The following is a 115,343-nucleotide window of genomic DNA, read 5'->3' as shown; positions in this document are numbered from 1 at the left end:
GGAGGGTACCCAGGCATGGGAGGATACGGCACCATAGGCGGCTATGGAGGCTATCCAGGCATGGGAGGATACCCAGGTTATGGCTGGCATGGAGGTATGGGAGGATTCCCAGGCTATGGCTGGCATGGAGGCATGGGAGGATACCCGGGTTATGGCTGGCATGGAGGCATGGGAGGATACCCAGGTCATGGCTGGCATGGAGGCTGGGACGGATATCACGGTCATGGTGGCCATGGAGGCTGGGACGGATATCACGGACATGGGGGAATGGGAGCCGGCTTTCCGGGCCAGCATTGATGGAAGTTTTTGAACACTACTGTTAATATGATTGGATTGTAAAATTAAAAACTTGCATTGCTTTAAAAAAATCCTTGAGAAATCAAGGATTTTACCCCCTATCCAAACCGGATAGGGGGTATTTGTTTTTTAAACAATGCTATTTTTGGTGATCAAGGCATCGCTAATGTCTGAATCTAAGATATAGGAGATAGGGATGATCATGGAAACCAAATCTCCATTTTGCTCACCGTAACCTTGATTCCGTTTGTATGATACAAAATGGTCAATAAACTGGTTAGGTCCAAAATTGAGGACGGATGCGTGGTCGATTGAATTGACTTTTACACCTCCGAGATTCACAACCATCGGTGCGAATACCAAAATATCACCCCTTGATATTAAATCAAAACCCGTTAAATAACACTGTTCTTTATGGAATTGGTATCATTTACATCTGGGTCAACCACCCAAGAAATGGGGATATTAACAGGCGATATGTCACCATTCTGTTCGCCAACTCCCTGATTTCTTTTGTAAGCAACAAACTGATCGACAAATTGGTTCGGTCCCAAATTAACGTAGGCTGAATTATCGATTGAATTTACCTTAAATCCTAAAAAATTGATGGCCATTGGTGCGATATTCAATTCGCTCACTCCTATGCCTTAGATTTTACCAAAGAAATTTACTGGCTATTCTTTACCACAGGCTTATCGATCATATCGTCATCGAAGGTAATATGGATGGGGCAAAAATCAAACGTGATATCGCCAAGCTGTTGACCAAACCCTTGGTTTTTCTTCGCAAATACTTTATTTCTTTGGAGAAGGTTTTCTCCAAATGATATGGCACTGTTATGTTCGGCACTATTAATATCAATGTCGCCAATATTGATTTTTGTTGGAATAAAAAACATCTTATTCTCCTTTCATTGACTCTATTCAGAAAAAGGACCTCATGAAATCCTGTGTATTTTTAAACTATATTCGCTGAAAATGATAATAAGACCGTTATTTTGTTTTGGCTGCATTGGACATTAAAAAAAAGCGGCCGGAGCCGCTTTGTAAGAAGGAAAATCTTTATGGGTTAGTACATCATATGAATTAGCTTGTACTTGCTTGTAGTGAACATGTCCATTTTTTTAAAATTTTTTTAACAAATTTTTTGGATCAGGTCAATCGAGTTATTCTTCGGTGAGTTTACGAGCGAAGATACCTCGTATGTCTCCATTAAATTTTCATCAAAGGGAACTAGTAATGAATGGAGTTGGTTGAAATCTGAAATGGATGGATTCAGCCAAGTTTTTTCATTTTCCGGCAGTAAAATGACAGGCATCCGGTCATGAATATCCTTCATTAGTTCATTTGGTCCCGTTGTTATGACCGAGCAAGTGTAAAGTGTTTTTCCCTCCGGTGATTTCCAGCCTTCCCAAATACCGGCCATAGCAAACAAATCATTCGATTTTAGTTTGATGCGCATTGGTGTTTTCGATTTATCTTCGTGGCGTTTCCATTCATAAAAGCTATCGGCGATGACTAAGCAGCGTTTCTTTTTGAAAGCGGCGCGAAAGCTTGGTTTTTCAGCGATTGTTTCAGCCCGCGCATTGATCATTTTATTACCAATGGATCCATCCTTTGCCCATGGTGGGACGAGCCCCCATTTTAAAAAGCCCATTCGGTTCGTTTTCCCATCATTGATAATAGCTAGGACTGCCTGGGAGGGAGCGATATTATAGCTTGGCGAATAAAGCTCTTCCTCCATAAAGGATTGAATATCAAAGCGATCGATGATTTCTTCGAAAGTTGCTGTTAATGTGAAGCGGCCGCACATGCACATCACCTCAGTAATTAATAACCCCATTGTAGCAAAATTCATAGATAAAGTCTTTTAGTGCAAGTAAACTAATAGTAATTAGAAAAGATCTGCTAGCAAATAACTAGCAGGTCCCAACTCAATTATCAGCGTGTTCTCCGGGCAAAGTCAACAAAGCGGAATTTATCAGGACGATGCCTGGATTCAGTGTATTGGAAAAGGGTGGCATCATCTAGATAAACATAGTTTTTAATGACAACAACATTGTGAAACCCTTCTAGGTCCAAAAGCCCGCGGTCTTCTTCATTTGGTTCTTCTACAACAAATTCCTTTTTTGCAAAACTAATCGTAAGTCCCAATTCGTCTTCAAGATACTGATAAATCGAATCGGCACAAATAACTTCCGTTAAGTGTGGCACAAATTTTTTAGTTAAGTAATCTTTATCTAATATGATTTTTTCCCCGCCCATTTCTCTAGTTCGGACAACCTTCCAAACGAGATCTTTACTAGAAAGCTGGAGCTGTTTTCTGATAAAACTATCAGGCTTACCTAACTCAAGCTCGTGGACATTGGTTTTGGGCTTGCTGCCCATTTTTTTCGCTAATTCCTTAAAGCTGACTAGTCCGGAAACAGGGAAATCAAATTTACTGATGTCGATGACAATCGAACCTTTTCCTCTTACTTTTTGGATATAGCCATTTTGTGAGAGCAGGTTTAACGCTTTTCGAATCGTTTCCCTCGATGTATCGAATTGAACCTTTAAGTCGTTTTCAGAGGGGAGAAGCGTCTGTGCCGGAATTTCTCCGCTTTTAATTTGCTCTACAATGTTGTTATAGATGGTTAGGTATTTATTTGTCATCACGACAGCTCCGTTCATTTTTTCAGGTGGTACACAATCGATTCATACGGCCGCATGAGAATACCTTGTCCAAGCGGGGCAGAATCCTCATAGTTAGAGATTAGCACCTTACTATCATAATCATCAAGCTGTAAATGAGCAGGGAGGATAAATACCTTTTCATTGGCGTAAAAATGATTAATGACGAGTAGTTTTTCCGTTCCACTTGTTCGTACATAGGCAAAAATTTCGCTATCGTTTTCTAAAATAAGCTCGAAATCACCATCAGTTATCACTTCATAGTCTTTTCTTAATTGAATTAGCTTTTGATAGTGATAAAAAATCGAGTCTGTATCGTTAACGGCTTTTTCAGCATTAATGTCTTGATAGTTCGCAGCTGTCGCAATCCAAGGTGTTCCTGTCGTGAAGCCTGCGTGTTCACTGCCATTCCACTGTACAGGTGTCCGCGAATTGTCCCGTGATTTTTGCTTGAGGATTTCAATAATCACTGCCTCGTCCAAACCTTCCTGTTTCTTGAGGTTAAACATATTTAAAGACTCGACATCGCGATAGTCTTCAATTGACTCAAATTTCGGATTGGTCATCCCAAATTCTTCGCCTTGGTAAATATAGGGCGTTCCTTGCATCAGATGCAGCGCTGTCGCCAGCATTTTAGCTGACTCTTTGTGATATTTTCCGTCATCGCCGAAACGAGAGACGACACGAGGCTGATCATGATTACACCAGAAAAGGGCATTCCAGCCACCGCCGTGATTCATTTCGACCTGCCATTCTGAGAGGATATTTTTCAAAGACTGAAAATCGAAATCTGCCTTCGTCCATTTATCGCCATTTAAATAATCGACTTTCAAATGATGGAAGCTAAACGTCATATTTAGCTCTTCTTGGTCAGGATTGGTGTACCTGATACAATTGTCAATCGAAGTAGATGACATTTCTCCGACGGTCATGATATCGTATTTTGAAAAAACCTGTTCGTTCATCTCATGGAGAAACTCATGGATGCGTGGTCCATCAGTATAAAATTTGCGCCCATCACTATTATCTTGGGGGAACTGCTGATGTTTGGAAATGAGATTAATCACATCAAGACGGAATCCGTCAACGCCCTTTTTCAGCCAAAAATGCATCATTTCATATAAAACTTGGCGGACCTTTTCATTTTCCCAGTTTAAATCCGCTTGGCTGACATCGAATAAATGCAGGTAAAACTGTTCCGTTACTTCATCATATTCCCATGCAGAGCCGCCAAATTTGGATTCCCAGTTTGTGGGCGGCTCGCCGTCCGTACCATCCTTCCAGATATAGAAGTCACGGTATGGATTATCCTTAGAAGATCTAGCTTGCTTAAACCACTCGTGTTCAGTGGACGTGTGGTTGATAACAATATCCATGATGATTTTCAATCCGCGTTTGTGGGCTTCATCCAGCAGCAAGTCGAAATCTTCCATTGTTCCATATTCTTCGTGAATGGAATAATAATCACTAATATCATACCCATTATCACATTGAGGGGATTGGTAAATCGGTGTGAGCCAGAGGACATCGACTCCTAGTTCTTTTAAATAGTCAAGTTTTTCAATAATGCCCTGAAGGTCTCCGATACCATTTCCCGTTGTGTCATTAAAGCTTTTTGGATAGATTTGATAGACGACTGCTTTTTTCCACCATTCTTGTTGCACAATAAACACCTACCTGTTTTTTTTGAAAAATGATAATAAAAAGGAGGGAGGTATCTCCCTCCATTACTGGAGTTTTATTTATTTTTTGAAAGAAAATTTATTCATCCTAGTTTTGGCGAAGACAATGGTCAAAATGAATGGTACGACAATTGCTACGACCATGGAAAGGGCGAACATACCCATATGCTGCGGCTGAATGGATAAGAATCCAGGAATACCGCCAACACCGATCGAGTTGGCCATGACATTACTGCTTACGGAAATGACTGCTGCAGCCATTGATCCCAGCATAGCAGCTAAGAATGGGAAGCCATATTTCAAGTTAATCCCAAACATAGCTGGCTCGGTTACACCTAAGTAACAAGAGATGGCTGCTGGAATCGATACTTGTTTTTCTTCTTCATTTTTCCAATTGATAAAAATCATAGCAAGGACGGCAGAGCCTTGAGCAATATTGGATAAAGCGATCATTGGCCATAAATTTGTGCCCTTAAACTGATCCATCAATTGAAGGTCAATCGCATTTGTCATATGGTGCAAACCAGTGATAACAAGCGGTGCATAAGCAAAACCAAAGATTGCGGCAAATACCCAGCCAAAAGCGGATGTTAAACTAGAATATACAACATGTGAAATTGCAGAACCGATGCTCCAGCCGATTGGGCCTAATACTGTATGGGCAATTAAAACCGTTGGAATTAACGCAAAGAACGGAACAACAATCATCGAAATTGAATTTGGAATAATTTTCCTAAGTCTTGTTTCCAAGAAAGCTAGTAATAAACCGGCTAAAATAGCTGGAATGACTTGTGCTTGGTAACCAATCATCTTAATTTGCGTAAAGCCGAAATCCCATACCGGAATATCCTTTGCACCCGATACGCCATAGGCATTAAGCAATTGTGGAGAAACGAGTGTAATCCCAAGGACGATACCAAGTATTTGCGAACCGCCCATTTTCTTCGTCACTGACCAGGTAATCCCGACTGGGAGGAAGTGGAAGACTGCTTCACCAATCAGCCAGAGGAAGGCATGGACACCGGCCCAGAACTGGGATACTTCAACAATCGTTTTGGTGCCATCTTCAAGTAATTTGATATCGCCAATCACGTTCCTGAAGCCGAGGATCAAACCTCCGACCACAAGGGCAGGGATTAATGGCGTGAAAATTTCAGCTAGATGCCCCATCATCCGCTGTAGCCAATTCTGATTTTGTTTTGCTGCAACTTTTGCTTCATCTTTAGATGACCCATCTACACCGGCAATTTTGATAAAGTCGTTGTAAAAGCTTGACACTTCATTTCCGATGATTACTTGGAATTGACCTGCTTGGGTGAAGGTACCTTTTACAAGTTTAATTGATTCAATTTCTTTAATATTTGCTTTCGATGGGTCGTTTAAAACAAACCGCATTCTTGTTACACAATGGGTAACCGCTGCAATGTTTTCTTTACCGCCAATTTGTTCTAGTAGTTCTTTAGATGGCTCAGTATACTTACTCATTAGTCTTTCCCCCTGTTTAAATGGAATATAAACCCCAATTTTATCTCTATCCTTTTTATATACAGGCGTGTGTGCGTTTTCATTAGCTCGGTTTGCTTGTATATACAAGTTTTGATTACGTTTTCATTTTAACTTGTATATACAGGTATGTCAACAAGGATTTTTTAAAAATTTTTTTGATGATTGGATTTGATTAGAAAAGTGGGGGGTATTTCGGATTATTGTTTTATGGTCTGACAATAATTGTGTAGTCATGCTTATGGCAGGGGGATGAGGGGAAAAGTTAAGTGACAATTTAGATAGACAAATTATGTTTATGAAGTAATCCAAATGGCATGTACCGTTGCATGCCATTTGAATCACTTTCACTCTTTACAGCTTCAATTCGTTGAAAGAATATTTTGAAAATGGTAAGATAATGTTGTTAAAATTCTTCTGAGTTTTGACCTCCTATTTAAGAACTTGGTCTAGACCACTAAGTTCTTCTTTGAACCTTTGACTTTAGATCAAGGGTTCTCTTTTCTGTTTATGGAAATGGAATAGAAAATAGAGGAAGGATTCATACACGAATCCTTCCTCTAAGTGCAGCTTAGTTTATGATTAAATTCTTTCGACGGTATATACTCAGTGCTATTCCGATCACCATGCTATTGATTAGGATTGGAACGGTGCCGTAACTAATAAAGGGAAGCGACATGCCGATGATCGGCAGGAGGCCGAATATCATCCCAATGTTATAAAGTAATTGGACGGAGTAGATGGTTAGGCCGCCAATGATCAGTAATTTTCCAAACTCGTCGTTTATTTTTACCGCCATAAGCGCCATTTTAACAATGATTACTGATAAAATCGCTAACAGGAAAAGCGAGAACCCCCAGCCAAATAAATAAGTAAGTGTCAAATAAACAAAATCTGTATGCGATTCAGGAATGAACAGCCCGTTTTTCGGGATTGACTGAAAGCCCCATGACACTTCCTTAAGAATCTTCTCTGCCTGAATTGCTATGTACCCCTCGGATGATGGAAACTTGTGAGGGTCTAAAAATGCATGTATTCGGGTTTTTCGGAATGGGACCATTTGGTTCCATAAAACAACTGCCGCAAGCACAGTAGAGGTGGCAGCTAGCAAGGTTGTTATTACAATTTGTTTCCTGCCGCTAAACCAATACATAAACATTACCATCATGAAATAAACACAACAACTCGCAAAATTTAAGGTGTTAAATAATAATGTAAGAGAGATAACAAATAATAGTCCTAGCAGCCAAGTTTTCATTTTGGGATTCTTGAAGAATGAAGCCCAGGCGATCAGGTAAAAGGGAAGAACGATACTTGTATCAGTCGAAAATAGACCAATTGTGAAGTAAGGACGACCATTGATGGTTTTTATAAACCAATACAAATTCATTCCACTGGCGGCAATCAAAAGAATGATGGTGCCAATTGTGAAAAAGATCCAGCCTTTTCTTTCCCAGCTTTTATAATTGAGAAACAATAACCCGCCGACGATGAGAATCCCTAAGGAAATGCCAGCCCCCTTTGATAACCAGCTTAAGGCTAAATCCGCATTTTTTAAAACTAGGAGGGGTAAAGTTCCTAGCCCTAAAACAGTTAGAAATAAAAGAATTAACGTCCAGTCAAGCTTTGGCTTATAGATTTTATTAAATTTAGTTCCGATGGCAAGGGGACTGCCCATTTGCTCGACAGCTTTTAGTTCCGCCTCTTCAGCGGAATATCCATCTTTTAAATAATGGTCGGTATTTGCTTTAATATGCTGCTCAAGCTCTTTGGTCACGATTTTCTTGGCATCTTTTGAACGAACGTGAGTCATGACCGAAGCAAGGAATTCCTTTTTCATCATGAGCTTTCACCTTCAATCAGCTTTTTTAGAAGTGGTATTTCTGAACTGCGATTTACTTCAAGTTTTTTCAACCATTTCTTGCCCTTTTGGGTTAAGACGTAATACTTGAACTGGTCATCCCAGCGGCTTGTTAATAGGGCATCCTGTTCTAATTGGTGGAGCATGGCGTAGATTAAACCTTCTTGTTCTTCAAATCTTGTAATATTTCTTGCCCTTAAAAGCTGGACCAATTCTATTCCGGTTTTTTCCGTACGGAGAAGCTGAAGGCTGGCTTCGAGAACGTTCTCCTGCTTTGTTCTGCGATTAATCGCTTCTTGGTGCTTTTCGGTAAACACTAACTCTTTAAAAACAGAGTTCTTCATTGATTGTTTTAGATTTCTTAGTTTATTTTCCATCCTCAAACCCCTCCAATTCTTCTCTTAATAGAACTTTTGCACGCTTCAACCTTGATTTAACGGTGTTTTGATTTACTCCCAAAACGGATTCAATTTCTTTCAACGACATGTCTTCAAAATAGAAGAGGTAGATAACTTCACGATATTTCATCGGCAGCTTCAAGACGGCATTCGCAAGTGTTTGTTCCTCTACGCGTTCAAGGACAGCTTGTTCAACATTTTCGCTTGATGAACCCGTCACTTCTGTCATTTTTTCAGATACCATCACTTTTCGGAAATACCAGCTTCGTAAATAATCCTTGCAATGGTTGGCGGCGATTTTGTAAAGCCAAGTTTTTAGCTTAGCATTTTGCTTGTATGTATGAAGTGCTTTGTAGCATTTCACAAAAATATCCTGTGTCAAATCTTCCGCTAATTGTTTGTTTCGAACATATGAATAGACAAGCTGCAATATGTCTTGACCATATCTGCTCATGATTTCATTAAATAGTAATTCATCATCATCTGATTTGATTAAGTCGGCAACAAACTCTTCCAGGATGAACATCTCCTTTCTCTGTCTTAATAATAGACGGAGCACCAGTGGTAAAAGTTTATTTTTTCTCTATTATTGTCACATTTTGTGGGAGAGAAGGGAAGGGAGTGAGCACTTATTGGAGCCCGTTCAGATGGTTTTGATGGCTTACCGGTCGCCAATAGCCCTCATTGGAGCTCGTTTTCACGATTTCAAGAGCATACCGGTCGCCAATAACTCTTATTGGAGCCTGCTTCCACTGGAAAAGGGACCTCAAGAAAAATAGAAATGGAAAAAGGAAGTCGGTGAGTTTTTTCGACCTCCTGTTTAAAGATATAGTCCCGCTAAGAAAATCCCAAGCGATTTCTGGTAGATTTCATTAAACTGAGAAATAGGCAGGGGATTTATTCCATGTCCAAGTTCAACGGTGAAGCCTGGCCTCTGCCAATCCTGAATAAACCAGTCTTTGTAACCGGCGTAGCTTTCAATCGTTTTGACAGGCACATAGCCGCTGACCCTGCTAAATTCATTCACAATTTCCTCTGATTGTGGCGGTTCGAGATTATCAAATCCCCAATAAATCTCTTCACATTGCGTATGAAAAGCCAGCACTCGGGCAAAATCACGCTTTTTGGTCAGCTCGGCAATCGCAATCGCTTCGGGCTCTGATAATGGTTTTTCTCCACCGTAATCTCGTGGTCCGGGGTTATTAGGATTTCTCGCCTTCTCGACCTCCCATTTGGCCGGAAATTGATCGTTTAAGTCTACACCCCTTATATTCGCTTTCCACCCCGAAAAGTCGCTATTGCCTTTATTTAAACCTAGTATTCTTTTCTGCAAATTATCACATGCCGGTGGTCCGTGCAAAACTAGATCAACACCGTCAGGGTTTACCATAGGAACAATTGAGAGGGTGGTTTGTTCGTAAAAAGGAAATGTTGATAAACCGCGAATGGTAGTTTGATTTGTCAGCGATAATAAATAATCATTTAAAAAGGTCATGATCACAGCTGTGGTAATCCATTCATTGGCATGAAAAGAACCGTTATAATGTACCCTTTTTCCACCATTGCCTAGGAGGATTTCTGGAATGTTTTTTCCGAGAATTGTATTTCCGATTGAAGAAACTTGCAGAAACGGGTACACCTTTTGTAATCTCTTGATATCCTCCATCAATTTTTCATAATCATACCACTGCCTGCAATTCACTAATCTCCACGTAATTCGCATTGGAACTTTTATTACTTGTGCTTCCTTAAGATTATTCGGGTTTATTCCTGGATTAACTAGGTATATAACTTCAAGTGGGAGATTCCGACTGCGGGCAACGCTCGATAAAGAGTCCCCGTGGTGAATTTGATATTCTTGAGTGCCAAAGCCGGGAATTTGGATTCGTTGACCAACCGAAAGACTGTTTGGCTCAATAATCCGATTGGAATCTTTAATCAATTGCAAATTAATCTTAAACAACTGGCTGTAGTGCGATAAAGAATCGCCCTGTCTAACAACAATCTCCATTTAGACCCTCCTACAGAAAAAAACAGTCTTTTTAAAATGTATGCAAAATGGAATTAAATATTTGATTGTTTTAGGGGTGTCAGGCACCGTGCCAGCAGGCACCGTGCCAGCTGTCTACCTAAATTAAGTCTTTTAACGCTGTTTCCAGTTCGTGAAATTGGAATCGGAAACCGTGCTGCTGCAATTTCTTTGGCAGGCAATTCCTGCCGGTTAACGCTAAGCTTGGTTCTGTTTTCATGAAAAGATAGGCTCCGAGCCAAACAAATGGCGTTGGGGCAGGGGGTGTCCAGCCTTTGTTTAACACGTTTCTTAACACACGCATGAATTCTTTATTGGTAACAGGATTCGGACCAGTAGCATTATAAACGCCTTCATATGTATCGTTTTCGATTGCCTGCAGGAACATTTCATTTAAATCATCGATATGGAGCCAGCTGATATATTGTTTACCGGACCCGACTGTCCCGCCGAGGTTGAGTTTAGCCAATTTTGTTAACGGTTCAAGTGCACCGCCATCACGCCCTAAGGCAAAACCAATTCTTAACAGAACTTGACGTGTAGCAGGCAGGGATTCCTTGAAAAATTCTTCTTCCCATTGCTGGCAAACCTCTACAGAGAACCCTGTCCCGTTCGGCGCAGTTTCGTCACAAATTTCCTTTGTATCACCAAAAATAGCTAAAGAGCCCGCTTGGACAAATACTTTCGGCGGTTTTATACATTTATGAATTGCTTCTTGTAAAACTTGAACTGAATCGAGGCGAGACGAGATAATTTCTTCCCGATTTGCCTTCGTATAAATACAGTTGACGCTTTTCCCGGTAAAATTAACGAGGGCATAGCTGCCGTCAATTTCTTTCGCCCAATCCCCTAGGTGAATTCCATCCCATTGGACGTACTTCATTTCTCCCTCAACTTTTGATGGGCCCCTTGTTAGAATAATAACTTGATAGCCCTTATTGATGAGAAAATGGGCTAATGACCTCCCTAAGAATCCAGTTCCCGCTGCTAAAATAACTTTTTTATCCATCATAAGCCTATCTCCTTTAATCTAAAAATCTACTTTTCCATTCAGGTTTAGGGAGCATGCAGCTGTCTTTTTTTCCAAACCACCGATACCTGTTTTTGGCGATTAATTCGTAAAACAAATCTCTAATGAAACGAGGAATGAATAGGAAGACAGCAACCAATCTCCATGCCCAAGTTAATTTTCTGCAGATTCTTAGTGCTGCAGTTGATTTAAGATAAATTTCCCCATTTTCTATTAGAACAAAGCTGTTGATGTTTGTATTCAGGCCATACTTTTTAAGCAGCGATTGTCCAGCTTCACCTTGGAGGGAGGCAAACTTAAACGTCCCATTAGGGTCACGTTTTAAAATAAATTGCACGCTGCTGTTACAAAGGTTGCACACACCATCAAATAATATAATCCGTTCCATTCCATTCACCAACTTAAGTTAGTTTCTACTATGTATAGGTGATTTAAGCATAGCATGTTTTCAAGCTCTTTACCTCGATTGAGTGTCCACTGGGGGCGGACAAATGTCCACAAGCGGTGCCTGACACCCAAAAAGACACCCAAAAGGCCACACTAAATTGGCACTCTAAATGCACCTTCTATGAACAACTGAGTACAATAATAAAGAAAATGACCCAATTTGTTCATTGGTAAGTGGGCTTTACAAGCATTCAACCATTTTTTGATGCCATTTTGGGTCGTATTTGTTTAAAACATAAAATATATAGAAATCTTGGAAAATATATGGATTTTCCATTTATTTATGATATTATATTAAAGGTTCGACATTTTTTCCTATGAAACTGTTAATTTATGGTATCAGAGAAGGGGAGGTACATATTTGAAAATACTAATAAAAAAGGCTCCCTACTTATTATTTTTGTTCGTCATGCCGCTTCTAGGGAAAATCTATGAACTATTAAACACCCGAGCAAATGATGCTGTTGACCTTACATCTGCCGTGGATAGTGCTATTCCCTTTTTATCGGTTTTTATCATTCCTTATATTCTTTGGTATGCTTATTTGTCTTGTTATTTAGTCTATTTTTGCTTTAAGGATACAAAAATATACTTAAAAACTTTGATCTTGATTGTGATTGCCGAGCTGATTTGTTATGTGATTTACTTCTTTTTTCAGACAACAGTACCAAGGCCGACAGTGGAAGGTGACAATTTAGTTATTCATCTTGTTCAATGGATTTACGCCAACGATCGACCAGTTAATTGTTTCCCTAGTATCCATGTACTTACGACATTCACCATCATGCTTGCTTCACTTCACATTAAAAATAAACATATACTAAACAATTTAACGATCCATATTTTAGGGACGTTAATAATTATCTCGACACTTTTTGTTAAACAGCACGTGATTCTAGATATGATTGGCTCGATGTTTCTTGTGACCTTTCTTTATGGATTTACCTTTGAGCTATGGTCATTCCGTGTCAGTGAAAAATCAGAGTCTATATATGTAAAAGATAAATAGTTAAATAATTGCTTAAAAAGAGTGTCGATGAGACACTCTTATTGAGTATTATTAAAAAAGCTTGTTTACTAATCAGCCATAGAAAATGGCCAATTACGTCATATGGACGGTTTTAATATGTTGTAGATTTAAATAAATCGGATCTTCTTTCGCACTAATTAATTCCACAAAGTTATTCTTGATTCCTTGAATTTTGCCAATTACATTCTCGTTTTCGCCAATATTAAAGACGATTAATTCTCCCACTAACTTTTCAATTTGCACTTCAAAGGATCGGGCAAATGATATGCTGCTCGGGTTAACAGGCAGACTTGCATTGCTTAGACCGTAAGGCCGTTGATTATTGGTGTATGGAATTAACCATTTAAGATGGTTCAGTGAGATAAACATGGTCTTGTATATAGGGGAGTAAAAGACAAAGTAATTATTCATGATGCTTATGATATAACCATGCAGTGCTTGGTTACTTGTTACATAGATTTCTGTAAAAATCCCCTTTGCGGAGGTAAGGGTTTTCCGTAATGAAATTTCTTCATTATGATTATAAATCGGTGTTGGTTCGTCATTGAAATTAATCTCGTCAATTTCAGCTTCCTTTAAAAATTGCCAGTTTTGAATATGAACAATTGGAATATAAAGATAATCATACCCATTGAAAATTACCCATAAATCACTTCCTATGTCCACTAATAACCCTTTGATTAATTTCTTTCCTGAAATTTCTACTTTAATATATCTTCCTCTAATATTTTTCAAATTCATTAACTCACATCCTTCCAGGGTATTACTAATTTACAAATAGAGGAGGGCTTTAGAGTCCAATTTCAATTACGATATAGGAATGCTGAAACCTGCCCAGCTCAATTTGTAAAGGAATCTTTGGAATTGCCATACGGCGGGAAATAAGATTGAGAGAACTGCTTTTTCCTTTTCTCGGAAGCTGTGTGCACTTAAAATTTAAAAGTTCTTTTGCTTCTGTTTGGCCAGCCCGCAAATGGAAAAGCAGCCCTGCTATTTTCACGGGAAACGGGTTCACCGGCAAAACGGAAACTTTTCGATTCTTGCTGTTTTTGTACCCCTTCAGTCCAAGTATCCTTCTTATTTGCACTTGTCATGTCTGTCCAAGGGTCCCTTTTATTGGAATTTGTCATTTCTGCCCAAGGATCTCTTTTATTTGCACTTGTCATTTCTGTTCGAGAATCCTTTTTAGGTGCTTTCGTTACAACTGCCTTAGTGTCCTTTTTACTTGCACTTGTCACTTCTGTTTTAGTATTCTTTTTATTTGTACTTGCCTCTTTTGCTTTATTTTCGGTTTTATTAGCTACCGCTTTTTCTGAAACAACCGGTTTAGAAACATTTTTAGTTTCTTGGACTTTTGCAGGTTTTACTTCCTTTTTTGTTTCCGGTAAAAGTGATGCCGTTGTCGTTTCCTTTACAGGTTTCATTTCCTTAAGCGACTCGTTCAGGTTCTGTTTGTTCATCTTTGGAGTCTCGAACTTTTCCTCTTTTCGTCTCGAATCATTGGTGGCTTTTGTCGTTTCAATATTGGCCAATGGACTATTAACTTCATCTGCCTTCTGTGTGTTAATAGTTCTGTTCATTTCTGGGACTTCAACATTTGAAAGAGCCTCAGGAGTTTCCGATTTTATGGGTTGTGACCAAACCATCGAATTGTTTGGTTCGATAATCCCGTTTATTTCAGTAATTGCAGCAGCAGCTTGCTGCCTTTCAGGTTGTTCTTCGTGATTTTTAGCCTTTGTTTTCTTTACCGAAGTATTGCTAGCATCTTTCATTATTGACGTGTATTTCGTTTCATTTTTATTCTCTGACTTTTCGGAGGAAGCTGTTCCTTCTTCTTTTGTTTTGTTATTTTTTTGTGCACTTGGCTTTGGTGTTTGCGGCTTGACTGGTTTCTCCTCTAACAAATCTCCTTTTAAAATGTTGGAAACATGCGATAATTTGATTAATATTCGCTCTTCACCATTAATTAATGTGGCAAAATCAGAATCAATGTCACTTAATACGCCGTTAAACCTTTGTTTATTAACACTTAAAATGCTTACCCAGGAATGTTGAAATGAATTGAGAAGCTCTGTTAAGGTCTGTGTCTTTTGAAATTCTGCAGTGGTTTCCTCGGTCTGGAACAGTCTCGTGTTTTTTGTGATTGCTTGGATTTTATCGATGTTATAATAGAAAATGTATTTATTTTCGGTCTCTAACACGACATGGTCTGTTTCCACACCAATTAGTGTTCCTTTAAATACGTCTTCACCTACATAAAGATCTACATTGAAGCCCTTTAATAAATCCAATGCAGCTGAAAATTTATCTAACCCCATGTATTTACCCTCCTTAAGAGATAATGGGTCGCTTCTCTGATGGAGAAGCGACATTTTGGTTACTCGTTATTATCGTTGTTATCTTCAGAATTTTGATCATTATCGCCATTGCTATCGTTGTTTTGATTATTATTACTGTCATTAGAGTCATTTTTTTGTCTCTCTACCATCAAGCCATAGCTGATGTTTCGAATGTGCTTCATCGAAAAACGAACAACTTCTTCTTTCACAATTAAAGAAGCAAAATCTTTATTTACATCATTAAGGACGCCTTCAAGTGCTTCCGTGTTTCCGCGGTTAATTCTTACCCATTGATATTTAATACTTTCTAATAATTTATGGAAATTATCCCCGGTTTTATAATCGAAGTTATTGGGAATTTCTAATCCTAATTTCATTAAGTCCTTTGAACTCTCGGTAACACTTTTGATATGATTAGTTTTGTAATAAACAACGCCATCCTTTTCAGTTAGAAGGACGAAATAATCATCAAAAACGGCCAGTAATTTTCCTTGCCTGGATTCGGGGCCTCCCCGATCCACCCTGATTGTTTTGCCAACATGAAGGTTCATTACTTCTTTATTCATAACCCATAGTTTCCTCCTTTTATTTAAATAAACATTTACACTGCATCTATATGTATCACGGGGTGATGTTGTACTAATAAAGCCGCCTTTTTTTCGAAGAATTGGTGAAAAATAGGCAAAAAAAAGTATATGATAGTTAACCATATACTTCACTCTTTATTGGAGTTTAATCATTTGTTGCTTTAGATAGGCATTTCTTTTTTTGATGAAATGAATAATTAATTCCTTCTCCTGATTAAATATTTCCGGGGTTGCTTTAACAAAAGGATCAAGGTGAAGATAAGGTACGATTGTTTGAAAAAGCACATCAATCTTTTCGGTTTGTGTTTCAACTGTAAATTCGTTAGCTAAAGTCGAGGACAAAATATCGCAATAGTCCTTTTTAAATTGTGGAAAAAACATCAATCTGCCTGTCAAGGTGTTATAGCCTGTAATTGGTATAAAATCATGGTCAAGCAGCTGTCCGTGGAGGTCGCGGCCCCAGGTTCCATCATAGTCCCATGGTGTAATCTTAAAAACTCCGGTTTCACTATTTTGGTAAAGCGCATAATTATGGATAAAGCCATCAAAATTTTGCGTACAAACAACGCCTGCCAGCCATGTTAAATATTGTTTGACATCAAGAATCATAGGTATTTGCTTTTCAAATTCCTCATTGCTTAAGGTGTTTGTCATAGTGATAAGGTTTTCTAAATTTGCAAGGTCTTTTTTTTCACCATATTTTAGTGTGTAACCGTCATCCAAGCTTTTTTTCAGTTCTTTTTCTGGCGTAAATATGGAAAAATTCGCATGATAATTGGTGGCATAAATGATTGGTCCTAATGGCAATTTTCTTTTTTCTAAAAGATACTGATCGAAGGATTCGAGCTCTAGGTAAATCCCTTTACAATATCCATTAATATATAGAAGGATATGTTTTGAATGGGGAGCGGAAACACCAATATTTTCAAAGAAATCGAGTGAGAGTTTATTCCTGCAGAGTGTAATGTCATTGAATTCTGCATTTAAGTGGATTTCATGTGCACCATTCACTGTAAAGGGTTTTTGAAAAACGATATTATACGATTTCTTTTTCTTCTTTCTGATTACATTCCCTCGGTATGATAGCCCAATTTTGTATTGACTGCTGCCTATTTTAAGCACAGCAGGTACGTGTTTATCCATCCATATATCTTTATCCAGTTGGTTTAACTGCTTAGGATTAATAAAAATTTCATATTTTTGCAATTTAAATACCCCTAAATATTCATGTTTTTAGAATTGTATGCTTTCAAATTATTAATGGTTCCGTATCTAGGTTTTTGCTGTTAAATTCGAAAAAATAAATGTATGTCTATATCCAATTCCACTTTATTCCCATAGATTATCAATGAGTATAAAATTTTGGGAAAGTGGTGGAAAATGGCAATGAGAATCGTCATGGAAGAATTGCTATCACAAGCACAAGAAAATGGTGTGGTCGAATTTTTAGATAATAATCCAGTTGAGTTCAAACTAGGAAAAAAGGGCAGGAAAGGGAGAAAAGGTAAGGGAGGCAGCCGTGGCTCACGCGGAAGTCGTGGCTCACGCGAAAGCAGAGGATCAAGCGGAAGCCGTGGATCAAGCGGAAGCCGTGGTTCACGCGGAAGCAGAGGCAGCAGAGGATCAAGCGGAAGCAGAGGCAGCCGTGGATCGAGAGGAAGCCGTGGTTCACGCGGAAGCAGAGGCAGCCGCGGATCGAGAGGAAGCCGTGGCTCACGCGGAAGCAGAGGAAGTCGCGGATCGAGAGGAAGCCGTGGTTCACGCGGAAGCAGAGGCAGCAGAGGATCGAGAGGAAGCCGTGGTTCACGCGGAAGCAGAGGAAGTCACGGATCACGCGGAAGCCGTGGATCACGCGGAAGCAGATCGCGGATCANTGGTTCACGCGGAAGCAGAGGCAGCAGAGGATCGAGAGGAAGCCGTGGTTCACGCGGAAGCAGAGGAAGTCGCGGATCACGTGGCAGCCGTGGTTCACGCGGAAGCAGAGGCAACAGAGGATCGAGAGGAAGTCGTGGATCACGCGGAAGCAGAGGAAGTCGCGGATCACGCGGAAGCAGAGGCAGCAGAGGATCAAGAGGAAGCCGTGGCTCACGTGGAAGCAGAGGCAGCAGAGGATCAAGAGGCTCCCGTGGTTCAAGAGGCAGGTAAGGTCCCAAATAGCAATAAATAGTATCTCTACCAAAGGGAGTCATAAATTACGAAGGATTCATCCAGCGATGAATCCTTTTCTTATTTACAAACCGATACGTTGACTGTACGGTTCGAATTGTGTTATAGTATTTTAATAGAAAAATAGAAAAAGGGGGAAGTCCGTTGGGAAGTTGTATCGAATTGGTGAAATAGCCAAATTAATGAATATCTCTAAAAGAACAATCGATTATTACACTCAAATGGGCTTACTTAACCCGATTAGGACGGATTCTAACTATCGATTGTATGGGCAAGAATCGATTCAGATTTTGGAGCTGGTTGAACATTATAAGAATCTTAAAATGCCGCTTGAGGAAATCAAGTCTTCCATTGAAATGATTCAATCCGAAAATAGGATCGACAAACAGAAGGTTGAGCAGCATTTTGAACAAATTGCGCTGATTATGGAGCATTTAAAAGAGGAATTAATGGCAATGGAACCCATTCTTCAAAAATTAAACAAGCAACAAAAAGAACTATTAGTTAGCAAACTTTCGCCAAAAGGAATTAAATTAGCACAAACATTATATTTACTTTTTAAATAAAGCTAAAATCTTTACTCGATAATAACGACTTAACTTGGAAAAAAACAGGAGGTGTATTCCTTACTTGAAAATTTTAAGTAAGGAGACTATTGATTATTTTTAATTTGTTAATGATAGCAATTTTAATTGCTTTTACAGCGTTTTTCGTATCATACGAATTTGCTATTGTTAAAATTCGCAGCACGCGAATTGATCAGCTAGTTGCAGAAGGCAGCAAGAATGCGGCTGCGGCAAAAACGATTGTAACAAATCTTGATGAATATTTATCTGCTTGTCAATTAGGGATTACCGTAACAGCATTAGGTCTTGGCTGGCTGGGTGAACCAACAGTGGAACATATCCTGCATCCGCTCTTAATTAAAATAAACATGCCAGAATCGGTTTCAAGTATAACATCCTTTATACTGGCGTTTGCTTCGGTAACTTTCATTCACGTCGTAGTAGGCGAGCTGGCACCAAAAACATTTGCCATTCAAAGAGCTGAAACGATTACATTAATTTTCGCTAGACCAATGATGCTATTTTATAAAATGATGTTTCCTTTTATTAAGGCATTAAATGGCTCTGCCCGAATGATTACAGGTCTATTTGGATTGAAACCCGCTTCCGAACACGAAACGGCACACTCGGAAGAGGAGCTTCAAATCATTATTTCGGAAAGCTATAAAAGCGGTGAGATTAATCAATCTGAATATAAATATGTGAATAATATTTTTGAATTCGATGATCGAAATGCTAATGAAATTATGGTGCCAAGAACTGAAATTGTCGCTTTTGATATCTCACAATCGTTAGATGAATGTCTGAAAATCGTTACAGAAGAAAATTATACGCGGTACCCAGTCATCGATGGCGAAAAAGATAATATCGTTGGAATGGTCAATATGAAGGAAGTATTTACTGAGTATATAAAAGGGAAGAATGTTGAAACTTCTATAGAGGAATATGTTCGTCCCGTCATCCAAGTCATTGAAACCATTCCAATCCACGATTTGTTAGTCAAGATGCAAAAAGACCGTGTTCACATGGCTATTTTGATCGATGAATATGGTGGAACCGCTGGGTTAGTAACGGTCGAAGATATCTTGGAAGAGATTGTCGGCGAGATTCGGGATGAATTTGATGCTGACGAAGTTCCAGATATAAATAAAATCAGTCCAAATAAAACAATAGTTGATGGAAAAGTCCTAATTGCTGAAATCAATGATTTGTTAGGATTAGATATCGATGATTCAGATATCGATACAATCGGCGGCTGGATCCTCTCGGAAAAAATGGAAGTAGCCGCAGGTGATAAAATCAGGCACGAGGGTTACGAGTTTAAGATTCTTAAAGTCGATGGCTATCATATTAAGTCGTTAGAGATTGTTAAGGTATTGAAGCAGGAATCGTTTGCGCATAATCCACAAATTTTTAACAGCAGTGCGATGTAGAAATAACTTCGATTTTTCAAATAAGGAAAGCGGTAATTCCCATATATATATAAGGGGTTACCGCTTTTTTATATTCAAATAAGTATTTGACCATTTTAACCATTAAACATATACTAATAATCAAATGGATATTTGAATAATGGGTGGTGAACGTGATGAAACATGACGATATATGCGAGATAACATGCGTGGATGAGGAAAAAGTGAAGCGGGTGAAGGAATCTGTTTTCCAGCAAAATACAATGGCTGTTTCGCAAATATTTAAAGCGTTATCCGATGACACTAGAATTAAAATCGCTTACGCCTTAAGCGTTGAAGATGAATTATGTGTCTGTGATGTAGCTAATATCGTAGGAAGTACAACAGCTACAGCTTCCCATCATCTGCGGCTGCTGCGAAATTTAGGGTTAGCGAAATATCGCAAGGAGGGCAAATTGGTTTTCTACGCTCTTGACGATGACCATGTTAAACAACTTATTCAAATCGCATTTGAGCATCAAAAGGAGGTGGCCTCCCATGAGTAACGCGTTAGAACAAGCAAATGAAAAAACCGTCTATCGGGTGCAGGGATTCACCTGAGCTGGCTGTGCGACAAAGTTCGAAACGAACGTAAAACACCTGGATGGTGTTTCTAATGCAAGTGTAAATTTCGGTGCTTCCAAGCTTACGGTCTATGGTGAAACATCAATCGAAGAACTTGAGAAGGCAGGGGCTTTTGAAAATATTAAAGTCATTCCTGAAAAACAACGATTTGATGAGAAAAAAGAACCTTTCATGAAAAAATATTCAACAGTCATAGTCTCATTTGTTTTCTTGCTTATCGGCTGGTTTGCCGGACAGATGAACGGAGAAGAGAGTTTATTTGCGATTTTTGCATATGGAGCGGCCATTTTAGTAGGCGGCTATCGTCTTTTTATCACCGGACTGAAAAATTTATTCCGTTTAGAATTTGATATGAGAACCCTGATGACCATCGCCGTTTTTGGAGCAGCTATCATCGGCGAGTGGGGAGAAGGAGCAACAGTTGTCATTTTGTTTGCCATAAGTGAGGTTCTCGAGTCCTATTCGATGGATAAAGCTCGGCAATCGATTCGCTCGTTAATGGATATTGCTCCAAAGGAAGCTTTAATTCGAAGGAACAACGAAGAAATTACGGTAGAAGTGAACGATATTCAAATCGGTGACATCTTAATCGTCAAACCAGGACAGAAGATCGCCATGGACGGCATGGTAGTAAAAGGAGTATCCGCAGTTAATCAGGCAGCGATCACGGGTGAATCTGTCCCCGTTTCGAAAACGGTTGATGATGAGGTTTTTGCTGGAACATTAAATGATGAAGGACTTCTTGAAGTGAAAGTCACGAAACATGTGGACGATACCACGATTGCCAAAATCATTCATCTTGTTGAAGAAGCGCAAGCTGAAAGGGCTCCATCTCAAGCATTTGTCGATCGCTTTGCGAAGTATTATACACCCGTTATTATGTTCATTTCCCTGTTAGTGGCAGTGCTCCCGCCGTTATTATTTGATGCGGATTGGAGTAAATGGATTTATCAAGGGCTGGCTGTCTTAGTGGTTGGTTGTCCATGCGCACTTGTCATTTCAACTCCTGTTTCGATAGTGACTGCAATTGGTAATGCTGCACGAAATGGAGTTTTAATCAAAGGAGGAATCCATTTAGAGGAAATGGGTGCAATTAAAGCGATTGCCTTTGATAAAACAGGAACTTTGACGGAAGGAATTCCAGTTGTAACGGATTATCTTCCCCAAACCAGTAAAAATTCGAATGAACTGCTAGCCATCATAGCTGCTTTAGAAAATAAATCACAGCACCCCTTGGCTTCAGCGGTAATCAAAAAAGCAAAGCAGGAAAACATACCTTACAAAGACATTAAAATAGCTGACTTTTCTTCCATTACAGGTAAAGGAGTCAAAGGTATTGTCAATGAAAAAATGTATTATGTAGGTAGTCCAAATTTATTCGATGAAATCTTACCGAATGGAATTTCGGCAACCCTAAAAGCAAAGATTACTGAACTACAGAATAATGGGAAAACCGTTATGGCTGCTGGTACGGCAACTGAAATAATGGGATTAATAGCAGTTTCTGATGAATTGAGGGTAAACAGTGAGTCTGTTATCCAAAAACTTCACTCGCTAGGGATTCAAAAAACAATCATGCTTACGGGTGATAATTCAGGGACTGCTAATGCAATTGGTCAGCGGGTAGGAGTTTCTGATATTCAGGCAGACCTATTACCTCAGGATAAATTAACATTTATTAAAAATTTACGAAACAAATATGACCATGTTGCAATGGTCGGAGACGGTGTGAATGATGCTCCTGCTCTAGCTGCATCGAATGTCGGGATTGCTATGGGCGGGGCTGGAACAGATACCGCGTTAGAAACTGCAGATATTGCTTTAATGGCCGATGACCTAGGTAAACTTCCATTCACGTTAAAACTAAGCAGAAAATCCTTATTTATTATCAAACAAAATATCACGTTCTCAATAGGAATAAAACTATTGGCGCTTTTACTAGTTATACCAGGATGGTTAACACTTTGGATTGCCATCTTTGCGGATATGGGTGCCACGCTTATAGTCACATTAAATGGTTTACGACTTCTTCGTGTAAAAGATAATTAATATTTTGGGCTCCCCTGAATAACTGTGTATATTGGTTTTATTAATAAGAAGGAGCGATCACTCGCACCTTCTTATTTTTTCGAACATTCCTAATCGATATTTAATTGGGTTATTTCGTTCCTGGTGCTGGATGGTCAACCCCTTTAACATGATGACTATGTCCAGCATCTTCTGTGGTATGGAAATCATAGTAATGAACGTGCATTCCATTTCCAACTGGGATCGCCGGTCCGGAGTATGCTTGATAATGATGGGTATGACCATCCTCAAACAAAACATATCCTTCAGTAAAATGGATATGACCACCATCTTGGGTTTGAATCGGTGGTGATGTAACATCCAAGCATTGATGTACATGATTCAAACTTAGTCCTGTATAATCAACCGACCCATGGTTATGATGGGGAACAAATCCATTTACAAAATCATCCTTTCCTATTTTCGCCACTTAAATCATCCCTTCCTATTTACTATCATGATTAATTAAATATACGCAACGTCCTCAGTGAATAATTCAATTAATTAATAAAAATAAGGTGATCGTTAATTCTCTTCGTATGGGAATATTTGAACCAGAGAATACTAACGATAACTTACGTTCAAAATTATCGGATCGTTAAGCTGAAGAATTTTAGGGGAGATGGAAGATTGGAAATATTTTACCGTGCTTTCATCGTTTTTATTATGGGCTATTTATTTTTACGGGTGACTGGAAAAAAGGCAGTTGGCGAAATGCATTCATTTGATTTATTATATATCTACGTACTGACCAATATCATCAGTACCCCTGTGGAAGTCAATCATATTGGAAAATCGTTAACGTACGCTGCTATCATAGTCATTTTATACAAAATCTTTGTACGTTTATCTTTATATAATAAATTAAGATGGATTCTTTACGATAGTCCGACAGTATTGATTCGTAACGGTGATATTGATAGAAAAGGGCTGAAAAAAGTCCGGATGACGATTAATGAGCTATTATCACAATTAAGAGTTAAAGGGTACACGGATAGTCAAAATATCGAAATGGCGGTAATGGAAGATACAGGGAGTATAAGCGTGATCCCCATGTCAGATTACCGGCCAATCCAGCCTAATGATTTAAACTTAGATGTAAAGAAAGAATATATACCTATTCCATTGATCATGGATGGGCAAATTTTAGATTATAATTTAAAATATCTTCAACTAGACCGAAGATGGTTACTTAATGAGGTAGAAAAAGCCGGGGAAAAGGTAGAATCAATTATGTTAGCTACTTTTTTAGAAAATCGAAAAATTTTTATCGATAATAATCAAATCAAAGAACATAAAAATGATCCTTATTACTATAAGCCAGGAAAGGGTTAGCATAACCCCGTATAATTGAATATTGAATGAACAGTTTAGGAGGAATTATAGCAAAAAGACCGCTAATCGATTTAATCGTCAGCGGTCTTTTTGCTATAATCCCAATATCTAATGCTTTCTATTTTTCCTGTCGGTTCACTTTTGATAACATTTCCATCCTTGTCTTTATATACTTCATATTCCTCGTACGTTTCTACGATGTAGCCATCCACTATTTCAAGTTTCTCTAGTTTTTCTTCCAATTCTGGAATATCACTCGATGGCTCCACTTCAACAGGTTGGGCCATGGCAGGATGCACGGATGAATAGGCATAATTTTTATTAAAAAATGAGTAAGGTGAATCAAGATAGGCAGCAAACGCTAAAGTTATCAAAAGGAAAGCAACACTTGTAAAGGTTTTTATTTTCATGATATATACAGGGCTCCTTTTGTAGAATCATCCTGTATCCATTTTATGCATGTCCGATGATGCCATATGCCTAAAAAATTTAGTTTTGTATATTTGGTGCTTTTGCCGTATTCTGCTGTGGACGGAAGATGACAAATAGAAGAAAGGCAACGATTGTGATAATGGCTCCTGAAATATAAGGCAGACCCACCGCCATTGAAAACAGCCAGCCTCCTAGCGGCGGACCGATAATTCGGCCTAATGAATCAAAGGATGATAAAAGTCCGGTTGAGCTCCCATGTCCTGCTGTGGACGTTTTTGTCAGCAAGGAAGAGACACTTGGGCGAATCACGCCATTACCGAGTCCAAATAAAGTTAAATAAATCGCAGCGGTTATAAAACTATGTACAAGCAAGATTGATCCAAAGCCAACGGCAGAAACAATCATACCGCCTTGAATGACTCTGCTTTCCCCGTATTTTTTGGTTAATCTGCCAACCAAACCACCTTGAACCAATGCACTTCCAAAACCCATAATCATGAAAATGTATCCAAGCTGGATTGCGTCTAACCCTGCTTTTTTAGCGGCAAAATAAGCAAATGTTGCCTCTAAACCTGAGAGGGATAACGAAATTAATAGCTGTACGAAAAACAGCACGGACACAGCTCCATTGAAGTCCTTCCAGATGGATGTTTTTTCCTTTGATGTAGGACCCTTTTTCTGTTTTGATTCCTTTAACAGAATAAATACCAAGATCAAGGTGATAAAGGATGACCCACTTGCAAGATAAAAAGGCATACTTAAGCTGAATTTCGAAAAAATACCGCCAATCGCCGGTCCGAACACAAATCCCAACCCTGTGGCAGCACCGACAATTCCCATTCCTTTTCCGCGATTTTCTTCCGTTGTAATGTCAGCAACATAGGCCATTGCGGTTGGCATATTTGCAGACGAAAGAATTCCACCCAGAATTCTGGCTGCAAATAACATCCATAGTTCAGTTGAAAGAGCTTGGATGAGGAAAGATAAACCGAGACCGAATATCCCGATCATCATCACCGGCTTCCGTCCGATGCGGTCGGAAACCTGACCCCACATTGGTGCAAAAATGAGCTGCATCAGTGAATAAACCGCCATTAACAATCCGAGTTCAGTGGGATTTGCCCCAATTTCCTCGGCGTAAAAAGGTAATACTGGAATAATAATTCCGAAACCAACCATAACTAAAAACATTACCACAAATAAAATCGGTAAAGCAGATTTTGTTTGCAATGAATTCTCACTCCCTAGATGATTCAAAAAATCATTTATGTACTATTATAGGATAATGGAAAGGAACGTTCGAATCAATTTTTTCCTATCTTGGCATCAGTTTGCAGCCAATTATTCATATCACCTTATGAAAAAGAACACATCTCTATTTGGAGATGTGTTCTTTTGGTTATTTAACCGCTTTTCTCGTACTTTCCGAAGCAAAGTCGGCGATGATGACAAGAATCATATAACATAAGAGAAGCAGGGTAATTTGTGTGTAATTGAAAAAGCTCATTGCCAGTTTGAAATCCATTCCCAAACCGCCGGCTCCGACAAAGCCAACGACAATCGTTGTTCTCATAATAACTTCCCAGCGATAAAGAATATAGGTGAGAAATCGCGGTAAAACCGTTGGAAGGATGCCGTAAAAAAATGTTTCTATCTTGGAAGCACCAGCGGCAGCTAAATTTCGAATCGGCCTTGGATCCATGTCCTCGATTACTTCTGCCCATAGCTTTCCTAGGATTCCAAAGTTATGAAGGGCAAGAGCAACCGCTCCCGGCAGCAGACCAGGTTTAAATATAAAGATTATCATCATCGCCCAAACTAGCTCTGGAACCGATCGTGAAAAAATATAAACGACACGGACAATTCCATATAAGAACCAATTGTACCACTTCTTATTCGAAGTCAAACTGCCATTAGCAATGTTCCTGGCTGCTGGAATAACAGTGAAAAACGCTGCAATCGTTGCAAATCCAATTGCCATGATGCTCATTTCAAGCGTTTCAAGCGTTAATTTTAATGCGGCAGCCCAGCTTCCCGTATCGAGGAAAGCCGGTTGCCTATCGTTTATGCCAATCATGCCCCCGAAAAACTTCTTTGCATATTCGAGATTTTTACCAGAAAGTAATTCAAATAACTGGGCATTCTCGCCCAATTTGATATACACCCAGGAACCAAGGATTAACAGGATAGCAAAAAAAGTGGACCGCCATCCAGTGCTGAAACCATGGCGCCGCTTCCGTTCCGTTAAACCTTTACGTACAAAATTACTCCAAATATCTACAACCAGCACTAATCCGATTAGAAAAAACACATACGACCATACTTGATCATATTTCAAATCAGCAAGCGAAAGTTGAATCTGATAGCCTAGGCCGCCGAGCCCGACGAAACTCATGATAGCTGAAGAACGAATTGCACATTCAAAGCGGTACATCGTATAGCTGATCATATCAGCACATATTAATGGAAGATAGCCATAAATAAGGGTTTGCAGTCTTGTTGCACCTGCAGATTTTAATGCTTTAATGGGCTGCTCGGAAACATCATTTAACATATCCGCAAAAATCCGGCCTAGGATGCCGCCATATGGAATCGCAAGCGCAAAAATTGCGGCATATGGTGAAAGACCGACTGCGGCAACAAAAAGCCAAGCCCAAATTAGTTCATGAATTGATCGGGTGAATCCTAATATACCTCTAAAAAACACCTTTGATATAATTATGGAGGTTTTATTAGAAGCAAGTACACCTGAGGCGAGAATTCCGATGATAAAAGCATAAATAATTGCGAGCGACATCCCGGCGACGGCATAGGCAAGGGTAATCCACGCCGATTCAAAGCCAAGTGATAACACTTCTGTGGACAAATCAGGATGAATGAGACCTTCAAAAATTTGCAGCATCGTTGGTATGCCGCCAGCATGGAATAGGTCTGTACCCCATTGGATAGAGAAAAGACTCCAGACAAAAACAGCTGCCAAAACTAAAGAAAGGATGAACCGATTATGCAAGCGAAAGATCGATTTCATGCCATATCACCGCTTTTAAGCTGGTACAATTCAGCTAACAGGTCATCTGTAACCTTTTCTGTCGGCAGGTCAAAAAATATTTCACCATTTTTCAAAGCAATAATTCTGGTAAAATACTTTCTGGCGTATTCAACAGAATGCAAACTCGTGATTAACGTTTGCTTTTCTTCGGTAACGATTTTCGTCAGCATCGCCAGAATATCATCGGCTCTTGCAGGATCAAGGGAGGCAACCGGTTCATCGGCCAAAATCACTTCAGGCTTTTGCACCATTAGTCTTGCCATCGCAACACGCTGCTGCTCGCCGCCGGATAAGGTTGAAGTGATTTCAAATGCCTTCCCATGAAGTCCAACCCGCTCTAATGCTTTTATTGCCAGTTCTTTTTCCTGTGGAACGAGTAATGAAAAGAGTGATTTACCAATACCCCATTCAGAAAGTTTTCCGGCTAACACATTATGAATCACTGCAAGCGGTCCAATTAAATCGAATTGCTGGCGGATTACACCGATTTTTTTGGCCAATAGTTTACCTTTTTTATAAGCCGATAGGGGCTGTCCAGCTAAATGAAGATCACCGCTAGACAGTGGTGCCATTCTAGCTATGGCATTAAGCAGCGTCGTTTTACCGGCGCCGCTTGGTCCAATTAAAGCTACTAATTCCCCTTGTTTAATGGTAAAAGAAAGGGAAGATAAGGCTATCTTCCCCTCAAAGTGTTTTGTTAAATTTTTTGCTTCAATCATGTGTTTTGAAGACATTGCTATTACACCTACTACTTAATGATCTTTAGTTCTTTGGCAACCATTTCAATCTTTTTGTAATTATCATTTTTTGTTTCAACAAAACGATCGGTTTGGAATAAATCAGCAATTTCTTTTTGCTCGCTAGTAATCGAGAGAAGGGCTTCTTTTACTTTATTCTTCGTACCCTTTCCAAAAACATCTTCAACATTGCTGTTTACCGTCCAATTATAGTCAAAATAGGCAGGAGTGGTGTAGAATACTTTTACTTTATTCGTATCTACTTTTCCTTCTTTTACAGCTGCTTCCCAAACTGCCTCGTTCAATGCCCCTGCTTTAAAGGCACCTGATTCAATCAGCTTGTATGTTGTATCATGTGAACCAGAGAAGTTAGGTTTGCCATCAAAGTCTTTATTCGGATCAATTCCTGCCTCTGTTAAATAGTAACGCGGCATTAAATGCCCGGAAGTGGAGCTTTCGCTGCCAAAGGTAAATGACTTGCCTTTTAAATCTTCCAGCTTCGTGAAATTTTCGGAAGACTGGGTAATAAATACGGAGTGGAACTCAGCATCACGCGGTCGTTGGACAATCGACTCTGCTTCTGGGACAAGGTTTCTTGCCTGAACACTTGTTAAGCCGCCAAACCAGGCCATATGAATTTCTCCACGTTGAAAACCAGTTACTAGTGCGGCATAATCAACAGACGGTACAAATTCAACCTTTAAACCTGTTTTTTCACTAAGATATTTTGCAACTGCCGTCATGCCTTTGTCAAGATCAGCGGCATTTTGGTCAGGAATTGCGCCAATTTTAAACACTTTGTTGGTTGTTGCCTCTTTTTTTCCTTCACCAGCTTTATCATCCTTTTGCCCGCAAGCAGCTAGGGAAAATACAACCATGACAAGAATAAGGGCTGATAGCCATTTTTTCATTGTAATACACACCTCATATTTTTCTAATAATTACACCCATTGATAAATCCAATGGAAGTGTCTTAACCTTTATATTATAAAGAATAGTTATATTAAAATAAATTCAATTTATCTATTTGTTCGATGAAAGGTAATCGGTTATATATATAGGGGAATATTGGAAGCAAAAGCTGTTTGAAAAGTAATGAATAAACCAGGTGATTATTTGGGCAATTTAAATAAAAAAAGGAAAAAATTATGATAGGACTTTTAATAGCTATCCTTGCATTTAATTTTATTGCCTTTAAAACTAATAAAAGATTAACGCCCAATCATATTGTTCACATCTGGACATTTACGATTGCCTTCCAGACGCTTTTCGATATGTTCATGGAACTTAAATTTCACGGCTACTGGTATTTTAAAAAAGAAATTGAATGGATAGGAGTCCTTCCACATGTGTTACTTGTCCCGCCAGTCAACATGATGTTTTTAAATTGGTATCCATTAAATGCAAAAACCAGTAAACGGTTGGTTTTTATCATCGTATTTGTATGTACTATTTTACTGTACGAACTAATTACCCTGCTTCCAGAGCCATGGGGATACTTCCATTACGGCTGGTGGAAATTATGGCATGCCGCTCTGATTGACCCTATCCTTTTATTGATTTTGTTAAGTTATTATAAGTGGATATGCAGGATTGAACGAATTAGGGAAACGTAGGGGCTAGGAATGCTGCCTCTTTTTCTATTTCTAATGAAGACGTTTAAACAAGGATACCAGCTTGTACATATATTAATAAAATAAGAGGGAGGAGTGGGGAATGTGGTAAGACAAGATGGCGTTACGATTGGCACTGTTTCAGGAGGAATTGTCAACTTCGGCGGTGCTGGAATAATTGCACCAATATCCATAACAAAAACGGTTGCAGGTTCTGGGTCTGAAAATACAGGACAGACAATTATCACAAACTCTGGGCTAAATCGAGAGCAGCAGAAGAGGTTGAAAGAATTAAAAGAATTAGTTGAGACGGTGCTTTAATGGCAGCGTCTTTTTTATCGATAATCTCTGTGAATTCAATGATTGAATACTCATTCATTATCAGTTATGATAAAAGAAGCTATAAAATCAGAAAATTCGATACTACGAGGTGAGTGGAAATGAAGAAATCAATCCCTGATCATTGGTATCATCAATTAAGATTGCCGATCATTGCTGCCCCGATGTTTTTGGTGTCAGGCACCGAGCTTGTTAAAAATTGCTGCTTAAATGGAGTTATTGGCTCATTTCCTGCCCCTAATGCCAGACCAATTGAGGTTCTTGATCAATGGATGGGGCAATTGAACGAGGAACTTGAGGAGGCTCGCGCTAAAGAGCCAAACCGTAAGATTGCGCCGTGGGCGATGAATATGGTCGTACATAGCTCTTACAGCCGCCTTCAAGAAGAGTTGGCATTACTTCAAAAACACAAGCCTCAATTAGTCATCACATCATTAGGTAGTCCAAAACAAGTTGTTGAGGTTGTCCATGAATATGGCGGTTTGGTTTTTTCAGATGTCAGCGACCTTAAATTCGCCAAGAAGGCGGCAGAATCTGGTGTGGATGGTTTAATTTTAGTTGCCAGCGGTGCCGGAGGGCATGCGGGGCAGATAAATGGTTTTGCCTTTGTGGATCTGGTCCGGACTTTCTGGGATGGAATTATAATCCTAGCTGGATCGATTTCTACAGGGAAGGGTGTATTAGCAGCCCAAGCGGCAGGAGCAGATTTTGCCTATATGGGGACGCGATTTATTGCCGCGACTGAAAGCATGGCCAATGATGAATACCGGGAAATGCTAATAGAGGCAACCCAGGAAGACATTATTTTAACGGATGCCTTCTCCGGTGTTATGTGTAATATGTTAAAACCAAGTATTGTCAAAGCTGGCCTTGACCCAAATCAACTGGAGAAGAAAGACAGGGTTGATTTCGATACAATGCAAAAAGAAACAAATGCTAAGGCTTGGCGCGATATTTGGTCCGCCGGTCACGGGGTAGGAGCCATTGACCGGATAGAATCAGCAGCAGCGATTGTAAACCGTCTAGAAACTGAGTATCAAGAGGCATTAGAAAAGGTTAATAACAATGCAGCTAAATTTAGCGTAATACCAGTGAACTAAGCAAGCTCAAGTCTTTTGGCAGCACGGAAAACAAATTTGAAAAAATAAAGACCTTTCTGAGGTCTTATTTTTTTAGTTCCAAATTAAACAATAACATCTATGCAAATAACCTGATTTCAAAATGGGTAATCTATATGGAAGAAAAATATTTTTCATACTTTGTCCACCAGGTATGAACAAAAAGTAAAAAATATGATAAAGTATACTAGGAGAATCCATTAGTACTAAGGTTAAATAGGTACATAAATGTCCGTGTGGAGTGGACAAATGTTTTTTTGACATATGAAAATTAGGAAACTAAGGGGGAATTAAACGTGTCCAGTAACATTTTGGAACAATTTTTAAATGATAATCTAGAGGATTTAAGGGGTAAGGGTTTATATAATGTCATCGATCCGTTGGAAAGCCCAAATGGACCAGTTATTAAGATTAATGGAAGAGAACTTGTCAATTTATCTTCCAATAACTACTTAGGCTTGGCCACCGATGACCGTCTCAAAAAAGCAGCTGTTGAGGCGATTGAGACATACGGCGTCGGAGCGGGTGCTGTTCGAACAATCAATGGAACTCTTAAGCTTCACGTCGAATTAGAAGAGAAATTGGCTGAATTCAAACATACAGAAGCAGCAATTGCATACCAATCCGGTTTTAATTGTAACATGGCGGCCATTTCTGCGGTAATGGATAAGAATGACGCGATTTTATCAGATGAATTAAACCATGCCTCGATTATCGACGGCTGCCGGCTGTCTAAAGCAAAAATTATCCGTGTCAAGCACTCTGATATGGAGGATTTACGTGCAAAAGCGAAGGAAGCAAAGGAATCCGGTCTTTACAATAAGATCATGGTGATTACCGATGGCGTGTTCTCGATGGATGGCGATATTGCTTTACTTCCAGAAATCGTAAAAATTGCCGAAGAATTTGATTTGATAACCTATGTAGACGATGCCCATGGCTCAGGTGTTCTTGGTGATGGTGCTGGGACAGTCAAACATTTTGGATTATCCGATAAAATTGATTTTCAAATCGGTACTTTATCAAAGGCAATTGGTGTAGTTGGCGGTTATGTAGCAGGTAAGAAAAACCTGATTGACTGGTTAAAAGTCCGCAGTCGTCCGTTTTTATTCTCGACTTCTTTAACCCCAGCCGATGTGGCAGCGAGCAAGAAGTCAATCGAGATTTTAATGGAAAGTACTGAGCTTAATAAGAAGCTATGGGAAAATGGCGACTATTTGAAAAAAGGGCTGAAAGAATTAGGGTTTAACATAGGTAACAGTGAAACGCCAATCACCCCATGTATCATTGGTGATGAATCGCTTACCCAGCAATTCAGCAAACGTTTGAATGAAGAAGGAGTATATGCGAAGGCGATTGTGTTCCCAACCGTTCCACAAGGGACTGGTCGTGTCCGCAATATGCCCACAGCTGCCCATACGAAGGAAATGCTTGATCAAGCCATTGCGATTTACGAAAAAGTCGGCAAGGAAATGGGTGTTATTTAATCCAGCAAAGTCACCTTCAATAAAAGGGTGGCGTAATTATAAAGTAAAGCAGAATTTTTTAGCATAAGTGAAGAGGACGGAGAAACAATGAAGCGTATTTTAATTACAGGTGCTTTAGGGCAAATTGGCTCTGAATTGACCTTAAAGCTGAGAGACATCTATGGTACAGATAATGTAATTGCCACCGATATTAAAAAGAATGACAGCGAGGCAGCCGAGAGCGGTCCGTTTGAATTGGTCGATGTGACCAATCTAAACCAAATGGTGGAAACAGCAAAGAAATACAAGGTGGATACGGTTATGCATTTGGCAGCACTTCTATCAGCTACAGCAGAAGCAAAGCCAGTATTTGCCTGGAATTTAAATATGGGCGGACTATTGAATGGGCTTGAAACAGCAAGGGAGCTAAACGCGCAATTTTTCACCCCGAGCTCAATCGGCGCCTTTGGTCCATCGACTCCTAAGGATAACACACCTCAGGATACGATTATGCGCCCTTCCACTATGTATGGGGTAAACAAAGTTGCCGGCGAGTTATTGGCCGACTACTACCATCAAAAATATGCTGTCGATACCCGCGGCTTACGTTTCCCAGGGTTAATCTCCTATGTGGCACTTCCGGGCGGCGGGACAACAGATTATGCCGTTGAAATTTACTATGAAGCAGTCAAAAATGGCCAATATACCTCATACATTGATAAGGGTACTTACATGGATATGATGTATATGCCGGATGCTCTAAATGCAATCATTGATTTAATGGAGGCCGATTCAGCCAAGCTAATACACCGGAACTCCTTCAATGTGACAGCAATGAGCTTTGACCCTGAAGAAATTGCTTCAAGTATTGCCAAGTATGTACCCGGATTTGAAATTTCTTATAATGTCGATCCGGCTCGGCAAAAAATCGCGGATAGCTGGCCAAATTCGATTGATGCAACGGCGGCAAAAGAAGAATGGGGCTTTAAATTTGAGTATGATTTAGACAGAATGACGAAGGAAATGCTTGAAAAACTACGTCAGAAATTATAAAAAATAAAACTCCTGAACCAAATTAGGTTCAGGAGTTTTTTAACAAGGATATCGGTTTATGAATGCTTCCCCGCATATGAATGAAAGAGAAATAGCGATGCTATAAATGCCTCGCTATCAGCGGTTTACATAAATAAGTTTGTCTTTCTTTTCTGATACTCGGCCAATGATTGCTGCTTGGACCAATCCATTTGAATAAAGTTTATTGACGTATTTATTCGCGTCTTCTTCACTAATCGCAACGAGCAGACCACCCGAAGTAATCGCATCACAAAGGACTAGCTGTTCTTCCGGCAAAATATCGTCGTAACTGACATCGTCAGCTAACCATTTATGATTCGACTTAGAGCCTCCTGGTACAACACCATCTCTTGCTAACTCGACTGCTCCTTCAAGAATGGGCACTTGGCTAAACGAGATTTCAAAGCTTACGTCACTTCCGCGAGCCATTTCACTCCCGTGACCAAGTAAGCCAAATCCAGTTACATCTGTAACGGAATGCGGGTGATAGTCCGTTAATACTTCTGAAGCCGTTTTATTCAGCATTGCCATCGTGTCTGTTACCAGTTGTTCCTGCTCCGGCGTTACGACGCTTCTTTTTATTCCAGTTGTCAAGATGCCCACACCTATCGGTTTTGTTAAAACAAGGACATCGCCGGGTTTCGCTCCAACGTTTTTCCAGACTTTATCCGGATGAACAATTCCTGTAACTGACAGGCCAAACTTAGGTTCTTGATCATCAATCGAATGGCCGCCAATCGTAATCGCACCAGCTTCTTTAACTTTATCAGCAGCACCGCGAAGTATCTCGGCAAGCATGTCCGCACCAAGCTTTTTGATTGGATAGCCGACAATATTCAATACTGTTTTCGGTTCTCCCCCCATTGCATAGACATCGCTTAATGCGTTTGCAGCCGTAATTTGCCCGAACATATAGGGATCATCGACGATTGGAGTAAAGTAGTCAACGGTCTGAATAAGTGCTATCGTGTCTGTTAACCGATAAACACCAGCGTCATCGGAAGTATCAAGACCCACTAATAATTCTGGGACAGGTTCTTGTTTCGGTAATAAGCGCAACACTTGCGCCAGGTCCTCAGGACCAATTTTGCAGCCTCAACCAGCTTTTGTAGATAAAGAGGTCAGGCGAATTTTTTCTTGTTCACTCAACATGTCCACCTCCATTTTATTAGTATAACTGTTTCGTCATAATTCCGCACTACAAGTGCTATATATTTGCCCTATAACAGCTGATGAGATAAGATATTTCTAACATCTAGATGTTGGAAAATAAGGAGGTAATTTCAATGAAAAACTATCATGTTATTGTCGAATTCTGCATGCAGTGAAACTATTCACCAAAAGCTGCGAGTTTCGCGGAAGAGTTGTTTAACCATTTTTATCGAGATATTCAAAAGGTAGAACTAATCCCTAGTTCCGGGGGCGCGTTCGAAGTGACAGTTAATGGGGAGAAGATATACTCAAAGCTTGACACAGGAATTTTTCCAGATACAACAGAAATAATTGATATTATTTCTGCGAAGTAAATCTAATCTTTATTTTTACGTGGTATTTCTGATAATAATGTTATGTAAACTACCTTTAAAAAAGTTACCATAAAGGAAATTAAGGGAATGTAATATATCTGTTTTTCCCTGTTCCTTTTTTTGTCTTGGAAATAAATATTTCAAGGATCCCATTTAAAAAAGAAGCCGATATTTCTTGTTGATTTATCTTAAAGGGGAATTCAATGGAACGAACACGTTTTTGGTTGTCTGGGGAAGGGGGGTATTTAGCTGCAGAAATAAATAATTTTTCTTCCTCTATATACACCCGAATTTCCGAAGCCTCAAACTCGTTTAAAATGGCTTCGACAATCCATTCCTTGTCAGTTTCGTAAACATCGATTTGGAATTGTGTTTGGTCATAATAAGAGGTCAATGGATCAAGAAAATAGTTTTCCAGCCATTTCTCTATTAAATCAAAATCAAAATCCTGGTTTTGATCATCTTTCTTTTTTGTCATTTCCAATCCCCCTTGCTCGTTTCATTTTATTCATTCGGAATTAAAACGTGAAACGGTTGTGATATAATAGGAAAAAAGAAGGATAAGTGAAGGAGTTTTTTCTTGTGAAAGAATGGTTACGTTCAATTCCGGCCATCCATGAGCTGCAAAGTCATGATACGTTTATGTCAATGCAAGAAGAGAGTAATCTTGATCACCTGCAACTTACGAAGCAGTTAAAAGATGTTGTCGATCAAATAAGGGATAACATCATTCATGATAAATGGGCAGGCGCTAGACCCGGGACAAACCGCTTTATCGAAGAGTTGTTTGCTATCCTGGAAACGAATTTAAACAAGCATTTTTCCTATACAATTGAAAAGGTCATCAATGCTACGGGGACGATACTACATACCAATCTCGGCAGAGCGAGATTAAGCGAAAATGCAATTAGCCATGTAGTGGAAACAGCCAGAAATTATTCAAATCTAGAATATAAGTTAAATGAAGGTACGCGGGGGTCACGGCATAGTCATGTTGAAGCACTTGTAAAGGAAATCACCGGTGCTGAAGCGGCAATGGTCGTCAATAATAACGCATCTGCTGTTTATTTAGTTTTAAGGGCAATGGCTAAGAATAAAGAGGTCATTGTATCAAGGGGGCAGCTAGTTGAAATTGGCGGATCTTTTAGGATTTCCTCGATAATGGAGGAAAGTGGCGCACAATTAGTAGAAGTAGGAACAACTAACAAAACACATCTTTACGATTACGAGAACGCCGTAACTCCTGAAACGGCGATTGTCATGAAGGTCCATACGAGCAACTTTAAGGTCGTCGGTTTCACCAAATCAGTCGAGACGGAAGAGCTAATAGATTTAACCAAAAGACTTGATGATGTTATTTTTTATGAAGACCTTGGCAGTGGTGCACTTTACGACTTCAGGAAGCATGGAATAGGTGAAGAACCGGTTGTTAAAGAGGTCATTGAAATGGGGGCAGATGTCGTAACCTTTAGTGGAGACAAGCTCCTTGGCGGTCCACAAGCTGGGATTATTGCCGGAAAAAAAGAAATAATTGATTGTTTGAAAAAACATCAGTTAGCTAGAGTAGTCCGGGTCGATAAGATGACGTTAGCTGCGCTAGAGGGGACTTTAATTGATTATGCCCGCGGTGAAAAAGCAATGCGAAATATCCCCGTTATCCGTGATTTATTAGTTACTATTAATGAATTAGACGAAAGGTCTAGGGGCTTCGTTTCAAATTTGTTACAAAGGACAAGCGCCTTTCAGACAAAAATAATTCCGGATACTAGTCAAGTTGGCGGGGGGACGATGCCGGACGTTGTGCTTCCAACCATTGTGATTGCTTTAATACATGAGTTCCTAACGGCTGAACAGCTCGGCAGAAAACTGCGCACTGAATCAAAGCCAGCAATTGTCGCACGTATTCAAAAAGAGGAATTTATTATTGACTTAAGAACCGTTACACTCAAAGAAGAAGCGATCTTACTTGAAAAATTAATAAATGTAGGAAACCCCTCTTAATGTATGAGGGGTTTTTCTTACTATTACATATCATGGTGTGAGTTGTGTTTTGCCCGGGTATGATTGCGATTCTTTACTTTGTGAGAACCGCTTAATGGTTCCGGCTGCCCGGATTGCTTTGGCGCGTTTTTTCGCATATCTTTGCCGTCGTTTTTGTTCATTTTTTTATCCCTCCTCAGTAATAGGATGTAATCATTAAATCTTTTTATGCCCGAATATTTTTTATTGTTCTGTGCAATTTAATGGGTATACAAATTGAAGGAGTGATACAGAACCATGCAAAAATATCCTTACAACAAGGACAAACAACAAGCTTTTCAAGCAGCACAGCAAGGATATGAGGAGGCCCAAGGGCTGTTCGAAACAATCGTTAGTGATAGTGCCAGTTATGGCCATCAGCTTAAACATTTAAAAAATGAAGTAAATGAAGCCTACCAGCAAATTGAAAATGCTCTTGAAGTAGCTTCTGAACACCAAAGATCACAGTTAGAACAATTTCAACAAGACCTGCAAAATATGGTTTCCGAAGTGAATCAGACCGAATAGGTAAAGCATGAAGGGGAGCCTTGACAAACAGGCCACCCCTTTCTGCTTTTTTATTGATTTTTCTTACGCTTTTTATTGTTCATTCTCTCTATTGCTGTTAATTCCGGTTCACTGGCCAATTCCTCGTTAAAACCTGCTCCTTTACCTTGCCCATTAGCAGCATTCATTCCAGGAATTACATGATTAGACTTTCGTTTTACCATATTATTCACCTCCCAATACAGTTACTATTTCCTTTATGTCTTGAAAAATGACAATGAAAAAGTTTTTTGAGATAATATTAAGGAAGAAGAGGACTTTCCCTAAATTAAATTCACTCTAGCGTTTATACGATTTTCAAAATATTCCGAACAAATCACATAAAAAACATAAGAAAAACTTATCAATCGCAATAACTTTCTTGTTATTTACTTATGTAAACGGTTGTATTAAGATAAGAATTGTGAGAAAAGTGAAGCTGGATGGGAAAATTCAAATTTTTCGACTTTTCGTTAACTTTGTTTTATTATGACGAATGAGGGGGTTTTACACATGGTAAAAAATGATGTATTTAACGCACGCGCTTCCTTTGAAGCGAACGGCAAAAACTACCACTATTACCGTTTAAATGCATTGGAAGAAGCCGGGATTGGCAAGGTATCTAAATTGCCATATTCCGTAAAAGTTTTACTTGAATCCGTACTTCGCCAATATGATGGCCGTGTAATCACAAAAGAGCATGTTGAAAACTTAGCGAAATGGGGAACAGATGAGCTGAAAGAAGTGGATGTTCCATTCAAACCAGCGCGTGTTATTCTCCAAGACTTCACAGGCGTTCCAGCGGTTGTCGACCTTGCTTCCTTAAGAAAAGCAATGGCAGACCTTGGCGGCGACCCCGACAAAATCAATCCTGAGAAAACAGTTGATCTTGTTATCGACCACTCCGTACAGGTTGATGCCTATGGTTCTGATGATGCGTTAAAAATTAACATGGATTTCGAATTCGAACGAAATGCTGAGCGCTATCAGTTCTTAAACTGGGCACAAAAATCTTTCAATAACTACCGTGCGGTTCCGCCTGCAACAGGAATCGTTCACCAAGTTAACCTTGAATACTTGGCTGATGTTGTTCACGTGGCTGAAACAGACGGTGAACTAGAAGCATACCCAGATACACTTGTTGGTACTGACTCACATACCACGATGATTAACGGTCTTGGCGTTCTTGGCTGGGGAGTTGGCGGGATTGAAGCAGAAGCTGGAATGCTTGGACAGCCATCATATTTCCCTGTACCTGAAGTTGTCGGTGTTAAATTACTTGGCGAGCTTCCAAACGGGGCAACAGCAACAGACCTTGCTTTAAAAGTAACGCAAGTTCTTCGTAAACATGGTGTTGTAGGTAAATTCGTAGAATATTTCGGACCTGGTGTAACTTCACTGCCGCTTGCAGACCGTGCAACCATTGCTAACATGGCTCCTGAATATGGGGCTACATGCGGATTCTTCCCGATTGATGATGAATCACTTGGTTATATGCGCTTAACTGGCCGTGAAGAAGAGCAAGTCAAAGTGGTGGAAGAATATTGCAAAGCAAACGGCTTATTCTTCGATCCATCATTTGAGCCAGTTTATACAAACGTAATCGAAATCGATCTAACTGAAATTGAAGCAAATCTATCTGGTCCAAAACGTCCACAGGATTTGATTCCACTTTCAAAAATGAAACAAGAATTCGTTAAAGCTGTTTCTGCCCCGCAAGGAAACCAAGGCTTTGGTTTACAAGGCACCGAACTTGATAAGTCAGCAACCATTAAATTCTCGAATGGCGACGAAACAGAAATTAAAACAGGTGCTGTAGCGATTGCTTCCATTACCAGTTGTACTAACACTTCTAACCCATATGTATTAGTGGGGGCAGGTCTAGTAGCTAAAAAAGCCGTTGAACTTGGAATGGAAGTTCCGAAGTTTGTTAAAACTTCTTTAGCACCAGGATCTAAAGTTGTAACTGGGTACCTTCGTGATTCCGGCTTACTGCCATACCTTGAGCAAATTGGCTTCAACCTTGTTGGTTACGGCTGTACAACATGTATCGGTAACTCCGGTCCACTAAAAGAAGAAATTGAAAAGACGATCGCGGAAAACGACTTATTAGTGACATCTGTTCTTTCAGGTAACCGTAACTTTGAAGGACGTATTCATCCGCTTGTTAAAGCGAACTATCTTGCATCACCGCCGCTTGTAGTCGCATATGCACTTGCTGGTACAGTGAACATTGATTTCGCATTAGAACCAATTGGTAAAGACAAAGACGGCAATGATGTCTTCTTCAAGGATGTTTGGCCATCAACTGCAGAAGTAAATGACGTAGTCAAGCGCACGGTAACTCCGGAACTATTCCGTAAAGAATATGAGAACGTGTTCGGTGACAACGAGCGTTGGAACGAAATCCAAACAAGCAATGAGCCGTTATATACTTGGGATGAAAATTCAACTTATATTGCTAACCCGCCATTCTTTGAAGGTTTATCACCAGAACCGGGTACTGTTGAGCCTTTAACAGGACTTCGTGTGGTTGGTAAATTTGGTGACTCTGTTACAACTGACCATATTTCACCTGCAGGAGCGATTGGTAAAAATACTCCAGCTGGTAAATACTTGCTTGAAAAAGGCGTTCAGCCGCGTGACTTTAACTCTTACGGTTCACGCCGTGGAAACCACGAAGTGATGATGCGCGGAACATTCGCAAACATCCGTATCCGCAACCAAATCGCACCAGGCACAGAAGGCGGCTTTACGACGTACTGGCCAACTGGCGAAGTGACATCAATTTACGATGCTTGCATGAAGTACAAAGAAAACGGTACTGGCTTGATTGTTCTTGCTGGTAAAGATTACGGCATGGGCTCTTCACGTGACTGGGCTGCCAAAGGTACCAACCTGCTTGGTATTAAAACTGTTCTTGCTGAAAGCTTTGAGCGTATTCACCGTTCAAACCTTGTGTTGATGGGTGTGCTTCCTCTTCAATTTAAAGAAGGCGAAAGCGCTGAAACACTTGGATTAACTGGCAAAGAAACGATTGATGTCCAAGTGGGCGAAAACGTAAAACCACGTGATCTTCTAAAAGTGACAGCTACAGACGAAGCTGGAAACAAGAAAGAATTTGAAGTTCTTGTTCGCTTCGACTCTGAAGTTGAAATTGATTACTATCGTCACGGCGGAATCCTGCAAATGGTTCTTCGTGAAAAATTACAAGCCTAAGCACATTAAAGAAAACACCATGTCATTTTCGGCATGGTGTTTTTCTAGAAAGAGGTAAATATGCTTTTGAATGAACTCTCTAAGAGATATGCGATAGAGGCAGCAGATCTTATACCGATAAGTGATGGCTTTCAAAATTCCGTCTATAGCTTTAGCCGCTCAGGTCACGAATACATTTTGAGATTATCATCTGGCATCCGGCGGAGTTCCCTTGAACTGCAAAGTGAAATGAAGTTTATCCATGTTTTAGGAAATATAGGAGTCCCGGTTTCCCGTCCAATTCCATCAATTAATGGGCAATTAGTCGAAGAAATGTTTGATCAGAAGCGGCATGGTTTTGCCAGCGTTTTTGAAAAAGCTCCCGGTAAACCTGTAGTGGTTACTGATGAAAAGGTCTGGAATAATGATTTGTTTTTTCATTGGGGGATGTTAATCGGTAAAATGCACGAGGCATCAACGAAATTAACGGAAAAGCTTAATCGCCCAATTTGGTCCAAGGAGGATCCGGACCTGTTTAACTTAATTCCAAAAATTACTACGGACCAAGTAAGGGAACGATACCTCCAACATTTGTCAAAGTTGAAGGATTTTAACCAGGATCATGAGATTTTTGGACTAATTCATAACGATTTCCATCAAGGGAATTTCTTTGAAAGTGAAGGCCGGATTACTATTTTTGATTTTGATGATTGCGCCTACCATTGGTTTGCTTATGATTTAGCTGTTTCCTTCTATCACGCGTACTGGCAGACATCGGCCTTTACACCGGAAAACAACCAATTTAGCACCATTTTTTGGGACAATTTTTTAAAGGGGTATGCGTCCGAGCATATCATTAAAAAAGAAATGATCCAGCAGATTCCGATTTTCTTGAAAATCAGAGAGATTTTCTTATATGTACTATTTTTAGAGAAATGGGATTTTCAAAACCTTGAGGATTGGCAGGAATATACTCTTAAGGATTTACAAGAAAAAATTGAGAATGATATTCCTTATTCTGATGTAAATTTTCAGGAAATCCTTGACAAATATAACTGATACTCAATAAAATAAAAGTATCAAACGAAAAGGGATGATTAAAGGGCCAATGAAATAATAATCTTATTTTTCAGCACATGATTCGAATAATCGAAAAATGATGAACCTGAAGAATGGGATTAGTCTGCCCTTTTTTATATCCTACTTGTATAAACCATTTGCACGAACCTTTTTAGGTCTATTTTTGCTGTGCAATTATAATGGTTAGTTATGATAGAACGATATAAAAAACTCACTTCAGGTTCATGAAGGGAGTTTTTTTATGTTTAAAAATCAGAGGACGATAGTAAAAGTAAGCGGTTTAGAAAAAAGTTTTCATTTAAGGAAGGTATTACAAAATCTTCACTTTGAGATTAAAAATGGCGATCGGATCGGTCTTGTCGGCTATAATGGCACTGGGAAAACGACACTTGCCAATATAATTTTTGGAAAAATAACTCCTGATAATGGATTAATTGAAAAATCAAGAGATTTGCGGATGGGTTATCTTTCGCAATCGATTGATTATGAAGTGAGTCATTTTCAGCAATCCATCGCTGAGGTCGAAGAACACGAGTTGTTTCAGCATGCAAGCAGTTTAGGCCTTAACAAGGTTTTTGACTGGAGTGAAGATCGTTTGACTCACTTAAGCGGCGGGGAAAAGCTAAAGCTTGCATTATCAATGGTTTGGGCAACAAAACCTGATTTTTTAATTTTGGATGAACCGACAAATCATTTAGATTTCACTGGGATAAACTGGCTGGTTTCGGAATTAGAAAAGTTTCATGGTCCTGTATTAATTATCTCGCATGACCGTCATTTTTTAGATAAAACGGTTAATCGTATTTTTGAATTAGAGGAAAGCCGAATTCAATTTTTCAATGGGAACTATAGTGACTATCGTATAGAAAAGGAGCAGAGAATAGCGAATCAGCGTCATCAATATCAAGTTCAGCAGCGCCAAATCGAAAAGATTGAAACGCAAATGGTACAGTTAAAGTCTTGGTCAGAAAAAGCACATCGGGATTCTACAAAGCAAGGATCCGCCTCAGAAAGAAGACAAATCGGTTTTAAAGAATATCATCGGGTAAAGGCAAAAAAATTGGATAACCAGGTGAAATCGAAAATGAAAAGACTGCAAAATGAGCTCAATAAACATAAGCTAGAAAAGCCAAATGAGGAAGCAGCGGTACGATTTCAGTTTGATAGCCATGGCAAGCGAGGAAAACGGATAATAGAGGCGAAAAAGCTAACAAAAATGTTCGATGACCGGATTCTATTCCAGGATTCGCCGTTTTACATTAATCACGGCGACCGGATTGGACTGTTGGGTGAAAACGGCTGTGGGAAAACGACACTAATTAAGATGATCCTAGGTGATGATTTATCCTTTGTTGGTGAGCTGTGGAAGAGCGACTCCGTAAAAATTGCATACTTAAGCCAGGATGTAGCTGATTTGTCTGCCGATAAAACAGCGATTGAAGCTTTAGGGTTTACCGATAGAGAAAGTATTCTAAAGGCTAGAACCTTACTGGCCAATCTAGGTTTAAAGGAACAGCTGATTACGAAGCCAATTGGGACATTGAGTCTTGGTGAGCGAACGCGAGTAAAGTTGGTCGACATGCTCATGAAAGAATATGATGTCCTTATTTTAGACGAACCAACCAATCATTTAGATTTACCAAGCAGAGAGCAGCTTGAACAGACATTAAGTGAATTTACTGGAACGATTATTACCGTTTCACATGATCATTATTTTCTTAATAAACTTTGTGACCGGCTGCTTGTGTTTGAAAATCAACAAATTAAGCGATTTGAAATGAAACCACAGGAGTATCTCAATAAGGATGTAAAGAGTGGTGATAGGTCCGAAGAAGCTATGTTAATTATTGAGAACAAAATCGCCTTAATCTTAGGTGAATTATCATTAATTGATCAAAATAATCCAAAATATTATCGTTTAGACGAAGAATTTAACGAACTTCTTAAACAAAAACGAAATTTAAAGGGTAAATCGTGAAAGAGAGCAGAAATTCCTGCTCTCTCTTTGTTTGCACTCAGGCATTTTTCGAATTTATTTGCAGGTATGCCAGGTGAATTCGCGAATCCTCCCCTTTTATTTGCGAATCGTTTTCTTATACGATTTGACCCCATAATTGAAGCAGCTCTCTCTCTTTTTCCGAGCGCATACCCGATTTCCACTCATCTTCGGAAAGGTGACGAGTTTTTTCCCAATCATATATTTCCAACAAGCTTTCAGTAAGCGGCCTAAAACTAAGCCCACTTTGAACTGCCTTATCGATATTTATCGAAAAGGCCCCCCGCCAAGGCTGCTCTAGCTCCGGTGATAATGGTGCATCTTCAGGAACCCAGAGTGGCATCTCGGTCCATGGTACCACGCCTTGATTAAGCAGGAACTTTTCATCCGCCCAAACCAATTCAGCGTTTGAACCGGTCACGTTAATACAAGCATCGAGGAACTCTTTCATCGTTAGCGGATAATTAGGTCCAGTGGCGTTATAGGTACCCGTTGAACAGCTGCCCATCAACTGCAGCATCCAAACAGATAAGTCTTTATTATCAATCACCTGTACCCGGCGGTTTGGTTTACCAGGGACTAACACTTTCCCGCCTTTTGCAACTCTATTTAACCAATAGGGAACACGATCGGTATAATCGTTCGGGCCCATTAATTGACCAGCTCTGACATTCAACACCCGACCAGGCATATTTTTTTCGGCAATCCGTTCGCATAAAGCCTTGAAATGCCCATAATGATCATAAATTGGACCTTTCGCATCCTTTGAAAGCTCATTTGCTTCGTCAAGTGTCATTTCTAAAACGGGGTAGTTTTCACCCAAATTTTCAGGGATCCAGTCTTTATAAACGGAAATGCTTGAAATAAATGTATAATGATTTACTCGGTCTTTCAAAAATTCAGTCGAATTTTGAACCGTATAGGGAATAAAGCCACTCGTGTCTAATACTGCATCCCAGTTGCGGTTCTTAAGCTCCTTTAAGTTGCCAAAACGATTACCGGTAATAATTTCAACGTCTTTTAGATCAGCATTTTGAAAGCCGCGATTAAAAATCGTCACTTCATGGTTTTGAGCCAGCGCTTCATTTACAAACCTTCTTCCTAAAAACCGGCTGCCGCCTAAAACAAGAATCTTCAAATGAATCCCCTCCATTTCCTATTTATATTTTAACAAACTTTCCGACAATTGCATTAAGAATAGCAAATCCAGCTTTTCAAATATGAAAAGTTTTGCATATGCCTTGGATATTGTTAAAATTAAAAATGTACATATAGACGAGGAGATGTTTAAGTTGGAAAACACTTTTTTACAATCCGTTTCCTATGAAAACGGTGTATTAAAAATATTAGATCAAACCAAAATCCCTAACGTAACAGAATTTCTTGAAATCACGAAAATTGAAGATGCCTGGGATGCAATTAAACAATTAAAAGTGCGCGGTGCTCCGGCAATTGGGATTGCTGCTGCCTATGGATTAGTAGTCGGGATGAAGAATGCACCGGAAACTTCCTTTGCGGATTTTTATGCCTTTTTTAAAAAACAAGCGGACTATCTGGGCTCTTCAAGACCGACTGCCGTTAATTTATTTTGGGCATTAAAACGGATGGATGAGCGGGCTCAAAAGAAACAAGAGCAGCCAATCGCAAAAATTAAGCAAGCACTAGAAGACGAAGCCCATTTAATAAGAAATGAAGATGAAGAAGTTTGCCGGACCATTGGCGAGCATGCCTTGACCCTATTGGAAGACGGGATGGGAATTCTAACCCACTGTAATGCGGGCGGCATTGCTACTGCAAGATATGGAACGGCACTTGCTCCATTATATTTAGCAAAAGAAAAGGGCTGGGATATTAAAGTATTTGCCGATGAAACAAGACCGCTGCTGCAGGGTGCACGCTTAACCGCTTGGGAGCTGATGCAGGCAGGGATTGATGTCACGCTGATTACCGATAATATGGCAGCAATGGTGATGCAAAAGGGCTGGGTCCAAGCAGTAATTGTCGGCTGTGACCGAGTAGCAGCAAATGGGGATGTCGCCAATAAAATCGGAACGTATGGTGTCGCTTTACTCGCAAAAGCCCATCAAATTCCTTTTTATGTGGCAGCGCCTATGTCCACGATTGATTTGGAAACCAAAACAGGTGCCGATATTCCGATTGAGGAACGTGAGGCGGCAGAAATTACTGAGGGTTTTGGAAAAAGAACCGCTCCTGAAGGCGTAAAGGTATTTAATCCAGCATTTGATGTAACACCACATGAGCTGGTTACGGCTATTATTACGGAAAAGGGCATACTAACAGGAAATTATCAAGAAGAGCTGCCAAGACTTTTTCAAGTGTAGGAATGGAATGAGGTGTGCTTATGATAACAGAAATAAAATATAAAAAACAAATTTGTGACATTGGAAAAAGAATTTATGAAAAGGGATTCGTTGCTGCCAATGATGGCAACATTTCCATCCGGGTCAGCGACAATGAATTCCTGATTACGCCAACGGGTGTAAGTAAGGGTTTTATTACTCCTGAGATGCTAGTAAAGGTGGATGGACAAGGGAACGTGCTTGAAGGGACACCTCCGTACCGGCCAACATCAGAAATGAAAATGCATCTGAGGGTTTACAAAGAACGTCCGGATATACAAGCAGTTGTTCATGTTCACCCGCCCTATGCAACGGCATTTGCTATTGCGGGAATCCCTTTAGATCAAGCGATCATGCCGGAATCAGTTGTCTTTCTTGGAACCATTCCTGTTGCGGAATATGGGACCCCGTCGACAAATGAAATACCAGTTGCCGTCCAAAAGTTTGTTCATCACCATCAAGGCGTGTTATTAGAAAATCATGGGGCCTTAACATGGGGAAAAGACTTAGAGCATGCCTATTATTTAATGGAATCATTAGAATTCACTGCAAAAATTAATTGGATTGCCAAACAAATTAATGGCGATCGTGAACTATCGAAAAAACACGTTCAAACACTTGTTGAGCTGAAAACGAAAATGGGGATTAACAGTAATTCGCCAATCGGGGCCGAAACGGTTGAAGGTATCCATGCGAAGAAAATTTCCCCTTCATTGGAACAATCCATATCGGAACAAGATATAAACTTGATCGTCGATAAGGTCACCAAAAATGTTCTCGAAGAATTGAAAAAACTATTTTGAAAAACGAACACTCGCTCTCCAGTCAAAGCCCTGCTAAGCTTGCATATGCGATTTTCTAAAATTGTCACAGATTTGGCATAGACATGATTCGTTTTACCTAAGTTAATAGTGTAAAATCGATATAGCGTATACAGAATTAAAGGAGGTTTTCGGGGATGATAAAAAAAGTAATTGCTGCTGTTCTTTTAATTACATTATTGACAGTTGCAATCGTGCAAGCAATGGATAAACGGACAGAGAAACCCGAAACGGAAACGGCTAGTCAAACAGCTTCAACTAAAGAAACCCTTGGTATTGGTATAAAGGCCCCTGATTTTGAGCTAAAAACATTGACGGGGGAAACGGTTAAACTCTCCAATTTAAAAGGGAAAAAAGTTATGCTTAACTTTTGGGCTACTTGGTGTGGGCCATGTAAAGCTGAAATGCCGGAAATGGAACAATTCTCTAAGCAAATCGGAGATGATATCGTTATTTTAGCCGTTAACATTGATCCGCAATTGGATGTAAAAGGGTTTGTTGATGAAAATAAAATTACTTTTCCGATCCTTCTGGATACAGATGACAAAGTAAATGAAACCTATCAGATTATGGCGATTCCGACTACTTATTTTATCGACAGTAAGGGAATTATTCAGAATAAATATCCAGGAACCATGAAACTGAATATCATGGAAGAATACACAAAAAAATTAAACTGAGACGTTGGTTAAATGCCAATGTCTTTTTTATTTGAAATAATCGATATAATTTTCGAAAAGTTGTAATAATTGCAACCGTTTCCGGGCATAATAACTGTTACAATAGTTATTAAGGAAGGTGATACCCATGAGAAAACCTAGAAAACGTTCCTTTGCAGAACTAGTATTAGAAAATAAATCACAATTGTTAAAAGATCGTGCTGCGATGGAAAAAATTGAACAGCGCTTAGAACAAAAACGCCTTGGCAAAGCCGAGTAATACAAAGTTTTCCAATCATGGTTTTTCATCCTTATGGACAAAATGTAAATAAGGAGGGATCATGAGATGAGTAATGAAACAGGTTATAAAACAAAACGTTTCAAACCAGATCACATTGGAACACAACCTCGAGGGTTTGGCGGCAATAAAGGGAAAAAGATGCAAGATACGTCCGGAAAGCATGCCCAAGTAATGCAAACCAAAGGTGAATAATTTATTTATACAAGACCTAGTTGGCAATAGCCAGCAGGTCTTTTTTGTCCGATAGGAAAGTAAACTCTCCATTTAGGCAAAAGTTGCAATTACGCCTTATGAAGCGCCAATCACAGAGTTTTCTTTATCGTGAAAATTTCGCTATTCATGTGATATTTTTTTCATCCGGTAACAAACTATATTTGTACCAAATAAACTAATATGGAGGAATTGGACCCATGGCTTTTGATAACAAACCCAAACCGGACGATCGCAGTGATAACGCTGAAAAGCTTCAGGCGATGATTGATGATACTACGGAAAACATTGCAAAAGCGGAACAATCTCTAGATTTTACGGATAGTGATCAGCAGCGCCAGCAAATTGAAGCAAAGAATCATCGCAGACGGGAAAGCATTGAATCGTTTAAAGCAGAAATTCAGGATGAAACCTAAATATATTCCGTATTTCAAAAAGGACCTGAGCCATAATTCAGGTCCTTTTCCAATTTCTAATCTCTTTGTTTAGTGATTAGAATATGGGTGTGATAAGATAATAAGGAGATTTTTAAAAAAGAAGTGATGAATTTGAAACAACAAGAAAAACATTTACTATCCAGCGAGCAAATTGTGCAGTGGGAACGGGAGCTGAACGAAACAGGGTTTATTCGCAATCCAAGCCAGTTAGTTGCTGCAATCAGTCATGAGTCTAATCCCGTTACATCATCGAAGTTGTTAACACTTGCGGCGCTCTCAAGACTTGGACGAAATTCCGAAGACTCATTGGCATTTGTTTGGCTCGATAAGGCAATAAAGCTAGATCCTGAGAACCAAAGGGCGAAAGAATTTATGATTCGGTCTGATTGGAAGAAGTTAAAAGACCTACTCGACCCACTTTCCTTCCCGCCGATAAGGGAAACGGATAATCGCACGGCAAAGAAGAAGACTGCAGAGCAGTACATAGAAATATGTCAAAGCTTTTTAACAGGTGTGGATGCACAGCTGCAAAAGCTCCAAGATGATCTGGATTTGACTGTAAAGCTAGCCAATCAAGATGCTTATCTAACATATCACCAACTTCATGATTTGCTTGCTGCAGCAAACGAGGAAACAAGCAGCTTGCTGAAAGCGGCAGAAGAATACGATCAATCGATTACCGGTGTCTTTCACACATCCACCTTTTATGATGAGTTAAAATTGCATCTGTCTCGCGTGGAAGATATCAAGCAGAAATGGCAGCAGCTATTTGTTGAAGCAGCGGAAATAATTACAGCGTCAGAAAATGCTTTAGATCAACTAAATAATATGATTGGCATGGCCTCAGTTAAAAAGAGGGTTAATGATTTTTACCGATTTCTAAAGTACCAAAAACAGCGGAAGAAACTTGGCTTTCAAGTGAAGGATGAGCTAAGTCTGAATATGATTTTAACAGGGAATCCAGGTACAGGAAAAACAACGCTGGCACGGTTGCTTGCAAAAATTTATCATGAGCTCGGAGTTCTGCCCCGCGCGGAAGTAATTGAAACAGACCGTTCTCAATTGGTAGGCTCGTTTGTTGGCCAAACAGAAGAAAATGTAAGGGCTGTAGTAGAACGCTCGATTGGCGGGGTTTTATTTATTGATGAAGCCTATAGTTTAAAACGTGTTGGGCAAACAGGAAATGATTATGGGCAGGCAGCAATTGATACGCTTGTCTCATTGATGACAGGACATGAGTATGGAGGGAAGTTTGCTGTAATTCTAGCTGGTTATCCTGATGAAATGCGCTCCTTTTTGGATGCAAATCCCGGCCTCAGAAGTCGTTTCCCACAGTCTAACTTTATTCATTTACCTGATTATTCGAATGAAGAGCTTACTCTAATTGCGGAAGCTGCTGCTGCCGATAATGATTACTTTATCACTGAGGAATCCAAAATTGAAATTGGCCGCCGGCTTGATCAGGAGCGAGTAGATGATTCCTTTGGCAACGCAAGAACTGTTCGCGATATCGTGTTGGATGCCATTTTTAAGAAAGGGGCAGACAACCGCGAAGAAGAAGCGGACATTCTCGAATATATGTTTCTTAATCCTGCAGACTTTCGATTGGAAAAAGACGAAGCGCCCGAATCAGCGAATGAACAGCTCGAACGTTTAATTGGGCTTGAACCTTTAAAAGGAGAATTGAAATCACTTATTTCGTTTGTAAAAATGCAGCAATTTCGAAGGAAAAATGGGTTGCCGGCAGTGCCTATCCAGCTTCATTCCGTCTTTACGGGAAACCCTGGTACAGGAAAAACAACAGTGGCGAAAATCTATGCAGCGTTTTTAAAAGAATGCGGAATTTTAAAAAGAGGACATCTCATTGTAGCCAGCCGAGCAGATTTTGTCGCGGGATATGTCGGTCAAACAGCCGGGAAAACAAAGAAAAAGATCAAAGAATCCCTCGGCGGTGTGTTATTTATTGATGAGGCTTATTCCCTCCTTTCGAATTCAGCTGGTGATTTCGGCAAAGAAGTCATTGATACACTAGTTGATGAAATGACGAAGCATAATGAAAATTTAGTCGTGATATTGGCGGGTTATCCTAATGAAATGAATCAGCTTCTTGAGAGCAACCCGGGCCTGCGCTCAAGGTTTAAAAAGTTCTTCCACTTTCCTGATTATTCAGCGGTAGAGCTCCTTGAAATCATGTCCTCTCATGCTGAAAGCTATCAATACCAAATAACAGAGGAAGCGGGGAATTGGCTGCTGCAAACATTAGAAGAAACCGTCTTTAAGGGGAATGGACGCTTTGCGACAAATTTAGTAGATGAAATGATACAAGCTCAAGCTTCTCGATTAATGGCAGTCGAGGGAGACGAACATCTATTTGAAAGTTCAATGTTTCTAGATGTAGAAGATGTCAAAACAGCATTAAATAAAATGTAAATAGGAAAGGACCTTTGCACGTGGATAATTATTTTGTTTCAACTAGAGAGATTCAGCTTTACTATGCGGATACCGATATGATGGGTGTCATTTACCACGCTAATTATTTGAAATTTTTTGAGCTAGGCCGAACCGGATTTATTGAAGATCTCGGATATAGTTATTTGGCGATGGAGGAAGCCGGATATTATGCCCCTGTTTATGATATTCAAATTACCTATAAAAAACCGTTGCGATATGGTGATCAAGCATTTGTAAAGACGTGGGTGGATTTAAACGATGGCATTAAAACCATTTATGGCTACGCGATTATGAACGGGAATGAAGAAGAGTGCGCAGTGGGGACATCCACCCACATTATTGTCAAAAAAGATAATTTTAGACCAACTTCTTTCAAAAAGACCTTTCCTGAGTGGTACTTAAAATATGAGGAAGTTAAGAAAAAATAGGACGAAAAGCGGAAGCGCCCGTTTAGTGGCGTATGGACTGGAGCGCTTCGACTGAGATAAAGGAAACACGGAGAGCGTAGCGATCCGATGTTGACTTATCGTAGGGAGAAGAGCGAAGTCCACTAGCCGCTGGGGGCTGGAGCTGGACAATTCTCAAAGTCAAAAGTTTATACTTTTTTAAAGTAGAAACAAAACAGGCACACTATGGAAAATTTCAAGTGTGCCTGTTCCTTATTCTTCTTTTTGATAGTGAAAAACCGGTTCATCATAGTCCGCATGGTATTCAATCAATAAATCGTGGTTATCAAAGTACCATAAATCTCTTTCTTCAATATAAAAAGTAATACCTGCTAAAATGGATTTAGCCCCAATATCTTCGGGCTGTTCAGTGGAAATCCCTAGAGAAAAGCCACTTTGAACCGTACTGCATCCACCGTACCTAGCATAGAACCGGACAAAGCCGCCATCGTGAAGACTGAGTTCCTCCTTATACCATGCTGCTGCATCACTTGTTATCTGAATGTTCATTTGGATGAACTCCTTTCTAATGAGATAAATTTTCTCCTTGAGAATGCTTCCGCTTTTCTATTGTAACCATTGGACCATATGTTGCTCGATTTCCTTGTATTTCGCATCCGCGTTCGGTAGACCGTACGAACCCGCTTGTTCTAAAGGAACAACCTTAAAATGATGATATTTTTGACTTGTAACGTAGGTGGGGTAAAAGACAGGATTCGAAAGTTCAATTGAATTCCCTTTTTCTTGCACGTGTTTGGTAATGTCGATTGTCGCTAATCCGCCAATATCTTTATAATCATTATACTGTGCTGATATAAAGTTTCCTAACGAATAAATGACAAACGTTTTTCGGCCATCGCTGGTATTAATCCATTCCATCGGCTGCAAAACATGTGGATGGGAGCCAAAGATGATGTCGACACCCTCATTTGCCAGAAAGGCGGCTAACTCTTTTTGATCATTTGTCGGGATTCGCTGGTATTCATTTCCCCAATGGATGCTCATAACGACCACATCGGCAACATTTTTGGCGCGATGGATTTCTTCCTTCATTCCTTCGCGGTCAATCAGGTTTACAAGATAATCCTTTCCTTTAGGAACGGGTATTCCGTTTGTTCCGTATGTGTAAGCAAGAAAGGCAAGCTTGATCCCGTTTTTAGTAACAATCCTTAATTTTTGGCGATCTTTTTCATCAATAAAACTCCCCACATGTGGTAAACCAATACTATCTAAATAAGCTGATTCCGACTGAATTCCTTTTTCACCTTGATCTAAGGTATGATTATTGGCTGTCGAAACCATGTCGACACCTGAATCGACAAGTGCATTTGCCACCTCATGCGGACTATTGAACCTTGGATAACCGGAGAGACCCAGCTCCAGACCCCCTAACATACTCTCTTGATTGGCTGTTAGAAAGTCCGGCTTTTCTAATAGAGGTTTCACCTGATCAAACATCGGGTTGAAATCATATGTGGTTCCGTTGAAGGCATCTTGATAGACGGGGCTATGAATAAGAATATCACCAATGCCACCAAGGGTTATTTTTTCGGTCAGCCCCCGATTCTCATTTAATGAAGATCTTGGCTGATGATTTTTCACAGGAAAATGCTTTTCGTCTGCGGGAAGTTCTTGCTGTTGCTGAATAAGGACGACAAATGCAACAGCAATGCATCCGATGATAATAATAACCGATGGAAAAAGGATCTTCTTTTTCATATTAGCTCCTTAAATCATAACCATTTGATTTTTGGCTCTGTCTTATTGATGATTCTTTTAATATTAGCTCGGTGTCGATAGATAACAAATAAAGTTAAAAGGGCAACAGCGATTAGCAGGGGGATATTCCAAAGAACAAGCCCATAAATGACTCCACATACACCTGCAAGCATCGAGGATAAGGAAACATATTTAGTTATGTATAGACTGATAAAAAAGACGACCAGGACAGCAATAAACATAAGCGGTGCACAGAACAATACGACCCCGCCTGAAGTGGCAACGGCTTTCCCGCCGCGAAACCCGGCAAAAATGGGATAGGTATGTCCCACAACAGCAAAAACCCCGGCAATTAATGGATTGAGATCCAGATGTAAAAGCACAGGTAAAGATGCTGCTAGCGTCCCTTTTAGTATATCGGCGAGAGTGACGGCTAATCCCGCTTTAACTCCAAGTGTTCGAAATGTGTTTGTTCCCCCTAAATTTCCGCTCCCGTGTTCACGAATATCCGTTTTATAAAAAACTTTTCCAATGATTAATCCAGATGGGATGGAACCTAGTAAATAGGCAAGAATCAACGCTAAAATAATTTGAATCATTAATGATTTCCCCTTCAATAAAAGATACAGTGCTTATATTTTACCATGTAACCTACGGAAAAACACCAATGGATTAATTAATATCCATAAAGGAAATTATCGAGGAATTGATAAAATATTACGGAATTGTAAAAATCCCTTCTCATTTCCAAGCGGATACTTTACGATAAGGAAATAAGGGGGAAAGAGAACCATGGCAAGAGTTATCTATCATAAAGATAAAATAGTGGCAACGAAGTGGATTATCGGAGGATTAATAGGTGCTTGTTTGCTTATTCTTTCCTCCATATTCCTGTATTTATATCCGTTTGCATCAACAGATAAAAAAGTATATTTTCAAGGTGAAAATCCGATTCTTTATTCAGGGCTTCAGAAAGGGAATGTCTTAATAGAAGGAGATACCCTGTTTGTTCCAATAACATTCATGCAGGAAAACATCGACGATAGCATCACTTATGATGAAAAGTCAAAATCGGTTATCATTACAACCAAAGATAAAGTTGTGCAAATGCCAACAGATTCACTAACCTATTTTGTGAACGATAAGACGGTCGACTTACAGCTTTCACCGATCATCTCGAAGAATGGAGAAATTTTCATTGCACTCGACCCGATTCTCTCCTTTTATCCAATCCAGTATAAGAAATTGCCTGAAAGTAAGGCCATTTGGATTCAAAAAGATGGGGAACAATACGAGAATGGCAGATTAATAGATAAGGATGTCAATAAAGAAAAGCTTAGATTGCGTACTGAACCAAGTTGGCGCTCACCATATACGGCAGAAATGACAAAAAATGAACTTGTCACGATTGAAGGCGCGAAAGAGGACTTTTACCTAGTTAGGAAAGCAAATGGCATAAGTGGTTATCTCAAAAAAGACTATGTTTCAAAGCAAGACACAGTCAAAATCAACATTAGCCGTGAAAGCAAAACGTTTCAAATGCCCAAGTTAGATGGCCCGATTCAGTTAACATGGGAAGCGGTTTACACGAAAAACCCTGACACTACTAAAATAGCTAATATGACAGGTGTAAATGTTATCTCGCCAACGTGGTTTTCGCTTGCAGGCAGCGATGGTTCAATCAAGAATCTCGCTTCACTGGATTTTAGTAAATGGGCACAGGCAAAGGGTTATCAGGTATGGGGTGTGTTTTCAAACGCATTTGATCCCAAACTCACTCATGAAGCATTAAAAGACTTTGAAACCCGGCAAACCATCATCCGGCAATTGCTCCATTTTAGTCAGATGTATCAGCTGCAGGGAATCAACTTTGATATTGAAAACGTAAATCAAGAGGATGGACCATTTGTCACGCAATTCATGAGAGAGGCGGCGCCATACCTGCATGATGCAGGGCTTGTTGTATCAATGGATATTACTTTTTCTGCAGGCGATAACAACAACTGGTCATCCTTCTATGAAAGACCGAAACTTGCACAAATAGTCGATTATTTAATTGTAATGGCTTATGATGAACATACGGGGGCATCGTCTGGGGCTGGAAGCGTGGCAAGTCTGCCATGGGTCGAACGAAACCTTCAAAATCTGTTGTTAGAGGTTTCTAATGAAAGGCTCGTCCTTGGAGTTCCTTTATATGCAAGGCTATGGAAGGAACAAACTAATGCGGATGGCTCGACGGAAGTAACGGCAAAGGCTCTGGCAATGGACCAAGTGAAGACATGGCTCGCTGAAAAAGGTTTGACGCCGTCCTATGATGAAGCCAGTGGTCAAAACTATGCTGAATATGATGATGAGGCTGAAAACGCCACCTATAAAATTTGGCTTGAAGATGAATCATCCTTGCAAAAACGAGCGGCTTTAGCTGTAAAATATGAATTAGCCGGTGTTGGGACATGGTCAAGATTTTTTGGCGACCAAACAGCCTGGACGGCCTTAGATTTAAAGGCAGCCATGGCCTTAACACATAAATAAAAGAACGATAAAGGACCGTTAATCCGGTCCTTTTTTCATTCTGTCAATTTTGAGAACAAAAATCGTCTATTTTATTACAAAAATATGGAGAATTTTCAAACCATTTGTTAACTCGTTGAAAGCCGTGTATAAACCCCCTATAATTTAGTTAAAATCAAACGAATAGCAAAAAAACCGGCCGTTCCATTACTATCCATGGTCGGTTTACTTATAATTTTTCAATCTGTTATAGGGGGTGAGCCTTTTGAAAGAGCAGTCTGAATGTAAACAGAAAGATCAAGATTTAACAAAAAAGTATGAGTTACTTTTGCAGCAAAATCGCTATTTAGAAAAACGACTCCAGGAAGAGGTGGTAAAGAATAAGCAGAAAGACACGATTTTGATTGAGCAATCCAGACTAGCTGCAATGGGAGGAATGGTTGCTAGTATTGGGCACCAATGGCGTCAACCGTTAAACAATTTATCTCTAATGATGCATGATGTAAGAGAGGCACTTGAGTTTGGCGAAATTGACAATCAATACATCGACCGGTTCACAAGGGAAAGCATGCAGCAGATTAAACATATGGCTCGGACAATCAATGATTTCCGGAAGTTCTATAAACCGAATAAGGAAAAATCGTTTTTTTCGGTCGGTGATTCGATTGAAGAGGCTTTGTCGATTTTTTCTTTGAGTCTGAAAAACCATGGAATTCAAGTGGAATTTGAATACAGAGGACAACAAATGGCTTATGGCTATCCAAATGAATATAGCCAGGTGGTGTTAAATATCCTAACAAATGCCCGAGACGCGTTTGTCCAAAAAGGTATTAGCCATCGGAAATTAGTGATTAAAATTGGCGAAAGCGGGAAATTTATTAAATCGGAGTTCATTGATAATGCTGGTGGAATCGAGCCAACACTTTTAAAGAAGGTTTTCGACCCCTATTTTACCACACGGCCGCAAGGATCTGGTCTTGGGCTTTATATGACTAAAATGATACTTGAGAATATGAATGGTAGTGTCACGGTAGAAAATACAGGTGATGGAGCACGCTTCTGTCTATCAGTGCCGAAGGTTTCTGCAGCGATTGAACAAGAACTTCTAACGGTTTAAATCCAGTTATTATCTTTTTTTATCGAAAAAAGGTAAAATAAAGAAAACAACCTTAGGAGTGATTACCATGGCAATTGAAAATCCAAGCCGCGCAGAACTTGGCACTATTTTAAATAAGGCAAAAAGAATTGCAGTCGTTGGTTTAAGTAATAATCCGGAGCGCACTTCTTATCAAGTTTCCGCGGTCATGCAGAAGGCAGGCTATGAAATTATTCCTGTAAACCCAACCATCGATGAAGTACTTGGTGTAAAAGCTGTTGCTGCCTTAAAGGATATTGAAGGCCACGTGGACATTGTCAACGTTTTCCGTCGTTCTGAACAGTTGTTTGATGTAGCGAAGGAATTTGACGAGATCGATGCAGACGTCTTTTGGGCCCAGCTGGGTCTTGCCAATGAAGCCGCTTACGAGTTCTTAAAGGAAAAGGGATATACGGTCGTTATGGACCGCTGTATAAAGGTTGAACATTCCTTAACAAGATAAAGTGTCTTTTTAGGAAAAACTGCTAAATAGTTGGCAGTTTTTTTCTTTTTTTATTACTAAAAAACACCAACAAAGTGTTACAAAATGGGGTTGTTTCAAATTTCGTATTTGCCAAATCAAAATAAATCGCTACAATAAAGCATAGACGCCGCGAGTAGATGTGATAAAATGAAAGTGGCAAACACTAGTTCTTTTTATTAAAAGGATAATTCATTCTATTTACGAATCATTTATTATTAGCAATTAAAGCAATTAGAAAAGTGTTTCTTTTTGTAGGGTATGAAAGGGGTATTTTAGTGGCAAGGAATCAACAGGCTTTTGATTATAATGATGATGCCATACAGGTACTAGAAGGTCTTGAGGCAGTTAGAAAACGCCCAGGAATGTATATTGGCAGCACCGATTCACGCGGACTTCATCATCTCGTTTATGAGATTGTCGACAATTCAGTCGATGAAGCGCTCGGTGGATTTGGCGATCACATTATTGTCAGAATTTATAAAGATAATTCTATTAGCGTTATTGATAAAGGACGCGGAATGCCTACAGGTATGCATAAAATGGGCAAACCAACACCTGAGGTCATTTTAACCATCCTTCATGCTGGCGGTAAATTTGGCCAGGGCGGATATAAAACAAGCGGCGGTCTGCATGGTGTCGGTGCTTCTGTCGTTAATGCGTTGTCAGAATGGTTAATCGTCACCATCAAAAGGGACGGATTCGTCTATGAACAGCGATTTGAAAATGGCGGCAAGCCAGTAACGACACTTGAGAAAATCGGCAAAACGAATCAAACAGGGACGACGATTCATTTTAAGCCAGATCCAACGATTTTTTTGACAACTACTTATAATTTTGAAACCTTATGTGAGAGGTTGCGAGAGTCGGCCTTCTTGTTAAAAGGATTAAAAATTGAAATTATCGATGACAGAAATGACTTACATGAAATGTTTCATTACGAAAATGGCATTGAAGCCTTTGTTGAATATTTAAACGAAGAAAAGGATGTCCTCCATCCCGTCATCAGCTTTGAAGGCGCTCAGAATGGCATTGAAGTTGATTTTGCTTTTCAATTCAACGATGGCTATTCAGAAAATATCCTTTCGTTTGTCAACAATGTCCGGACCCGGGATGGCGGAACACATGAAGCAGGTTCGAAAACCGCGATGACCCGCGTAATTAACGATTATGCCCGCAAGGTATCGTTCTTAAAAGACAAGGACAAGAACCTAGATGGTGCAGATATTCGTGAAGGGTTATCGGCAATTATCTCTGTCAGAATCCCAGAAGAACTGCTCCAGTTTGAAGGACAAACAAAAGGGAAATTGGGAACAAGTGAAGCAAGATCTGCTGTGGATGCAGTTGTATCCGAGCATCTTTCCTACTTTCTTGAAGAAAATCCAGATATAAGCTCCCTTCTAATAAAAAAATCAATTAAAGCATACCAAGCACGTGAGGCTGCCCGAAAAGCACGTGAAGATGCAAGAAGCGGGAAAAAACGCAAGCGCTCGGACGCCGTCTTATCCGGTAAACTAACACCGGCACAATCACGTAACCCGCAGAAAAACGAACTGTATTTGGTGGAGGGAGATTCTGCAGGAGGTTCCGCGAAACAAGGGCGTGACCGCCGCTTTCAGGCTGTATTACCCCTTAGAGGTAAGGTAATTAATACCGAAAAAGCGAAACTGGCAGATATTTTTAAAAATGAGGAAATCAATACGATTATCCATGCAGTCGGAGGCGGAGTCGGAACGGATTTCAATGTAGCCGATATTAATTACGATAAAATCGTTATTATGACGGATGCGGATACGGACGGAGCCCATATTCAAGTTTTATTGTTAACCTTCTTTTATCGCTATATGAAGCCGCTATTAGAGGCAGGAAAAGTGTTTATTGCCCTCCCGCCGCTTTATAAAGTAAGCAAAGGGACAGGGAAGAATGAAAAAATTGAGTATGCCTGGAATGATGATGAGCTCCAGGGTGCAATAAAAAAAGTTGGCCGAGGTTATATTATTCAACGCTATAAAGGGCTCGGTGAAATGAATGCCGACCAGTTATGGGAAACCACCATGGATCCAGAAACCCGGACATTAATTCGTGTGAAAATTGATGATCTTGCAAGAGCGGAACGCCGCGTCACCACCTTAATGGGCGATAAGGTTGAACCGCGCCGTAAATGGATTGAAAGTAATGTGGCTTTTAGTTTAGATGAGGCCGACACGATTTTAGAAAATGAAAATATTACGGTCTCTGAGGAGGGTTCTGAAGGATGAGTGCAAACGAAAAATTCCGCGACTTACCTCTAGAAGATGTAATTGGTGATCGTTTTGGCAGATATAGTAAATACATTATTCAGGAACGTGCCCTGCCAGATGCTAGGGACGGTCTAAAACCGGTACAGCGAAGAATTCTCTATGCGATGCATGTAGAAGGTAATACTTTTGATAAAGGTTTTCGTAAATCAGCGAAAACGGTTGGTAATGTTATCGGTAACTACCATCCGCATGGTGATTCTTCCGTTTATGAAGCAATGGTACGGATGAGTCAGGATTGGAAAGTCAGAAATGTTCTTGTCCAGATGCACGGTAACAACGGTAGCGTTGATGGCGATCCGCCAGCAGCGATGCGTTATACAGAAGCAAGGCTTTCTGCGATTTCGGCAGAGCTTTTACGCGATATCGAAAAACAAACGGTTGAGTTTATTCCAAACTTTGATGATACGGCGAAGGAACCAACTGTCTTACCAGCGATGTTCCCAAATTTACTCGTCAATGGTTCAACTGGAATTTCAGCTGGTTATGCAACCGATATTCCGCCGCACCATCTTGGTGAAATTATCGATGGTGTCATCATGAGAATGGACAAGCCGGATGTATCTGTAGATGAATTAATGACGATTGTCAAAGGGCCGGATTTCCCGACAGGCGGGATTATTCAAGGAATCGATGGCATTAAGAAAGCCTATGAAACTGGTAAAGGCAAGGTCATCGTTCGCAGTAAGGCCGATATTGAAGAGGTTCGCGGCGGTAGACAGCAAATTGTTGTGACTGAAATTCCCTATGAAATCAATAAGGCGAATCTTGTGAAAAAAATTGATGAGTTCCGCCTTGACCGTAAAGTCGAGGGGATTTCAGAGGTTCGCGATGAAACGGACCGGACTGGTCTCCGAATCGTTATTGAATTAAAAAAGGATGCCGATGCTGCAGGTGTCTTAAATTATCTATATAAAAATAGTGATCTCCAAGTTACCTATAATTTTAATATGGTGGCCATTTATAAGAAGCGTCCAACCTTAATGGGTCTGCGTGAATTATTAGATGCTTATATTGAGCATCAAAAGGACGTTGTCACGAAAAGATCGGAGTTCGAGCTTAACAAAGCAAAGGAACGCCAGCATATTGTTGAAGGATTAATGAAAGCATTATCCATCCTCGATGAAGTCATTGCGACCATCCGGGCGTCGAAGGATAAACGTGATGCAAAGGACAATTTAATCGCGAAATTTGCGTTTACAGAACTGCAGGCGGAAGCAATTGTTTCCTTACAGCTTTACCGCTTAACAAACACTGATATTACCGCATTAAGACAGGAATCCGATGAATTAGCAGGTAAAATCGAAGAACTGACCAGTATTTTAGCAAGCGAAAAAAAGCTGCTCTCAGTCATCAAAAAGGATCTTAAAGAAGTGAAAAAACGCTTTGCTGATGAGCGCCGCTCCAAGATTGAAGCAGAGATTGAAGAGTTGAAAATTAATCTTGAGGTTACGGTTCCAAGTGAAGATGTAATTGTAACGGTAACCAAACATGGTTATATAAAACGGACAAGCGGGCGTTCCTATGCTGCATCAAATGGGCAGGATCCTGCGATGAAGGATTCCGATCGTTTGCTTGCACAGCTCGATATGAATACACAGGATGTTCTGCTTCTGTTCACGAATAAAGGCAATTACTTATTCTGCCCGGTTCATGAGCTCCCTGATATCCGCTGGAAGGACTTAGGACAGCATGTCGCAAACATCATTCCAATTGAACGTGATGAGGAAATTATCCAAGCTATTCCAGTGAAAGATTTTGAAACTGAAGCGTACTTGGTGTTTGTCACGAAAAATGGGATGGTCAAGAAGACAGAACTGAAAGCCTATAAAGCACAGCGCTATTCCAAACCGCTAGTAGGCATCAATCTTAAGGATGATGATCAAGTTATCGATGTCCATCTAACAGACGGGACAAAGGAAGTTTTCTTAATTACCTACTTTGGTTACTCCCTCTGGTTCCATGAGGAAGAAATAAGTATTGTTGGTGTTCGTGCCGCAGGAGTAAAAGGAATTAACTTAAAAGACAGCGACTTTGTTGTCGGCGGTAAAATTCTTACTCTCGATAAAAATGAAACGATTGTTATCGCTACGCAGCGTGGTGCTGTGAAACGAATGAAATTAAAAGAGTTTGAAAAAGCAACCCGAGCGAAGCGTGGTGTTGTTATCTTAAGGGAACTCAAATCAAATCCCCATCGAATTATGGGCTTTGTAGTAGCCAATGACGAGGACGTTGTTTTTATCCAGACAGATAAAGGCCACCTTGAAACCCTTAAAACGGCGGAAATTCACTTTAGTGACCGCTACTCAAATGGTTCGTTTATCCTTGATGAAGGAGAAAACGGGAAAGTAACGACCCTTTGGAAAGTAGCAGCACCAGAAAATCCAGGTGAATAATATCTTTGGCAAAGACTCTCTAAATTTTTAGGGAGTCTTTTCATCTTTTTTACCAAAAATGGACATACTGACAAGTAACAGAGTATGGAGGGGAATCAGATGAAAAAAGAGCTGCTGCTGGTTATTGTTTTGTTTTTTCTCATATCGCTAACAGCAATAACTGGTGTGTATGCAATTGGAGAAAATAGGAAGGTTATTACCATTTCGGAAGAGAAAACGGATATTTCTGGGGACGGAATAGACGAAGTAATCCTATTAAAGGGTGTTCCCTATCAAGAGGATGATTCTTTTTTGAAAGAAATTTATATAGAAGTTGCCGGCTCTAATGGGAAATTGTATACCTTTCCATTAGAGAGTGGTTCGAAAGCGTCACTTCAGCTGGTTGATTTAAACAATGATGGAATGAAGGAGATATTTTCAACTGTTCAAACAGGAGGAAGTGGAGGAATTGTAATGAATTCTATAACTTCATTAAAGAATTTCATTCACACCGAACTGCCCTTACCTGAGCCTCTAGAGATGAACACAAAATTTTTAGACGGCTATAAGGCCGAAATTAAACTGGTGCATACGGGAAAATCTTATTTGTTTAACCTTAGGGATCGAATGGATTATTATAAAAAATTAGGATTTTACTTCAAAGGGAAATTAAATGAGCCGGCTGAATTAACGGTAAATCCATATAGCGACCTAAAACCTGTTCAATTAGACAATGGTAAAATTGGCTTGAAGGGTATCCAAAGGGTGACCGGAGTTGCCAATGCGGACACAATCGCCATAGTCGAAACCACCTGGAATTATGACCGTGGGCATTGGAACCTAATAAGGACCGATGTCAAGAAAGTTAAAACCCATGCTAAGAAAGTTAAAACCCATTAAATAATTTAAATTAAAGTGATAGTAGGTTATAGCAAACTGGTTCATAAACACAGATAAACACCTGTGTTTATTTTTTTATCCAAAAAATTGACGTCTGCCTTCGTGAGGAATATACTTTGTAATGTAAATAATTAAGTTACCTAACTATTAGTTACCTAATATGAGGGTATATATGATAAATGAGGTGATAAAAGTGGCGGATATCGAAAGTGCCACAGCGCAAAAGCTGCTTAAAGCATTCATGCAATTTAGAAAAACAGGCTGGCACGCTAAGAAGATTGGCGGATATAATCCCAGCGAATTCAAGGTACTCGTAACGATTCAACAAGGTGCAAATGAGAAAAATAACGAGATGAAGGTCTCAGAAATAAGTCAACGCTTGCAAGTTACACCGCCGACCGTTACCCAAATCGTTAATATCCTTGAAAAGGACGGCTTAGTGGAACGTACGATTGATCCAGATGATAGACGTGCTGTAAAAATTAAACTTACTCCAGCAGGGATGGAAGCAACAGCGAGCGCTAAAAACCGGTTTACGAAAACCTTTACTGGTTTAATTGATTATTTAGGTGAAGAAGAAAGTGAGCGGTTAGCTGATTTACTCGATAAAGTCCATCATTATTTTAATGAACAGAGCCGCTAAGGGGGTACGGAAGTAAAATAGTTCGAAAAAAAGAACATACATTTTGTTCATATTCAGTTCATAACCATATTGTATTCTTTCCTCATTAACAATCTAAAACGGAGTTGATGCAACTTGATAAAATTAAGCAGATTTCTAAAACCCTTTCAAATACCGATTTATTTCGTTTTAGGCCTTGTCCTGCTGCAATCATTGGCTGAGCTCTATTTACCAACGTTAATGGCCGATATTGTCGATAAGGGGGTAGTGACAGGCGATACAAACTATATTTGGAAAATCGGCGGATATATGCTTCTTGTAGCGGCAGGCGGAATGATTTGTTCCATCGCTGCTAGTTTCTATTCTGCAAAAGCTGCATCTGGGTTTGGTAAATTGTTACGTTCCAAGGTCTTTGCCCATGTAGGTGACTTTTCATTACATGAATTCGATAAACTTGGTACGGCCTCATTGATCACGAGAACAACCAATGATATTACACAAATTCAACAGGTTCTTGTCATGATGTTGAGAATGATGGCAATGGCTCCGATGATGTGTATCGGTGGAATCATTATGGCTTATTCAAAAGATTCCAAATTAACCTTAGTTCTTGCCGTGGCATTACCTATTTTAGTGCTTGCGATTGTGATTATCGCCAAAAAGGGAATTCCGCTTTTTAAAGCGATGCAAGTAAAATTGGATAATCTAAATCGTGTGTTAAGAGAAAATTTAACTGGTATTCGTGTCATTCGTTCGTTTAATCGGGTGGAGCATGAGAAAAAGCGTTTCGACTTGGCAAACTGGGATTTAACGCAAACAGCGATTAAGGTAAATAAACTGATGGCCGCGATGATGCCGATTATGATGATTGTCCTCAACCTTTCGACGGTGGCCATTATCTGGTTTGGCGGGCTTCGCATTAGCAATGGTCACATGCAGGTTGGCGATATGATGGCATTTATTCAATATGCGATGCAAATCATGTTCTCGTTCATTATGCTGTCCATGATGTTTGTTATGATCCCACGAGCATCGGTATCTGCTGTCAGAATTAACGAAGTAATTAATACTGAGGCTGACATTAAGAATCCTGTTAAGCCTGTTTTAGGTGAGGGTACAAAGGGTCAGGTAGAATTTAGGAATGTAACTTTTAGCTATCCAGGAGCTGAAATGCCGGCGATTTCCAATATTTCGTTTTCCATGAATCCTGGTGAAGTAACGGCGATTATCGGCGGAACTGGTTCCGGGAAATCGACCCTCATTAATTTAATCCCGCGCTTTTATGATGTGGACAGCGGGAAAGTCCTTGTTGACGGTGTCGATGTTCGTGACATGACGCAAGAGCAGCTTAGAGAAAAGATTGGCTTTGTTCCGCAGCAAGCTGTTCTATTTACTGGAACGATTGCAGAAAATATCCGCTACGGGAAAGAGGATGCGACTGAAGACGAAGTAGAGCATGCAGCGGAAATTGCTCAAGCAAATGAGTTTATTTCCGATATGCCTGATGGTTTCGATGCGACGATTGCCCAAGGGGGAACGAATGTTTCGGGTGGGCAAAAGCAGCGTTTATCCATTGCCCGAGCACTTGTTCGAAAGCCGGAAATTTATATATTTGATGACAGTTTTTCTGCATTGGATTTTAAAACAGATGCCAAGCTTCGGGCCGCATTAAAAGGAGAAACTGGCGATTCATCTGTATTAATCGTGGCACAGCGGGTGAGCACGATAATCGATGCAGATCAGATTCTTGTTCTTGATAATGGGGAAATCACAGGAATCGGAAAACATAAGGAACTGTTGGAATCGAGTGCGGTTTATCGTGAGATTGTCATGTCACAGCTGTCAGAGGAGGAAATCGCATGAGTAAAGATTCCAAAAAACAAAGCCATGGACAAAATCCAGGAGCCCGCAGAGGTGGTCCCGGCGGGGGATTTGGCCCAATGGGCATGGGTATGCCAGTTCAAAAAGCCAAGGATTTTAAAGGAACACTAAAAAGACTGATAAGCTATTTAAAACCTTATACATTACAGCTAATTGCTGTATTAATTACAGCAATCATCAGTACGGTGTTTTCGATCGTCAGCCCGAAAATCATGGGGCATGCAACCACCAAGCTGTTTGAAGGGTTAATGATGAAGCTTCAAGGTGTTCCAGGGGCGAAAATTGATTTTGACTACATTGGTCAAATTATAATCTGGCTAATTGGGCTTTATATAATTAGTGCGGTATTTGCCTATTTACAAGGATATATTATGGCTGGTGTCGCACAAAAGACAGTCTACAATCTGCGTAAAGAAGTCGAGGTAAAACTCAACCGGCTGCCGCTTAAATATTTTGATTCGCGTACACACGGTGAAATACTCAGCCGGGCGGTCAATGATGTCGATAATATCAGTACGACCTTACAGCAAAGCTTAACCCAGCTGATCACATCGGTTGTCACGATTATTGGCGTAATTGTCATGATGCTATCCATTAGTCCATTGATGACACTCATTGTCATCTTGACATTGCCACTTAGCGGTGTAGTGATTGCAAAAATCGCTAAGAAGTCGCAGCTGTTTTTTAAAGGACAGCAAAAATCACTTGGCCAGCTAAACGGACATGTCGAAGAAATGTATACGGGACATAAGGTCATCAAAGTATTTGGCCATGAGCAAAAATCACTTGAACAATTCGAGGAAATCAACGAAAAGCTATACCAATCAGGCTGGAAGGCCCAATTCGTTTCCGGAATGATTATGCCATTAATGTCGTTTATTAATAATATTGGCTATGTCCTTATCTCAGTTGTTGGCGGCATATTAGTTACAAAAAACGCGATAAAAATTGGTGATATTCAGGCCTTTATCCAATATGCAAGACAATTTTCTCAACCCATTGCACAAACAGCATCCATTGCAAACGTCATTCAGTCAACGATTGCAAGTGCGGAACGTGTATTTGAAATTTTAGATGAAACTGAAGAGGTTCCAGAAGCGGTTGCTGCTAAAGTGATTACTAAACCTAAGGGAGAAGTAACATTCGAACATGTTGCCTTTGGTTATAAGGAAAATGAACCTCTAATTGAGGATATGAATATCGCTGTGAAACCAGGTCAGCGGGTTGCTATTGTTGGACCAACAGGTGCAGGGAAAACAACACTGATAAACTTATTAATGCGTTTCTATGAAATTGATTCTGGTAAAATACTAATTGATGGAATCGATACTCGGGAATTGAAAAGGGAGCATCTAAGATCTTTGTTCGGGATGGTGCTTCAAGATACCTGGCTCTTTAATAGTACAATTCGAGATAATATTGCTTATGGAAGAGAAGGGGCAACGGAAGAGGAAATTATGGATGCAGCACGCGCGGCCAATGCTGACCATTTTATTCGCACACTCCCTGAAGGCTATGATACGATTTTGAACGAGGAGGCTTCAAATATTTCACAAGGACAAAAGCAATTATTAACGATTGCACGGGCGATTCTAGCCAACCCTGCCATCTTAATACTTGATGAAGCGACCAGCAGTGTCGATACTCGAACCGAAGTTCAAATTCAAAAGGCAATGGATCATTTAATGAAGGGGCGCACTAGTTTCGTCATTGCCCACCGGCTTTCAACGATTCGTGATGCCGATCTCATCCTTGTGATGAACCATGGCAGCGTGATTGAAAAAGGAACCCATCAGGAATTGCTAGAAAAAGACGGTTTCTATGCTGATTTGTACAATAGTCAGTTTACAAGTCGTAATGGACTGGGGAATGTTGGATAGTTAACTAGATAAGTGCTTAGGAGCTTTGAGCTTTCTAAGCACTTTTTATTTAATGACTCGTTTAAGTTTCACTGATTTTTAGGAAAAATTGAATTCGCCCATAGAACAATCAAATTCGCCCATTGAATGCTGAAATTCGCCCATAGAATAGGAGAATTCGCCCGTTGAACACCAAAATTCGCCCATAGAGAGGATAACTTGCAACTAACTCATAAAAAAATACTAGATTTTGTTGTAAATTAAGCAAAAATACAGGGGATTTTAAGTTTTGGGAACTTTTACATGTGGAATTCGTAAATTCAACTATAAAAAGGAGTTCTTTCTTAAAATTAATTGATGCAGGGTGGTGAATGCGATGAGATTTTACTCAAAAAAGGGAATCATCACTGGGATTCTATTATGGGGTACGGTTATCTTTTTAATCGGTTCTTTATTATTCCTTCCTGACGGTCCAGAAGGGAAGGGGGGGATCATTACTGCAATCCTGGTATGTGGATTAACCAGCGGATTTATTATGTGGTGCTGGTTTGGCACTTATTATGAAATAAATGGTAGTCAATTAAAGGTAGTTGGAGGGCCGTTTCGCTGGAAAATTGACATAATGACGATTAAAAGTATAAGAAGAACGCGAAATCCGTTATCGAGTCCGGCTTTATCCTTAAATCGATTAGAAATACTATATGGCAAGTGGGGAACAGTCTTGATTTCACCCAAAAATGAGAAACAATTTTGCGAGAATTTAAGTAAAATAAATTCAAAAATAGATATTTATTTATAATTTTATTCTGTCTCATTATCTTAAGTATACTTAGGTAATGAGACAGAATTGATTTTTGTAACCATAATAATATTATGTAAACTGATAAAAATGAAAAAATAAGGGTGCCATTAGTGGCAGCCTTATAAATTTATTCGATTTGTTCTTTTGGCATATCCATCTTATCAACCGCAATTTTTAGATCATCATTCTTAATATGAGTGTAAATCATCGTTGTTTGTATCGATGAATGGCCTAATTGGCGCCGTAATTTCGGGACATCATTGATTTCTGCATGGTATCTGGTAGCAAATGAATGTCGCAGTTTATGTACCGATAACGATGGTTTCCCAAATGCCGCAGCATATTTTTCAATTAGTTTCTCAACGGATCTAGCCGTTAGCCTGCGTGATTTTCCTTTTGGACCGATTGGCGCAGAAATGAATAATGCCTTATTGGTCTTATCTACTTGATACTTAGCGGTCCTAATAGATAGGTATTCTTGCAGATCAGCCATTGCAACCTGGCTAAAATAAACGAATTGTTCTTTATTTCCTTTTCTAATGACCCGGACACAATACTTGCTAAAATCAAGATCATCTAAATCAATGCCCACTAACTCTGAAAGCCGGAGCCCAGATCCGAGAATTAACGATACAATGGCAGTATCACGTTCCTTGTTTAATAGATAAAAATTCGATAGTTTCTTATTATCTTTGTTTAATTCACCATAATCATTGGCTACAAATAAGCGAAACTTCTCATATTCATCACCAAGTAAAATCTTGCCTTCCATCTTATTCGCTTTTGTTTCCATACTGTCTTTGACTTCATTAAATTCTATTTTTGCCATTACATTTCGTTGGATATAGGGCTTTAAATCAGGTGTTTCAGCAATGTTTTGCAGGTAATTGAACAGCGATTTTAACGCAGATAACTTCCGATTCACGGTTAATTCTTTGTTATTTAATTGGTAGTGAAGATAGTTTAAAAAGTTTTCAACCTCTAAAACGGTCATTTGCTCTAAACGATCCAATGGGATTTCCTTGATGCTGCCGTTCCATAACTGTTCACTAACCATCCAATTGAAAAAGATTTTATAATCATGACAATAATTAAACAGCGACGCGGTAGAAAGTTTTCTTAGCTTATGATTGATGTATTCATCCACATACCAAGGTAATTCATTAAGTAAGGTCTGCAATTTTTTAAAATTTTGCTGTTTCACTTGATTTACCATAAAATCACCTCACTACTAAAGTTTACCTCAGGCACATAATTACGTCAAATTTATATTTTACGTAATTATGTAGAATTAAAATTAATCACGTATTCCCACCCTTTTTATATTGTTTTCTCTAGTAAATGGTCAGCTAGTGGACAAGAAAAAAGATCGCCGTAGCGATCCATCTTAATTGAATAAAAGATTATCTCTCCCATATTTCAATCCATCTTCCTTCTGGGTCCGAAATCCAAATAAATGTTCCATACTCGCTTTTTTCAGGTTGTTTTAAAAGTGGTATGCCAATTTTATTGAAATGTTCCATCCAAGCTTCGATATTTTCTACTTGAAAATTTAGCATCACAGATTGTTCTTCAGGAAAATAATTACTATCTTCTTTAAACAAAGAAAAGATTGTTTCGTTGTCAGCATCTGGCTTGATGATAGCACCATTCCACTCTTCCATTGATATACCTAGAGTTTCTTTATACCAATTTCTTAATGAAACAACATCTTTTGTTCTCCAAAAAATCCCACCAAAACCTTTAACCTTCATTGCCTTAACCTCCAATTAGATAGATATAAAATAATTTATTCATTAAACGATCTGGACTTTTCTGTAATTAGGGAAAAAGGCGGCGCTTTAATTCTACAATAGATAGCGACTTCCCTTCTACCGTTAACCAGACCCATAGTACAATAAGTTCAACAAAAAGCGCGTTATTCCTTCTTTAAATATCCTGCAAGTTAGTTTAACTGGAAACATTCACAAAATCCCTTTTAGCTTGATTTTTATATCTGACTTTTGACCACACAAAAAAAGACAGACACTGAAATAGTCTCTGCCAAATATGTTGCCTTAATTACCGATATTAAGTTAAAGAAATAGACCGTAACTTGTTCGACTCAAATTTACTCAATTTAGGTCTATACTAAGTCTTAGCCATTCAAACTACCTTTTAACCAGGCCCGGGGACGGTATGGTCCTACAGGGATTTGGATGAGGCTTGTTATTTGTTTTGAATCGTTTCTGTAAAGTTCATCACATTGGTTTGCATCAAAGCCTAATAGTGGGTGGCCCCCCATTCCTAAGGCACACGATATCAAGAGCAGCCGTTGCAAGAGTATACCCGCTTCCATCTGTTGAATTCGGTATCCTCTATAACCTAATTCCTCTTTTAGGTGATCCTTTCCTCCTACAAAATGCAGGCAGAGCGGAACTTGAAACAGATTTACAGTGGGCATTGTTAAACCTGATTGCAACATCTCCCGGAAATCTCCGTTTGTTATTCTTTGAAGGGCATGAGCGCTTTTGTCATAGGCGTAAGCACCATTTGAAACACCCTCCACGTTATAAAAAAAGCCGTGCAATGATAAACGAGTCGCAGGATTCTTAGCTGTGTCGTCAAGATCATTCTGATACGAAAAGGAAAATGTCTCTTTTAATAAAGTGGCTATGTTTTTTTGACTGACTTTCCCCATCATAAAATCAACATCAGGAGAATGTCTCTCTCTGCAGACAGTAGCAAGATCGTACGAAAAGGACTCCGTAGTTGGCAGCATGATGAATTCCGTACCAAAGGACTTTTTAACACAATCATCTTTTTTTATCTTTACAAATGACTGGGTTGTTTCATTAATCGATGCTTCATTCATCTCTCTAAGCAGCGGGTAATTAAGGACTCTCTTTGAACGGTTATAGGTTTTATGCTGCACTAATGGCAATTCCCGGGTCAATTCAGCGGCAGAAATATTTTCTTCTCTAGTAAAGTGGTCAACACATTGGATAGATGGGTAAATAGATAATGGGATCACCGCATAGACACTTTCGTCCTGTTCTGATAGCCCAAGTAAATGATTAATAGAACGATCAAGAAATTGATAACATACCCGTGAGGAGAATCCCATCCGCTCGGCCACTTCTAATGCTTGCCCAATGATCACACCGGCATCTAGCCCTTGGAGCCTGTAGGAAAAATTATTGTATTTGTAGAAATTTTTCCAAAAAACGGTCGATACAAAAACAGTGCAGAAACTATCAGAAACATCACAATTTCCAAGGCTTCTTGACAAGTAGGAATCGTAATTTCCTTCTCGGAGCAAACGGAGGCAGTGATGGGCCACATCGTAGTGGTAAATTCCCTTCGGTACTTCCTCGAGTTTTAAATACACATATAATTCATTGGGATACAACGCCCCTCCAGAGGGAACAAATCTTCGTAGTAACTGGGTGTAGCTTACTGCAGCTCTTCCCTCTGGATCCTCAAAGAAAGCCGATTGAGCATATTGTGTCAGCCCGTAAACATACCATAAAAAAGAACTGAGCTCCCCTAGTCCGGGTTCATCCAGTGCTTCTCTTTCACATAGTGTTAATGGTATATCTCCGTATAATGGAATCTCTGGTAAGCCGCGGTACAATTTATATGGAAGTGGTGCATCCCCCCAATCCACTTCCCAATCTGGTGGAGCAAGTTTTTCTGTGTCAAAGTGAAGGTGGTGAATAAATGTTTCTAGGTTCAAACCCTAAACCTCCTCATTTTCAATTATGGGAACGGATGGGGATATGGATTAAGCTGTTCAAACGATAACGGCTCCTTGGTAAATCCAAGTTTCATTGGTACTTGGAGGACCCTTTCCAGCCCTTTGACACGGGTAAGATGATGTCCGAAAGTCATCGGCAACATGCCAGGAATCAATACCTTTACACAGAATAACCCGTTCCGTTTGGTTATAGGTGTCGTTTGGTCCACCACGATGACCTCGAGGTCCAACTTACGGAACCTTTGAAGAAGATCCTGGAGATCATCCTTTATATCGGTATTCTCGGGAGGCTGTTTAAATTCCTCAGCAAACGATCGTAATGGACGTTGATCATCTAATAAAAAGCTCAGCCTCTCCTCTGCTTCCCGGAGACCGTAAAGCAGGCCATGGTCCTCCATAGAACGAACTGCAAATGAATCTATTAGCATTTCTTCATATTTCCGCCGATTTTCCTCCACGATTTTGTCATGCCTAACCATCATTCCAGCGAGCTCGTGAATCGAGCTTTTTACAGCTCTTATAGGATCAGGATTAGCTCCTGCTGCACAAATGAGATTTACACCCTTTGATCCTCTGTTTTTTGCAACTGCCCAAACACTGGGAATCTCATGCTCCATCGTTGAATTGTACAAATACACATCATATCCTGCCACCTCGCGTAAACGGTCGACCATCAGCTCTAGTTCTTTATCGTTAGCAGAATGAGGGTCAAGACGAGGAAGTGGCAGCTCGGCATACCATGTTAACAAGAAGGAATCCCGCTCGACGACCTCCATAATCCCATGAAAAATGGCTTCCTCCAAGCTCCCTCCTAATGCACACCCGTTGGAGGTTTCATAAACAAAGCCCTCTCCATTGCCCAAACTGTAATAGGCCAGTAACTCCGGAACAAGGATAGGCCGTTCTTGTAAGAACGAATAACCCCAGACCCAATTCATTGGTACATCAGGATGAAATGGTTTAAACGGAAAATGAGGCTTTGCATATTGTTCCTTTTCATGTAAGCCTACTGATGCCGGATTGAGTGCGATATGCTTTACATGATGATAACTATCATGTATTTTCTTCCTTTTTCCTTGGGGCATGATTCCACAATATCGCTCCAATCCCTCCAAAATGGCCGTTAGTTCACTCATTTCATAAGAATTAGAACGGCCAGCTACTCCCTCGTCCGCACCAAACAACGGCATGTTAACCAAAACATCGGCAAATGGGAGCCTCAAATCCTCCATTTTTCCATTCATAATTCCACTACGATCATCTAAATAATCTTCGACTAGCACTGTTTGCAATTCTTCCATCGAACGGCAGCGATAACCGGCACCATTTAATTTAGGGCTGGATTCTAGGCTAATTTGTGCTAATTCAGGTGTGTCTTCAGGGATTGGACTGCAAATCGGACACAATGGATCTGGCAGGAAAAAGTGACTGGAGGTCGTTAATGTTCTTAGATTAGTAATGAACATCCTTTCTTCTAAGGAGGATGGTTCTCCCTGAAGAACTTTTTGCACTTCGTCATTAATCAGGTTTGCCATTTGCAAAAGTCCCGATCGTGAAGCCCATGCATCTCGCAGGACACCTGCTCCAGTTCCCATTCTCGCTTGAAGGTTCCACATTTCAAGGCGATCAGTTCCGGCTATCAAGCGCCGTTTATCAGCACAGAGAGAACATCCCGGGGTTCCGTGACGAACAATTGGACCAATGATTCCCTCACCAAACGAAATGAAACCTCGAAGCCAAGGAATACCGTTGATCCTGAATCTCTGTTCTGCTTTTTGATAAACGGATGGATGCCAGGCATCGTCGAGCACTAGAACTAATTCTGTATCCTCGGGAATCTCTTCAAATATGCTTTGACGTCTTACCAGATAGCTGGTGGACAATTGATCGCAAACATAATCCGCTAATAATCCAGTTCCGTCAACGAGGAGACATCCAGTCATTGGAAAGCCCCCTCTCGTACCTGAACACCATATACGCCTGCCAGCACTTGTTTTAAAAAGGGCTCAATTGATAGATCGTAGACATATAACTGTTTGTTGTATCTATTCAAAACCTGAATAGAAGATTGTAATAGCTCCAATTGTGTCATTTCCTCACAAGAGGGAATGATTAGTTTGGTATCCTTTTTTTCCAAATACCTCATAGAATTCTTCTCTTGCCTCTCGACGAAATTGATCTGGTTTTGAGCATCGAAAAGTGCTTGCTGCAATGTATTTTGGAGCGCCAATGTGTTATTTAAACCTACCCCGGTGTACCAAAGGCCATTTGACCTTACACATACCACCGGGAAGCCCAACACATCCTCTTTTAAACCAATCGCTGGTGAACCTTTCAAGGTAGTCAGCGCCTTTAAATAAAATCTGCATTTTTTATCTTCTATGGCTCCTATTGGCACACGATAAACCGTTTGATTCCCCGCTCTACTTTTCAATTCTTTATCTAGAAAGGCTTGTAGCCCCCGACAAACAGCCTCTGCAGTTGTTTCTCCTGAACCGATTCCAATAAACTCCTCTGTAACGTTCACGCCAGTCCCAGCTGTCTGATTCTTGACTCTAAAATTATCTGAATCTACCATTTTTGACACATACATTTCAATGCCCTTAAGGCCAGCATTTCTTCTTGCTTCTTCATGTGTCATGCCCGAGCAGACAACTTCCGGCTGCAGTTCCGCCGGTCCCTCCGACACTGAGTCAACTGTCTGAACGTAGCACTGTGATAGAGGAAGCTGTGGCAAATTTCGTTCCTCCCAGGTATGGAATATACCTATTTCTTTCGAAGTTAATCGGCTGAAATATTCCAAAAGCAAACCCTGTTGTTCATCCCTATCCGATTCTTGTTTAAGTCTTTCATCAAGATCTTCAATCAGTTCGCACGCATAACTTTTAGACGTTACAAATGGATGTGTAATGAAAGAAAGCCAGTCTCCTTCCATTGTGTCAAGATTGAGCAGATAAATTTGATTACTTTGATTGGCATCAGCTATTCTAGTAGCCCTTTTGAAAAATTCGAATGCTGATACATTTGCCAAAATCGCTCCTGATGTGGAAGAGAAGCCATGAGACTGCTCATCAGGTTGCACGAAGGATTGATGAATTCTGCGCCATGCAGACTCAAAGCACCCTTCTGATTCTGGATGAGTTAATGGACCGGAGAGCCCTACTTTTTCTAAATAGATGGCTGGGAGAAATGCCTTATTTTCTTCTTTACAAACTTGATTGAGATTCCTTAATTCATTTACATTTCCCTCCTGTGAAACATACAGGATCCAATCATAATGATTAACAGCTTCTTTCCAAAATTTTTTCCCCGCCCCTTTATGATAGGGCACTTCCACCATCTCCACATCGGAATCTGTTTTCCTCGCATGTTCCACCAGCTCATCCAGCCGCAGTCTATTGGTAGGAACGGTATCTGTTACCATGACAGTAAATTTTGGCAGTCCAGATTCCAATAAAGCCGCGACCAACGATGCAAGTAGTTGTCCAGAGCCGACAATCAAAACCTTTGCCTGACGATATACTTGAAAATGGTAAGCACCTGATTCGGAAAAATTCTCGATGAATTCAATTTGCGAAGCATATTTTTCAAGAATTTGACGATTTAATTGATGGGGAATATCCTTGCTGACATCACGAACAAACCCATTCTTGTACAACGTTTCTCCGATCTCGTATACCCTATTACGATACGGTGGCGTTAACCCTTCCGTCAAAGCTTCCAATGTTTGCTCTCCATTGAACATCGGCAGCAATTTTTCAATCCACTGATGGATGGTTTTGCCTTCCATTCGGAATGAGCTTACGTTATTTCTAAAATAGACACCCCCTTGTTGATCCGGGAGAAAAAATGTATCTCTTTTGGCCTTTAGACGTGAGGACGAGTTAAGTTCCGCCATGCAGATCCTCCTTATTCCTAATCATTACTCCTTGCGTATTATCAGTTTATGTAGGATTTTTTGTCCATTATGATAAACATACTAAAGAAGTGCCCCTTAGCAGATCCAGCAGGGACACTTCCTTTTCATAAAAATTTATCTGGAATTTTCAACCAGTCAATATACTGCTTAAATAACAACAACGCCGACACAGTTATAGCAGTTATAGTAGCCGCCATAATAACCACCATAGCATCCGCCACATCCGCCAAAACCAAAGCCGAAACAGCCAAAACCTCCACAGCGGAAACCTCCACAGCGAAAGCCGCCGCAACGAAAGCCACCGCCGCCGCAGCGAAAGCCACCGCCGCCACAACGAAAGCCGCCATGCAGGCGCGGATCTAGGTTCTGTAGATCCATTGGAACTAACTCACCAGTTTGATAAGGATCGATTCCTAATCCTTGCAGCTCATTTTGAAAATTGTACATTTTTTCCTCCCCTTTGTATCTAATCAGATGAAAACTAATTAGAGAGTTGAAAAGTAAATTATCAGTTTAGTATTAATTAAAACATCAGCTACGCTTTGTACTCTCTTCAACAAATTATGATTCCTTTTAGGTTGCTGTTACTAAATCAAGAGCCTATTTTAGAAGGAATAAAGGGGTGACCACTTACATGGCCACCCCCTCATCAACCGTGCATGACCTATTAAGGCATACGGCTTACCAACATGTTACATTACATTCTTTATTTACCCTCCGCACAGTTTATTTTACGAACCCTGTTGGGGTGTGAAATACTTCTTCTTTTATCTTATGACGAAAGTCCTTCCACATGGAAATAAAACAATGTTTTCCAGTTTTTTCTCGAAACTTTAACCAATTAAATAAAACCGAAACCGATGCCAAAACAGCCAAATCCACCGAAACAGCCGCCGCAACCGAAACCACAGCCGCCACAACCAAAGCAGCCACCACAACGGAAGCCACCGCAACGGAAACCGCCACAGCGTCCCCAAACACGTGTATCCTGGATCTGTTGACCAAATGGAACTACTTGACCAGTTAGATAAGGATCCATTCCCAACCCTTGCAGCTCATTATGAAAATTATGCATATTTTCCTCCCCTTTGTATTTAATAACATGAAACCTAGGTAGAGAGTTATAAAGTAAATTATCAGGTTTGAAGAAATTTAAACATCTCATTCGCCGTGTACTCTCTTCAACAAATTATGATTCCTTTTAGGTTGCTGTTACTAAATAAAGCGCCTATTTTACGTTGAAGGATTTATTAATGATTTAAAATATTCCTAAAAAAATTAACACTTCTCTGTTAAAACAAAGAAACCCTCCGGAGTAAATGACCGGAGGGTTGATTTTATTTTCCACAACACTTCTTATATTTCTTCATGCTTCCACAAGGACATGGATCATTTCTGCCAACTCTTTTGTTTTTAACTGTTTTTAATGGTTGCAATTCGTTTTTCTCTAAAGCAGATAATTCAGAGGCAGTATGGCCTTTTAGCAACCACTTTCTAGTATTATTCATGAGATTAACGACCATTACCATACAATCTTGTATTGTATGAAAATCATTTAATTCTAGCCTACTTTGTAAAAATTGAAGGATATCACTCGAATTTTCTCCAATTTGTGCAGCATATAAGCATTCTTCTACAATACCATCCGCCTCGTTCCTGCTAATGGTATAATTTTGGGTAATAAAATTTACAAACTGTTTATAGCTTTCGTTTCGTTCAACATAACCAGGTTCACCTGCAGTTAGCAATTGCTCCTTAGAAAAAGGATAAAATGCCACACCCATTCGTTTCTGCTGCTCCTGTTTCACTTTTTCCGGATCAAATACTCTCGCATTAGAGAACCCATATTGATCAATTCGAATTTCTCGATAATAGATTGCAGCAGCATCTATCACCGATAGGTATTCTGATACATTTAAAGGTTCCTTTAGATAATTTTCTAGCAACTTTACTAATTCTGTCATACTTAAGGAACCATAATAATAAAGGAGACCTTGAGTAAGTTTAATCCAATTCGTATTTCGTTGAACAATTGATAATATCGATACGTTTGTAACAAGATTGGCCGATTGTTCCACAATTTCCTCTGGCATTACTACTACCTTATTTCCTTCAAGCGTCCCTGAGAAGAGTAAACCTTGAGAACGGAAGAATTCAATTTGAAAATCGTCTAAAGTTGGAGCGGTAATATATCCGCCTTGTTTGCCAATTTTCATTATTAAGTTGAAACGATCCTTATCAAATGACAAATAGCTCTTTTCTATCAAGACAGGAATTTTTTCTTGCAGAAGCAAGATTAATTCCGCTTTTTTTAGGCTACTAGCGTTTTTTATTTCTAACCTTCTACGAATCGCATTCAATTCGTCTCTCGTTAGATTATGAAGACCATCAGCAAGTGAAAAAGGAAGGGAAATTTCATTCCAGTTTTTTTTATCCCTTTTTTCCTTAGCTTTCGTTGTTGTTTCTTTTAGCTTTTCTATAGCAAAAAGCACCTTTCCATTTGCATCTCTTTCTATATCCTTCATTGCAAAATCACCTCAAATAATCCAAACCTGTTTAAATAGTTTCGAAAAAAATACTACTTATTATATCATACGAACGAATAGACAGATAGATTGTTGATTTCGAAACTTTTTTCGAATAATAAACTTACCTTGTTTATAACAAAAAAACTAGTCTTTCATACACGAAAAATTATTCTAATATATCATTAATAAAGTGTTATTTCGTGATTTTTAGCATTTTCCCTCTAAATAAGTATACTAATATACTAATTGCAAGAAAAGATTTGGCCACCTTGAAAATTTTTCATTGAAAGCTAAATGCGTCTGAGAGCGAATCTCAAACGATGCTAAAAGGCGTATTAATGTTTTATTTTTCAAGTTGTTGAATTCTCTGTATAACCAATTATGGTATGATAAAATCAGCTAACCATTTTAGGAGTGAAAACATGAGTGTCCATAAAGATTTAATTAAACATGCCGCGAATCAAAATAAATGCTACCAAGAGTTCCAGGCTCTGGATCAACTGCGTGAAAGCTATATTGAAGAAGCCGTTGAATTATGTAAACAAGGCTACCCCTTCTCGACCGAAAAAATAAATGAAGTAACCAATAGGATGAATAAGATAAACTTACGATTTGTTCCGGAACGGAAAATTGTAACGGTTGAAATGGTTCAAGAATATGTGAACTCATTTACAAAATAATGAAACAGGTGGTGGCGGCTACGATTTCCTTAACCAAAAGACGACGAGAATTTTTAGACCAGATTTGGTATCAATATCAGAATACCAATCTTCCTGTCCATTATTCGGAAGTGGCCGAAGCGATTGGTGTGAGTAAATGGACTGCCTATGATGTATTAAAAAGCCTTGAAGGCCAAGGACTATTAAAAAGAACTTATAATGCCAATGAAAATGAAACAGGCCGCTCCGTTGTCGTCTTCTCACCTACAGATTTGGCAGGTCATCTGTTCCAAAAAGAAAGAAGAGGAATTTCAAATACAGATGAATGGGAAATGATTCTTAACGAGGTAACAGACTTAATTAAAAGCCACCAAGATCTCCCGTTGATGGATGCAATCAATACTATTTTGGAGTTAATGAAAACCGTTGATGTTAAGCTGAAATTCTGCGCCTACTTCCTTTGCGTGCTCATTTTATTTTTGAATAGCCTCGGGGATGCTATAAAGGATTTAACTGTTAATGTTGTGAATTCATCACAGGAATCAAAAATCCAGCTGTCGGTATTTGTTGGTGCTGTTGTCGGAATGATTATTCAGTCTGTGGGTGAGGAATTAAGCCCTGAAATGATCACGTTGGTAAAGCAGTTTTTTGATAATGTCAATCAACTAGATTCAGTTGAATTGGACCTATTAATCGAGTTCATTAAACAAAGTTAACAATGCTTAGCCAGCCTTAAATATAGGTGGGTGGCTTTTTTTCTATTACAGATTTATTTTTCTGAATATTAATTATATTCATAATATTTTTCTTGACATATCTAAATTAAATGCGCTATAAAAGTATTATAGATTTTTGGGCTTTTGGGTTCAATTCCCCTCTTTTTGGGTCTTTTGGGTATCCTGTTGTAAGTTTTTAAACTTCGTAGACTGCAATATAAGCTACAATCATTTTTAATAAAAAGTGAGGTTATGTTATGTATAAGGTGTATTGCAGGTCTTTTCAAGGAGTGATGAAAATAGCTTCCACCTTCATGCCTTGGCGGGAACCTGAGCTCTTAGTGGGAGAAAATAGTTTAAAAGAATTGCCGAAACTTATAAAACGGAATAATATTGAAACCGTTTTAATCGTGACCGACCAAGGAATTGTATCAGTTGGACTAATGGACAATTTTCTGAATGACTTGCGAGCTGAAGGAATCGACTATTTCATTTATGACAAAACCGTCCCAAATCCAACAATTGATAATATTGAGGATGCCTTTCGAATGTATATGGCATATAATTGTAACGGGATTGTCGCCTTCGGCGGTGGATCGCCAATGGATTGCGCCAAGGGTGTCGGTGCCCGGGCAGCAAGACCAAATAAAAGCATTCCTCAAATGAAAGGTGTATTAAAGGTGTTGAAAAAAATGCCTCCTTTGTTTGCGATTCCCACCACAGCCGGTACAGGCAGTGAAGCAACCTTAGCCGCGGTTGTTTCTAATCGCGAGACACATGAAAAATATGCCATAATGGACACATCACTTATTCCACATTATGCTGTTCTAGATCCATCACTTATCGTTAAACTTCCCCCCCATATTACGGCAGCAACCGGAATTGATGCCTTAACACATGCAGTTGAAGCATATATCGGCAAAAGTAACACGAAGGAAACCACCAAGTACAGTTTAGATGCGGTGAAATTAATCTTTGAAAATCTCTATGAGTCCTATACAAACGGGTCGAACATCCAAGCACGCACGAATATGCAGAAAGCTGCCTATTTAGCGGGAATGGCGTTCACACGGGCCTATGTTGGTTATGTCCATGCCATTGCCCATACGCTTGGTGGATTTTATTCTGTTCCACATGGTCTGGCAAATGCGATTATTCTCCCCTATGTCTTGGAGTATTACGGTGAGTCCGTTCACAAACCTTTAGCCGAGCTTGCAGAACTTGTTGGTATTGGTGATTCCACGGATACCACTGAGCAAAAGGCAGTAAAGTTTATCGAAGCGATAAAGATGCTTAATGATAGTATGGCGATTCCGAAAAAAGTAAGTGGGATTGTTGATACCGATATACCAATAATGGTTGAACGTGCATTCAAAGAAGCGAACCCATTATATCCTGTACCAAGGATTTTAAATAAGGATGATTTATTTACTCTTTACCAATTAATAAAAGAATAACGGGGATCTAAGGTGGTTAATGAAATGGAAAATTACAATTCCATAATTGCTAAGCAAAAGGATTTTTTTCGATCTGAAGTGACCAAAGATGTTTCATATCGACTCGAAGCACTTCACAAATTGAGAAACGGTATTAAAAATAATGAGCAAGTGCTAATGGATGCCTTGAGGGCGGATTTAAATAAATCTGAATTTGATGCGTATACCTCTGAAATCGGTTTTGTACTAGAGGAATTACGATTTACGCTTAAACACTTACGTTCTTGGGTAAAACCAAAAAAGGTTAAAACACCGCTAACGCATATTGGCTCCCGCAGCTACATTTATTCGGAACCATACGGGGTTGCGCTCATCATCGCACCCTGGAATTATCCCTTTCAGTTGGCGATTGCCCCGTTGATTGGTGCCATTGCCGCTGGAAACTGTGCAGTTATCAAGCCTTCAGAATTAACGCCGAAAACATCTGAAATACTAGGGAAAATCATTAGTGATTTATACCCCGAGGAGTACATTTCCGTTGTCCAAGGAGGCGTAGAAACAAGCCAAGCACTCCTGAATGAAAAATTTGATTATATCTTCTTTACCGGAAGCGTCCCTGTTGGAAAGGTCATTATGGAGGCCGCAGCAAAAAATTTAACTCCAGTGACATTAGAATTAGGCGGAAAAAGTCCTTGTATCGTCCATAAAGATGCCAATCTAAAGCTGGCAGCCAAACGAATTGCCTGGGGGAAGTTCACCAATGCTGGACAAACCTGTATTGCCCCAGATTATTTGTATCTTCATAAAAGCATTAAGGATCAATTCCTCCAACAATTTAAGGAGACAACGATTGAATTGTATGGGGAGCATCCGTTAAACAATGTTAATTTCACCAGAATCGTGAGTGGTCGACACTTTCAGCGATTGTGCTCCTTCTTGGACAATGGGGAACTTTTTATGGGAGGCAGCGCTAATCAAGAAAAGTTATCAATTGAGCCGACAGTCCTAACACATGTCACGTGGGAGGATCCGATTATGCAGGACGAGATCTTCGGGCCGATTCTGCCTGTTCTTGAATATGATGAACTCTCAGAGGTACTTGAAGGAATTCACCGTCATCCGAAACCGCTCGCACTCTATATTTTCACAGAAAATAATGCGATACAAAAGGAAGTATTAAATGGCATCTCTTTTGGCGGCGGTTGTGTGAATGACACGGTTTATCATTTTGCCTCCCCTTATCTTCCTTTTGGCGGTGTTGGGAACAGCGGGATTGGCGCCTATCACGGAAAAGGCAACTATGATACTTTCTCCCATCAAAAAAGCGTTCTCAAACAAACGACCTTATTTGATATCCCGTTCCGTTACCCAGATGTGAAGAACGGACTGAAAAAAATTAAGCTTTTCATGAAGTAATCAAAGTCCATTAAAAAAAGATAATTTAGCAAGACCGAAATAATAAAAAGCTATAAGAATAAAGGAGAAAACATATTAGATATGTATAAAATATTTTCTCCTTTTTTTAATAATCAAAGCTCACGTCTGTTGAAGAATATTAATTGCCTAATTAAAACAAAAGAATTCGTTTTTATAAGTGCATTTCTTCAAAATCAACATACCTAAACTATGATTTTATAAAACTTTCGACAAAACTGTACCATAGGGGGCTTTATCCATATTCTTTATATTTTAATCAAAACTTTCCCTTCATAATTACGGCTTTCAATTAATTTATGAGCTTTGGCAGCATCTTTTAAATCGAATACTTGAGCAACGGGAATAGAAACTTTTTTTGAAGCAAATAGCTCTAGAACTTTTGCTGCAACAGATGCTAAGCGTGATCGATTATGCTTTCGGGTTGTTCCTAAGCTAAAACCTTTAATATTCCTACAACTACTATGTACATCGCTTGTTTTAATCGTACCTGCCTTGCCACTACTACTGCCAAATTGAACAAGTGTACCATATAACGCTAAACAATCTAAGCTCCTACTAGTAACTTCCCCAGCAACTGAATCGAAGATTACATTGGCGCCCTGATAGTTTAGGAGGTTTATTTCGTTCTCAGTTGTTTTATCATAAGTAAGATTAATTTTTATCTTGAATCTTCATTGCAAGTGTATTAATTTTTTCTTCTAATAAATTTGTAAAATGGTCCCGTTGTTCTTTTAAATTAGAAATATGTATTGGTTCACCAAATATTAGATATGCTTCCCTCTTAATAAATAATTCTTTAAAACTATTAGGTCCTACATATGCCGCGGGTATGATAGGTACTCTTGACCGCTGAGCAATTGTAATTGCTCCTTGTTTTAAGGCATTTTGCTCTTCAATTCTAGTTCCGCTAGGAAAAATACCTACAACTTCCCCTTGGGACAGCAACCGATATGGAATTTTTAAAACACTCGGGCCGGGATTATCCCGGTCAACAGGAAAGGCATTAAGTTTTCTCAAAAACCATCCTATCAACCTATTAGAAAAGAGTTGCTTCTTTGCCATGTAATGAATTTTGGTTGGTAATAAAGTGATTCCCAAATACAAGACATCAATCCAACCTGTATGTGTACAAGCAATAACAAAAGCCCCCTCTTTAGGGATATTATGTTTGTCATAAACATGAAGTTTTCCAAAGACACGCAAAGTAATCTTCAAAAAATAGGCAACAAATTGATACAAGATTTCTTCCTCCATTCACCTTACACATACGATTAGTTATCATGTAGAAAAGAAAAATGATGGTTCCATATTGGATATATTTCAGTCCAAATAACATTTCAATAACATAGATAGCAAGGTAAACTAATATTCTTAATTGATGAGCATCTTATATCACGATGCCCCTATTTTTATTAGTTATTTAGATTCCAAGTTAGGATAAGACCTAAATGTGTAAGTCCTCCTCCAAAACCATATAATAACAAAGTATCTCCATTGCGAACTTTTCCATCTTCTATTCCCAGATTTAATGATAATGGAATCGAAGCAGATGAGGTATTTCCAAAGTACTTCATACTAGTCAATGTTTTTTCTATGGGAAATCCGGATTTTTCACATATTGATTCAATCATCCTTAGATTAGCACTATGTGGTATAAACCAATTGATCTCCTCTTCGGTTAGACCTGTCTTGATCAATAACTGTTGTATTCCTAATGGCAAAGTACGAGACGCCCATTTATATACTTCCCTACCATTCTGAACCATTTTTCCAGTTGAGTTTAAAGGGTTACCATCCATAGTAGCTGCAAAGGTTGTTCTATAAACATTAATGCCTCCTTCACCATTAGTTCCCATATGACTAGCAAGGAAACTAGGATTTTCTTTATCATATTCGACGAGCACAGCACCAGCACCGTCCCCAAATAGAATACAGGTAGTTCGATCTTTATAGTCAGTTACTTTTGATAATGTCTCAGTTGCAACAACTAGAATCTTTTTATGTGCTTCGGATGTAATTAAGTTGTTAGCTAAATGTAGAGCATAAGTAAATCCTGCACAAGTAGCATTTAAATCAAAAGCTCCTGTACTAGGGATATTGAAATGATTCTGAATTTGGCATGCTACACTTGGAAATGCATAGTCAGAAGTTGTAGTTGTTACTATAATACAATCAACATCGTCTAAATCTTTCTTATATTTTTTTATTAAATTCTCAATAGCATGATAAGCTAAATTAGAAGCATACTCTTTCCCGCCAGCAATTCTCCTTTCCTTTATACCAGTTCTCTGAACAATCCATTCATCATTAGTATCCACCATCTTTTCTAAGTCTTCATTTAATAATTTCTTTTCAGGCACATAGGTACCAATAGCTGTAATACGGGCTTTAGATTTAATCATAAGACTATACCTCACTTTTCTATTTATTATAATTTTAATACCTGGTATTAGTACCTAGTATAAATTTTGATGAAAAAAAAGTAAAGTGAAACGACATTTTGTAGATCCATCTTTATTTATTTTTTGAATGTCTTTAATGTAAATTACTATCTGTAGAGACATCAGGATATATTTATTCAACAATATGGCCTACAAAAAAAGACCCGCCTTTTTATATGCGTGCCTTGATTTCTATTAGGTTTTAGATTATATAATTTTCAATTTATATACCCTGTTTCATTTTAGTGTAGTTAAAAAATTTTGGTTAACCTTTTTTTGAGTATAGTTAATTTCATTAAAGATTTTCTAATATATTCCCATTCCGGGATTCTTCGTTAAAGGTCAAAACCTCATCGACTGGCTGGTAGGATTCCCCATAAAAATGTTGGTCCTTATAGGTGTGAATCAAATCATAGGTTTTTTTCATGGCTTTAAATATCATTTCTTCCGATTCATTATGTGGTGCCCAATAAAGGATTTCCATCTTATTAATCTCATTTGTCGCAAGTGATCTTCTCTCGTACCCGATAGATTCCGCATGCTCAAAGCCTTCGCGTTTATAATAACGGAGCCTTTTTTCTGTATCACTGTCCTTATAATTAACTGGTTCTACTTCAAGGATGATCGGTTTTCCCTTGCTTTTCATTTTTTCCATTAGTTTGTGACCAAGCCCCTGGCCGCGGGCATTCTTCGAAACGAATAGATAATCGATAAAAACAAAATTGTCGAGCTCCGCATACATTAAAACATGATTGGGCCCTTCATCTTTATGATAGATTTCAGAACGCTCTTTAAGCAAAGTTTCCATATGCTCTCTTGATTTCATTTCTTCAACCGGAAAATATTGATTTAACTTTTCATACCAATGCATAAACATACTCCTTTATTTCATGTTAATTTTCATAATGGAAGTATGTGTTATTATTTAGATTTAATACGGATTACCTATCACTTGGAATATTTGTACTCAGAAAATTTACGAGGGTTGATTCTCAAAATATTATTTAAAAAAACACGTCTGAGATAAAATCAAACGTGTATATCTTTATTTATATTCGATTATGGTCTGCTCGCCAATTTTGAATCGCTTTCTTAATTTCATTCGGTTTTAAATTTTCCTCTGCTGCCCGCTTACTTAACTCAGGAAATTCCTTGTCACTTGCAAAACGTAACGCTACCACTTGCGCGAAACTGAGTTTAGGATCCAATAACTCACCTGTTAATACATAGTAACGAAGGTTCTCTTCCGCACGAATTGCCCGATCTTGGGCCTTTAATGGATATAACCGTAAAAGTACTGCGATGATTACAATGATTATCATCATCAGAAAAAGGATTATCGATAGAAGTATGTTCTCCTCCTGAATGATGGAACGAACCATATAGACAATAGTAGTTACTAACGTTCCTAATAATAATAACTGCAAAACATAATGATAAATCGGATGCACTCGAACATGTGATTGATAATCTTGTTTCCTCATTTTCCTCCTCCTCATCCTATTCCCATTTAAACACATAGCTGGCAATGATAAATGCGCCAACAAGCCAACCGCCTAAGATTAGTGCCTCTGTCCCTAAGCTCAGAAACGAAGCACCAACATTCATCGTTTCTCGTAATGCGTGGCTAAGATGGGCAATCGGTAAAATCTGAACAATTGGCTGCAGAAATTCCGGCATATTTTTAATCGGGAAAAACACGCCTCCCAAAAATAGCATCGGAAAGGACAGAAATCCGGCAATTGGCCCTGCACTTTCTGGTGTTTTAGCGATGCCTGCAATAATAAATCCAATCGCCATAAAAGCCAGTGTCCCTAAGATGACAAAACTGATTAATGTAAACCACGACCCGCGGACTTCAACACCAAAAATCAAATTGCCTACTCCTAGAACAATAAGCGCTTGCAGCCCATTCAATACAAGGCGGGCAGTAATTTGCGCCGCAATAAAAGTAGATGCCTTTAAAGTGGTTCCTTGCATTCTTCTTAAAATTCCCCGCTCTCTCCAGGCAGCAATTTGACCAGCAACACCATTCAAGTTGTTACTCATAATCATCATCGCGACAATCCCTGGCACTAAAAAATCAATATACTTAATATTTAGCGTTTCGACCCCTTTCATATCCATTGCAACTACAGGATGATAATCCAGGATGCCTTTACTAATTCCATCAACAATATTACTTACTACCTGAAGACCGACTTGTGATACGGCTATGTTCGTTTCATTGAAGTAAACAGGAAGTAAGTAGGGGGCATTTTTTGCTGGTGGACTATTTAAGCTTGTATCGTATCCTTTGGGGATGACGACAACTAGCTGTAAATCATCTTTTTTCAATTTGTTTAAAGCTGTACTTTCGCCCTTTTCAATTTGGACAGTTAATGCTTTGTTATCAATTAGTGTGGTTATTAATATCTTTGATTGAAACGATTAGTCTTGGTCTACAACACCAATTGTTAAAGAAATTCCATTACCATTTGCTAAAAATGAACCCATGATCACCATGAGGAAAAGCGGAAAAGCCAGCGTCCAAAACAAGACCTGACGATTCCGAAGGAAAATCCGCAGCTGCGATAAAGTTAGTTGCCAGTAAGCTCTCATCCTTCTCTTAAACTCCTTCCGGTCATATGTAAAAACACATCTTCTAATGTAGCTGTTCTTGTTTGCAAATCTGTTAATTTAAGTTGTTTATCCGAAGCTATCTGAATCAAACTTGTTAAGGTGAGTTGAAGATCATCTGTATATAGAACAAAAACATCCTTATGATTCCCAACCTTTGTTACACCTTCGATTTCATGTAACTCCACTTCAGCGGATTCATTTTCAAACCGAAACTCCACCGCACTATCTGACTGTAGGTTTTTTACAAGCTGGGACGGTGTGTCTAACGCAATAAGCTCGCCTTGGTTCATGATCGCAATTCGGTCACATAATACATGTGCCTCATCCATGTAATGGGTGGTAAGGACAATGGTTTTCCCTTTCTTTTTTAATAGGAGGATAATATCCCAAAGTGTTCTTCGTGCCTGTGGGTCAAGCCCTGTTGTTGGCTCATCTAAGAAGATGATCCATGGGTCATGAACAAGTGCCAGGGCAATGGCCAGTCTCTGTTTCTGTCCTCCTGATAGACTTTTAATCCGACTTTTCCTTTTCTCGGCTAGCAGCATCTCCTCAATTAATGTAGGAATGGAAACCTGTTTCGGATAAAAGCTTGCGTATAAATGTAAGATTTCTTCAACTGTAAGCAGTTCAAAGAGTGACGTCGATTGTAATTGAACACCGATGACCTCTTTTACCTTTTTTAATTCTTTTTTGATGTCAAATCCACCAACGATCGCTGTCCCTTGATCGGGTTTTCTAAGCCCGACCAACATTTCTAACGTTGTGGTTTTTCCCGCACCATTTGGACCGAGAAGACCGAAAACTTCTCCTTTTTGAACCTGAAATTCGACTCCCTTTACTGCTGTGAAATCGCCATATGTTTTCACTAGATTGATTACTTGAATGATTTCTTCTTGAGAACCCATTTTTCACACTCCAATTATTAAGCATACATGCTGCACTGTTCGTTTAATCATCATTCTTGATAATTTGTGGTCACTTGTTCTTGTTAAAAACAACTCTAAATACCAATATTCTACAAAAAATAGTTTATTCCTCTAAAAGTAAAAACAAATACCAGTTCGGTAACTTAGCAAATATTTTGAATTACTGGAAATAAAAAAGAAACCATCTTAGTTATCTCCTTTTTGACAATGGATGACCAAGATGGTTCGTTTAATTAGCTTTTTTGCAGTTTTTTTCGAATCAAGATTACTGAGATTCCCCCGCAAAGGACAATAATCGCCGCTAAAATATAGATTGGCTTAAGTACGGAGCTGCTTTCTTCAGGAGCCCCGCCGTCCCGTAACAGTTCGTTACTATTTGCGGTCATAATTACAGCTTGCTGTCCGCCATCTACAACGGTTACATTTTTCTCTCCAAAAAACTCAATTATATATTGGATTGTTTCTTCGTTATAAGGCTGCACGCCAATTTCAATGGTATTTTCTAGTGGTGCGGTGTGCGTAACCGTAATGCCTTTTTCAGCTAACTCCTCTTTTTTATCTTCAAAAATAATTTTATCGACCTCTTTTTGTTTCTCAAGCATAGCCGCATTTGGCTCAGCAGCAAATGTTGTTAAGGTTGTCATAAATGGAACGCAAAGCCCCAATATAAATGCCATCAGCATTTTAAGTTTCATTTTATGTTCCTCCCAATTTATTATTTAAATGATTTCGCAATTTTTACGGCTTCTTCAGTAGGGATAGCCCCTATTATCATGTAATGGATATCATTCAGATACCAATGAAGCTCAGTATCCGTATTCTCGTCCACCGGTATCAGATACCCCTTGGTCCCGTTAATATCTAGCTCTTCAAATCGATGTGGTATGTCCTCCAACATGTTTCTTTCGATGATCACTAAATATGATTGATCTTCATGGAAATAAGTGAAAACAAGCTTATTGATCTGCTCCTTACTGCTGCCATAACCATAAATGCCATCCAATTTATATTGATCCGGGGTATAGGTCGGTAACAGAACATCAGTCCCGAAAACTTGTCTTGCTTCGTTCTCACTGTTCAAAGCCCATGACTTTCTCACAAGTGGATCAGTGGAGTTATTGCCCTCACTTCGAAAAAGGGTGGGGTTATCCAATGTTGTCTTTGGCTGGGCCTGATTTGAATTATCTTCTCTTAATAACCAACTAGAAAAGAAGACTAGGCAAACAGCCGCAGTGACCAACATGGTGCTGTAAACTCTTCTTTTCCGAAAAAATGCTAACCAGGTTGGTCCATTTCCCTTTTGATAATCTACGGTTAATTTTTCCCTCACTTCGTCTTGAAGCCGTGAATGGAAATCCAGCGATTCAAACAATGTCTGATCTAGTTCTTCCGATAACACTTTCTTTATGTCTTTTTTCGGATCAGTCATTTACTGAAACCCCTCCTTTTCCAGTAGTCCTCCCAATAATTTTCTCGCACGATGGAGTCTCCCGCGAATGGTACCTTCTGGATCGCCGGTCGCTTTTGCAATTTCTAACGTATTAAAATCCAAGTAATAGAATAAATAGAGTACCTCTTGATAATGTAGAGGCAATGTTAAAACATGCTTTAAAATCTCGGTCCTGTTCATCCGTTTGATAACTTCTTCCTCAAGGTTTCTCGTAATGGGTTCATTTATGAAAATAGGATCGGATGGAATCTCTGCGGATCTCTTTAATCGTAAATGGTCTCGACAGCGATTAATCGTTATTTTAATCAGCCACGTTTTCACACTGCTGTCGCCACGGAATTTCGTCCAGTTTCGATAAGCGAGCATAAAAACCTCTTGACTAATATCTTCAGCAAGATGACGATCACCTAAGTAAAAATAGGCTGTCCGCAACACAAGTGTACCGTATTGATTCATCATATCTTCAATCGCGGCAGAAGGATCTTTAGAGAAGTTTAGGTTGTTATCTTTGTGGGAAGGCCTTCCCATTTGACCACCTCCACCATAATAGACGGGTAGTAAAAGATTTGCGCTACACTCTTTGAAAAAAAAAAAAGACCGAATCAACATTTGTTGAATCGGTCACGAATTTTGAAGATTATTATTTTACTTTACTCATGTTTTTTCCAATTATTCATCCTGTTCAGGGTAGAAGTATTCATAGGTTAGTTCATTACCATTTAAAGTGATGGTAACTTCATTCTGGAAGACTACTGAAACAAAGGTGGTTGATAATCCTTTTCCGGATTTCTTCTGCCAACTGACATCCTGGAGAATTTTTTCTACATATTGATGATAGGCCTTATTGGATGCACCTTCCCAACGATATACTTCGTAATTACTAGATGTATCAGAAACTGGTTCTAAGTCAACTGGGTAAATCATCCTTTCGTAGCCATAGGTCACGTAAAGCGGTTCATTATGATGATAAGATTTTTTCCCTTTAAGCTCTAATGTTGTCATAGCTTTAAAAATGTTTGCGTACTCAAGCTTTGGATAATCAAACGTAAACTGTAGCCATTTTTCCGCTGTCAAAGGTATAAAGAAGTAATACCTGATGGCGACGTCCTGCATTTTTACGTGCTCAATATACATATTGGTTTTATAAGGAAAATGTTCAAGTTCTTTGTTAACAAACATCGATTTAGATGCGATTGTTGCGTTCTTTTCTGTTTCGGTCAATTCTTGTACGGTTCCAAACGGAATCGGATTATTCTTGTAATAAAGCTCTAATTGCCCGCCTATTTTTTTACTTGTGACATCCTCAAGATTCCAGCTGAATAATTGATCATCAACTGTGAAATAGTCAGCATTATTTAGCTTAGGGCTCTTCTCCAACAACATGAACAGAAATCCTCCAAAAATCACAACAAGCAATGAGGCGGCGACGATGCTTTTCCAATGCAGGAATTTAAATGGACGAGCTTTAGAGGGGGCTTGTGCGATTGATTGTCTAATTCTTCTTCTGATTACATCTTTTTGCTTGTCTGTTGACCCAACTTGCTTTAGCAGCTCCCATTGATCATTAAATTGGTTGTTCGCCACGGGTTTCCCCTCCTTTTTCGTTCATTTTCCTAAGAGATTGCATTGCCCTTGATAATGTTTTTCTAACTTTTGCTTCTGACCAATCGAGAATCTCCGCTGCTTCTTTTGTTGAACACTCTTCAATCTTGAGTAACGTAATCACGAGACGATAATTTGGTTTCAGTGATTGTATATATTGCATTTGCTGGAGTATTATCTCCCGATTCTCGATTAACTGTTCAACATTAATCGAGGAAGGTATTTCATGAGAAAAGCCAATCACGTTAAAAAGCCTTTTTCGTTTTCGTTTGCGAATTTCATCAAGGACCAAATATCTCGCAATTCCAAACAGCCATGTTTTCGCAGCTGAGCGGTTTTCAAATCGCTCAAGTCCTGTGAATGCCCGCAAAAAAGTGTCGTGAACCAAATCCTCGCATGATTGCTTATCACCAATCATAAATAAAATAAACCGATAAATATGATCATAATACTGTTCATACCAGTCCATCACAAGCTCTTCTTTGTCCTTACTCAAGCCCCCATCACCTTCTTTTTTTCTTTCTTACTCATAAGTCGTCATGAAGCAAAAAATGTGACACTTTTTTAAAATGGTATGTTGTTTTTATTTTTCATAGTGCCCGTCCGTGACTTTTTTTCCTGTCCTCGGGCAGTATGAACCTCTTATAGTGCCCGTTCATGTCTTTTTTTCCTGTCCACGGGCAGTATGAACCTTCCATTTTGCCCGTTCATGTCTTTTTTTCCTGTCCTCGGGCAGTATGAACCTCCCATTTTGCCCGTTCGTGTCATTTTTCTCTGTCCACGGGCAGTATGAACCTCCCATTTTGCCCGTTCGTGTCATTTTTCTCTGTCCACGGGCAGTATGAACCTCTTATAGTGCCCGCTCGTGACTTTTTTCCCTGTCCGCGGGCAGTATGAACCTCTTATAGTGCCAGTTCGTAACTTTTTTCCCTGTCCACGGGCACTATGAACCTATCATAAAAAATAGACCGCCAAGAATGGCAGTCTATCGTTACATGTCAAATTCCCATTCATCTCTAAGATTTAAATAGAGTACAAGCAGTATGTTTTCCAAATCCTGTTCGTTTTTCCCAAGCACATCTTGTCCAATTTTCGGTAGCAGAATCTCGGAAATCTGTCTTGTGAGTTGATTCTTCTCCACCAATGGTAATTGTGTAAAACGACCGGCGTATGTATTCATTAGCTTCCAATCTCTCGCCGTAAAAGCCTTTATCGTCCATTCATCGATGATAAGATCATCCTTTGAAATCGCTCTGCTCGCGATTTCTTTTTCAATCGGAGTTAGTTTCTTTTTCCGTTTCGCCTTTCGCTCATGGACCACAATCGTTCCAGCGACAAGATCCCCCAGCCGCTTATGCTTCGAATGAAAAAATACCATGATAATCCCTAGAAAATAAGCTGTCGGCAACGTATCAATAATCCGTAACAGATTGCGGATAAAGCTTGATAGCAAGGTAATACTGTGACCATTTTCTTGGATGACTCTAATACCTATCAGCTTCTTGCCAATCGTTCTTCCGCCTGAAAAAAATTCAAATGCAAAAAAATATCCCCAATTAATGATAAACAAGGCAATAATCGTAATAGCTATAGGAAGAGTGTCCTCAAAGAAATAAAACGGCAGTGGTGACATTCCGTCCATAATCAGAAAGACAACAATGAGTGCCAGAATGTTAACAACGTTTAAAAGAATCTGATCAATGATAAAGGCTGCTGCTCTGCTGCCTAAACCAGCGACTTGAAATTGAAGCGAGACGTATTCCGGTGTTTTAATCTCCATTTGTCCTTGGTTCATAAGGTTTCCCCCATTCTCTATGGTGATTTTATCTAAAGCTGTTTCTATTTTTCTCTGAAATTATTATAATAAGAAGAATAGTAAAAAAATACATAATCGCGTAATGATAACAAGAGGTGTCAGAATGAATGTAAAGCAATTTGTAAAACTGCATCGTGAAGAATGGAAAGAGCTTGAACAGCTGGTGACCGCTTTAGGGAAGCGGCGAAATACGGTAACCGGGGCCAATATTACTCTCTTTCATCGACTCTATCAAAAGGCAGCCCAGAATCTTTCCTATAGTCAGACCTATTTTCCCACAGATGAAGTAACACACTATTTGAACGGTCTTGTTTCTAAATCACATAACTTGATGTACAAAGATCAAGTTTCAAGCCTAAAACAAATTCGTTATTTTTTCAGCACAAAATTTATTGGTTTATTATTAGAGCAGTGGAAATTTGTCTTGATCGCGCTGATTTTGTTTATCATTGGTGCCTTAGGGAGCTTTCTTTCAGTCATGAATGACCCGCTCCATATTTATTCGATTCTTCCGGCGGATATGGCTCAAGGCGTGAACCCTGAGCAGCTGGGAAGCCATGATGGAGCGGTTGACTCCTCCTTGATGTCTGCAAGTATTATGACGAACAACATCAAGGTTGCAATATTAGCCTTTGCCGGCGGGATAACATTTGGCCTATTGACCGTCTACTTAATGGTTTATAACGGAATTCTTATTGGTGCACTCGCTGCCCTATTTTGGCATCACGGCAAGTCCTATGATTTTTGGGCCTATATTGTCCCGCATGGGATGATTGAGCTGACAGCGATTTTCATTGCCGGCGGCGCCGGGCTGTTAATGGGCTACCAGCTCTTTGTTCCGGGACAATTTTCCAGAGGCTATCAGCTAAAGCGGCAAGCGAAACGGTCCGTGCAGCTCCTGCTGGGGACGATTCCCTTATTTGTTATTGCCGGCGTGATTGAAGGTTTTATCACACCGGCCGCCATCTCATTAGAAGCAAAGTATATTGTTGCCATATTAACGGTAATTGGTTTAATCCTTTATGTTGTCATTGGACGGCTAAGACTTCTGAAAACTACAAAAGGTTTTGATTCATAATCTCGATATAATGGGAAACGGCCGCAATCGCCAATTTCTCCTCCCGGGCCTCTATTAATTGGAGGCCCTGTTTTTCCCATTTTATTTTTTCCCGTTTCTTAATAACAATTTGCTGCTGGGCGATACTTTTCAGCATGGCTGCCTGCACGTCAATCGGCTCCGCTTTTGTTCTTTTTATTAGAGTCTGATCCTCAATCCCAATCATCAAAAATAGATGCCGCTGTCTTAGCCGCTTAAAAAAGATTAGCGCACTTTCCTCATGAAGAAACGTCCTTACGTCGCTGAATAATAACAGCAGACTTCGCTTCTTTTGCATCATTTCTAAATATTGCAGGACTGCTCCATAATTAGACTCGGCTGCATCCACCTGGAGATGATAAATCGCTTGGAGAATCGTCTGCAAATGGGCCATCCCTTTCGCTGGTGGAACAAAGACTTTTATTTCCTTCGAAAAAGCAAGAACAGAAACATAATCGCCTTTTTGCAGCGCCGCCACTGTTACGGTCAGCGCCGCTTCTAAAGCTCTCTCTAAGCGATTCCCTTTTGTCAATTCCGCCCCCATCATTCTCCCGCAATCAATTAAGATGGTAATATATTTCCCGTGCTCTGGCTCATACTCATTAGTCATCACTTCTTGGAGTTTCGCCGTTTGCCGCCAGTTGATTTTACGCGGATCGTCACCAACTACATAACTTCTAATCTTTGCAAAATCACCAACTCCACTACGCTGTCTGCGAATGTTCAGTCCTTCGTAAACGAGAAATTTTTGTGCATTTTCGAGATATTGTTTGGTTTCTGTTAAATCCGGCAGGACTTTTATAGAATCCTCTAATTCGACAGTCGTTTGCTTTTCCCATAAACCAAGGAAACTGGTATAGCGAAAATAAAGTTTGTTAATTTCATATTTACCTCTAACCAAGGCAGTCGTATCATAGGTTATCATTGTTGTGGATTCCTTTTGGGCCACGCCTGATACAGGGAATGGGAGTTCAAATGTCTGTGGCAATCCATCAATCAAACGGAAGGAACAAGCATGCTGGGAGTGATTGCTTACCTCCAGCTCCACCTGATAGGGTATCCCTCGTTCCAGCTCTGAGGGCAGAAAACGTTTAAAGCTAAGCTCCTTTTTCTTCGGTGAAAACAGTAAATCACCTAGACTGACAAAAAAAACAATCAAATTGACGGTGATGACGAATCCCCATGAAACCTCCCGAAAAGCTGTACCAATCACTAATCCAAGCGACAATACAATTACAGCCATCATAAACCGTTTAGTTGGTAAAACTCCTCTATCTTGGAACAGGAACCGACCCCACAAGTTCTTCAATGATCTGGTCAACGGTAGATCCCTCCAATTCTACATGCGGGGATAACTGAATTCGGTGTCTTAAAGCCGGTTTCGCGACCATTTTGATATCATCCGGTGTTACATAGTTCCGGCCTTTCATGTATGCCCACGCTTGCGCCGCTTTTCCAATCGATATTCCTGCTCTTGTACTTGCACCAAAGCGAATCGCTTCTGATTCCCGCGTTTTCCTGACAATTTGCATCGTATAATCGATTACATTTTCTCCCACCGTCACTCTTTCTATCTCTCTTCTAATCGATAAAAAACTGTCTAAATCAAGAATGGCAGAAACAATCTTTGCGTCAAAACTGTTTTCAATGACTTGCCTTAAGACATTTTTCTCTTCCTCAAAGGAGGGGAAATCAATGAGCAGCTTAAAAAGAAAACGATCCTGTTGAGCTTCCGGCAGCGGATAGGTTCCTTCAAATTCAATCGGGTTTTGGGTCGCTACTACAAAAAACACCTCTGGTAATGGATAGGTTTCACCTTGGATTGTGACTTGTTTTTCTTCCATTGCCTCAAGTAAAGCTGCCTGTGTCTTTGCCGGTGTCCGGTTGATTTCATCCGCTAAAAGAATATTCGTGAAAATCGGACCTTTTAAGGTTTGAAAGCTGCTTTCCTTCATATTGTAAATCGTGCTTCCGGTAATATCACTTGGAAGCAGGTCGGGGGTAAATTGGATACGATTAAAATCACCGCCAAGCAGACTGGCCAGAGTTCGTACCATTTGTGTTTTTCCGGTGCCTGGCACCCCTTCGAGCAGGACATGCCCCCCAGACAAAATCGCCGATAGCAAGAGCCTGAGATTTAGACTTTGCCCTAAAATCCGCTGCTCATATTTTTCTAAAAAGGCTGTTAATTCTTTGTTCATCCTTCCTCCACCTCTTTCCGTAATTGCTCAAGACTCCTTGACCAAAGCAAATATTCCTGTTTACTAACTTTTTCTTTTTCAAGTATATTGGTCAACCCAATTAAAAATGGGCGAATTTCATTTTCCTGCATCCCAATGTGTTGTCGCACTAAAAAACTAGACAGATCCTTCCATTCAATCCGATATGGAATTCGCCAACGCTCTTGTAATAATAATTTAAGATAGTCAGCCTGAATCAATAAGGAATCGTGGTACCGTCTGCCGCGGAGATACCAAGCCGTGATCGCCCGTATTCCTTCGTCACTAAAACGAACCGACTCTTCCCTTGGAACAAGCAGTGGTCCGAACCGCTTTCCTTTGAACCACAGCCACAGCATCATCAGCAGTATTCCTTGGAGAAGGAGCAGTAAAAACCACATCGGGTATACCGTCATAATTGATGAACCATTCTGACTGCCATGAATATATTCATCAAATAAAACAGTCCCTGTTTTTGCTTCATTGAACAAGTTGAGAACAAGTGCTAAATTGTCCTTCTTTAACAGGTTGTCATTTATCAGCCACTCTGGAGTAATCGCAACGATTAATTGTCCTTTGCCAACAGACCGTTTCAGTGCAATCGCACCGCCGCCAGCATCTTCAATACGAACCGCGTCATCCTTGTTTGTCACTATGCGGAAGGGAGAGTTTATTTCGGTCTTAAAGGTTCTCTGATTTTCCCCATACCATTTTACTTCATGATTGGGGGAAGGCTGCTTAGGAACCGTGTCCAAATCAAACATCCCTTTAGGATTGGTTTGGAATAAAAGAATCGTATTTCCGGCCTTCATAAAGTCCTGATAGGCCTCCATTTCTTCTGTTTCCGGAATAAAAGAAGGTTCAACCATCACCAGAAGTTTTTCTTCACCTTGTTTCGGAAGCTTCAGAGGTTCTGCTGTCCAGCTGTTAACACGAACTTCCTTTTGTAAATATGTATACAATGCCTTCAAACCGGTTGGAGAAGGAGAATTTGAGACATAATTGGGATATTGCTTTGGCTTTTGAGAGCTGACAAAAATACTAATCAGGATAAAAACGAGGAGCAGAACAGTCAACCAAATCCATCCCTGTCTCTTAGGTTTAAGGTTCTTCAAGTATTCTCCTCCGCCCTATCAAGTGTTTGCTCATATTCCTCAAGCATTCTTCCTACTTCCATTTGAAAAAGTTGATATTCTTTTTCTTGGACCTTCCGCTTACCATAGGTCACTTCATCAAATAATGCTGCAAGATCATTAAATTTCCCGGCCCATTGTTGATTGACTTTTCGCAGTTCCTCATAATACTCCCAATTGGTTTTCCAAATTCGTGCCTCAAGCCAATCCTTTTCGTGAAAATTAAGGAGGAGCGCTAAAAACAGGTGACGGGTAGCAAGCGTGTATTCTGCTAAACCCTCTTGTTTTTTAGCTTCCTGTAAATGCCTTTCGGACGACCAATTGATTTCGTTCATCGATTGAAGCGGCTTTTTGTTACGCAGCAGTTTATTTCGGTTGTGATTGCGGATCATAAAAATGGCTGCAAAGGCCAAAAAGAATACAACCACGACAATAATCACAATAAGAATGGGCCCAGAGGCACTGCCGGCAGATTCCATGGAAGGAAATAATTTCAGCAGCTGCTCGGCAATCCATTGTTTTGCTTTTTCCCATAAGGTTTCAATCAAGCCTTTGGATTCATTGTGATAAATCTGATATTCTTTTGTATTTAATATCTCTTTCAGTTCATCCCTTGCTTTATTAGCATCAAGCATAATCCTCACCTAACTTATTTAGGTATTTAGTTTAGATAGTTTTTGTGTTGTAATTCTCAATCATATCCTTTAAATCATCACCATCATGTCTCGTTTTTAAATCAAGATACATGACAGCATAGCCAACAGAGAAAATAATTGTCGTAATTAAGGTGGCGAGGTTTGAAATTAGTGATAACAACACACTATTACCTAAAGCGAGCCCAAACGTCATTTGAACTGCAAACTCAATAGCTGAAATTATTAAATAAAAGACGATATAAAGACCCATCAATGTCCAAGTACGTTTTCTGGAAAGTCTCCAGCTACGCTCTAATCCAGGTGAATCCTTGTCCAGCACGACAGAACCTAAGTAAAAGCTCCAGCGTGTTAATAACAGCCCGATTCCGACAGCAAAGCCTAAAAATAGCAGGATGGCCCCGAGAACGCCTAAAACGGGATTTGCCTGAAAACCAAAGATGGCCGTTACCGTAACGATGATAATCGGAATAAGGATAATCATAACCGTAATAATTCCGAATAAAATACTACTTCCGATTATTGGCCAAAATCGCGAAAACGCTTGTTTAATGACAGAACCTACGGTATATTCTTCGTTTTTCCGAATATTAGCAATGGCAAATAGGATCGCTGCTTGCGCCACCGGACCCAAAATCGCACCGATAAATCCAACAATTATGATTCCAATGTCAGCGCCCAAGCCGCTCGTATCAAGTGTTTCGGTTTCAGTAAAACCCGAAAGAATTTGTTCAAACCAAACATTCCCACTCCCAATCTCCCTAAAAAAACTAGTCCCGGAAATCAGCTGCATAATTGCTTGAAGCAAATAGACAGGTCCCATGAAAATAAGTATTATCAAGAAAAAATCTTTAAAGCGATTTTTAGTTAAACTAAAGGTATGGTCCAGTATTTCCCCAAAACCTTTTGGTTTGCTAAACTTTGTATCCATAACCGAAATCCTCCTAGAAACAATTGTAATAAAACATATTTTAACATTATTCTGATATTTATACCGTAGATAGTTTTAAAAAAATAGCGAATGTATTAGAAATGGAAGTGTTTAATTTCATTATTCCTTTTTGACTACTTCTTGCGGGTTCTCATAGACAAGCCAATCGGAACCTTTGATTTTGTTAGATGCATCAATGATTTTTTTCTTTACTCGCTCTTGTTCTGCACCAGTTAATTTTGTTGGCTGATAATTATTTCTAGAAGAAACAGATGAAATGGAAAATGGCACAACGTTGATTTCTTTTTTATCGATTAACACACCATTTTTCAAATGAAAGGTTTGTTGAAATACAAATGTATCCTTGTCCCTTGGGTTTCGATTTCCGCCAAACATAAAGTTGCCTAAACTATAGACAATAAATTTTCCATTATATTCTTCTATTCCCTGGACTACATGGGGATGATGGCCAAGAATTAGGTCTGCACCGCTATCGATTGTAAAGCGGGCTAGCGATTTTTGAGATTCATTCGGCACATACTGGCTCTCATTGCCCCAGTGATAGTGAATAAGAACAATCTGTACCCCTTGATTTCTTAGGTTTTTTATATCCTGTTCCACTTTTTGACGGATTTCTTTTGTATCTGACCAGCCTTCATATCCTAAGGCACCGACCTTAATCCCTTTGATGGTCGTAATATACTGCTGATCGTAGCCAAAATAGCCTATGTTTTGATTCTGCAAGGCGGCAATCGTGTCATTATAGCCCTTCTCCAGGTAATCATGGCTATGATTGTTTGCTAGATTAACAGCTTCAATGCCGCCTAATTCTAGAATTTTGGCGTACGATGGGTCACCCTTAAAGCGAAATGTCTTCTCAGCCTTTTGCGTAGCATTTGTGAGCGTGGTTTCTAAATTCACGGTCGTAAAATCGTCCTCTAAGAAAATATTCTCCAAGCCTTCAACGAAATAAGGCAGACCATTGGCAGACGCCGTCTTTACAAACGAATCACTATAGGTAAAACTTTCATCGGTTCCAAGTGTAAAATCCCCGGCTGCACTGATTTTGAAGGTCGTTTCAATATCTGGTTCCGGTTTGATTTCTGGTTTTTCTTCCACTGCGGCCTCTTGTTTCGGCTCCTCTTCCTTTTCTTTCTCTGTTATCTTTTCCCCCGTTTGAGAAACTTTACTAGAAACATGTTCTGACTTCAAATGGTTAGCGAAGAAAAAGCCACCGGCAAGAATCAAAATTACTGCAAGGATGGCGAACCGAACAGTCCCTTTCGATTGATGGCGTTCTTTTCTCGTCTTTTTTCCGCTGCTTTTCTTATTATTCATCTCTATTGATAGCCCCTTTATTTTTCTAACATTCTTAATTCTACATTAAATACTGCTAATACTCTATTAGTTTTGCATAATATTGGTTATAAAACAGAAAAGCAGGCCGATTTTTCTGGCCTGCTTTCTTGAACTACTTATATGGTTAAATCTTTTTCTATTGCCATCAATCTTTCCTTTACCTCTTCTTCGCTTAAACCATGTTCGGCGATATAACGGTTCCGAGGGTGTACTCTGCATTCATGAGAACAGCTGCGTAAATGTTTATGTTCGTTTTCTTCTGAACAGAGAATTTTTTTATTACATGCCGGATTGGCACAATTCACATAACGCTCGCATGGTTCACCTGTAAAATAGTCTTTCCCGACAATTACGTGCTCTTTACGATTTACCGGTACGCTGATGCGCTCATCAAACACATAAAGCTGTCCATCCCATAATTCACCTTGAACTTCGGGATCTTTTCCATAGGTGACAATCCCGCCTTCAAGCTGTGACACATCTTCAAAGCCCTCTTGAAGAAGCCAGCCTGAAAATTTTTCACAGCGGATCCCTCCGGTGCAATACGTGAGAATCTTTTTGCCTTCGAAATCCTGTTTATTTTCTCGAATCCAGTCTGGCAAATCGCGGAAGTTCAGAATATCCGGTCTGACGGCACCGCGAAAATGGCCCAAATCATATTCATAATCATTACGGGCATCGATTACCACCGTGTCTTCATTCTGCATTTCCTCGAAAAATTCTTTAGGTTTCAAATGCTTGCCTGTTACAACATTCGGATCAACGTCATCTTCCAAACGTAAAGTAACAAGTTCAGGTCTGAAACGCACTCGCATTTTTTTGAAGGCATGCCCTGATGCTTCATCTATTTTAAAAATCGTACCAGCAAACAGAGGATGCTCCTCCATATATTTCATATACGCGTCCGTCTGCTCGATGGTGCCTGACACCGTACCATTAATTCCTTCAGACGCAATGATGATTCGACCCTTTAAGCCGAAATCATTACATACTTGAAGATGTTCTTTCGAAAGTTCTTCCGGATTCTCGATTTCGACGTATTTATAATACAATAACACTCTATATTCTTGATTCATAATGATCACTTACACCTCTTAATTAATGATTAACCTATTTACTATATCAAAAATCCTGACTACTGCACAAATTTTTTCTTTCAGGGGCCTTATTTCCCACCTTAGAGGTTGATATTACCAACCCATCCTCGCCGTTTTTTCTGATACAATTTTTATTAGGAAGACGATTGTGGAGGAATTCTACTTATGAACAAACGTAATCTCCTCCTTGCCTTGGTAATTATTATTACCTTCATTGGAGGAATTTTAACAGGAGTTTTATATTCTACTAATAATGATTCAAAATCATTTAATATAGTAAACGCACCTAAATCAGCACTTATGCCCGAAGAAAAAGCATTGCCAGAAACCGAAAAAGAACAGTCAAAAGCTCTTATCACTTATGTACAGGATTTCCGCGACCCAAACGGAATTGATTATGCCAAACTAACACATGTTATTTTCTCCTTTGCCCATCCGACTAAAGAAGGCGGTATTTTGCTTAATGGCGATCCTGCCTTAAAAAACTTACGGGCGATTGTTGCAAATGCGAAGAAATATCAGACAAAGGTGATCCTTGGTGTTGGCGGATGGTTCCACATAAACGGGGGCGAATCGTATCCTTATTTTAAGGCGGCGATTTCTAATCCTGCCTCGCGGGAAAAGCTTGTTCAGGAACTTACTAGTTTTGCAGACCGTGAGAACGTAGACGGCGTTGATATTGACTTTGAACATCCACGCAATCAAGAAGATGCTGCAAACTTAGCCGCTTTCACTAAAGAGCTAGGCGAACAGCTTCATCTTAAAAACAAGGAATTATCGGTTGCCGTTTATGCAAAAATTCATGCAGTCACCTTGACCGAAACTAATTTTGTTAATTATGAAACAGCCATGTTTCAACATGTTGATCATGTAAACATCATGGCCTATGATGGTCAGTGGGATGACGGCTATCACGCCGCTAATTTATCTCCCTATCCCTACACAAAGAAAATTGTAGGCTACTGGGCAAATTATTTTGAGACAAACCACCTCTCTAAAGAAAAGCTCGTTTTGGGTGTTCCGCTTTATGCTCAACCGGAGAATCCAAACATAAAACAGGTCTCTTATGAAGCAATCATCAACAATAATCCCGAAAATGCCGCCAACGATACAGTAAAAATGAATGGAACGACCTATTATTATAATGGTGATGCAACCATGAAAAAGAAAACAAAATTGGCACTTAATCATGGCTTCGGCGGGATGATGCTTTGGGAAGCAGGGCTTGATGCAAAAGGAGCACACAGTCTAACTGGAACTATTTCTGCGGAACTGAAAAATTCTAGTAATGATCCGATTAAATATTATAGTGCAAAGAAAAATAAATAAAAAAAGGCTGCCTTCTCAAAATTTTGGAGAAGGCAGCCTTTTTTATACTTGTACCATTTTTTACGTAAATTTCTATAAAACTATCAATCTCGATGGTGCCTGACACCAAATTGTAATAAATTATGGCATTTGTCGTATATTTTTCCAAAGTTTTTAAAGGATTTTGTCGTAAAAAAGAGAATCAAGTATAGGAGTTTAAAAAAAGGAGGAAAACAGATGAAGAAATTTTTAACAGTATTATGTGGAGGCTTAATTGCATTATCGTTGTTCGTGACTACAGGGAATACCGCAAAGGCTGCGGAACCAACCGATCCATCCACAGTCACCGAACCTGACGATTGTGGATGCCACGACGTTACACCACTTTTTGGAGCTGAAAGAAATAAAATTGTAGCAAAAATTATTAGCGGAAATGAATTTAAGACAGCTGAAAAAAATCTTAACAAAGATGGGTTTAAATGGAATGGCGCAAATTCTATCGAAGTACTGAAGCATAATCAAGCGGGAATGATCATCGTTGGAGTTCCTTTTACGAATAAAAATGGAAATGTAATAATGGCTGTTTTTTTTGATGGGAAATTTATGGGCAACGAACCAGCGGATTCAAACTAAATACGAAAATTCCCAACCTTACGCGGTTGGGAATTTTTTTAGGCAGGACATGGTCGCTCAAAAAAGGAAACTAGACAATCTGTTCATCACTATTATCCATATTCAAAAAGGCTCTTTTATTTGGTATTTGCGTTAAGTTTGATTTTTTTAGAAGATAGGACAAATGTTCAATGGGCATTGAACCATGGCCTTTACCCTCTCCAAGTGTGAACTGAACCGTAATTCCATTGTAAGCAATCACCGTAAGCGATTCAGCGGAGTTAAAATTTCCCTGGACCCCTTGAGAAATTTGATATTTCGTTCCTTCTTCAATTTGCATTACGTCTCTCCTTTAATGATATTCTCCCTAACAGTATGCCATAAGCCACCTAATACATACATAATTTTTCCAATTGGAAAAATGGTAAAATTTCAAAAAAAAGAGAGGTATATCCCCCCTCATTCTTCAACAACTTACTCGTCCTCATCCATCATTTCATCAAACGCCGCCGATACTTTGTCAAATTCCTCATCGCTTTCTATCGCGGAAAAATCTCCATCTTCATCGACCTTTAGAAAGAAGATATCAATATCTTCATCCGTTTCTTGTTGTACGTCTTCCGCAAAACCAACTGCGACGTAGTCAGACCCTTCAATCGTCATTACTCCTAGTACTTCAACCTCTTGTTCTTGGTCATTTTCATCGCTGATAGTAAAAATTTCGCCTACTTCAATTTTAGTCATGGTAGTAGTTCCCTCCTATTTTTTAAATCTTCCTTCAAACAGTATCTCTTAAAATTAGAAATTAATCCACATTCAACGTAATTTATTATCTAGCAAAGAAAAAAATCTGTTTCAAGTCAAAACTTCCCGTAATATAATCCCAAGCGAGATGCCAATGAACATCGAAGTAAGTGTGCCGAGCAAGAAATACTCTGCCCAATCCCGGTCATCCATTTGTTTAAACCTGGCAATTGATTTTGCTGCAACAATAAACCCGATGGCTGGGTAGGCACTGTAAAATGTCAACACTAAAACTAGCAATCTTTCAATATAACCGATTAATTTCCCGCGAGAAAGATCGTGTTTAGAAAATATGGTGTAATGAAATTCCTCGGTTAGTTCCTTTTTTCCGACATTTGAATGTGCAAACTGATCCTCATGTCTATTAGCTTTAAAAGCATATTTTCCTTCAAAGCTTAGCAGCTGGTTCGGCAGCGACCCTAAAAGAATCCTTATTAAATGTCCGCTAACACTAGTGGTAAGAATCACAATGATGAGGATAAACAAAACGGCATTTATCGGGCTTAACTTATGCCCTTCCTGGAAAACTTCGCTTATTTTTGATATCTCTAAACCAATAAAAAAATGACATGTAAGCAAAATCATCCCTAGATGGAGCAATTGATCCAATAGGAAAAAACTAAGCCGCTTCATGTTCTCTTCGTTTGTAATTTTAATCGTATCAAGCAGTTTGATTTTTATGAAGTCAATCAGAAAATGAGAAAAAACAATAAAAACCAAAGGGAAAAGGAAATAATTAAGGGTATTTAATCGGGTATAGTGAAAAATCAAATAGCCGCTAAGAACCAACGCCGTCATTAAAAAATGATGAGCCAAATGCTTCTTAAGGTTTTTATACTTTTCCCGCACCATATTATCTGTTTGCAAATAAAAATCAGCAATAAGATGGGCGAGAATGAGACTTAAAATAAGCATGGTTTCTCCTCTCTAGTTAATAAGCAGCAGGTTTATATTGTCCATCAAATGACTTCTAATCGAATCATGTAACCTCTCAGCTGTTTCCATTGGGTTACCCGCTATACCTTGAAAGCTGTTTTTTTGTAAGGAATTTAGTACATTAATCAATTCATGAAAGGTACGGAGGACTTCTTCGCTTTTTCCTTTTTTGAAATGACTCGAAATAGTAGGCGCTGTTTTGCCAAGCAGTTCCCCAACTGCTTTTTGCTGCTGCAATATGAGATAAAAGGAACATACGAGCTCCTGGATGTACGTTTGTTCTTTGATGAGAGTGTGCTGCAATTGCAGAATTGTGTTAAATAACGTCTCGAATTCATAGCGAAACTGGTTGTATAAAACAGGGATATTTCGATCACCTAAATAAAATTGGTCAAGCTCAAATTTAAAGGGGAGCCGATTTTGTTCTTGTTTCAACAAATCGTTCGCATATCGGGCCTGCTTAATCAACGGATGAATCCATGTCTCGATATCGACTTCGTCCAGTTCCCGATCGATATCCCCAAAAGACAAACCAAAATAAGGTTTGTGATTCCGATATTTCCAAAACCTGCTTACATAAAAAGCGATGATATAGGCTGTTGAATAGCCATTGCTGACGAAGATGATTTCATCACCAGCTCGATGCTTCACTTTTACTTGTCCGTGGTTTTTGGTCCAAATGGTGATCCATTTCACCATCTCATCTAGATAGACCGTAAGTTTATCTCCCATATCTTCGGCCGACGAATTACTGACATCTAATATAAAAATTGATATTGGATTATGCTTCGTTTTCACGCTTCGCTCACCCTAATTAGATTATTTAATCTAATTTTATAAAAGTTTGATTAAATAGTCAAACTTCATTCCAGTTCGATTATTTAGTGCAAATAACCTGATTGTTAAATGATTGTATAGTCTCTCCATTCGGGAGGCAAGAGCATTTGATACTGCATTTGGAGAAAGCGGTCGTCGACAAGGATAATTGCCCCATGATCCATTTCCGACCGAATCAATCTTCCCCCTGCTTGCAAGACCTTGTTCATCCCAGGGTACACATAAGCATAATCAAAGCCATTCTTGTCCTTTTTATAAAAATGATCCTTGATAAGGTTGCGTTCAAAACAAAGCTGTGGCAGCCCAACTCCAACCACGACAACTCCATTTAATCGATCTCCAATTAAGTCTACTCCTTCAGAAAAAATCCCGCCAAGAACAGCAAATCCGAGTAGGGTTTCTTTTTGATCAGGCATAAACGCCGCCAAAAATGCCTCTCTCTCTGCTTCTGTCATCCCGGTCGATTGAATGATTGTTTGCGTTTCTTCATCTGATAGTTTGAATTGTTCATAAACGGACAGTAAATATTGATAGGACGGGAAAAATATCAAATAATTCCCCGGCCGGTTTTTAATTAACGATTTTATCATCGTTACCATCGAGTCCTTCGTTTGTTCCCGATCCCTATAGCGAGTGGACAATGGTTTAATAAAGACATCGACTTGTTCAATTGAAAATGGCGACGGGATGGAGAGCGCATAATCCTCCTCATTCCCGCCGAGTATATCTTGATAATACGGTAATGGAGAGAGTGTTGCTGAGAAGAACACCTTTGAGCGGTACCCTTTCCCCATTTGCTTAAGCAGCTTTGAGGGATCGATGCAAAACAGCTTAAGCACCAAATCGTTTTTATTTTTCTCCGCGTAAATGACATAGTGCTCATCAAGAAGCTCGGAGATTTTCAAAAAATTATTCACCATGAAGTAGGGTTCTACTAGACTTTGAGAGCTATTTGTTAGAAGTTGCTGCTCTGTATCCTCTACAAATTGAAAAAGCTGTTCTAAAAACGCTTCATCCAGCTGCTCTAAGATAAATTCATTCTTGTCGGCATTTGCTTTTTTCAAAGAAATGAATGAGGAATTTAACTTGCTTGCAGCCCCATATATCACTTTGTTGACACCCTTAAAGTCTTTTTTCAATTGGAGAAACATTTCTTTGTTTAATGAGGATGAGAACATCTCCCGGCCGCGGTCAACGAGATTATGAGCCTCATCGACCAATAATACGGTTGACTTCTTTTGTTCTTCAAACAATCGCTTAAGCGATACCCTCGGGTCGAAAATATAATTGTAATCGCAAATAATGGCATCAACGGCATAGGCAAGGTCAAGCGAAAATTCAAACGGGCAGACAGTATGCTTACGGGCATAGGCTTCGATTACCTCACGGGTCATCCCGTTTTCATTTGATAAAATATCAAGAATTGCGTCATTAACTCGGTCATAATACCCATCCGCGAACTCGCAGTAATCCTTTTGACAATTCGTTTCTTCCTTGAAACAAACCTTGTCCTTTGCTGTAATTGTGACCGTGTTCATACAAAGACCGCCTGTACGCATCCGGGAGAATGCCTCCTCTGCCGTCGTTCGAGTAATTGTTTTGGCAGTCAGGTAGAAAACACGGTTTAGGGGGCCTTCCCCTATTGCCTTCACTGCTGGGAAAAGAGTGGAAATTGTCTTGCCGATTCCTGTTGGCGCTTTAGCAAACAGATTTTTTTTATCTACAATCGTTTTATAAACAGCTCCAGCTAGTTTCCGCTGGCCTTCACGATACGTTTTAAACGGGAAAGTTAATTCTTTACAACTTTCATTTCGTTCGAGTCGATGCTCATGCTGCAGCTTGGCATAAGGGGCGTAGCCTTCAATCACCTCAAATACAAATGTCTCTAGTTCCGATAATGTGCAGTTCTTTTGATAATATCTTTTTGCTTCTGTTTCCACATGGACATAGGTTAGCTGGACAAGGATTTCCGTTAGAGCGTTTGCTTTTGCATACATATAGGCATAAAATTTTGCCTGCGCCCAATGAACAAGGTAACCTTCCCCTTCGATTTGCTCGAGTGGCTGCGAGAACGACTTTATCTCATCGACCATCACCCTGCCATCTCGAAATAAAAGCCCATCGCATCTGCCATCAATAAGGAAGGTAAGACCATCATAAGCAATTTCAGCTCGAAGATAAACTTCCTTTTGATCCCCCTCTTGATACGTTTTTTGGATTTTCTGATGTATCCTTGTCCCATCTAGAAGCGTCGCTTGGGAGCGGAAACGGGAATCAATACTGCCGCTCCGGAACACATGTTCAACAAGAGTTCTTACGGAAATATGAATATCATCTGACATTTGAACACCAACCTGCTATACGAGAATGTATGTTTGTATATTTAAGTATAACAGAAAGCAAAAAAATAAGCGCCTATTCAGCGCTAAACAAAAATTTTATGAGCGAATTTGCCCAGTTCCCTGTACAATCGCTTTTGTGGTCGTTAAAGCCTTCAATCCCATTGGCCCGCGGGCATGCAGCTTTTGGGTACTGATGCCAATTTCTGCACCATAGCCAAATTGTTCGCCATCGGTGAAACGAGTCGAGGCATTATGATAAAGCACAGCCGCATCCACTGCCTTGAAAAATAACCGCACATTTTCAGTATCTTCACTAATAATCGCTTCAGAGTGTTTTGTTCCATATTGGTCGATATGTTCAATGGCTTCTTTCACATCGCTCACGAGTTTTACTGCTAAAATCGGTGCAAGAAATTCCGTGTGCCAATCTTCCACTGTTGCTGTTGCGACAAAAGAAAAGCCGGAGACTAATTCTTCACTCCCCCGCAATTCAACCCCTTGATCATGAAGGGACTGTAACAGGTCTGATAAATAGGGCCATTTTTCGTGAATTAGCAACGTTTCTGCTGCATTACAGACAGATGGCCGATGTAACTTCGCATTTAGGGCAATACCAATCCCCATTTTGTGTTGCGCTGTTTCATCAATAAAAACATGACAGTTGCCAACGCCAGTTTCTAACACGGGAACAGTGGCATTTTTGATGACCGATTGAATCAACCCTGCCCCGCCCCGAGGGATGAGCACATCTAAGTATTCGTTTAATTTAAACATTTCCGCCGCTGTTTCGCGGCGCGTATCCTCCAATAGCTGGACGGCATCCGCTGGAATTGCCGTTCCTGCAAGCGCCCCACGCATGACATGAACAAGTGCTTTATTGGAATGTATCGCTGAGGAGCTGCCTCTTAAAAGCACTGCATTTCCCGCTTTCAAACAAAGGCTTCCGGCATCCACCGTAACATTGGGCCGGGCTTCGTACACCATTCCAATAACCCCAAGCGGGACCCGAACAGTTTCAATTTGCAAGCCGTTTGGCCGCTCCCATGCCTCGATGGTTTCACCAATTGGATCCTCCAAATCTATTAACTGGCGAACTCCATCAACAATCTGGTCAATTCTTTCCTCCGATAAAAGCAAGCGGTCTAACAGTGGAACAGGTAATCCCTTTTCCTTTCCAGCTGCAAGATCCTTGGCATTTTCGCTTAAAATCCATTCTTTCTCAGTCATTAATCGGTCCGCCATTTTCGCTAACGCATCGTTTTTTTCATCAGCTGAAAGCATCGCCATCTGTTTTGCTGCTTTTTTTAATTTTCTAGCCTTTTCGAGTAACTCACTCATCCCACTTTCACTCCTTTGGCATGGTGACCCAATTATCACGATGGATCACTTCTGCTTTTTTGTTAATCGAATATCCCTTCGACTGTTCACTTGGTAAGCCTTTTACCAGTAATAAATCCTTAGAAGAATAATAAATCTGCCCTTTTCCGACGGTTTTCCCGTTTTGGTTTCGGACCACAACAACATCCAGTGCGTTAAACTCACCAATTACCTTCGTAACACCAACGGGCAGCAAACTTTTCCCTTGGAAAAGAATGGCTTTCTCTGCCCCCTCGTCGATTTCTATCACTCCGCCGACTTGGGAGTGATAGGCAATCCATTGCTTTCTCATTTGCATTTGTGTTTGGAATGGGCCGCCTATATACGTCCCATCCCCTTTTCCAGCTAAAATATCGGCCAGTTTTTCCTTGCCAACTCCAGTGCCGACAAAGACGCTGACACCAAGTGATAATGCCTTTTTTGCTGCCAATAACTTCGACTTCATACCGCCTGTGCCAATGGATGAACCACTTTCACCTGCAACTCCGAGCAGATTTTCAGAAACCTCGGGAATAAAATGATATTTTTTTGCCTCTTTTGAAACTTTTGGATTTCCATCATAAAGCCCATTAATATCCGTTAAAATAATTAGCGCATCGGCATGCAGAAATCCACTCACAAGTGCAGACAGTAAATCATTGTCACCGAAGGTCAATTCTTCAATCGCCACGGAATCATTTTCATTAATGATTGGGATTACACCTTTTTGTAGCAGCTCGGTCATTGTATTAAATAAATTATGAAACCGAACTTGGCTGTAAAAGTCTTCGCGGGTTAATAAAATTTGAGCAGGTACGATAGCAAACTCTTTAAACAGCTGAAGATAATTCTGCATTAATAGCCCTTGCCCGACAGCCGCGGCCGCTTGTTTCCCGGCAGTACTTTTTGGACGAGTTGGATAACCAAGGGCTCCAAATCCTGCCGCAACTGCTCCAGACGAAATAACGATCAATTCATGACCCTGTGCTTTTAAAAACGCAAGTGCCTCAACATGGTCGCGCATCTTCTCTTCAGAAATCGTCCCCAATACATTTGTAAGTGAGCTGCTCCCAATCTTTACAACCACCAGCTGTTTTTTCATCTCAGTTCGAACCTTTCTTTAAAAAAATAAAAAACGATTCTTCTGTCCTATAAAAAAGGACGGAAAAATCGTTTCCGCGGTACCACCTTAATTGATGACGAGCACAGCGCTCACACCCACTTTGAACCCATAACGCAGGCAGGCGTCTCATGTTTACATAAGCGGCGTGTGAGGGCAGGTTCAAGCTTTTTTCCGTGAGAAACCTTCCAGCCTGTGGGTTTCACTCTCTATCATGTTCCAAAGGTTTACTAGTCCCATACCATTTTCTATTTCAATTTATTTGATTATCCATAGAAATGGCGAAAAAGTCAATAGAATTTTTTGAAAATTTCTACAAAAAAGAGAACCAATCAGGTTCCCTAATCTGCACTTTCTCGGTTATTGATTCGCTTTTTTCACCCATTCAGCAACCGAAACTGTCCGTTTAGCTTGGTGTTTAACCGTTGCTTCCACATCTTCAATCATTTTTCCATCTTGCCCCACTGTAACACTTGTTCCGTAAGGATTACCCCCAGACCCGTAAATTACCGGATCAGTGTAACCTGGTGCTGCTACGATCGCTCCCCAATGGTACATGGAGGTATAAAGCGATAAAATCGTTGCCTCTTGGCCGCCATGAGGATTTTGCGCTGAGGACATCGCACTCACCACTTTATTGACTGTCTTACCGTGAAACCAAAGCCCGCCACAAGTATCGAGGAATTGCTTCATTTGTGCAGGCATATTCCCAAATCTGGTCGGAACACTGAAAATAATGGCATCAGCCCACTCTATATCCTCTAATTTTACCTCAGGCACATGTGCGGTGGCTTCAACATGTGCTTTCCAGCCTGGATTACCCTCAATCACAGATTGCGGTGCAAGTTCAGGCACTTTTAATACCTTTACTTCTGCCCCCACTTCTTTTGCCCCTTCTTCGGCCCACTTTGATAGCTGATAGTTCGTTCCACCCATGCTGTAATATATGACAGCTAATTTAACGTTTGTCATCATCCATGTCTCCTTTTTATTGAAATTGCCATGTGCCATTTGTTTTACGACTAACAAATTTAACGTTCCCTATTCTTATGTTTTTATTCCCTAATAAAAAAGGTGGAAAACCTTAATGGATTCCCACCAAAAGAGTTGAAATAGCATAGTAAATCCCGCAATTCCTACTCTTTGATTAAAAATTGACCTAAAAAATGTTCTGAAGCCTTTTCCGAATCAAGTCTTGCTGCGATAAATGGTGGTTGAATTCCTTTTGCTCCTTCCACTGGCAATCCCAGCCAGAGCAGCCGGCGGTCGATGATTATAAAGGGAAACGACAAGTTTTCATCCAGCCGATAATCTGGCTGAAGCTCGAACCATTCTTCCCCGGAAATCACTGTTAATTTCACGAGTTTGTCCCGATTGGTTAACTTCTCCTTCCATTGCGGTGGGAGCGCAGTTTGCGATGGTAAAGAGATGACAATCGATGATCTCGCCCCCGCTATATCCCGGAACACTTTTTCAAGCTTTAAAGCATGCAACCATTGCAATCTTGGATGCTGATGCTTAATCCAGGTCCCGATTTCTCTCGTTCGAACTGTTTGCCGATGCTTCTCTTGGTGTTCTACTAGTTGTCTAAGAGTTTTGTCATGATAGACATGCTTACGAATATATGATTGATTGCTGACATGAATAAACTTTCCTTTTGTCCTCGTTATCGCGACATTAATCAATCGTTCGCTATCTTTACCAGTTAAAAGCATACCAGCACGGGCTTGCGGTTCACCATCGACGGTATCAAACACCATGACATCGCGCTCGCTGCCTTGGAATCTATGAACTGTCGCCGCAATAATATCAGTTGTTAACCTCTCGTTTTCATATAAATCTTCGAGTAACAGCTCCATTAGATTGGCTTGGGCACGGTAAGGTGTCACATAGCCAATCGATCTTACCCCTGCCAAGTACGATTCATGGATGATTTGAAACGACAATAACACCTGCCAAAAATTCATTCTCGACTTCGACGTCCGTTCAGTCATACAATGGACACCAGTATTGCTTGTATCGACAAGAATTGACGCCTGGCCGGAAAACGGTGCTTTTTCAACAATTTCATTTCTGCTCTTTAGAACACTCTGATGATCACCTACAAGCTTATTGTAGACATATTGATTGGTGAAAGCTGAGATATCCGGATGCATTCTCCGTTGTTCTTTTAATAAAAATAAATGCGGATGCAGCTTTCCGTTATTTACCCAGTCAACAACACCCGCCCGGTGAAAAATGTCCTCCTTCAGCCACATCGTGACCAACGAATCTCTTGAAGAGGCAATCGGCGGTAATTGTTTAAAGTCACCGCAAATAATAACGCGTTTCCCAAGTGATGCAGCGAATGCAGCCTGGGGCACATAAGCCATGCTTGCTTCATCAAGGATTACAATATCAAATTCCTTTTCATAGATTGCCGGGTCGCTCGCTGCTTTAGCGAGCGTTGATCCGACAACAAACGCATCCTTCACAAACTGAATTTCCTTTTGGCGAATTTTTTCGAGGACTCTAGCAATTTTCGTCTCAAGCTCCAGCAAATGATCCGTGTCTCGTTTACTGAACGAACGGGATAAATCCTGCTTTAGCTTCCGTCTTTCGTCTAATAAAATTTCCTTGTCCTTAGCGAGATGGGGATCCTGTTTCTCTAATAACTGGATAGTAGTAATCGCTTCATGATTTGCCAACTGCTCTCCTGTATTAGATCCATAACGAAGAACATCCCCTTCACAGAAGCTGTTTTTCTTTTTAATAAAGGAAGAAATTTCAGCGATGAGGACATCAACCGCTTGGTTGCTGTGCGATAAAACCAAGACCCGCTTTTCCTGAAAATATTTATTTGCCGCAGCCCGCGCTAATGTGTAAGTTTTTCCTGTTCCAGGCGGCCCCCACACAAAGGTAACAGGATTGTATTTTGAACGTAAAACTAATTCATGAACATTGCTTTTTATTTTCTCAACCGGATGCTTTGCTGGCATCGAAGGATCCATCAATTTTTTTACCCTTAAGCGTTTTTGTTTGTTTTTTTTGATTTCATCTAATCGTTGGATGAGTTGTTCAAGCAGTTCCCATGGATCGTGAAACAGAAATGCCTCGGGGATTAAGTCTCCGTATGATTTCTCGAGGGCAAGCATCACGCCTTTGCCTTCTGATGAGAGCACGCGTCCACTTTGTTTCATGCTCCCCCATTCAAGACGAATCGAAGATCCAACTGGAATTCGTAATGGATAAGCGGTATCAAAATAATAGGTAAACGATCCTTCACTCGATAATAATCTTCCATTTGAAACAATGAATTTGTTACTGCCGTATTTTTTTAAATGGGTAATTTCATTTTGCAGTGCCTGCTGCCATTCTTTTATGTATGTAACTGTACTTGTCATGAATCTCTTCCTTTAATTTTGGACCGGTCAACCTTATCTGGAATAACCATTTTACTGATTGTCCTATCATATCATTTTTAGGTAGAAAATAAAAAAGCACACGTTCCAATAAAGAACGAATGCTTTTGCCGATAAATTAAATGGACACATCTCCAATTGAGAAGCTGCAGTTCAACGCTTCCGAAATCTTCGCTAACGTTGAAACCTGTACATCCAGCTCGCCATCCTCAATTGCTGCGATTGTTTCTGTGTGCAATCCTGATAAAGACGCTAATATTTCTATTTCCATTTCACGGTTTAATCTAATTTTCTTTAGTTGATGTCCAATATTGTTCATTCGAAACACCCCTTATGTATGTAA

110 protein-coding genes and 2 pseudogenes (1 of these 112 running past the window's edge) are annotated in these 115,343 nt (G+C 39.7%); 43 read left to right on the top strand and 69 right to left on the bottom strand.

The genetic code is table 11. The features are described 5' to 3' along the window. Window positions 1-297: the 3' portion of a hypothetical protein gene (locus AA980_RS22100; protein ID WP_047771938.1), read on the top strand. 78 nt of this gene lie to the left of the window's left edge; 297 of the gene's 375 nt are visible here — the last part of the coding sequence; its start codon lies off the left edge, out of view; it ends in the stop codon at window positions 295-297. Between the two features lie 129 nt (window positions 298-426). On the opposite strand, the gene AA980_RS22095 is transcribed toward AA980_RS22100, so the two are convergent. The 13 genes from AA980_RS22095 to AA980_RS22035 all read right to left on the bottom strand — a co-directional run bounded on the left by AA980_RS22095 (window position 427) and on the right by AA980_RS22035 (window position 11,860). Next, the gene (locus tag AA980_RS22095) at window positions 427-660 is read right to left on the bottom strand and encodes a hypothetical protein (RefSeq protein WP_024030679.1); all 234 of its coding nucleotides are present in this window, start codon (window positions 658-660) and stop codon (window positions 427-429) included. Between the two features lie 32 nt (window positions 661-692). Then, window positions 693-911 (bottom strand): hypothetical protein, encoded by a 219-nt coding sequence (locus AA980_RS22090; protein WP_034725002.1) that lies wholly within the window; start codon window positions 909-911, stop codon window positions 693-695. A 53-nt stretch (window positions 912-964) separates the two neighbouring features. Then, window positions 965-1,195: a spore germination protein gene (locus AA980_RS22085; RefSeq protein WP_024030677.1), complete on the bottom strand. Its 231-nt coding sequence runs from the start codon at window positions 1,193-1,195 to the stop codon at window positions 965-967. Window positions 1,196-1,431: 236 nt separating this feature from the next. After that, a complete protein-coding gene (locus tag AA980_RS22080; RefSeq protein ID WP_024030676.1) occupies window positions 1,432-2,109 on the bottom strand; it encodes an SOS response-associated peptidase in 678 nt (225 codons plus the stop codon). A gap of 128 nt (window positions 2,110-2,237) precedes the next feature. Next, window positions 2,238-2,951 carry a trehalose operon repressor gene (treR, locus tag AA980_RS22075; RefSeq protein ID WP_024030675.1) on the bottom strand — a complete coding sequence of 238 codons (714 nt, stop codon included), beginning with the start codon at window positions 2,949-2,951 and terminating at the stop codon, window positions 2,238-2,240. A gap of 14 nt (window positions 2,952-2,965) precedes the next feature. Further along, on the bottom strand, window positions 2,966-4,633 hold the full coding sequence (gene treC, locus AA980_RS22070; RefSeq protein ID WP_024030674.1) for an alpha,alpha-phosphotrehalase: 1,668 nt from the start codon (window positions 4,631-4,633) through the stop codon (window positions 2,966-2,968). Window positions 4,634-4,711: 78 nt separating this feature from the next. Then, window positions 4,712-6,136, bottom strand: coding sequence for a PTS system trehalose-specific EIIBC component (treP, locus tag AA980_RS22065; protein WP_024030673.1), 1,425 nt, complete (start codon window positions 6,134-6,136; stop codon window positions 4,712-4,714). A 589-nt stretch (window positions 6,137-6,725) separates the two neighbouring features. Continuing rightward, the gene (locus AA980_RS22060) at window positions 6,726-7,997 is read right to left on the bottom strand and encodes an FtsW/RodA/SpoVE family cell cycle protein (protein ID WP_034724995.1); all 1,272 of its coding nucleotides are present in this window, start codon (window positions 7,995-7,997) and stop codon (window positions 6,726-6,728) included. Beyond that, window positions 7,994-8,392 (bottom strand): PadR family transcriptional regulator, encoded by a 399-nt coding sequence (locus tag AA980_RS22055; RefSeq protein ID WP_024030671.1) that lies wholly within the window; start codon window positions 8,390-8,392, stop codon window positions 7,994-7,996. The genes AA980_RS22060 and AA980_RS22055 overlap by 4 nt, the downstream gene beginning before the upstream one ends. Next, window positions 8,382-8,930 (bottom strand): sigma-70 family RNA polymerase sigma factor, encoded by a 549-nt coding sequence (locus AA980_RS22050; RefSeq protein WP_034725000.1) that lies wholly within the window; start codon window positions 8,928-8,930, stop codon window positions 8,382-8,384. The genes AA980_RS22055 and AA980_RS22050 overlap by 11 nt, the downstream gene beginning before the upstream one ends. Window positions 8,931-9,233: 303 nt before the next feature. Beyond that, on the bottom strand, window positions 9,234-10,424 hold the full coding sequence (locus tag AA980_RS22045; protein WP_024030669.1) for a M14 family metallopeptidase: 1,191 nt from the start codon (window positions 10,422-10,424) through the stop codon (window positions 9,234-9,236). A 118-nt stretch (window positions 10,425-10,542) separates the two neighbouring features. Next, entirely contained in the window at window positions 10,543-11,454 is a 912-nt protein-coding gene (locus AA980_RS22040; protein ID WP_235815190.1) for a TIGR01777 family oxidoreductase, read from the bottom strand. 13 nt (window positions 11,455-11,467) lie between these two features. After that, a complete protein-coding gene (locus AA980_RS22035) occupies window positions 11,468-11,860 on the bottom strand; it encodes a thiol-disulfide oxidoreductase DCC family protein (protein ID WP_024030667.1) in 393 nt (130 codons plus the stop codon). A 420-nt stretch (window positions 11,861-12,280) separates the two neighbouring features. Here AA980_RS22035 and AA980_RS22030 point away from each other — a divergent pair, with 420 nt between their 5' ends. Next, window positions 12,281-12,928, top strand: coding sequence for a phosphatase PAP2 family protein (locus tag AA980_RS22030; RefSeq protein ID WP_024030666.1), 648 nt, complete (start codon window positions 12,281-12,283; stop codon window positions 12,926-12,928). A gap of 93 nt (window positions 12,929-13,021) precedes the next feature. Here the strand turns inward: AA980_RS22030 and AA980_RS22025 are convergent, their stop codons facing one another. From AA980_RS22025 to AA980_RS22010, 4 genes are all read right to left on the bottom strand, one after another. Next, complete coding sequence (locus AA980_RS22025) at window positions 13,022-13,690, bottom strand: hypothetical protein (RefSeq protein ID WP_024030665.1); 669 nt, start codon at window positions 13,688-13,690, stop codon at window positions 13,022-13,024. A gap of 188 nt (window positions 13,691-13,878) precedes the next feature. Further along, entirely contained in the window at window positions 13,879-15,267 is a 1,389-nt protein-coding gene (locus tag AA980_RS22020; RefSeq protein WP_024030664.1) for a hypothetical protein, read from the bottom strand. A gap of 59 nt (window positions 15,268-15,326) precedes the next feature. Continuing rightward, entirely contained in the window at window positions 15,327-15,854 is a 528-nt protein-coding gene (locus tag AA980_RS22015) for a hypothetical protein (RefSeq protein WP_024030663.1), read from the bottom strand. A gap of 156 nt (window positions 15,855-16,010) precedes the next feature. Next, window positions 16,011-17,081, bottom strand: coding sequence for a CotH kinase family protein (locus tag AA980_RS22010; protein WP_024030662.1), 1,071 nt, complete (start codon window positions 17,079-17,081; stop codon window positions 16,011-16,013). A gap of 1,112 nt (window positions 17,082-18,193) precedes the next feature. On the opposite strand from AA980_RS22010, the gene AA980_RS22000 reads away from it, so the two are divergent. The 4 genes from AA980_RS22000 to AA980_RS21985 all read left to right on the top strand — a co-directional run bounded on the left by AA980_RS22000 (window position 18,194) and on the right by AA980_RS21985 (window position 22,692). Further along, complete coding sequence (locus tag AA980_RS22000) at window positions 18,194-18,607, top strand: MerR family transcriptional regulator (RefSeq protein ID WP_024026853.1); 414 nt, start codon at window positions 18,194-18,196, stop codon at window positions 18,605-18,607. A gap of 89 nt (window positions 18,608-18,696) precedes the next feature. Next, the gene (locus AA980_RS21995; RefSeq protein WP_024026854.1) at window positions 18,697-20,040 is read left to right on the top strand and encodes a hemolysin family protein; all 1,344 of its coding nucleotides are present in this window, start codon (window positions 18,697-18,699) and stop codon (window positions 20,038-20,040) included. 155 nt (window positions 20,041-20,195) lie between these two features. Next, the gene (locus tag AA980_RS21990) at window positions 20,196-20,564 is read left to right on the top strand and encodes an ArsR/SmtB family transcription factor (protein WP_024026855.1); all 369 of its coding nucleotides are present in this window, start codon (window positions 20,196-20,198) and stop codon (window positions 20,562-20,564) included. Further along, a complete protein-coding gene (locus AA980_RS21985; RefSeq protein ID WP_082195794.1) occupies window positions 20,557-22,692 on the top strand; it encodes a heavy metal translocating P-type ATPase in 2,136 nt (711 codons plus the stop codon). The genes AA980_RS21990 and AA980_RS21985 overlap by 8 nt, the downstream gene beginning before the upstream one ends. 109 nt (window positions 22,693-22,801) lie before the next feature. Here the strand turns inward: AA980_RS21985 and AA980_RS21980 are convergent, their stop codons facing one another. Beyond that, window positions 22,802-23,140 carry a YmaF family protein gene (locus tag AA980_RS21980; protein WP_024026857.1) on the bottom strand — a complete coding sequence of 113 codons (339 nt, stop codon included), beginning with the start codon at window positions 23,138-23,140 and terminating at the stop codon, window positions 22,802-22,804. A gap of 200 nt (window positions 23,141-23,340) precedes the next feature. Here AA980_RS21980 and AA980_RS21975 point away from each other — a divergent pair, with 200 nt between their 5' ends. Continuing rightward, a complete protein-coding gene (locus AA980_RS21975; RefSeq protein WP_024026858.1) occupies window positions 23,341-24,045 on the top strand; it encodes a DUF421 domain-containing protein in 705 nt (234 codons plus the stop codon). Window positions 24,046-24,116: 71 nt separating this feature from the next. Here AA980_RS21975 and AA980_RS21970 read toward each other — a convergent pair whose 3' ends face one another. The 5 genes from AA980_RS21970 to AA980_RS21950 all read right to left on the bottom strand — a co-directional run bounded on the left by AA980_RS21970 (window position 24,117) and on the right by AA980_RS21950 (window position 29,174). Beyond that, window positions 24,117-24,455: a hypothetical protein gene (locus AA980_RS21970; RefSeq protein WP_024026859.1), complete on the bottom strand. Its 339-nt coding sequence runs from the start codon at window positions 24,453-24,455 to the stop codon at window positions 24,117-24,119. 79 nt (window positions 24,456-24,534) lie between these two features. Next, window positions 24,535-25,707, bottom strand: a complete 1,173-nt coding sequence (locus AA980_RS21965; protein WP_024026860.1) for an MFS transporter — start codon at window positions 25,705-25,707, stop codon at window positions 24,535-24,537. Window positions 25,708-25,876: 169 nt separating this feature from the next. After that, complete coding sequence (locus tag AA980_RS21960; protein WP_024026861.1) at window positions 25,877-27,505, bottom strand: PhnE/PtxC family ABC transporter permease; 1,629 nt, start codon at window positions 27,503-27,505, stop codon at window positions 25,877-25,879. Continuing rightward, entirely contained in the window at window positions 27,502-28,260 is a 759-nt protein-coding gene (locus tag AA980_RS21955) for a phosphonate ABC transporter ATP-binding protein (protein WP_024026862.1), read from the bottom strand. The genes AA980_RS21960 and AA980_RS21955 overlap by 4 nt, the downstream gene beginning before the upstream one ends. A 14-nt stretch (window positions 28,261-28,274) precedes the next feature. Further along, on the bottom strand, window positions 28,275-29,174 hold the full coding sequence (locus AA980_RS21950) for a putative selenate ABC transporter substrate-binding protein (protein ID WP_024026863.1): 900 nt from the start codon (window positions 29,172-29,174) through the stop codon (window positions 28,275-28,277). Between the two features lie 237 nt (window positions 29,175-29,411). On the opposite strand from AA980_RS21950, the gene AA980_RS21945 reads away from it, so the two are divergent. The 5 genes from AA980_RS21945 (at window position 29,412) to AA980_RS21925 (ending at window position 33,852) form a co-directional block, all read left to right on the top strand. Further along, complete coding sequence (locus AA980_RS21945) at window positions 29,412-29,879, top strand: hypothetical protein (RefSeq protein ID WP_024026864.1); 468 nt, start codon at window positions 29,412-29,414, stop codon at window positions 29,877-29,879. 102 nt (window positions 29,880-29,981) lie between these two features. After that, window positions 29,982-30,197, top strand: coding sequence for a spore germination protein (locus tag AA980_RS21940; RefSeq protein ID WP_024026865.1), 216 nt, complete (start codon window positions 29,982-29,984; stop codon window positions 30,195-30,197). A gap of 119 nt (window positions 30,198-30,316) precedes the next feature. After that, window positions 30,317-31,315 (top strand): NAD(P)H-dependent flavin oxidoreductase, encoded by a 999-nt coding sequence (locus tag AA980_RS21935; RefSeq protein ID WP_024026866.1) that lies wholly within the window; start codon window positions 30,317-30,319, stop codon window positions 31,313-31,315. 314 nt (window positions 31,316-31,629) lie between these two features. Further along, entirely contained in the window at window positions 31,630-32,820 is a 1,191-nt protein-coding gene (locus tag AA980_RS21930) for a glycine C-acetyltransferase (RefSeq protein ID WP_024026867.1), read from the top strand. An 87-nt stretch (window positions 32,821-32,907) separates the two neighbouring features. Beyond that, entirely contained in the window at window positions 32,908-33,852 is a 945-nt protein-coding gene (locus tag AA980_RS21925) for an L-threonine 3-dehydrogenase (protein ID WP_024026868.1), read from the top strand. A 117-nt stretch (window positions 33,853-33,969) separates the two neighbouring features. On the opposite strand, the gene selD is transcribed toward AA980_RS21925, so the two are convergent. After that, entirely contained in the window at window positions 33,970-35,025 is a 1,056-nt protein-coding gene (selD, locus tag AA980_RS21920) for a selenide, water dikinase SelD (protein WP_407937476.1), read from the bottom strand. 188 nt (window positions 35,026-35,213) lie between these two features. Between selD and AA980_RS28330 the strand changes: the two are divergent. Next, window positions 35,214-35,399 (top strand): annotated as a pseudogene (locus AA980_RS28330) (Rdx family protein); the annotation flags it as partial. A 79-nt stretch (window positions 35,400-35,478) separates the two neighbouring features. Here the strand turns inward: AA980_RS28330 and AA980_RS21910 are convergent. Next, window positions 35,479-35,877: an Hsp20/alpha crystallin family protein gene (locus AA980_RS21910; RefSeq protein WP_024026871.1), complete on the bottom strand. Its 399-nt coding sequence runs from the start codon at window positions 35,875-35,877 to the stop codon at window positions 35,479-35,481. 104 nt (window positions 35,878-35,981) lie between these two features. On the opposite strand from AA980_RS21910, the gene selA reads away from it, so the two are divergent. Continuing rightward, complete coding sequence (gene selA, locus AA980_RS21905; RefSeq protein WP_024026872.1) at window positions 35,982-37,400, top strand: L-seryl-tRNA(Sec) selenium transferase; 1,419 nt, start codon at window positions 35,982-35,984, stop codon at window positions 37,398-37,400. A 23-nt stretch (window positions 37,401-37,423) separates the two neighbouring features. Here the strand turns inward: selA and AA980_RS21900 are convergent, their stop codons facing one another. Then, window positions 37,424-37,561: a small acid-soluble spore protein P gene (locus tag AA980_RS21900; RefSeq protein WP_024026873.1), complete on the bottom strand. Its 138-nt coding sequence runs from the start codon at window positions 37,559-37,561 to the stop codon at window positions 37,424-37,426. Window positions 37,562-37,676: 115 nt separating this feature from the next. Between AA980_RS21900 and AA980_RS21895 the strand changes: the two genes are divergently transcribed. Continuing rightward, window positions 37,677-37,946 (top strand): hypothetical protein, encoded by a 270-nt coding sequence (locus AA980_RS21895; RefSeq protein WP_024026874.1) that lies wholly within the window; start codon window positions 37,677-37,679, stop codon window positions 37,944-37,946. Window positions 37,947-37,996: 50 nt separating this feature from the next. Here AA980_RS21895 and sspO read toward each other — a convergent pair whose 3' ends face one another. Then, window positions 37,997-38,149, bottom strand: a complete 153-nt coding sequence (gene sspO / locus AA980_RS21890; protein WP_024026875.1) for a small acid-soluble spore protein O — start codon at window positions 38,147-38,149, stop codon at window positions 37,997-37,999. Between the two features lie 328 nt (window positions 38,150-38,477). Here sspO and acnA point away from each other — a divergent pair, with 328 nt between their 5' ends. The 3 genes from acnA to abc-f all read left to right on the top strand — a co-directional run bounded on the left by acnA (window position 38,478) and on the right by abc-f (window position 44,220). Further along, window positions 38,478-41,183, top strand: a complete 2,706-nt coding sequence (acnA, locus tag AA980_RS21885) for an aconitate hydratase AcnA (RefSeq protein WP_024026876.1) — start codon at window positions 38,478-38,480, stop codon at window positions 41,181-41,183. Between the two features lie 60 nt (window positions 41,184-41,243). Continuing rightward, window positions 41,244-42,221 (top strand): phosphotransferase enzyme family protein, encoded by a 978-nt coding sequence (locus AA980_RS21880; protein ID WP_024026877.1) that lies wholly within the window; start codon window positions 41,244-41,246, stop codon window positions 42,219-42,221. A gap of 262 nt (window positions 42,222-42,483) precedes the next feature. Then, window positions 42,484-44,220 carry a ribosomal protection-like ABC-F family protein gene (abc-f, locus tag AA980_RS21875; RefSeq protein WP_024026878.1) on the top strand — a complete coding sequence of 579 codons (1,737 nt, stop codon included), beginning with the start codon at window positions 42,484-42,486 and terminating at the stop codon, window positions 44,218-44,220. A 115-nt stretch (window positions 44,221-44,335) separates the two neighbouring features. Here the strand turns inward: abc-f and AA980_RS21870 are convergent, their stop codons facing one another. Further along, the gene (locus tag AA980_RS21870) at window positions 44,336-45,376 is read right to left on the bottom strand and encodes an NAD-dependent epimerase/dehydratase family protein (protein WP_024026879.1); all 1,041 of its coding nucleotides are present in this window, start codon (window positions 45,374-45,376) and stop codon (window positions 44,336-44,338) included. Window positions 45,377-45,521: 145 nt separating this feature from the next. Between AA980_RS21870 and mtnA the strand changes: the two genes are divergently transcribed. The 8 genes from mtnA (at window position 45,522) to AA980_RS21830 (ending at window position 51,905) form a co-directional block, all read left to right on the top strand. Next, a complete protein-coding gene (gene mtnA, locus AA980_RS21865) occupies window positions 45,522-46,580 on the top strand; it encodes an S-methyl-5-thioribose-1-phosphate isomerase (RefSeq protein ID WP_034723208.1) in 1,059 nt (352 codons plus the stop codon). A gap of 20 nt (window positions 46,581-46,600) precedes the next feature. Then, entirely contained in the window at window positions 46,601-47,401 is an 801-nt protein-coding gene (locus AA980_RS21860) for a class II aldolase/adducin family protein (protein WP_024026881.1), read from the top strand. Window positions 47,402-47,556: 155 nt separating this feature from the next. After that, entirely contained in the window at window positions 47,557-48,099 is a 543-nt protein-coding gene (locus AA980_RS21855) for a TlpA disulfide reductase family protein (protein ID WP_024026882.1), read from the top strand. A gap of 127 nt (window positions 48,100-48,226) precedes the next feature. After that, on the top strand, window positions 48,227-48,358 hold the full coding sequence (locus AA980_RS21850; RefSeq protein WP_024026883.1) for an FbpB family small basic protein: 132 nt from the start codon (window positions 48,227-48,229) through the stop codon (window positions 48,356-48,358). A gap of 66 nt (window positions 48,359-48,424) precedes the next feature. Beyond that, window positions 48,425-48,571: an acid-soluble spore protein N gene (locus AA980_RS21845; protein WP_024026884.1), complete on the top strand. Its 147-nt coding sequence runs from the start codon at window positions 48,425-48,427 to the stop codon at window positions 48,569-48,571. 218 nt (window positions 48,572-48,789) lie between these two features. Continuing rightward, a complete protein-coding gene (gene tlp / locus AA980_RS21840; RefSeq protein WP_024026885.1) occupies window positions 48,790-49,005 on the top strand; it encodes a small acid-soluble spore protein Tlp in 216 nt (71 codons plus the stop codon). 126 nt (window positions 49,006-49,131) lie between these two features. Further along, window positions 49,132-51,456 carry an AAA family ATPase gene (locus AA980_RS21835; protein ID WP_024026886.1) on the top strand — a complete coding sequence of 775 codons (2,325 nt, stop codon included), beginning with the start codon at window positions 49,132-49,134 and terminating at the stop codon, window positions 51,454-51,456. A gap of 20 nt (window positions 51,457-51,476) precedes the next feature. After that, window positions 51,477-51,905, top strand: coding sequence for an acyl-CoA thioesterase (locus tag AA980_RS21830; RefSeq protein ID WP_024026887.1), 429 nt, complete (start codon window positions 51,477-51,479; stop codon window positions 51,903-51,905). A 231-nt stretch (window positions 51,906-52,136) separates the two neighbouring features. Here AA980_RS21830 and AA980_RS21825 read toward each other — a convergent pair whose 3' ends face one another. The 3 genes from AA980_RS21825 to plsY are packed head-to-tail and all read right to left on the bottom strand — an operon-like array spanning window position 52,137 to window position 54,241. After that, complete coding sequence (locus AA980_RS21825) at window positions 52,137-52,433, bottom strand: HesB/YadR/YfhF family protein (protein ID WP_024030383.1); 297 nt, start codon at window positions 52,431-52,433, stop codon at window positions 52,137-52,139. A gap of 57 nt (window positions 52,434-52,490) precedes the next feature. Beyond that, window positions 52,491-53,642, bottom strand: coding sequence for a CapA family protein (locus tag AA980_RS21820; RefSeq protein ID WP_024030384.1), 1,152 nt, complete (start codon window positions 53,640-53,642; stop codon window positions 52,491-52,493). Window positions 53,643-53,656: 14 nt separating this feature from the next. After that, a complete protein-coding gene (gene plsY / locus AA980_RS21815; RefSeq protein ID WP_024030385.1) occupies window positions 53,657-54,241 on the bottom strand; it encodes a glycerol-3-phosphate 1-O-acyltransferase PlsY in 585 nt (194 codons plus the stop codon). A gap of 193 nt (window positions 54,242-54,434) precedes the next feature. Between plsY and AA980_RS21810 the strand changes: the two genes are divergently transcribed. From AA980_RS21810 to AA980_RS21765, 10 genes are all read left to right on the top strand, one after another. Then, window positions 54,435-56,174: a glycosyl hydrolase family 18 protein gene (locus tag AA980_RS21810; RefSeq protein ID WP_024030386.1), complete on the top strand. Its 1,740-nt coding sequence runs from the start codon at window positions 54,435-54,437 to the stop codon at window positions 56,172-56,174. A 244-nt stretch (window positions 56,175-56,418) separates the two neighbouring features. After that, on the top strand, window positions 56,419-57,270 hold the full coding sequence (locus AA980_RS21805; RefSeq protein WP_024030387.1) for a sensor histidine kinase: 852 nt from the start codon (window positions 56,419-56,421) through the stop codon (window positions 57,268-57,270). 67 nt (window positions 57,271-57,337) lie between these two features. Next, the gene (locus AA980_RS21800) at window positions 57,338-57,751 is read left to right on the top strand and encodes a CoA-binding protein (protein WP_024030388.1); all 414 of its coding nucleotides are present in this window, start codon (window positions 57,338-57,340) and stop codon (window positions 57,749-57,751) included. A 296-nt stretch (window positions 57,752-58,047) separates the two neighbouring features. Beyond that, window positions 58,048-60,027 (top strand): DNA topoisomerase IV subunit B, encoded by a 1,980-nt coding sequence (gene parE / locus AA980_RS21795; protein WP_024030389.1) that lies wholly within the window; start codon window positions 58,048-58,050, stop codon window positions 60,025-60,027. Next, entirely contained in the window at window positions 60,024-62,462 is a 2,439-nt protein-coding gene (gene parC, locus AA980_RS21790) for a DNA topoisomerase IV subunit A (RefSeq protein ID WP_024030390.1), read from the top strand. Before parE ends, parC begins: the two co-directional genes overlap by 4 nt. Before the next feature lie 99 nt (window positions 62,463-62,561). Then, window positions 62,562-63,341, top strand: a complete 780-nt coding sequence (locus AA980_RS21785) for a hypothetical protein (protein WP_024030391.1) — start codon at window positions 62,562-62,564, stop codon at window positions 63,339-63,341. Window positions 63,342-63,513: 172 nt separating this feature from the next. After that, window positions 63,514-63,984, top strand: coding sequence for a MarR family winged helix-turn-helix transcriptional regulator (locus tag AA980_RS21780; RefSeq protein ID WP_024030392.1), 471 nt, complete (start codon window positions 63,514-63,516; stop codon window positions 63,982-63,984). Between the two features lie 114 nt (window positions 63,985-64,098). After that, the gene (locus AA980_RS21775; RefSeq protein WP_024030393.1) at window positions 64,099-65,826 is read left to right on the top strand and encodes an ABC transporter ATP-binding protein; all 1,728 of its coding nucleotides are present in this window, start codon (window positions 64,099-64,101) and stop codon (window positions 65,824-65,826) included. Further along, window positions 65,823-67,724: an ABC transporter ATP-binding protein gene (locus tag AA980_RS21770; protein ID WP_024030394.1), complete on the top strand. Its 1,902-nt coding sequence runs from the start codon at window positions 65,823-65,825 to the stop codon at window positions 67,722-67,724. Before AA980_RS21775 ends, AA980_RS21770 begins: the two co-directional genes overlap by 4 nt. Window positions 67,725-68,079: 355 nt before the next feature. After that, window positions 68,080-68,502: a PH domain-containing protein gene (locus tag AA980_RS21765; RefSeq protein WP_024030395.1), complete on the top strand. Its 423-nt coding sequence runs from the start codon at window positions 68,080-68,082 to the stop codon at window positions 68,500-68,502. A 130-nt stretch (window positions 68,503-68,632) separates the two neighbouring features. On the opposite strand, the gene xerS is transcribed toward AA980_RS21765, so the two are convergent. The 8 genes from xerS to AA980_RS28185 form a co-directional block, all read right to left on the bottom strand. Further along, window positions 68,633-69,721, bottom strand: coding sequence for a tyrosine recombinase XerS (gene xerS, locus AA980_RS21760; RefSeq protein ID WP_024030396.1), 1,089 nt, complete (start codon window positions 69,719-69,721; stop codon window positions 68,633-68,635). Between the two features lie 187 nt (window positions 69,722-69,908). Further along, complete coding sequence (locus AA980_RS21755; protein WP_024030397.1) at window positions 69,909-70,259, bottom strand: VOC family protein; 351 nt, start codon at window positions 70,257-70,259, stop codon at window positions 69,909-69,911. Window positions 70,260-70,642: 383 nt separating this feature from the next. Further along, window positions 70,643-72,223, bottom strand: a complete 1,581-nt coding sequence (locus tag AA980_RS21750; protein ID WP_024030398.1) for a SagB family peptide dehydrogenase — start codon at window positions 72,221-72,223, stop codon at window positions 70,643-70,645. Window positions 72,224-72,246: 23 nt separating this feature from the next. Further along, window positions 72,247-74,187 carry a TOMM precursor leader peptide-binding protein gene (locus AA980_RS21745; protein WP_024030399.1) on the bottom strand — a complete coding sequence of 647 codons (1,941 nt, stop codon included), beginning with the start codon at window positions 74,185-74,187 and terminating at the stop codon, window positions 72,247-72,249. Then, window positions 74,184-76,142 (bottom strand): putative thiazole-containing bacteriocin maturation protein, encoded by a 1,959-nt coding sequence (locus AA980_RS21740; RefSeq protein ID WP_024030400.1) that lies wholly within the window; start codon window positions 76,140-76,142, stop codon window positions 74,184-74,186. Before AA980_RS21740 ends, AA980_RS21745 begins: the two co-directional genes overlap by 4 nt. Before the next feature lie 168 nt (window positions 76,143-76,310). Then, window positions 76,311-76,610 carry a heterocycloanthracin/sonorensin family bacteriocin gene (locus AA980_RS21735; protein WP_024030401.1) on the bottom strand — a complete coding sequence of 100 codons (300 nt, stop codon included), beginning with the start codon at window positions 76,608-76,610 and terminating at the stop codon, window positions 76,311-76,313. Between the two features lie 394 nt (window positions 76,611-77,004). Beyond that, complete coding sequence (locus tag AA980_RS28325) at window positions 77,005-77,202, bottom strand: hypothetical protein (RefSeq protein ID WP_407937478.1); 198 nt, start codon at window positions 77,200-77,202, stop codon at window positions 77,005-77,007. 298 nt (window positions 77,203-77,500) lie between these two features. After that, window positions 77,501-78,688 carry an SEC-C metal-binding domain-containing protein gene (locus AA980_RS28185; RefSeq protein WP_024030403.1) on the bottom strand — a complete coding sequence of 396 codons (1,188 nt, stop codon included), beginning with the start codon at window positions 78,686-78,688 and terminating at the stop codon, window positions 77,501-77,503. Between the two features lie 425 nt (window positions 78,689-79,113). On the opposite strand from AA980_RS28185, the gene AA980_RS21720 reads away from it, so the two are divergent. The 4 genes from AA980_RS21720 (at window position 79,114) to AA980_RS21705 (ending at window position 82,918) form a co-directional block, all read left to right on the top strand. Next, the gene (locus AA980_RS21720; RefSeq protein WP_024030404.1) at window positions 79,114-79,371 is read left to right on the top strand and encodes a DUF2533 family protein; all 258 of its coding nucleotides are present in this window, start codon (window positions 79,114-79,116) and stop codon (window positions 79,369-79,371) included. Window positions 79,372-79,382: 11 nt separating this feature from the next. After that, window positions 79,383-80,066 carry a helix-turn-helix domain-containing protein gene (locus AA980_RS21715; RefSeq protein ID WP_235815181.1) on the top strand — a complete coding sequence of 228 codons (684 nt, stop codon included), beginning with the start codon at window positions 79,383-79,385 and terminating at the stop codon, window positions 80,064-80,066. A gap of 257 nt (window positions 80,067-80,323) precedes the next feature. Then, window positions 80,324-81,523 (top strand): iron-containing alcohol dehydrogenase, encoded by a 1,200-nt coding sequence (locus tag AA980_RS21710; protein WP_034724837.1) that lies wholly within the window; start codon window positions 80,324-80,326, stop codon window positions 81,521-81,523. Between the two features lie 24 nt (window positions 81,524-81,547). Continuing rightward, window positions 81,548-82,918: an aldehyde dehydrogenase gene (locus AA980_RS21705; RefSeq protein ID WP_024030407.1), complete on the top strand. Its 1,371-nt coding sequence runs from the start codon at window positions 81,548-81,550 to the stop codon at window positions 82,916-82,918. A gap of 266 nt (window positions 82,919-83,184) precedes the next feature. Here AA980_RS21705 and AA980_RS26605 read toward each other — a convergent pair whose 3' ends face one another. The 13 genes and pseudogenes from AA980_RS26605 to AA980_RS21645 form a co-directional block, all read right to left on the bottom strand. Next, window positions 83,185-83,559: a zinc-binding dehydrogenase gene (locus AA980_RS26605; RefSeq protein WP_268926671.1), complete on the bottom strand. Its 375-nt coding sequence runs from the start codon at window positions 83,557-83,559 to the stop codon at window positions 83,185-83,187. Between the two features lie 31 nt (window positions 83,560-83,590). Further along, on the bottom strand, window positions 83,591-84,178 hold the full coding sequence (locus AA980_RS21700; protein ID WP_024030408.1) for a lysophospholipid acyltransferase family protein: 588 nt from the start codon (window positions 84,176-84,178) through the stop codon (window positions 83,591-83,593). Between the two features lie 173 nt (window positions 84,179-84,351). Continuing rightward, window positions 84,352-85,338 (bottom strand): ketoacyl-ACP synthase III, encoded by a 987-nt coding sequence (locus AA980_RS21695; protein ID WP_034724848.1) that lies wholly within the window; start codon window positions 85,336-85,338, stop codon window positions 84,352-84,354. A gap of 337 nt (window positions 85,339-85,675) precedes the next feature. Further along, on the bottom strand, window positions 85,676-86,251 hold the full coding sequence (locus AA980_RS21690; protein WP_024030410.1) for a GNAT family N-acetyltransferase: 576 nt from the start codon (window positions 86,249-86,251) through the stop codon (window positions 85,676-85,678). 178 nt (window positions 86,252-86,429) lie between these two features. Further along, window positions 86,430-86,864 carry a DUF6526 family protein gene (locus AA980_RS21685; protein WP_024030411.1) on the bottom strand — a complete coding sequence of 145 codons (435 nt, stop codon included), beginning with the start codon at window positions 86,862-86,864 and terminating at the stop codon, window positions 86,430-86,432. Window positions 86,865-86,880: 16 nt separating this feature from the next. Next, window positions 86,881-87,981 (bottom strand): annotated as a pseudogene (locus AA980_RS21680) (ABC transporter permease). Beyond that, entirely contained in the window at window positions 87,978-88,907 is a 930-nt protein-coding gene (locus AA980_RS21675; RefSeq protein WP_024030412.1) for an ABC transporter ATP-binding protein, read from the bottom strand. The pseudogene AA980_RS21680 and the gene AA980_RS21675 overlap by 4 nt, the downstream one beginning before the upstream one ends. A gap of 254 nt (window positions 88,908-89,161) precedes the next feature. Beyond that, window positions 89,162-89,623, bottom strand: a complete 462-nt coding sequence (locus AA980_RS25935; RefSeq protein ID WP_024030413.1) for a hypothetical protein — start codon at window positions 89,621-89,623, stop codon at window positions 89,162-89,164. Between the two features lie 20 nt (window positions 89,624-89,643). After that, complete coding sequence (locus AA980_RS25930) at window positions 89,644-90,357, bottom strand: DUF4367 domain-containing protein (protein ID WP_024030414.1); 714 nt, start codon at window positions 90,355-90,357, stop codon at window positions 89,644-89,646. Continuing rightward, window positions 90,358-90,906, bottom strand: coding sequence for a sigma-70 family RNA polymerase sigma factor (locus AA980_RS21660; RefSeq protein ID WP_024030415.1), 549 nt, complete (start codon window positions 90,904-90,906; stop codon window positions 90,358-90,360). A 141-nt stretch (window positions 90,907-91,047) separates the two neighbouring features. Then, window positions 91,048-91,962 (bottom strand): hypothetical protein, encoded by a 915-nt coding sequence (locus AA980_RS21655; protein ID WP_024030416.1) that lies wholly within the window; start codon window positions 91,960-91,962, stop codon window positions 91,048-91,050. Further along, window positions 91,943-92,476: an RNA polymerase sigma factor gene (locus AA980_RS21650; protein ID WP_024030417.1), complete on the bottom strand. Its 534-nt coding sequence runs from the start codon at window positions 92,474-92,476 to the stop codon at window positions 91,943-91,945. The genes AA980_RS21655 and AA980_RS21650 overlap by 20 nt, the downstream gene beginning before the upstream one ends. A 495-nt stretch (window positions 92,477-92,971) precedes the next feature. After that, the gene (locus AA980_RS21645; RefSeq protein WP_024027980.1) at window positions 92,972-93,775 is read right to left on the bottom strand and encodes an RDD family protein; all 804 of its coding nucleotides are present in this window, start codon (window positions 93,773-93,775) and stop codon (window positions 92,972-92,974) included. Between the two features lie 124 nt (window positions 93,776-93,899). On the opposite strand from AA980_RS21645, the gene AA980_RS21640 reads away from it, so the two are divergent. After that, the gene (locus AA980_RS21640; protein WP_024027981.1) at window positions 93,900-94,874 is read left to right on the top strand and encodes a stage II sporulation protein M; all 975 of its coding nucleotides are present in this window, start codon (window positions 93,900-93,902) and stop codon (window positions 94,872-94,874) included. Here the strand turns inward: AA980_RS21640 and AA980_RS21635 are convergent. The 7 genes from AA980_RS21635 to trhO all read right to left on the bottom strand — a co-directional run bounded on the left by AA980_RS21635 (window position 94,852) and on the right by trhO (window position 102,263). Further along, on the bottom strand, window positions 94,852-96,213 hold the full coding sequence (locus AA980_RS21635) for a DUF58 domain-containing protein (protein ID WP_034723826.1): 1,362 nt from the start codon (window positions 96,211-96,213) through the stop codon (window positions 94,852-94,854). The two genes, AA980_RS21640 and AA980_RS21635, sit on opposite strands and share 23 nt — an antisense overlap. After that, a complete protein-coding gene (locus tag AA980_RS21630; RefSeq protein WP_024027983.1) occupies window positions 96,164-97,093 on the bottom strand; it encodes an AAA family ATPase in 930 nt (309 codons plus the stop codon). The genes AA980_RS21635 and AA980_RS21630 overlap by 50 nt, the downstream gene beginning before the upstream one ends. Further along, the gene (locus tag AA980_RS21625; RefSeq protein WP_024027984.1) at window positions 97,090-98,226 is read right to left on the bottom strand and encodes a DUF4350 domain-containing protein; all 1,137 of its coding nucleotides are present in this window, start codon (window positions 98,224-98,226) and stop codon (window positions 97,090-97,092) included. The genes AA980_RS21630 and AA980_RS21625 overlap by 4 nt, the downstream gene beginning before the upstream one ends. Next, window positions 98,223-98,879 (bottom strand): DUF4129 domain-containing protein, encoded by a 657-nt coding sequence (locus AA980_RS21620; protein WP_024027985.1) that lies wholly within the window; start codon window positions 98,877-98,879, stop codon window positions 98,223-98,225. Before AA980_RS21620 ends, AA980_RS21625 begins: the two co-directional genes overlap by 4 nt. Window positions 98,880-98,910: 31 nt before the next feature. Beyond that, on the bottom strand, window positions 98,911-99,828 hold the full coding sequence (locus AA980_RS21615) for a hypothetical protein (protein WP_024027986.1): 918 nt from the start codon (window positions 99,826-99,828) through the stop codon (window positions 98,911-98,913). 120 nt (window positions 99,829-99,948) lie between these two features. After that, window positions 99,949-101,166, bottom strand: coding sequence for a CapA family protein (locus tag AA980_RS21610; protein ID WP_024027987.1), 1,218 nt, complete (start codon window positions 101,164-101,166; stop codon window positions 99,949-99,951). A gap of 137 nt (window positions 101,167-101,303) precedes the next feature. Then, window positions 101,304-102,263 (bottom strand): oxygen-dependent tRNA uridine(34) hydroxylase TrhO, encoded by a 960-nt coding sequence (trhO, locus tag AA980_RS21605; RefSeq protein ID WP_024027988.1) that lies wholly within the window; start codon window positions 102,261-102,263, stop codon window positions 101,304-101,306. 186 nt (window positions 102,264-102,449) lie between these two features. Here trhO and AA980_RS21600 point away from each other — a divergent pair, with 186 nt between their 5' ends. Both AA980_RS21600 and AA980_RS21595 read left to right on the top strand, forming a co-directional pair. Further along, the gene (locus tag AA980_RS21600; RefSeq protein WP_024027989.1) at window positions 102,450-103,613 is read left to right on the top strand and encodes a glycoside hydrolase family 18 protein; all 1,164 of its coding nucleotides are present in this window, start codon (window positions 102,450-102,452) and stop codon (window positions 103,611-103,613) included. Window positions 103,614-103,829: 216 nt separating this feature from the next. Continuing rightward, window positions 103,830-104,225 (top strand): hypothetical protein, encoded by a 396-nt coding sequence (locus AA980_RS21595; RefSeq protein ID WP_024027990.1) that lies wholly within the window; start codon window positions 103,830-103,832, stop codon window positions 104,223-104,225. A 70-nt stretch (window positions 104,226-104,295) separates the two neighbouring features. On the opposite strand, the gene AA980_RS21590 is transcribed toward AA980_RS21595, so the two are convergent. From AA980_RS21590 to AA980_RS21545, 10 genes are all read right to left on the bottom strand, one after another. Continuing rightward, entirely contained in the window at window positions 104,296-104,544 is a 249-nt protein-coding gene (locus AA980_RS21590; protein ID WP_024027991.1) for a hypothetical protein, read from the bottom strand. Window positions 104,545-104,678: 134 nt separating this feature from the next. Then, complete coding sequence (locus tag AA980_RS21585; RefSeq protein WP_024027992.1) at window positions 104,679-104,948, bottom strand: DUF1292 domain-containing protein; 270 nt, start codon at window positions 104,946-104,948, stop codon at window positions 104,679-104,681. Between the two features lie 111 nt (window positions 104,949-105,059). Continuing rightward, entirely contained in the window at window positions 105,060-105,923 is an 864-nt protein-coding gene (locus AA980_RS21580; protein ID WP_024027993.1) for a DUF3307 domain-containing protein, read from the bottom strand. 12 nt (window positions 105,924-105,935) lie between these two features. Further along, window positions 105,936-106,742 (bottom strand): hypothetical protein, encoded by an 807-nt coding sequence (locus tag AA980_RS21575; RefSeq protein ID WP_024027994.1) that lies wholly within the window; start codon window positions 106,740-106,742, stop codon window positions 105,936-105,938. 104 nt (window positions 106,743-106,846) lie between these two features. Further along, entirely contained in the window at window positions 106,847-109,123 is a 2,277-nt protein-coding gene (locus tag AA980_RS21570; RefSeq protein WP_024027995.1) for an ATP-dependent DNA helicase, read from the bottom strand. A gap of 96 nt (window positions 109,124-109,219) precedes the next feature. Further along, on the bottom strand, window positions 109,220-110,461 hold the full coding sequence (locus AA980_RS21565; RefSeq protein ID WP_024027996.1) for a glutamate-5-semialdehyde dehydrogenase: 1,242 nt from the start codon (window positions 110,459-110,461) through the stop codon (window positions 109,220-109,222). Window positions 110,462-110,468: 7 nt separating this feature from the next. Next, window positions 110,469-111,581 (bottom strand): glutamate 5-kinase, encoded by a 1,113-nt coding sequence (gene proB / locus AA980_RS21560; RefSeq protein WP_024027997.1) that lies wholly within the window; start codon window positions 111,579-111,581, stop codon window positions 110,469-110,471. Between the two features lie 378 nt (window positions 111,582-111,959). Further along, window positions 111,960-112,571, bottom strand: coding sequence for an NAD(P)H:quinone oxidoreductase (gene wrbA, locus AA980_RS21555; RefSeq protein ID WP_024027998.1), 612 nt, complete (start codon window positions 112,569-112,571; stop codon window positions 111,960-111,962). A 164-nt stretch (window positions 112,572-112,735) separates the two neighbouring features. Next, window positions 112,736-114,982, bottom strand: a complete 2,247-nt coding sequence (locus tag AA980_RS21550) for an AAA domain-containing protein (protein WP_024027999.1) — start codon at window positions 114,980-114,982, stop codon at window positions 112,736-112,738. Between the two features lie 136 nt (window positions 114,983-115,118). Further along, window positions 115,119-115,319, bottom strand: coding sequence for a helix-turn-helix domain-containing protein (locus AA980_RS21545; RefSeq protein ID WP_024028000.1), 201 nt, complete (start codon window positions 115,317-115,319; stop codon window positions 115,119-115,121). Between the last annotated feature and the right edge of the window lie 24 nt (window positions 115,320-115,343).

The sequence above is a fragment of the Neobacillus vireti genome (assembly GCF_001026695.1).
In the GTDB taxonomy this organism is placed as follows: domain Bacteria; phylum Bacillota; class Bacilli; order Bacillales; family Cytobacillaceae; genus Neobacillus; species Neobacillus vireti.
Note: the sequence above shows the minus strand (reverse complement) of the source record. Positions and strands in the feature narration are given on the sequence as shown.

Excerpts from the sequence above, each read along its gene's own strand:
- AA980_RS21850 (WP_024026883.1), top strand. The coding sequence starts at position 48,227 with ATGAGAAAACCTAGAAAACGTTCCTTTGCAGAACTAGTATTAGAAAAT.
- acnA (WP_024026876.1), top strand. The coding sequence starts at position 38,478 with ATGGTAAAAAATGATGTATTTAACGCACGCGCTTCCTTTGAAGCGAAC.
- AA980_RS21645 (WP_024027980.1), bottom strand. The coding sequence starts at position 93,775 with ATGAACCAAGGACAAATGGAGATTAAAACACCGGAATACGTCTCGCTT.
- AA980_RS22085 (WP_024030677.1), bottom strand. The coding sequence starts at position 1,195 with ATGTTTTTTATTCCAACAAAAATCAATATTGGCGACATTGATATTAAT.
- AA980_RS21785 (WP_024030391.1), top strand. The coding sequence starts at position 62,562 with ATGAAAAAAGAGCTGCTGCTGGTTATTGTTTTGTTTTTTCTCATATCG.
- AA980_RS21800 (WP_024030388.1), top strand. The coding sequence starts at position 57,338 with ATGGCAATTGAAAATCCAAGCCGCGCAGAACTTGGCACTATTTTAAAT.
- AA980_RS21820 (WP_024030384.1), bottom strand. The coding sequence starts at position 53,642 with ATGAAAAAGAAGATCCTTTTTCCATCGGTTATTATTATCATCGGATGC.
- AA980_RS21825 (WP_024030383.1), bottom strand. The coding sequence starts at position 52,433 with ATGAACATTCAGATAACAAGTGATGCAGCAGCATGGTATAAGGAGGAA.
- parC (WP_024030390.1), top strand. The coding sequence starts at position 60,024 with ATGAGTGCAAACGAAAAATTCCGCGACTTACCTCTAGAAGATGTAATT.
- AA980_RS21740 (WP_024030400.1), bottom strand. The coding sequence starts at position 76,142 with ATGGCGGAACTTAACTCGTCCTCACGTCTAAAGGCCAAAAGAGATACA.
- AA980_RS21835 (WP_024026886.1), top strand. The coding sequence starts at position 49,132 with ATGAATTTGAAACAACAAGAAAAACATTTACTATCCAGCGAGCAAATT.
- AA980_RS21550 (WP_024027999.1), bottom strand. The coding sequence starts at position 114,982 with ATGACAAGTACAGTTACATACATAAAAGAATGGCAGCAGGCACTGCAA.
- AA980_RS25935 (WP_024030413.1), bottom strand. The coding sequence starts at position 89,623 with ATGAAACTTAAAATGCTGATGGCATTTATATTGGGGCTTTGCGTTCCA.
- AA980_RS21685 (WP_024030411.1), bottom strand. The coding sequence starts at position 86,864 with ATGAGGAAACAAGATTATCAATCACATGTTCGAGTGCATCCGATTTAT.
- AA980_RS21570 (WP_024027995.1), bottom strand. The coding sequence starts at position 109,123 with ATGTCAGATGATATTCATATTTCCGTAAGAACTCTTGTTGAACATGTG.
- AA980_RS21765 (WP_024030395.1), top strand. The coding sequence starts at position 68,080 with ATGAGATTTTACTCAAAAAAGGGAATCATCACTGGGATTCTATTATGG.
- AA980_RS22045 (WP_024030669.1), bottom strand. The coding sequence starts at position 10,424 with ATGGAGATTGTTGTTAGACAGGGCGATTCTTTATCGCACTACAGCCAG.
- AA980_RS21990 (WP_024026855.1), top strand. The coding sequence starts at position 20,196 with ATGAAACATGACGATATATGCGAGATAACATGCGTGGATGAGGAAAAA.
- AA980_RS21640 (WP_024027981.1), top strand. The coding sequence starts at position 93,900 with ATGAATGTAAAGCAATTTGTAAAACTGCATCGTGAAGAATGGAAAGAG.
- AA980_RS21970 (WP_024026859.1), bottom strand. The coding sequence starts at position 24,455 with ATGAAAATAAAAACCTTTACAAGTGTTGCTTTCCTTTTGATAACTTTA.
- AA980_RS21545 (WP_024028000.1), bottom strand. The coding sequence starts at position 115,319 with ATGAACAATATTGGACATCAACTAAAGAAAATTAGATTAAACCGTGAA.
- AA980_RS21755 (WP_024030397.1), bottom strand. The coding sequence starts at position 70,259 with ATGAAGGTTAAAGGTTTTGGTGGGATTTTTTGGAGAACAAAAGATGTT.
- AA980_RS21595 (WP_024027990.1), top strand. The coding sequence starts at position 103,830 with ATGAAGAAATTTTTAACAGTATTATGTGGAGGCTTAATTGCATTATCG.
- AA980_RS21585 (WP_024027992.1), bottom strand. The coding sequence starts at position 104,948 with ATGACTAAAATTGAAGTAGGCGAAATTTTTACTATCAGCGATGAAAAT.
- AA980_RS21895 (WP_024026874.1), top strand. The coding sequence starts at position 37,677 with ATGCAAAAATATCCTTACAACAAGGACAAACAACAAGCTTTTCAAGCA.
- AA980_RS21910 (WP_024026871.1), bottom strand. The coding sequence starts at position 35,877 with ATGACAAAAAAGAAAGATGATCAAAACCAGGATTTTGATTTTGATTTA.
- wrbA (WP_024027998.1), bottom strand. The coding sequence starts at position 112,571 with ATGACAAACGTTAAATTAGCTGTCATATATTACAGCATGGGTGGAACG.
- AA980_RS22080 (WP_024030676.1), bottom strand. The coding sequence starts at position 2,109 with ATGTGCGGCCGCTTCACATTAACAGCAACTTTCGAAGAAATCATCGAT.
- AA980_RS21630 (WP_024027983.1), bottom strand. The coding sequence starts at position 97,093 with ATGAACAAAGAATTAACAGCCTTTTTAGAAAAATATGAGCAGCGGATT.
- AA980_RS21690 (WP_024030410.1), bottom strand. The coding sequence starts at position 86,251 with ATGCATTGGTATGAAAAGTTAAATCAATATTTTCCGGTTGAAGAAATG.
- AA980_RS21950 (WP_024026863.1), bottom strand. The coding sequence starts at position 29,174 with ATGAAAAAATGGCTATCAGCCCTTATTCTTGTCATGGTTGTATTTTCC.
- AA980_RS21675 (WP_024030412.1), bottom strand. The coding sequence starts at position 88,907 with ATGGGTTCTCAAGAAGAAATCATTCAAGTAATCAATCTAGTGAAAACA.
- AA980_RS21860 (WP_024026881.1), top strand. The coding sequence starts at position 46,601 with ATGATAACAGAAATAAAATATAAAAAACAAATTTGTGACATTGGAAAA.
- treR (WP_024030675.1), bottom strand. The coding sequence starts at position 2,951 with ATGACAAATAAATACCTAACCATCTATAACAACATTGTAGAGCAAATT.
- AA980_RS21580 (WP_024027993.1), bottom strand. The coding sequence starts at position 105,923 with ATGCTTATTTTAAGTCTCATTCTCGCCCATCTTATTGCTGATTTTTAT.
- AA980_RS21955 (WP_024026862.1), bottom strand. The coding sequence starts at position 28,260 with ATGTCTTCAAAACACATGATTGAAGCAAAAAATTTAACAAAACACTTT.
- proB (WP_024027997.1), bottom strand. The coding sequence starts at position 111,581 with ATGAAAAAACAGCTGGTGGTTGTAAAGATTGGGAGCAGCTCACTTACA.
- AA980_RS21880 (WP_024026877.1), top strand. The coding sequence starts at position 41,244 with ATGCTTTTGAATGAACTCTCTAAGAGATATGCGATAGAGGCAGCAGAT.
- AA980_RS21810 (WP_024030386.1), top strand. The coding sequence starts at position 54,435 with ATGGCAAGAGTTATCTATCATAAAGATAAAATAGTGGCAACGAAGTGG.
- AA980_RS21945 (WP_024026864.1), top strand. The coding sequence starts at position 29,412 with ATGATAGGACTTTTAATAGCTATCCTTGCATTTAATTTTATTGCCTTT.
- AA980_RS21935 (WP_024026866.1), top strand. The coding sequence starts at position 30,317 with ATGAAGAAATCAATCCCTGATCATTGGTATCATCAATTAAGATTGCCG.
- AA980_RS28185 (WP_024030403.1), bottom strand. The coding sequence starts at position 78,688 with ATGAAGGATATAGAAAGAGATGCAAATGGAAAGGTGCTTTTTGCTATA.
- AA980_RS22020 (WP_024030664.1), bottom strand. The coding sequence starts at position 15,267 with ATGGGGTTAGATAAATTTTCAGCTGCATTGGATTTATTAAAGGGCTTC.
- xerS (WP_024030396.1), bottom strand. The coding sequence starts at position 69,721 with ATGGTAAATCAAGTGAAACAGCAAAATTTTAAAAAATTGCAGACCTTA.
- plsY (WP_024030385.1), bottom strand. The coding sequence starts at position 54,241 with ATGATTCAAATTATTTTAGCGTTGATTCTTGCCTATTTACTAGGTTCC.
- AA980_RS22090 (WP_034725002.1), bottom strand. The coding sequence starts at position 911 with ATGGCCATCAATTTTTTAGGATTTAAGGTAAATTCAATCGATAATTCA.
- AA980_RS21620 (WP_024027985.1), bottom strand. The coding sequence starts at position 98,879 with ATGCTTGATGCTAATAAAGCAAGGGATGAACTGAAAGAGATATTAAAT.
- trhO (WP_024027988.1), bottom strand. The coding sequence starts at position 102,263 with ATGAATCAAGAATATAGAGTGTTATTGTATTATAAATACGTCGAAATC.
- AA980_RS22035 (WP_024030667.1), bottom strand. The coding sequence starts at position 11,860 with ATGGAACGGATTATATTATTTGATGGTGTGTGCAACCTTTGTAACAGC.
- mtnA (WP_034723208.1), top strand. The coding sequence starts at position 45,522 with ATGTTTAAGTTGGAAAACACTTTTTTACAATCCGTTTCCTATGAAAAC.
- AA980_RS21745 (WP_024030399.1), bottom strand. The coding sequence starts at position 74,187 with ATGACTGGATGTCTCCTCGTTGACGGAACTGGATTATTAGCGGATTAT.
- AA980_RS21610 (WP_024027987.1), bottom strand. The coding sequence starts at position 101,166 with ATGAATAATAAGAAAAGCAGCGGAAAAAAGACGAGAAAAGAACGCCAT.
- AA980_RS28325 (WP_407937478.1), bottom strand. The coding sequence starts at position 77,202 with ATGGATCCTTATCTAACTGGTCAAGTAGTTCCATTTGGTCAACAGATC.
- AA980_RS21900 (WP_024026873.1), bottom strand. The coding sequence starts at position 37,561 with ATGAACAAAAACGACGGCAAAGATATGCGAAAAAACGCGCCAAAGCAA.
- AA980_RS21735 (WP_024030401.1), bottom strand. The coding sequence starts at position 76,610 with ATGTACAATTTTCAAAATGAGCTGCAAGGATTAGGAATCGATCCTTAT.
- treP (WP_024030673.1), bottom strand. The coding sequence starts at position 6,136 with ATGAGTAAGTATACTGAGCCATCTAAAGAACTACTAGAACAAATTGGC.
- AA980_RS21710 (WP_034724837.1), top strand. The coding sequence starts at position 80,324 with ATGTATAAGGTGTATTGCAGGTCTTTTCAAGGAGTGATGAAAATAGCT.
- AA980_RS21770 (WP_024030394.1), top strand. The coding sequence starts at position 65,823 with ATGAGTAAAGATTCCAAAAAACAAAGCCATGGACAAAATCCAGGAGCC.
- AA980_RS22055 (WP_024030671.1), bottom strand. The coding sequence starts at position 8,392 with ATGGAAAATAAACTAAGAAATCTAAAACAATCAATGAAGAACTCTGTT.
- AA980_RS21855 (WP_024026882.1), top strand. The coding sequence starts at position 47,557 with ATGATAAAAAAAGTAATTGCTGCTGTTCTTTTAATTACATTATTGACA.
- AA980_RS22060 (WP_034724995.1), bottom strand. The coding sequence starts at position 7,997 with ATGATGAAAAAGGAATTCCTTGCTTCGGTCATGACTCACGTTCGTTCA.
- AA980_RS21780 (WP_024030392.1), top strand. The coding sequence starts at position 63,514 with ATGATAAATGAGGTGATAAAAGTGGCGGATATCGAAAGTGCCACAGCG.
- AA980_RS21845 (WP_024026884.1), top strand. The coding sequence starts at position 48,425 with ATGAGTAATGAAACAGGTTATAAAACAAAACGTTTCAAACCAGATCAC.
- AA980_RS22015 (WP_024030663.1), bottom strand. The coding sequence starts at position 15,854 with ATGAATAAAGAAGTAATGAACCTTCATGTTGGCAAAACAATCAGGGTG.
- AA980_RS21600 (WP_024027989.1), top strand. The coding sequence starts at position 102,450 with ATGAACAAACGTAATCTCCTCCTTGCCTTGGTAATTATTATTACCTTC.
- tlp (WP_024026885.1), top strand. The coding sequence starts at position 48,790 with ATGGCTTTTGATAACAAACCCAAACCGGACGATCGCAGTGATAACGCT.
- AA980_RS21705 (WP_024030407.1), top strand. The coding sequence starts at position 81,548 with ATGGAAAATTACAATTCCATAATTGCTAAGCAAAAGGATTTTTTTCGA.
- AA980_RS22025 (WP_024030665.1), bottom strand. The coding sequence starts at position 13,690 with ATGAATTTGAAAAATATTAGAGGAAGATATATTAAAGTAGAAATTTCA.
- abc-f (WP_024026878.1), top strand. The coding sequence starts at position 42,484 with ATGTTTAAAAATCAGAGGACGATAGTAAAAGTAAGCGGTTTAGAAAAA.
- AA980_RS21925 (WP_024026868.1), top strand. The coding sequence starts at position 32,908 with ATGAAGCGTATTTTAATTACAGGTGCTTTAGGGCAAATTGGCTCTGAA.
- AA980_RS21615 (WP_024027986.1), bottom strand. The coding sequence starts at position 99,828 with ATGGATACAAAGTTTAGCAAACCAAAAGGTTTTGGGGAAATACTGGAC.
- AA980_RS21565 (WP_024027996.1), bottom strand. The coding sequence starts at position 110,461 with ATGAGTGAGTTACTCGAAAAGGCTAGAAAATTAAAAAAAGCAGCAAAA.
- AA980_RS25930 (WP_024030414.1), bottom strand. The coding sequence starts at position 90,357 with ATGACTGATCCGAAAAAAGACATAAAGAAAGTGTTATCGGAAGAACTA.
- AA980_RS21720 (WP_024030404.1), top strand. The coding sequence starts at position 79,114 with ATGAGTGTCCATAAAGATTTAATTAAACATGCCGCGAATCAAAATAAA.
- AA980_RS21660 (WP_024030415.1), bottom strand. The coding sequence starts at position 90,906 with ATGGGAAGGCCTTCCCACAAAGATAACAACCTAAACTTCTCTAAAGAT.
- AA980_RS21960 (WP_024026861.1), bottom strand. The coding sequence starts at position 27,505 with ATGAAATCGATCTTTCGCTTGCATAATCGGTTCATCCTTTCTTTAGTT.
- AA980_RS21590 (WP_024027991.1), bottom strand. The coding sequence starts at position 104,544 with ATGCAAATTGAAGAAGGAACGAAATATCAAATTTCTCAAGGGGTCCAG.
- sspO (WP_024026875.1), bottom strand. The coding sequence starts at position 38,149 with ATGGTAAAACGAAAGTCTAATCATGTAATTCCTGGAATGAATGCTGCT.
- AA980_RS22040 (WP_235815190.1), bottom strand. The coding sequence starts at position 11,454 with ATGATGGATAAAAAAGTTATTTTAGCAGCGGGAACTGGATTCTTAGGG.